Here is a 111,556-nt window from a genome sequence, read left to right as displayed (position 1 = left end):
CCTGCCCTGCAAAGGTCGCGCACGCCCCCATAAAGGTCCCCGGCACAAATGAAAGCAGCAGATGCTTAGCCTGGATGCACATTAAAAAGGCAACGACACCCGTCATGACGTACCCCAGCATCTCCAGATGTGGCGCCAGCGCGCTGCCCTTCATGATCACCAGCGCCCAGATAACACCGCTCATCAGCGTGCAGCCAGAGATAAAGAGCCCTTTGACGCCCCCCTGCGGACAGGCGAAATAGGCGGTGCAGCCGAGGAACCCGGCCCAGCTGAGCAATCCGAGAGACACGGCTACCCATCCCCAGAGCCCGGAGAGAATACCTGTCGTTAGTGCGATACAAAGTAATATATTCATGGCGCGCATCTTAGCAGATGCGCACTATAGAAATGAGATCAGAAGCACATTACGTGCAAGTTGAAATGTTGAGTTGCAGAATTTATGTGATCTAAATCACTCCTCGTTCTCTTCTTCCAGCTCATCCCACATTGCCGCAATAGCGTCGCGGGTCAGCGGGGCCAGCGTTCTCCAGAACGGCGAGGTGGCATGCGCTTCGACTTTACCCAGGAATGTCCCGACCCACGGCAGCAGGTACGTTTCGAACAAGGTTTCGATGGCTTCATTCTCATCATCACCGGCGTTGTCTTCGATCCAGGACGCCGCCAGCAGCAGCGTACCGATATGATCGGCTGGCGTATCGCTCAGCGGCATACCGCGCGTGGAGAGGAACGCGCGGACTTCCGCTTCCGTTGCCCCGTCCTGCCAGGCTGAACGGTATGGCGAAACGCGGCACTCATCGCCGACGAACAGCGCATTGTAGTCCGTCGCGATCTGCTGCATGTCGCAGCTTTTTTGCAGACGTTCCAGTAAATCATCCTGTTCCAGCGGCCAGTTCTGCGCCAGTTTGCCTTCACGAATTAACGTAAAGAGCGGAACCAACAGCGGGTCTTGCGGCTGGCGATAATAGAGCGTACCCAGCACGCGGCAGAGGATGGAAAACTCGTTCATTTTTATGATTCCATTACACAATTAAAGATCGGCAAATTCGGCTATCGGTTCCATTCCGCGCGACTCGAGGAAATCGAGCATGCGGCGTGGGGTCACGTTCAGGATTTGCGCTTCCGGGAAGTTAACATCATTCAGCACTTTCAGGCACTCGCTGAAATCGCCCAGCGTAAACGCGGTATGAGAGTCTGAGCCCAGCGCCACCATGCCACCTGCGTCACGCACGGCGGCAGCCACTTCGCGACAGTTGGCTTCACTGCCCTTACGCGAGTGCACAAAAGAGGAGTTGTTAATCTCCAGCGCCACGCGGTGCTTCGCTGCCGCCTGCGCGACAGCCTGAATATCAATCGGATACCTCGGGTTACCGGGGTGGCTGATAATGTGCACATTGCCGCTGGCAATGGTGGCAATCATCGCCGCGGTGTTGGTGTCTTTATCCTGAGGCGGGAAAACCGGCTCATGAAAACCGGCGAGGATAAGGTCAAGAGATGTCAGCATCGGGCCGGTGCAGTCGATCTCACCGTCGGTATTTTTGATGTTCGCCTCAATGCCGCGCAGTATCCCAATGCCGTCCACCAGGCGTGGCCAGATCCGCATATTCACAAAATGCCAGTAGTGCGGCGCATCCGCCATGTCCGGGCCATGATCGGTGATCGCGAACAGCTTGATGCCTTTAAGCTTCGCCTGGGCGATATAATCATGGAGGTTGCTATACGCGTGGGTGCTGGCGACGGTGTGCATATGCAGGTCAACGGGATACATCTCTCTCTCCTCTGCGGTTTTTCCAAAGGATAGCAGTTATCAGCGGCGAATATTAGCAAAAACCCGGCGAACGCCGGGTTTCTCTCAGTAGCCGCGCTGTCTGTCGACCTGTCCGGTGACCGCGTTACCCTTTTCCATTTCGCTGATGGTATGGGATATATACGCCACCGCTTCTGCCGGACGCGTCACGGCAGCCACGTGCGGGGTCATCGCCACGCGCGGGTGCGCCCACAGCGGGCTTTCCGCGGGCAGCGGCTCACGGCTATAGACATCCAGCATGGCGCCTTTTAGCTTTCCGCTGTCCAGCGCCTTCAGCAGATCGCCTTCCACGACATGGACCCCGCGCGCCAGGTTCATCAGGTAGCTCTGATCGACGAGCTGATTGAGCAGGGCTTCATTGATGATCCCTACCGTTTCCGCCGTGTTTGGCAGCAGGTTAATAAGCACGCGTGTCCCTTTCAGGAATGCAGGAAGCTCATCCGTTCCGGCAAAACTCTCAACGCCCGGATAATCCTTGCGGCTGCGGCTCCAGCAGCGCAACGGGAATCCCCACGGGGCAAGCGCTTCGGCCACTTTTGAGCCCAGCACGCCCGCACCGAGTATGCCGATCGTAAAGTCTTCGCGATGGTACTCCGGCAGCGGCTCCCAGTGGGCTCGCTGTTTAAAGGCCTGATAATCATCAAAGCGGCGGAACCAGTGCAGCACCTGGCTCACGGCATATTCCTGCATTTGCTGGCCCATTCCGGTATCTTCCAGGCGGAAAAGGGGGACATCTTCCGGCAGCATTTCAGGATGTGCCTTCAGTTTGCTCAGAATGGAATCCACGCCGGCTCCCAGGGCAAAAACGGCCTTCAGCTTGCGGCCCTGGAGCATTTCTACCGGAGGATGCCAGACCAGCGCATAGTCAGCATGTTCATTATCGCCACGCTTCCACTCGCGAACGCGTGCGCCGGGTAACGCCGCCGAAAGCGCCTTGATCCAGTATGCCGTATCAAACGTTGGGTGATAGAAAAGTATATCCATAGTCATTCCTGCCTTTTATTGCGCTGATTTATTTTGCTTTTTCACTGGACGGTCAGCATAACAAATTTATAGCGCGACTGTGTTGCTGATAAAAAAGACGCTTTCAGCACATTTAAGAATCATGTTGCCTGAAGTTTGTCTAAACGCGCTAAATTACTGAAAAAGTGAGTTGACGGCAGTTCGGCTTTTCCTTACATTAGCGCCCGTCCCGGCAACAACGGGATGACAATATGGTGAGGTGTCCGAGTGGCTGAAGGAGCACGCCTGGAAAGTGTGTATACGGCAACGTATCGGGGGTTCGAATCCCCCCCTCACCGCCATATTTAAGATAAGAGCTCGTACGAAAGTACGGGCTTTTTTCTTTTATATTCTCCGAAAAGGGGGGGAAGAGAACCCCCGACCGGGGTTCGACAACTGGCGACAGCCAGTTGGACAGACTGAGAGCGCAGCGAACAGGCTGCCCGCAGGGCGAGCGAAGCGAGTCAATCCCCCCCTCACCGCCATATTTAAGATGAGAGCTCGTACGAAAGTACGGGCTTTTTTCTTTTATATTCTCCGTAAAGGGGGGGATGAGAACCCCCGTTGCTATATGCAGCTCGGTGCGGCCTGAGCCCCTCACCCTGCCCCTCTCCCCAGGGGAGAGGGAAGTGTTATTCTTCCACCATCCGCGCATACTCTTCGGTCAGAAAATCCACCAGCGTCCTGACGGACGGCAGCAGGCCGCGCCGCGAAGGATAAACAGCATGAATCACTTCCCGTCTGGGTTCCCATGCGTCGAGCACCCGTACCAGTTCCCCCGTCGCCAGCTGGTCCTTAACCATCAAAATCGGCAGCTGCACCACGCCGATGCCTGCCATGGCAGCTCCACGTAGCGCCAGCATGTCGGTGGTGATCAATCGAGGATGGTAATGGATCTCCGCTTTGGCACCTCCGGGACCGGACAGCTCCCATTTATGAATATGTTTCCCCTCGTTCATGCTTAACCCGGGCCAGGCACTGAGTTCAGACGGCACGACGGGTTCTCCCATGCGTTGAATCAACGCCGGACCCGCGACCAGACAATGTCCCCTGTCAGCCAGCACCCTTAATACCAGATCGCTGTCATCAAACGGACGCGGGCGTACGCGGATCGCGATATCAACCCCCTCTCCCACCAGGTCTACCCGCCGGTTGGTCGCCTCAAGCTGAAGATTGATCCCGGGGTAGCGCGCCATAAATCTGGCCAGCATCGGACCCACGTGGACATGCAACAGAGTTATCGGGCACGTAATTCTGACAACACCGCGCGGTTCAGCCTGCAGTGCCGCAACGGCTTCCTCCGCGGCCTCGGCCTCCACCATCATCGCTTTACAGTGCTGGTAGAAGGTCTGCCCGACCTCGGTCACCGTAAACTGTCGGGTTGTTCGGTGGATAAGCCGCACGCCAAGGCGTTCTTCCAGCTGCGCTATCCGGCGGCTTAGCCTGGACTTTGGCAGATCAAGCGCCCTTCCCGCCGCCGCAAAGCCGCCGTAGTCCACCACCTTCACAAACCAGACGAAGTCATTGAGATCCTGCATAAATCCTCATCGTTCCATTTTCAGAACAGTGAATGCCATTTTCACTATCTACCGGAGTATTAACTCTGAATATAAGCTAATTACATCAACAGAACATCAGGAGTTAATCATGAAAAACGTAACAGGCGTTTATACCGCTCCCCGCCAGCACTGGGTTGGCGATGGTTTCCCGGTACGTTCGATGTTTTCTTACCAAACCCACGGCGAGCCGCTGAGCCCGTTCCTGCTGCTGGACTACGCGGGCCCGTACACCTTTCCGGCAGATGGGGCGAAACGCGGCGTAGGCCAACACCCTCACCGGGGTTTTGAAACGGTCACCATCGTCTATTCCGGTGAAGTAGAGCATCGCGACTCCACGGGCAAAGGCGGCGTCATTGGCCCCGGCGACGTGCAGTGGATGACGGCAGGTGCAGGCATTTTGCACGAGGAGTTCCACTCCAGCGCGTTCTCGCAGAAAGGCGGAGAACTGAAAATGATGCAGCTTTGGGTCAACCTGCCGGCCAAAGACAAGATGGCGGCACCGGGCTACCAGAGCATGACGAAGGATGCGATCCCGATCGTGACGCTACCGGATAACAGCGGTTCGCTGCGGGTTATTGCCGGTCGCTACGAGGCTGTAACCGGCCCGGCGCACACCTTCTCACCTCTCAACGTCTGGGACATCGCGCTGAACCTGGGAAGCCATCTGACGCTCAATCAGCCCGAAGGCTGGAGCACCGCGCTGGTCGTGCTTGAAGGCAACATTACGGTGAACGGTACAACGCAGGCGGGTGAAGCCCAGCTGGTCGTTTTGAGTCAGGAAGGCGACAAACTGCACCTGGAGGCGAACAGCGATGCCAAAGTGCTGCTGATGGCCGGCGAGCCGCTGAATGAACCCATCGTGGGCTATGGCCCGTTTGTGATGAACAGTAAAAGCGAAATCAACGAAGCCATTCGTGATTTTAATTCCGGCCGCTTCGGCCAGATCTGAAATTAATAAAGGAGAAGATAATGTCTACACCTGCGAATTTTAATGGCGCACGTCCGGTTATTGATGTGAACGATGCGGTGATGTTGCTTATCGATCACCAGAGCGGTCTGTTCCAGACCGTTGGGGATATGCCAATGCCGGAACTGCGCGCCCGTGCGGCTGCGCTGGCAAAAATCGCGACTCTGGCGAAGATCCCGGTGATCACCACCGCGTCCGTCCCGCAGGGACCGAACGGACCGCTTATCCCGGAGATCCACGCCAACGCGCCGCATGCGCAGTATGTTGCCCGTAAAGGCGAGATCAACGCCTGGGATAACCCGGAGTTTGTTGCGGCGGTCAAAGCGACCGGGCGCAAGACGCTGATTATTGCGGGTACAATCACCAGCGTCTGCATGGCCTTCCCATCAATCAGCGCGGTGGCGGACGGCTATAAGGTGTTTGCGGTGATTGATGCCTCCGGCACCTACAGCAAAATGGCGCAGGAGGTCACCCTGGCGCGCGTGATGCAGGCCGGTGTGGTTCCGATGGATACGGCGGCGGTGGCCTCTGAGATCCAGAGAACCTGGAACCGTGAGGACGCAGCCGAGTGGGCTGAGGTGTATACCCACATCTTCCCGGCTTACCAGCTGCTGATCGAAAGCTACGGCAAAGCACAGGAAGTAGTTAAAAACAGCGAAGTGCTCGATTCACAGCGTTAATAACCCGTGCTGCGACAAGAGCTGATTAAGGCTTAACCGAACGAGCACGAATACAGAAAATCTGCTTGACCGTGTTAGCGCAACTCCCTATAGTAGCGCCCCGTTGCCCCCCAAGCGGTCAGGCAGCAAAACAATATGGTGAGGTGTCCGAGTGGCTGAAGGAGCACGCCTGGAAAGTGTGTATACGGCAACGTATCGGGGGTTCGAATCCCCCCCTCACCGCCATATTTAAAGAAGAGCTCGCATGAAAATGCGGGCTTTTTTTTCGTATGTTGCACACCTCTGGGGGGATGAGAATCCCCCGACCGGGGTTCGACAACTGGCGACAGCCAGTTGGACAGACTGAGAGCGTAGCGAACAGTCTGCCCGCAGGGCGAGCGAAGCGAGTCAATCCCCCCCTCACCGCCATATTTAAAGAAGAGCTCGCATGAAAATGCGGGCTTTTTTTTCGCATGTTGCACGCCTGCGGGGGGGATGAGAATCCCCGACCGGGGTTCGACAACTGGCGACAGCCAGTTGGACAGACTGAGAGCGTTGCGAACAGTCTGCCCGCAGGGTGAGCGAAGCGAGTCAATCCCCCCCTCACCGCCATCTTTAAAGAAGAGCACGCATGAAAATGCGGGCTTTTTTTTCGCATGTTGCACACCTCTGGGGGGATGAGAATCCCCCGCTGCTATATGCAGCCCGGTGCGGCCTGAGCCCCTCCCCCTGCCCCTCTGGGATAAAAAGCACAAAAAACAAAGCCCGGTTTCCCGGGCCTTGAACACAACAGCAAACTCAATAATACGCTTGCAGCGTGCGCTGACAGAGCGCTGAACGCACGCAGTCCTCTTTAGTGAAGCGTACCACCCCAATCATCTCATCTTCCTCAAAACGTGACATGGCGTCGCTCAGCCCGGATTTCACGCCGGATGGCAGGTCACACTGGGTAATATCGCCGTTAACGATAACCGTCACGTTCTCCCCGAGGCGCGTTAAAAACATCTTCATTTGCGCAGCGGTCACGTTCTGAGCCTCGTCAAGAATGACGACCGCATTTTCAAATGTACGTCCGCGCATATAGGCGAACGGCGCGATTTCCACCTTGCCAATCTCTGGTCGCAGGCAGTACTGCATAAAGGATGCACCCAGTCGCTTCACCAGCACGTCATAGACGGGCCTGAAGTACGGAGCAAACTTCTCCGAAATATCTCCGGGCAGGAAGCCGAGATCTTCATCAGCCTGCAGTACAGGACGGGTAACAATAATGCGCTCCACATCCTTATGAATCAGCGCTTCCGCCGCTTTGGCTGCACTGATCCAGGTTTTCCCGCATCCGGCTTCACCGGTTGCAAAGATGAGCTGTTTACTCTCGATAGCATTCAGGTAGTGCGCCTGAGCCTCATTGCGCGCCACAATTGGAGAATTATCACGGCTGTCTCGGGCCATGCCAATTGCTTCTACGCCACTCATCTGCACAAGCGAGGTGACCGATTCTTCTTCACGCTGTTTATGGCTACGTGAATCCCGTCTCAGCACACGTTTTGCTTCGCGACGAGCTTTGATCACTGCTTTTTGTCTTCCCATGGATAGCACCTTGAGTTGTTGGTATTCATCACACGCGCCAGCTTCGGCACGATTATGCGCACGAACATCAGAGGGTTGGCTTCCTTGTAAGCCATTGCTTGCTTTATCGGATAACGATACGGAACAGCTACGCGCACCGTTCTGCACGTCGGTCGAATCAGATTCTTGAGGAAGGGGGGAGAATTTAGTGGTGAGGAAATCGCTGCCGGAGTCTGAGCCTCCGCGCCGGGTGCTGCGGTTGTTATGTTTACCTTGTCCAGTACAGGACGCAACCATTCGCGATCTCCATAGTGATTCAGCATCACTGCCGGGAACTACCGCTGTCTTATCTTAAGTACATCAGGAGTTATCATAAATGCAACATTTATTTTACCTGAATGCAACTTTTAAGACTGTCCCTACAGGTGAAATCAGTCTCATATAGAAATATTACAGAAATATAACAGGAGGATAGTCATATGAAAAAATAATGTCCCCGCGAACGGTTGCGGGGACAATTATCAGGCTTCAATAAGACCTTGAGCGAGGTACGCGTTCCGATCGCGCACGCCCGGCAGGGCAAAGAAATAGCCGCCGCCGATGGGCTTAATGTACTCTTCCAGCGCTTCGCCGTTGAGCCGCTTCTGCACGGTCAGGAAGCCTTTTTCCAGATCGTGCTGATAGCAGACGAACAGCAGGCCCATATCAAGCTGACCGGCGTTGGTCACGCCGAGCGAATAGCTGTAGCCACGACGCATCATCAGGCTGGACTGCGTCTCTTTGGTGCGCGGATTAGCCAGACGAATGTGGCTGTCCAGCGCGATGGTATCGCCATTGGGATCGCTGGCGTAGTCGGGCACGTCATGCTCGTTCTTCATGCCGAGCGGCGCGCCGCTTTGCTTATCGCGACCAAAGATCGTCTGCTGTTCTTTGAGCGGCGTGCGGTCCCAGAACTCCACGTGGAACTGGATAATCCGCACCGCCTGATAGCTGCCGCCCACCGCCCACGCCGGTTCGCCCTGATCCGCCGTCACCCATACCACGTCTTTCATCAACGCCGCATCGCTGCTGTCCGGGTTGGCCGTACCGTCCTTAAAGCCCAGCAGGTTCACCGGCGTCTCTTTCCCTTTACTGCGGGCGGCGTGGTCCGAGATAAAACCTTCCCGCTTCCAGCGCACGCTCAGCAGATCCGGCGTGTGCTTGATGATATCGCGCAGGGCGTGGATCACCGTGTCCTGAGTATTGGCGCAAATCTGCAGGAGCAGGTCGCCATGACACAGCGCCGCGTCCAGGGAGTCATTCGGGAAACGCGTCATTTTCTGCAGCGCTTTCGGCTTCTGTTTTGCCAGCCCATAGCGCGCGTCAAACAGCGATTCACCCAGCGAAACGGTAATGGTCAGGTTATCCGGGGCGATAAACGGCCCCAGAATACCGGAGTCCATTGGCGGAAGACGCGGGTTCGGCGTATCGGGCGCCGGTCCACCGGCGGTGAGAAACGCGATGCGCGTCGTCAGCAGGCGGAACAGGCGCTCCAGATCGGCTTTATCGCTGGCCAGCGAATCAAAGGCCACCAGCATCATGGACGCCTGCTGCGGCGTCAGGATGCCCGACTGATGCTCGCCATAAAACGGCTGCGTCTCCATGCGGGCATTGGGTGACAGCGTGCCGGGCGCGCTCTGCGGTTTCGCCGCATGCGCTACCGGACAGCCACCGGCCAGAGCAAGAGCGCCCCCCAGCGCCCCTACTCCTTTTAACAATCGACGACGTGAAGGCTCAACCACATCGTTCTCGTTATGCTTATTCATCGTGCTTAGTCCAGACCCAGTACGCCGCGCAGCAGAGAGAGATCTTCCGCCAGGGCGGTAATCGGGCCTTTCAGCGCGTTACGGTCGGCATCGGTCAGCTTGTCGTAGGTTTCAAACCCGTCTTTGGTACGATACTTCGCCAGAATGGTGTCGACTTTTTTGAAGTTGGCATCCACTTTGGCCAGCAGTTCGCCGTTCTCTTTCTGCAGCTGAGGACGCAGCAGGTTAACAATTTTCTGCGCGCCGTCGACGTTGGCCTGGAAGTCCCACAGATCGGTATGGCTGTAGCGATCTTCTTCGCCGCTGATTTTGCTCGCGGCCACTTCTTCAATCAGACCAGCCGCGCCGCCCACCACTTTTGACGGCGGGAAGGCCAGCTCGCTGATGCGCTTTTGCAGCTCCAGCACGTCGCCGTTCAGCTGCTCGGCGTATTTCTCCATCCCTTTGGTGGAGTTGTCGCCAAACAGCGCTTTTTCCAGACGGTGGAAACCGGTGAATTTCGGATCGGCGGCTTTCTGCTCGTAATCGTCTTCGCGGGCATCAAGGCTGCCATCAAGGTCAGAGAACAGTTCGGCAATCGGCTCGATGCGCTCGTAGTGCTGACGGGTTGGTGCATACAGGGATTTCGCTTTTTCGATGTCACCGGCCTTCACCGCATCGGTAAAGGCTTTGGTTGCCGCCGCCAGGTCCGCCGTCTCTTTCGTGACATAGGCTTTATATGCCGTAATCGCGTCGCCCAGGCTCAGCACCGCAGCGCCTTTCGCCGCATCGGCCGTCGCTTCACCTTTGACGATCAGCTTCCCTTTAGGGTTGGTCAGCAGGCCGCAGGTCATCTCATACTCGCCCGGCTGCAGGTTGGCGGTCATCTTCTGTGTGAAGCCAGGGGCGATGTTTTCACGCTCCTCCACCACCAGAACCCCTTTCAGGATTTCCCATTCCAGCGCCTTCTGGCTGTGGTTCTGAATAATGAACTGGGTTTTGCCGCTGTTCACCGTGAGGGTCATCGGCTCACACTGCTTATCATTGACGGTGACTTTGACCTGAGGAACATCCGCGCCCCAGGCAGAGAATGCAGAAGCGAACAGCGCGGCAATGCCTGCGCATAACGCACTACGACGGAACTGAATTGCCATGACTCTTCCCTTTAAAAGTATGTTGTAACTAAAACAAAAATTATGGCGTAACGCGCGACGCCTGCGTGCCGGTACGCGGCGGCATTGCGAACAGCACCAGCGCCGGAACCAGATAGATAAAGTACATCGCCACTTCGCTGACGCTCGGCGTTTCCTGATAGCCGAAGATACCTTCGAGCAGGGTGCCGGTCAGAGAGTGCGTGGAGAGCACGTTGCTGAGGTCGAACGCGACGTCCTGGAAATGGTTCCACAGGCCCGCCTCGTGGAAGGCGCGAATCGCCCCTGCCGCCAGCCCTGCCGCCACCAGCAGAATAAACAGGCTGGTCCACTTGAAGAAGGCGCCCAGGTTCAGGCGAATACCGCCCCAGTAGAGCAGAAAGCCGAGCACAACGGCGGTTGCCAGCCCGAGCATCGCGCCAACCGGCGGCCAGATCCCCACGTCCTGCTGAAATGCCGCCAGCAGGAAGAAAACGGACTCCAGGCCTTCACGCGCGACGGCAAAAAAGACCATCATGATCAGCGCCCAGCCGTGGTTATTGCCCTTTTGCAGGGCGTTATCCACCGCCTGCTCCAGCTGCACCTTCACGTTACGGGAGACTTTACGCATCCAGAACACCATCCAGGTCAGGATCACCACCGCAATTACGGCGACGATCCCCTCAAACAGCTCCTGCTCTTTCTGCGGGAACTCCCCGGTGGTTTCGTTGATGAGGATACCGAGGCCCAGACAAAGTGCCGCGGCAAGGAATACCCCGACCCACATGACGCCAATCCAGCGTGCGCGCTGGGTTCGCTTCAGATAGCTGGCGATGAGACTCACGATAAGGGCAGCTTCAAGCCCTTCACGTAACATAATGAGAAATGGAACAAACATGCCGACACCTTAAATGTTTATCGCGGTCAACTGATGCAAAGAAAGGTAAATTCTTGTGATAGTGATTATCATTACGGCGAAAAGAAACACAAGCGAAATGTGTGGTGTTTTGATGACGAGTTGTAAACGCCGAGTCTGGTAATAGTTACATACGTTACGTTCAGGTTTATAAGTTATAACGAAAATGCCCATTTACGCTGGTACGGGGCTGTGGCTAAATATCCGCCTCAAACACCTGGTGAAAATTAATTATGTTTAAAATTGTCCATTTCCTGCTGGCGCTGGTCATTATTCTCGCGCTTGCCTGGCTGGTAAGTTTCGACCGCCGAAAAATTCGCATTCGTTATGTTTTACAGCTGATTGTTATTGAAATTGCGCTGGCGTTCTTTTTCCTGCACGCCGAAAGCGGGTTATTCCTGATTAAATATGTTTCCGGCTTCTTTGAGTCGCTGCTGAAATTTGCTTCGGAAGGGACCAATTTCGTCTTTGGCGGAATGGGGGAAAAAGGGCTGGCGTTCATTTTCCTCGGCGTGCTCTGCCCGATTATTTTTATTTCCGCGCTGATTGGTATTCTTCAGCACTGGCGGATCCTGCCGATTTTTATTCGGGTCATCGGCACGCTGCTGTCAAAACTGAACGGTATGGGCAAGCTGGAATCCTTTAACGCGGTGAGCTCGCTGATCCTCGGCCAGTCGGAAAACTTCATTGCCTACAAAGGCGTGCTGGGCGATCTCTCCTCTCGTCGTCTCTTCACCATGGCGGCCACGGCCATGTCGACGGTCTCCCTGTCGATTGTCGGCGCCTATATGACCATGCTCGACGCCAAATTTGTCGTCGCGGCGCTGATTCTGAACATGTTCAGCACCTTTATTATTCTCTCCGTCATCAACCCGGCGCGCCCGGAAGCGGAGCCGGATATCAAGCTGGAAAAACTGCATGAATCGCAGAGCTTCTTCGAAATGCTCGGCGAGTATATTCTGGCCGGTTTTAAGGTGGCGATGATTATTCTGGCTATGCTGATCGGCTTTATCGCACTTATTAGCGCCGTTAACGCCCTCTTCTCCAGCGTATTTGGCATGAGCTTCCAGCAGATCCTGGGCTATGTATTTTATCCCCTGGCATGGCTTATTGGTATTCCGCTGAGCGATGCCTTAAACGCGGGCAGTATTATGGCAACCAAGCTGGTGGCGAATGAATTTGTGGCGATGATTGAGCTGCAAAAAATCGCTCATCAGATGTCCCCGCGCGGGCTGGGCATTTTATCCGTCTTCCTGGTGTCCTTCGCGAACTTCGCGTCCATCGGCATTGTGGCCGGGGCGATTAAGGGCCTGAACGAGCAGCAGGGGAACGTGGTGTCGCGGTTTGGTCTGCGTCTGGTGTACGGCGCGACGCTGGTGAGCCTGCTGTCGGCGAGCTTTGCGGGGTTAGTGCTCTGATGCAATGCCGGGTGGCGCTTCGCTTACCCGGCCTACAAAACAACAACGGCGGGATTTCCCGCCGTTTTTATTAGAACTGCACGCACACCGGCTGGTCGACGCGCATCACCGACTCCTGCGCGAAGCGGGATTTATAAATCCCGCGTAACGCTTCGATGTTCTTCTCGCTCTGCGCATCCTTACCGTGGATCAGCATCAGCGCTTTGCTGGGTTCACGCGCCACTTTCCCGTCGTTCCCCAGCCACTGCCCGCGCGCGTCAAACACCGTTAAGCCATCGCGGAAAAGCGGCGTCACGTCCTGGTCAACAAACTGCTGCCACTCGTTGCTGGTGATTTGCGCCCCGGCAGGACGATTTAAGCCGAAATAGAGCGTGGTTTGCTGCATCTGGTTATCCGCCTTGCAGGTCTCCACCGCCGCATGTTGCGATGGCGCCGTGCAGCCAGCGAGCATCAATAGTGCCGCTGCCATTACCCCTGTTTTGATTGTCATGCTTCGCTATCCTCATTGTTATAAGCACAGGGATATCACAGGAAATTACGGATTTTGGCAAGAAAAAAGCCGGGTGCGCTTGCGCTCACCCGGCCTGCATTGTGCTGCGAGAAAAATTATTCTGCCTGGAGCTTAGACGGCGGCGCAGTGTGGTAATGCGCGTCGGCTTCAGCAAAGCGTTTCTGCATGGAGGCAGACGGGGCTTTACCCAGCAGGCTGAACACCACGATGCCGATGCTGCCGAAGATGAAGCCCGGAATGATTTCGTACAGGCCCAGCCACGCGAACTGTTTCCAGACGATAACGGTCAGCGCACCGATGATCATCCCCGCCAGCGCGCCGTTACGGGTCATACGTGACCACATGACGGAAAACAGCACGACCGGACCAAACGCCGCACCGAAGCCCGCCCACGCGTAGCTCACGAGGCCCAGCACGCGGTTTTCCGGGTTGGCCGCCAGCGCGATGGCAATCAGCGCCACCAGCAGCACCATAAAGCGCCCTACCCACACCAGCTCTTTCTGGCTCGCGTTTTTACGCAGGAAGGCTTTGTAGAGGTCTTCGGTGATCGCACTGGAGCAGACCAGCAGCTGGCAGCTCAGGGTAGACATCACCGCCGCCAGGATTGCGGAGAGCAGAATACCGGCAATCCACGGGTTAAACAGAATTTGTGCCAGCTCGATGAACACGCGCTCGGCGTTCTGGTTCACCGCGCCCGCCTGCGCCGGGTTGTTGTTGAAGTACGCGATGCCGAAGAAGCCGACCGCACACGCCCCTGCCAGACACAGGATCATCCACATCATGCTGATGCGACGGGCATGAACGATGGTGTGGTGAGAATCCGCCGCCATAAAGCGCGCCAGGATATGCGGCTGACCGAAGTAGCCCAGGCCCCAGCCCATCAGGGAGACGATGGCCACGAAGTTCAGCCCTTTCAGCATGTCGACGTTTTCGATGCTCTTCTGCTTGATCACTTCCAGCGATTCGCCAAAGCCGCCAACGGTGAAAATCACAATCACCGGAGTCAGGATCAGGGCGAAGATCATCAGGCTCGCCTGCACGGTATCGGTCCAGCTTACCGCCAGGAACCCGCCCACGAAGGTATAGAGGATGGTCGCCGCCGCACCGGCCCACAGGGCGGTTTCGTAGCTCATGCCGAAGGTGCTTTCGAACAGACGCGCGCCGGCCACGATGCCGGAGGCACAGTAAATGGTGAAGAACAGCAGGATAACTACCGCAGAGATAATGCGCAGGATGCGGCTGTTATCTTCAAAACGTCCGGTGAAGTAATCCGGCAGCGTCAGGGCGTTGTTGTTGGCCTCGGTATGCACGCGCAGACGGCCTGCCACCAGCTTCCAGTTGATCCACGCGCCGACGGTCAGGCCGATGGCGATCCAGCTTTCAGAGATACCGGAGATGAAAATCGCGCCGGGCAGCCCCATCAGCAGCCAGCCGCTCATGTCGGAGGCGCCCGCAGAGAGTGCGGTCACCATTGGGCCTAAACTGCGTCCGCCCAGAATGTAGTCGTCAAAGTTCTTTGTAGAACGCCACGCCAAAAACCCTATCAGGATCATGCCAAAAATATAAACGAGAAATGTCACCAGCATCGGTGTGCTAATAGCCATTCAAATTCTCCAAAATGTCGAGCGACAACCATCCGGGCTGCCTTGTTATATGATCACCGGAACGAGGTGAATGTATCTTGTGTTTCGGTTGGGCGCGCTATCCTGCCGTATGCGCCTTCCGCTGACAAACGATTTAACACTGCATTTACATCAATTTCATCCCCGGTTTGATACGAGTTTCCTATAGGTTGCACTCGCTCACGTTTTTACGGGTTGCACCTTTGAAAAGTGTTAACTACCGCATAAAACCAGGCTTCCCGCACAAAAGCCAGCGCGTTTTACCAGCTAACCATTCGTTAACAATCCATTCATTTTCCGGGTTGCAAACCAGGTCACATTTAACACGGTTGCACAAAGTTGCAACATGGTGGATATTTCACGCTATCAACAGAACGCTATTACAGAACAACAGGAGCTTTGGCATGGGTATGACCACCATGGGGGTTAAGCTGGATGACGCAACCCGCGAACGGATTAAGACCGCAGCAACCCGCATTGACCGCACGCCGCACTGGTTAATTAAGCAGGCGATTTTTAACTATCTCGAAAGACTTGAGAGCGATGAGGGTCTGCCGGAGCTGCCTGCCCTACTGGCCGGCGCGGCGAACGAAAGCGAGGAGGCTCCAGCCGCTGGCGACGAGAACCATCAGCCGTTCCTCGAATTCGCCGAGCAGATCCTGCCGCAGTCCGTCAGCCGTGCCGCCATTACCGGCGCCTACCGCCGTGCCGAAACCGACGCCGTGCCGATGCTGCTGGAGCAGGCCCGCCTGCCGGAAGCCATTGCCGCGCAGGCGCACAGCCTGGCGTATCAGTTAGCCGACAAGCTGCGCAACCAGAAAACCGCCACCGGCCGCGCCGGGATGGTTCAGGGCCTGCTGCAGGAGTTTTCCCTCTCCTCTCAGGAAGGCGTGGCGCTGATGTGCCTCGCGGAAGCGCTGCTGCGTATTCCGGATAAAGCCACCCGCGACGCGCTGATCCGCGACAAGATCAGCAACGGCAACTGGCATTCCCACATTGGCCGCAGCCCGTCGCTGTTCGTCAACGCGGCAACCTGGGGCCTGCTGTTTACCGGCAAACTGGTCTCCACTCATAACGAAGCCAACCTCTCCCGCTCCCTGAACCGCATCATCGGCAAGAGCGGCGAGCCGCTGATCCGCAAAGGCGTGGATATGGCGATGCGCCTGATGGGCGAGCAGTTTGTCACCGGGGAAACCATTGCCGAAGCGCTGGCGAACGCCCGCAAGCTGGAAGATAAAGGTTTCCGCTACTCGTACGACATGCTGGGCGAAGCGGCCCTGACCGCCGCCGACGCGCAGGCCTACATGGTTTCTTACCAGCAGGCGATCCACGCCATCGGTAAAGCGTCCAACGGTCGCGGTATTTATGAAGGCCCGGGCATCTCTATCAAGCTCTCTGCTCTGCACCCGCGCTACAGCCGCGCGCAGTACGACCGGGTGATGGAAGAACTCTACCCGCGCCTGAAGTCCCTGACCCTGCTGGCGCGCCAGTATGACATCGGCATTAACATCGACGCCGAAGAGGCCGACCGTCTGGAGATCTCCCTCGATCTGCTGGAAAAACTGTGCTTCGAGCCGGAGCTGGCAGGCTGGAACGGCATTGGCTTCGTTATCCAGGCCTACCAGAAGCGCTGCCCGTTCGTCATTGATTACCTGATTGACCTGGCAAGCCGCAGCCGCCGTCGCCTGATGATCCGTCTGGTAAAAGGCGCCTACTGGGACAGCGAAATCAAACGCGCCCAGATGGAAGGGCTGGAAGGCTATCCGGTCTATACCCGCAAGGTTTACACCGACGTCTCTTACCTCGCCTGTGCGAAAAAGCTGCTCGGCGTGCCGAACCTGATCTATCCACAGTTCGCTACCCACAACGCCCACACCCTGGCGGCGATCTACAGCCTGGCCGGGCAAAACTACTATCCGGGCCAGTACGAGTTCCAGTGCCTGCACGGCATGGGTGAACCGCTGTACGAGCAGGTCACCGGTAAAGTGGCGGACGGCAAGCTGAACCGCCCGTGCCGAATCTATGCTCCGGTGGGAACGCACGAAACCCTGCTGGCGTACCTGGTGCGTCGTCTGCTGGAAAACGGCGCGAACACCTCCTTCGTTAACCGCATCGCCGATACCACCCTGCCGCTGGACGAGCTGGTGGCCGATCCGGTGCAGGCCGTTGAGAAGATGGCGGCACAGGAAGGCCAGGTTGGCCTGCCGCATCCGAAGATTGCCCTGCCGCGCGAGCTGTACGGCAAAGGCCGCGTCAACTCGGCGGGTCTGGATCTCGCCAACGAACACCGTCTGGCGTCCCTCTCCTCTGCCCTGCTCAACAGCGCGCTGCAGAAGTGGCAGGCCAAACCGATGCTGGAGCAGCCCGCTGCTGACGGCGAAATGCAGCCGGTGATCAACCCGGCCGAGCCGAAGGATATCGTCGGCTACGCGCGTGAAGCGACCGAAGCGGAAGTGGATCAGGCGCTGGACAGCGCGGTGAACAACGCCCCTATCTGGTTTGCCACGCCGCCGCAGGAGCGCGCCGCGATTCTGGAGCGCGCGGCGGTGCTGATGGAAGATCAGATGCAGTCGCTCATCGGCATTCTGGTGCGCGAGGCGGGTAAAACCTTCAGCAACGCGATTGCCGAAGTGCGCGAGGCCGTCGACTTCCTGCACTACTACGCCGGTCAGGTGCGCGATGATTTCGATAACGAAACCCACCGTCCGCTGGGTCCAGTCGTCTGTATCAGCCCGTGGAACTTCCCGCTGGCGATCTTCACCGGCCAGATTGCCGCCGCGCTGGCCGCAGGCAACAGCGTGCTGGCAAAACCGGCAGAGCAGACCCCGCTGATTGCCGCGCAGGGCATCAACATTCTTCTCGAAGCCGGCGTGCCGGCGGGCGTGGTTCAGCTGCTGCCGGGCCGCGGTGAAACGGTCGGTGCCAAACTGACCTCCGATAACCGCGTGCGCGGCGTGATGTTCACCGGTTCGACCGAAGTGGCGTCTCTGCTGCAGCGCAATATTGCCACCCGTCTGGATGCGCAGGGCCGCCCTACTCCGCTCATCGCGGAAACCGGCGGGATGAACGCCATGATCGTTGACTCCTCTGCCCTTACCGAGCAGGTGGTGGTCGACGTGCTGGCCTCCGCGTTCGACAGCGCCGGTCAGCGCTGCTCCGCCCTGCGCGTGCTGTGCCTGCAGGACGACGTGGCGGACCACACGCTGAAGATGCTGCGCGGCGCGATGGCCGAATGCCGCATGGGCAACCCGGGCCGTCTCACCACCGATATCGGGCCGGTGATCGACGCGGAAGCCAAAGCCAACATCGAAAACCACATTCAGACCATGCGCGCGAAAGGCCGCCCGGTGTTCCAGGCGGTGCGCGAGAACAGCGAAGATGCGCGCGAATGGCGGACCGGCACCTTTGTGCCGCCAACGCTGATTGAGCTGGCAAGCTTCGACGAGCTGAAAAAAGAGGTCTTCGGCCCGGTGCTGCACGTGGTGCGCTACAACCGTAACAACCTGAACGAGCTGGTTGAGCAGATCAACGCCTCCGGCTATGGCCTGACGCTCGGCGTGCATACCCGTATCGACGAGACTATCGCGCAGGTCACCGGCAGCGCCAAAGTGGGCAACCTGTACGTTAACCGCAACATGGTTGGCGCGGTCGTGGGCGTGCAGCCGTTTGGCGGCGAAGGCCTCTCCGGCACCGGTCCGAAAGCGGGCGGTCCGCTCTACCTGTACCGCCTGCTGGCGAACCGTCCGGAGAACGCCCTGGGCGTCACCCTGGCACGCCAGGATGCGGACTATCCGGTGGATGCGCAGCTGAAAACCGTGCTGACCCAGCCGCTGGAGGCGCTCATTACATGGGCAGAAAAACGTCCTGAGCTGCGTGCCGTCGCGAAGCAGTACGGCGAGCTGGCGCAGGCGGGCACGCAGCGTCTGCTGCCGGGGCCAACCGGCGAGCGCAACACCTGGACGCTGATGCCGCGCGAGCGCGTGCTGTGCGTGGCCGATAACGAGCAGGACGCGCTGGTGCAGCTGGCCGCCGCGATGGCAACCGGCTGTGAAGTGCTGTGGCCGGAAGATGCCCTGCATCGCGATCTCGCCAAACAGCTGCCGAAAGCGGTCTCGGCCCGCATTCGCTTCGCGAAAGCCGATAGCCTGCTGACGCAGCCGTTTGATGCGGTGATCTACCACGGTGATTCCGATCAGCTGCGCGAACTGTGCGAGCAGGTTGCGGCCCGCAGCGGCGCCATCGTTTCCGTGCAGGGCTTTGCGCGCGGGGAAACCAACCTGCTGCTGGAGCGTCTGTACGTGGAGCGCTCGCTCAGCGTCAACACCGCGGCGGCAGGCGGTAACGCCAGCCTGATGACAATAGGCTAACGCTGTGTTAATAAGGCTCCGGAGACGGAGCCTTATTTTTTTGGGGAGTATATGAAACGATTTCTTATCGCCAGTGCGGCACTGCTAATGAGCGCCAGCGCGCTGGCCGACGAGTGCGACAACGCGACCACCCAGCTTGAACTGAATACCTGTAGCGCGCAGCAGTACCAGGCTGCCGATAAAAAACTCAACCAGACGTATCAGGCCGCCATCAAACGCGCGGCAGCTCCTCAGCGCGACCTGCTGAAAAAAGCGCAGCAGGCGTGGATTACCCTGCGCGATGCGGACTGCGCGTTTATCGGTTCGGGGACGGAAGGCGGGAGCGTCCAGCCAATGATTGTTAACCAGTGCCTGGCGGAAAAAACCGTGGAGCGCGAAGCGTTTCTGGCCTCGCTGATGCAGTGTGAAGAGGGCGACTTAAGCTGCCCTCTCCCGCCGGGCTGAGGGATCCCCACAAAATAATACCTGCGCGGACGGCCCCCTCTCCCTTGAGGGAGAGGGCTGGGGTGAGGAGAAACTAGCGCAGGCGGATCCCTTCGATAATCATCCGCTGCACGTTTTCCAGGGTGCTGTGGAAAAACGCCTCGTCCTGGAGCGTTTTACCGGTCACCGCCTCAACCTGGGCCGCAAAGTCAGCGTAATGCTGGGTGGAGGCCCAGATCATAAAGATCAGATGATGCGGGTCGACCGGGGCCAGTTTTCCGCTGGCGACCCATCCGGCAATAATGGCCGACTTATCGTCCACCAGCTGCTTTAAATCTCCGGTTAATTCCGCCTGCAGCAGCGGCGCGCCCTGCAGCATCTCAAGACAAAACAGTCGCGACGCCTGCGGGTAATCGCGCGACACCTCCAGCTTCAGGCGAATGTACTCTTTGATCGCCACCAGCGGGGCCAGCTCCGCGCGAAACGCTTTCAGCGGCGCCAGCCAGATATCGAGGATCTGCTGCATCACCGCCACATAGAGCGCCTCTTTCGACGGGTAATAGTAAAGCAGATTGGTTTTGGATACGCCGGACTGCTCCGCTACCTGCTCCAGGCGCGTGCCGTGAATACCAAACTGCGAAAAAGTCTCCAGCGCCGCGCTGAGGATCGCCTGCTTCTTGGCGCTCACCGCCTGCGAACGTTTACCTGGTGTTTTCACTGCGCCTTGTGTCATTCCCGCTCTCCTTATTCTGCGTTGCCCTCAGCATAGCAAAACCCCCGACTCGCCACGACATCCTGCACTCCGATCGCGCATGAATGCCTGTTTTCTGTGCAATGTTTTTGACCAGTTAGTCCACATTTAGCCGCATCAATCCACCAACTTCTGATTAACACATTAATAACACAGCCATTTTCAAAACTGGCACCGCCTTTGCAAAAACACCGATACACCTGCGACGTAATGAAGAGAGGTTCGTGATGAAAATTGGCGTATTTGTACCCATCGGCAACAACGGCTGGCTTATCTCGACCACTGCACCGCAATACAAGCCGACCTTTGAGCTCAATAAAGCCATCGTGCAGAAAGCAGAGCATTACCATTTCGACTTTGCGCTTTCGATGATCAAGCTGCGCGGCTTTGGCGGCAAAACCGAATTCTGGGACCACAACCTGGAGTCCTTTACCCTGATGGCCGGGCTGGCCGCGGTCACCTCGCGGATCCAAATCTACGCCACCGCCGCCACGCTCACCCTGCCCCCGGCGATCGTCGCGCGCATGGCCTCCACCATCGACTCCATCTCCGGCGGGCGTTTTGGCGTCAACCTGGTCACCGGCTGGCAAAAACCGGAGTACGAGCAGATGGGGCTCTGGCCGGGTGACGAGTACTTCTCGCGTCGCTACGACTACCTGACCGAATACGTGCAGGTGCTGCGCGACCTGTGGGGGACCGGCAAAAGCGATTTCAAGGGCGATTTCTTCACCATGAACGACTGCCGCGTCAGCCCGCAGCCGTCGGTGCCGATGAAGGTGATTTGCGCCGGACAAAGCGACGCGGGGATGGAGTTTTCCGCGAAATACGCCGACTTCAACTTCTGCTTCGGTAAAGGCGTGAACACGCCTGCCGCCTTCGCCCCGACCGCCGCGCGCATGAAAGAGGCCGCCGACAAAACCGGGCGCGACGTGGGCTCCTACGTGCTGTTTATGGTGATCGCCGACGAGACCGACGACGCCGCGCGCGCCAAATGGGAGCGCTATAAGGACGGCGCCGACGAGGAGGCCCTGAGCTGGCTCACCGAACAGAGCCAGAAGGATACCCGCTCCGGGGCGGATACCAACGTTCGCCAGATGGCCGACCCGACCTCCGCCGTCAATATCAACATGGGCACGCTGGTCGGCTCGTACGCCAGCGTCGCCAGAATGCTGGACGAAGTGGCGGCCGTGCCCGGGGCGGAAGGCGTTCTGCTGACCTTCGACGATTTCCTCACCGGCGTGGAGACCTTCGGCGAGCGCATCCAGCCGCTGATGCAGTGCCGCGCCCACATCCCTGCCGTCACGAAGGAGGTGGCGTAATGACGACCCTTAACGCACGCCCGGAAGCCATCACCTTCGCGCCGCAGCAGAGCGCGCTGATCGTGGTGGACATGCAAAACGCCTACGCCAGCCAGGGCGGCTATCTGGATCTGGCGGGGTTCGACGTCTCCGCCACCCGGCCGGTGATCGAGAACATTAAAACCGCCGTCGCCGCCGCGCGCGCCGCGGGCATGCTCATCATCTGGTTCCAGAACGGCTGGGATGACCAGTACGTCGAGGCAGGCGGCCCCGGCTCGCCCAACTTCCACAAGTCGAACGCCCTGAAAACCATGCGTAAACGGCCCGAACTGCAGGGCAAGCTGCTGGCGAAAGGCGGCTGGGACTATCAGCTGGTGGATGAGCTGGTACCGCAGGCGGGCGATATTGTCCTGCCCAAACCGCGCTACAGCGGCTTTTTCAACACCCCGCTCGACAGCCTGCTGCGCAGCCGGGGCATTCGCCATCTGGTGTTCACCGGCATCGCCACCAACGTCTGCGTGGAGTCGACCCTGCGCGACGGCTTTTTCCTCGAGTATTTTGGCGTGGTGCTGGAAGACGCGACCCACCAGGCCGGGCCGGAATTCGCCCAGAAAGCGGCCCTGTTCAACATCGAAACCTTTTTTGGCTGGGTCAGTAACGTCAATGATTTCTGCGACGCCCTGACTCCCCCGCTTGCCCGTATCGCCTGAGGAGACGCCTGATGCCAAAATCCGTGATTATTCCGCCGGGCACCAGCACGCCGATTGCCCCGTTTGTGCCCGGCACCCTCGCCGACGGCGTGGTGTATGTCTCCGGCACGCTGCCGTTTGATAAAGACAACAACGTGGTGTTTATCAACGACCCAAAGGCGCAAACCCGCCACGTGCTGGAGACGATCAAAACCGTGATCGAAACGGCGGGTGGCACGATGGAGGATGTGACCTTCAACAGCATCTTTATCACCGACTGGAAAAACTACGCCGCGATTAACGAGATTTACGCCGAGTTCTTCCCCGGCGATAAACCGGCGCGGTTCTGCATTCAGTGCGGGCTGGTGAAGCCAGAGGCGCTGGTTGAGATCGCCACCGTTGCGCACATCGCGAAGTGAGGCAGGTATGAAACTTTCCGTCTCGCCGCCCCCGTACGAGGGCGCGCCCGTGGTGGTCTTTATTTCCGGTCTCGGCGGCAGCGGCAGCTACTGGCTGCCCCAGCTGGCCGCGCTGGAGCCGGAGTATCAGGTGGTGTGCTATGACCAGCGGGGAACGGGCAATAACCCCGCCACCCTGCCGGAAGGGTACAGCCTTGCGCAGATGGCGGACGAGCTGGCCCAGGCGCTGGCTGAAGCCGGGATTGTCCGCTACAGCGTCGTGGGTCACGCGCTGGGGGCGCTGGTCGGCCTGCAGCTGGCCCTCGACAGGCCCGACGCCCTCACCGCGCTGGTGTGCGTCAACGGCTGGTTGACCCTCAACGCCCACACCCGCCGCTGCTTTCAGATCCGCGAGCGCCTGCTGCATTACGGCGGCGCACAGGCGTGGGTCGAGGCGCAGCCGCTGTTTCTCTACCCGGCGGACTGGATGGCCGCCCGCGCGCCCCGTCTGGAGGCCGAAGAAGCGCTGGCGCTGGCCCATTTCCAGGGTAAAACCAACCTGCTGCACAGGCTCAGCGCCCTGAAAAAGGCCGACTTCAGCCGCCATGCGGCGCGCATTCGCTGCCCGGTACAGATCGTCTGTTCTGCCGACGACATGCTGGTGCCCTCAGTCTGCTCATCCGAGCTGCAGGCGGCGATCCCGCACAGCCACAGCGCGGTGATGCGCCAGGGCGGGCACGCCTGCAACGTCACCGAGCCGGATACCTTTAACACCCTGCTGCTGAACGGGCTTGCCAGCCTGCTGCACAGCCCGGAACCCGCTTTATAAGGAGCTTTAATGAGCGAAGCCATTACCCCCGCCGCGCTGGAAACGCTGTTCACCGGCGCGCGCACCCATAACGGCTGGCAGGATATGCCCGTCAGCGACGAAACGCTGCGCGAAATCTACAACCTCATGAAATGGGGGCCCACGTCCGCCAACTGCTCCCCGGCGCGGATTGTGTTTGTGCGAAGCGCGGAGGGAAAAGAGAAGCTGCGCCCGGCGCTCTCCAGCGGCAACCTCGAGAAAACGCTCACCGCCCCGGTCACGGCGATTATTGCCTGGGACGGTGAATTCTACGAGCGCCTGCCCGAGCTGTTCCCGCACGGCGATGCAAAGAGCTGGTTCACCACCAGCCCCGCGCATGCGGAAGAGACCGCCTTTCGCAACAGCTCAATGCAGGCCGCCTACCTGATTTTCGCCTGTCGCGCCCTGGGGCTGGACACAGGCCCGATGTCGGGATTTGACCGCCAAAAGGTCGACGAAGCCTTTTTCACCGGCACGACGCTTAAAAGCAATCTGCTGATCAACATAGGCTATGGCGATACCCGCAAACTTTACGGGCGCCTGCCGCGCCTGGACTTCGACGACGCCTGCGGGCTGGCGTAAGGAGCGATGATGACATCACCGGATAAACAAACCTTTCGCGACGCCATGGCCTGCGTTGGCGCGGCGGTCAACATCATCACCACCGACGGCCCGGCGGGGATGGCAGGCTTCACCGCCAGCGCGGTGTGCAGCGTCACGGATTCACCGCCCACCCTGCTGGTGTGCCTGAACCGCGGCGCGTCCGTCTGGTCAACCTTTAGCGAAAACCGCACCCTTTGCGTGAATACCCTGAGCGCCGGACAGGAGCCTTTATCTAACCTGTTTGGCGGGAAAACGCCGATGGCGGAACGCTTTGCCGCCGCCCGCTGGCAGACGGGCGACACGGGCTGTCCGCGCCTGGAAGATGCGCTGGCCTCGTTTGACTGCCGCATCAGCCAGGTGGTAAGCGTCGGCACCCACGACATTCTGTTTTGCGACATTATTTCGATTATTCGCCACCCCGCACCGCAAGGGCTGGTGTGGTTTGACCGCGGCTACCACGCGCTTATGCGCCCCGCCTGTTAACCCGCCTTAAGGAGACAGACCATGTTCGGATTTCCCCACTGGCAGTTGAAATCGACCTCCACAGAAGCAGGCGTGGTCGCGCCGGATGAACGTCTCCCGCTCGGGCAGACGATGGTGATGGGCGTTCAGCACGCGGTCGCCATGTTTGGCGCCACGGTATTGATGCCGATGCTGATGGGACTCGATCCCAACCTCTCTATTCTGATGTCGGGTATCGGCACGCTGCTGTTCTTTTTCGTCACCGGCGGGCGCGTGCCCAGCTATCTCGGCTCCAGCGCCGCCTTTGTCGGCGTCGTCATCGCCACCACCGGGTTTAACGGCCAGGGGATCAACCCCAACCTGAGCGTGGCCCTCGGCGGCATCATCGCCTGCGGCCTGGTGTACACCCTGATTGGTCTGGTGGTAATGAAAATCGGCACGCGCTGGATCGAGCGAATGATGCCTCCGGTAGTGACGGGCGCCGTGGTGATGGCGATAGGCCTCAACCTCGCGCCGATTGCGGTCAGGAGCGTCTCCGCCTCGCCGTTTGAAAGCTGGATGGCGGTGATCACGGTGCTGTGCATCGGCCTGGTGGCGGTGTTCACGCGCGGCATGATCCAGCGCCTGCTGATTCTGGTCGGACTCATCGTGGCTTGTCTGGTCTACGCCCTGCTGGCCAACGTTTTCGGTCTGGGCAAGCCGGTTGACTTTACGCTGCTCCATCAGGCCGCCTGGTTCGGCCTGCCGAAAATGACCTCGCCCACCTTTAACACCCAGGCGATGATGCTTATCGCACCGGTGGCGGTGATCCTGGTGGCGGAGAACTTAGGCCACCTGAAGGCGGTTGCGGGAATGACCGGGCGCAGCATGGATCCGTACATGGGCCGCGCGTTCGTCGGTGACGGTCTGGCGACCATGCTCTCCGGTTCCGTAGGCGGCAGCGGCGTCACCACCTATGCTGAAAACATCGGCGTGATGGCGGTGACCAAGGTCTACTCGACGCTGGTCTTCGTGGCGGCGGCGGTGATGGCGATGCTGCTCGGCTTCTCACCGAAGTTCGGCGCGCTGATCCACACCATTCCGTCACCGGTTATCGGCGGTGCATCGATTGTGGTGTTTGGGCTGATCGCCGTGGCCGGCGCGCGCATCTGGGTGCAGCATCGCGTCGATCTCAGCCAGAACGGCAACCTGATTATGGTGGCGGTCACGCTGGTGCTGGGCGCGGGTGATTTTGCCCTGACGCTGGGCGGCTTTACGATTGGCGGGATTGGCACGGCGACCTTCGGTGCGATCCTGCTTAACGCCCTGCTGAGCCGCCGGATGGCCGCCGCGCCGCAGGGCGCCGTGGTGCATCAGGATTCGTGAAATCACCATGTCGGGTGACGGCCAGGCATCACCCGACGTGTACATTCCTTCAGAACAACAGGTAGTAAAGCAATCACTCTTGCTCAAACAGCCGTTCGATAGATTTTGTAGGGAAGAACAAAGAATGGCTGTTTTCAGCTGTCAGCGGGATAAAGCCCTGCTTCAGATAAAATCGTTTTGCCCGCTCGTCAAGGGCATCAACAAATATTCCGTGTACCCCCACAGCCTGTGAAGCCAGGTAGACAACGCGCATAGCATGCGCAACGAGCGTTGTTCCCCACTCGTTTCCCTGTAGGGTTTTATCTACAGCCAGACGTCCCAGCGTCACGCTGGGTACGTTGATATAAGGGATCCGGCGCTGCTGAGTCTTAGAAGGAAGCATCGCTCTTTCAAAACAGCTTCCCGATAACGTGTAATAACCCAGGACACGCGGACGATCGCGCTCTTTAAGCAGGTAGGCTCGTAAAATACGCCCATTGTGCTGACGCACCAGATGTTCAGCAAGGAAGGCATTTAGCGAGGGTTCGCCACAATCAAAATACTCGAAGTCATAATCGGTTCCCTCTGATAACATTTCGATCGTGAGATTCTCCACGGCGCTTCACTCCATGTTTCGAAGCCGTTTTGCTGCTCGTTTCAGGCGTTCATTTGGCTCAGGCGGATTGTCGATGGCATCCATCACCGCAGTCCATGATGCTTCGTTTAATACGAGACGACGGTGCTGCTCGATGACCTCTGCAGCACGCTCTGACGCACTGTTCACCATAAACTGGGTGATCGTTTGGTTCGTCATCGCCGCCGCTTCTTCAATCATTGTTTTGTCTTCGTCCGTTAAGCGAAGATCGATACGCTGTTTTTTAAGTGCTGGCATGGTTTACATCACCGTGTACGGTATTTATCCGTACACATCGTAAATAAGCCTGTCCATTTTTTCAATCTAAACCTTCTTTTGCCGTCAAATCCCTGACCTCAGTCCGACGCTTTCTGAGCTTTAACTCGCTCACCAGCACCCCGGCGACAATAAATGCCGCTCCCACCAGCGCCAGAAGCGGCAAACGCTCACCTGCAATGCGTCCGAAAATCCCCGCCCAGACCGGTTCACCGGTATAAATCACCGTCGCGCGGGTTGGCGATACGCTGCGCTGCGCCCAGTTCATGGTGACCTGAATAATGGCGCTGAAAATACCCAGCCCCAGTGCGACCACCACCAGGCCGGTGGACATCGGCGGCACGGACTCCTCTGCCGGCACCATCGTCGCAAACGCCACCAGCGACGCTGTGGCGAGCTGCACCACCGTTACCCGCTTGACGTCGACCTTGCCCGCCCAGGCGCTAATCAGAATAATTTCCGCCGCAATGGCAATCGCCCCTATCAGGGTGATGATTTCGCCCGGCCCCAGCGCAAGCAGGTTGTTTTCCGGCCCGGCCAGTAAGATCAGGCCGATAAACGCCAGCACGATGCCAATACAGGACATCAGCCCCGGCAGCCGCCCCAGGCACAGCCACTGCAGTAGCGGCACCAGCGGCACATACATGGCGGTGATAAACGCGGATTTACTGCTGGAGATGGTCTGCAATCCCCACGTTTGCAGGCTGTAGCCCATCGCTATCGCCACCCCAATCGCCACGCCGGCCTTAAGTTCTTTCAGCGTCAGCCCCCGCAGCGTTTTAAGCGAAATTAGCCCCACGGCAAGCGCCGCCGTCGCAAAGCGCAGGCCAACAAAAAAGAACGGATCGCTGAGGGTCACCGCGTACTGAACGGCCAGAAACGTCCCGCCCCAGAACATGGTGATGAGAATGAGGATGGCTTCCTGCGGTTTAACGGAGAATTTGAAGCGTGAGACAGACATGCGGCACTCGCGGTTAAGATCAATTCTCTAGTGTGCGTTGCCTTTGGTTACAGTTCAATGTTGCAGAAATAAAAAAACCGCCGGGAGATCCCGGCGGCAGGGGTTCAACCCGGCGTGTTACTTACTGCTGCCGTGGCTGTTTTTCCCCCCTTTCTTGCCAGCTTCAGATGCGCGTTGCGGGTCATTCTTGAAATTGCCCCCGCTATGCTGGCCACCTTTACGGCCTGCTTCTGATGCTCTTTCACGGTCTTCTGCGAAATTACCTGAACCACCACGATGGTTTGCCATCTCTAACCTCCAGAATGTGAAACATTAGACATCATATTGCATTCAGTAAAAGAGGATTCTTTCACCTCGCAACACAAGGACAGTGCCTTTATCTATGCCGCGTGAAACTAAGCTTAGTGGAATGCCGCTATCCGGCAAGCCGCAGGTAATATTCTGCAACATGAACTCAGCCTTTCGGGTGAGATGACGCGGCGGCGATTCATAAACCTTTCTTATCATTTCAAAAATATGCTGCCAAAAAGTTGTTTCATTTTGCTACAAAGCCTTTTTGTAACCATATTGTTATAAATCAAAGAAATGCCGTTCATTTTTGCAGTCTGGCTGTGATGGCATATCTTTAAAAGAACGCAGCGATCCGCTGTCAGAAAAACCAACGAGGAGTGATGCAAAATGGCAAAAGTTCTGGTGCTCTATTATTCCATGTATGGACACATTGAAACCATGGCTCACGCGGTAGCAGAAGGTGCGAACAGGGTTGATGGCGTTGAGGTTGTGGTGAAACGCGTACCGGAAACCATGCAAGCGGAAGCCTTCCTGAAAGCCGGGGGGAAAACGCAAAACGCCCCGGTCGCCACCCCGCAGGAGCTGGCGGACTATGATGCCATCATCTTCGGCACCCCGACCCGCTTCGGCAATATGTCGGGCCAGATGCGCACCTTCCTCGATCAAACCGGCGGACTTTGGGCATCCGGGGCGCTTTACGGCAAACTCGCCAGCGTATTCAGCTCTACCGGCACCGGCGGCGGTCAGGAGCAGACGATTACCTCAACCTGGACTACCCTTGCTCATCACGGGATGGTGATTGTGCCGATTGGCTACGGCGCCCAGGAGCTGTTTGACATTTCCCAGGTGCGTGGCGGTACGCCTTACGGCGCAACCACCATTGCCGGTGGGGATGGCTCACGTCAGCCAAGCAATGAAGAACTGTCTATCGCCCGCTATCAGGGTGAATACGTCGCGGGTCTGGCCAAAAAACTGAACGGCTAACACCCAACAGGAGGACAAGCATGCCAACTCAAGAATCCAAAGCTCACCACGTGGGCGAATGGGCAAGTTTACGCAACACCTCTCCGGAGATTGCCGAAGCTATCTTTGAAGTCGCGAAGTACGATGAAAAGCTGGCCGAGCAGATTTGGGAGGAAGGTAACGATGAGGTGCTGGTGCGCGCCTTCGAAAAAACGGATAAAGACTCGCTCTTCTGGGGCGAGCAAACCATCGAACGTAAAAACGTCTAAGCGTTTCCCCCCGCCGCAGCGGGGGGTTCTCTTTTACTTCGCCGCGTTATTCATCACCGCATTGAATTTATCGACAGGACAGAAGCCGTTCGCATCCACCGGGCAGCCTTTCAGCTCCAGCGTCACGCGCTGCGCGGGCGACTGCAGCGACAGGACGCTGGCGTTACGCAGCTGCTCTGAGCTCTGGTAGACATACTCAATTTTCATCAGCTCCTGGTTGGCGTTTTTGTCATGCCAGCGCTGGAAGACAATCTTGCCGCCAATCGGGGTGCGCTCCTGCTGGTCGTGCAGCTGATACGGTTTGAAATCCAGGGCCGTCAGCAGGGAAGCAATGTTCGAGTCATGCCCCACCAGCAGGGTGATTTTCGGCGCTTTTGCCTGCTCGGTAACCAGCGTTTTATCAATGTACTTCACCAGCGGCTTCGCCACGTTTTGCGCCACTTCGGTGGAGGTAAACAGCGAGTCCTGATAGCCGTTCTTCAGCTTCGACAGCACGCGCCACTGCTGGTCGGTTTTGATTTCGCCCCAGGCCACCTGGTCGGCCGGGAAGCCTTCGTAATACTGCAGCGTGAACGCGTCCACCAGCGAGTTACCCACCTTCAGCGGCCCGGATACGCCAGGCTCTTTTTCATAGTCGGCGCTGAAGGTATCTTTCGCGTCAGCCAACGAGCAGACCTTTTTCTCTTTGCAGGACGGGGAATCCGCGTAGTTCGTCAGCTTCTCCAGCAGCTTATAGCTTTCGCCCAGCTGCATTTTCTGCCGCTCGGTCTCCATCGCCTTGAGCGCTTTTTCGCGAAATTCCGGCGAGTTATCGGTAATCACCGGATTAAAGGTCGGATCCATGGTGCCCATTTTTTCCTGATGGTGCACGGGAACGTCGCAGCCCGGGAACGCGCCGGTGATGAAGAACTGCGCGGTGGCAACGGTACGCTGCAGGCTGTTGGCGTAAGCATAAACGCTATCCGCCGCAGGACATTCTCCCGTCTTCACCATCCCCTGCTGCGCCAGCCACTCGCGCATGTAATGGCCCATATAGACTTCCAGCACGCCGCCCTTGGTGGTGAGCTGACCGCCCGGCACCTCCCACTCCGGCCACTGCTTCGGCGTGGACTGCTCCAGCACGCTGCCGTTATTGGCGAGCGGCGCGCGCAGGTTGTGACGGCTCATGATTAAAACTTGCTCCAGCTGATACCCTTCCGGCGTCTCTTGCGCCTGCACGCCAAACGTTGCTGAAATGGAACCGGCGACTGCCAGCGCGAGTAGTGCTTTTTTCATCCCTAATTCCTCACTCGTTTTAAAATGTCGCGTTCAGTGTGACAGATTGGTGACAATTTTCCGGGAAGCATTTCTCAAACTGATGATTAACGTGCTTACGGTGTGTGCCAATAAGTTTTATAATAAAACCACACCCCACCGGAGAATTGACCGTGAAACGTACCCGCCTCGAAGAGAGCACCTGCCCCGTCGCCCGTTCGCTGGATATCATCGGCGACTGGTGGTCGCTGCTGATTGTGCGCGACGCGCTGCGCGGGATTAAACGCTTCGGCGAGTTCCAGAAAAGCCTCGGCATCGCGAAAAACATGCTGACCACGCGGCTGAAACTGCTGGTCGACGAAGGCATCCTCCGGCTTCAGCCCGCGTCCGACGGCAGCGCCTGGCAGGAATACGTCCTGACCGACAAGGGGCGTGCCCTGCAAACGGTGCTGGTTGCCCTCTCCCAGTGGGGCAATGAATTTTTGTTTGCGGATAACGAATGCGGCACCGTGCTGGTCGATACCGAACAGCGCAAACCCCTGCGCAAACTGGCGCTTATCGCCGACGATGGCCGCGAACTGACGCCTGAAGAGATCGTGGCGAAACTCCCCTCCTGAACGTTCCCGACGGCAACAGCACAAAATGCTCGCAAATATGGTTGCATTATAAAACCAAATAGCGGAGAGTTTATTCAGTTTCATCTTGAAACCAAATAACCCACTTTGCCCTGAGGTAACACACGATGACTACGCAAATCACCACCGCCCTGATTACGGGCGCCTCTTCCGGGATTGGTGCCGTTTATGCCGACCGTCTTGCCGCGCGCGGCGCTAACCTGGTGCTGGTCGCACGTCGCGAAGATCGCCTGAACACCCTTGCCGCCGACCTTCGCGCACGCTACGGCGTGGCCGTCGATATTCTGGTGGCCGATCTTACCGATGAAGCCGGGATCCGCGCCGTGGAAGAGGCGCTGCGCAGCAATACCGCCATTGATACGCTCATTAACAACGCGGGCACCGCGCAGATGGCGCCGTTCCTCGCGGGCGATGTGGCGCAGCATCAGGCCATTAACACCCTGAACACCACGGCGCTGATGCGTCTGACCTACGCCATCCTGCCCCGCCTGGCGCAGAACAATCGCGGCACGCTGATCAATATCGCGTCCGTGCTGGCCCTGCACGTCCGGGCGGGCAGCGCGCTCTACAGCGCCACCAAGGCGTGGGTGTTGAGCTTTACCCGTGGGTTACAGGAAGAATTTGCCGACAGCAGCGTGCGCATTCAGGCCGTGCTGCCCGCCGCCACGGCGACAGAAATCTGGAGCCATTCGGGCGTCACGGTGAACGATCTGCCGGAAGGATCGGTGATGACCACCGACGATATGGTGGATGCATCGCTGGCGGGTCTGGATCAGGGTGAACCGATCACTATCCCGCCGATGCATGACGCCGGCCTGTGGGATCGCTACGAAGCGGCGCGTCTTGAGCTGTTCAACAGCGCGCGCACCGGCATTCCGGCACCGCGCTACGCAAAACAGTAGCCTAACGCTCAAGCTGGTCGCCGTACTCACTCATCCAGGCGGCCAGCGGGGAGAGTGCGTCCTGCAGGGTTAACCCCAGCGCGGTGATCTGATACTCCACGCGCGGCGGGATCTCCGGGTAGACCGTCCGCGTCACCAGCCCGCGCTGCTCAAACAGGCGCAGCTGCTTGGTCAATTCTTTCTGAGTGATGGGTGTGGCCGCCCGCAGCAGATCGCCAAAGCGTACGGGCGTGTTGAACACAATCAGACGGTACAAAATGGGGATCGCCCACTTACCGGATATCAGGTTCACAAACTGCGTCATCGGGCAGGTATACGCCTCAGATTTTTTTTCGCAGCACACCTCCAGCATTTCTGCCATAGCACACCTCTTGCCTCTTTAGTATCCATTTGGTACCTGGTTTCCTTTCGATACTAACGTTTCTATAGTGCTTTCTCCAGAGACATTTCAGGAGAAGAACATGGGTCGTTTAACAGATAAATATACGCTGATTACCGGCGGCACCAGCGGCATCGGTCTTGCCACCGCGCAGGCGTTTATCGCCGAAGGCGCGCGCGTCGCCGTGACCGGACGCAACCCGGACACCCTCGCCGAAGCAGAACGTATTCTTGGCGATAAGGCCTGGGTGATCCCGACCGATGCGGGAGATATCGCCTCGCAAAAAGCGCTGGCGGAAACCCTCGCCGCCCGCTGGCCACGCCTGGACGCGGTGTTTCTCAACGCCGGTGACGTGACGCACGCGCCGCTGGAAGCCTGGCAGGAGGAGGCGTGGGACCGCCTGATGGGCATCAACCTGAAGGGGCCGTTCTTTTTAATTCAGGCGCTGCTGCCGCTGCTGAATAACCCGTCGTCGGTGATCCTCTGCGGCTCGGTGAGCGCGCGTATCGGCCTGCCGACCAGCAGCGTGTATGCCGCGAGCAAGGCCGCCCTGCTGTCGCTGGCGCGCACGCTGTCGGCGGAGCTGCTGCAGCGCGGGATCCGCGTCAACGGCCTGAGCCCCGGTCCGGTGGAGACCCCGGCGTTTACCAAAACGGGCTTAAGCGACGAGGCGCTTAACGCGATGATGGCGGAGATCATCAAGCTGGTGCCGCTCGGCAGAATGGGCTCGACGACGGAGCTGGCAAAAGCCGCGCTCTATCTGGCCTCCGACGAGTCGAGCTACACGGTGGGAACGGAGCTGCTGGTCGACGGCGGAATGGGGAGTTTGTAACTCAAAAGGCGCTGATGCCGGTGACGATGCCGACATACAGCGCCGCCCATGCGCAGGCGGAAAGCAGGCTGACGGCGTAGACCTTGACTGCATTCAGCCTGAGCATTCCCGCCGCCAGCGGCACGATGTAGCGCAGCACCGCCAGAAAACGCGCGGTGAACAGGACCAGCACCCCGTTTTTCTGCAGCTGATGCTGCACCCGCAGCATTTTACCGGCCTGCTTTGCCGAGAAGCGGGTCATCCATCGCGTGTGCCCCATCAGCTGGCCGATATGGTAGTTCAGCACCGAACCCGCTGTTGCCCCCAACACCACGGCCAGCCACGCCTGCGCAGGATGCATGCTCGCCTGGCTGACGGTAATGCCCGCCAGCAGCATCACCGAGGCGGGCGGCAGCACGGAGGAGACTAGCACCGTCGATTTACTCAGCGCCATCACAAATAACAGCGCGAAAAGATGTGCCGGATACAGCGCAAAATGATTCAGCAGATTATCAAACCACGCCATTATCCTCCCCTCCGTTGATTATTTAATCCACCATTAGAAATGAATTAACTTAAATAAACCCTCAACATTTTATTAATAAAAATCGTCTAAACCGTTCTTAAACATTATTTAATTTTCTGAGCGGTAAATTTAAATAAGCGTATTATTCCTCACGTTTTACAACGATCTCGTTATGGCGAGGCTCCTGTACAAATACACGTTATCGCTCTGGTAGGTTCGAGAGAACCGACACAGGGTAAAACAGGCACTGTCGAATCAAGGCTTTGTCAGTATAACTTCCCTCGTGGGATACGGTGTACAGTGCTGAACCCAGGACGTGGGGATCTCCTCTTCGACATGCCCTGTCTTGCTCGCCCCTGAGAGATGTTATTATTCAAAGGGAATTCACTATGTCTTACGCTATTCACAACCAGAACCTGGCATTCAATGACAGCGCGATCGCGCAATATATGAATACCGATTTTATTGTCCTCGATATTTCATTATGCGTGGCGCTGGCGCGCGAGCAATTCTTCGAAAAATTAAAAGACGACGATATTCCGTCTCATATTTTTATTGAAGACAATGGCCGCCTGGCGGGCATGATTGCCGTGCGTAAATTGCTGCAGACCGCCGACACGGTACAGCCGGTGAAATCGCTGATGATTTCGCAGTTTTTGCAGGTCAAACCGGAGGATGAACGTGCCGACGTTGCCGGACTGCTGGCGCACGGCGGCGCGGATGTGGTGCCCGTGGTCACCCACGGCAAGCTCGTCGGCTGCCTGACCGAGCGCGAAATCGCCCATCTGCTGGAAGATGACGTCACCGAAGACGCCCAGCTTCAGGGGGCGACGCTGCCGCTGGAGAAGCCCTATCTGGACACCAGCCCGTATAGCCTGTGGAAGAAACGTTCCGTCTGGCTGCTGCTGCTGTTTGTCGCGGAGGCCTACACCAGCTCGGTGATCCAGCATTTTGAAGAGGCGCTGGAGTCCGCCATCGCGCTGGCGTTCTTTATTCCGCTGCTGATCGGCACGGGCGGCAACAGCGGGACGCAGATCACCTCCACGCTTGTGCGCGCCATGGCGCTGGGGGAAGTCCGCCTGCGCGACGTTGGCCGCGTGCTGCGTAAAGAGATGACCACCTCGCTGATGATTGCCGCCACGCTCGGTATCGCCGGGTGCATTCGCGCCTGGATGATGGGGATTGGGCTGGAAATTACGCTTATCGTCAGCCTGACGCTGGTGTGCATTACGCTCTGGAGTGCGATTGTGTCGTCCGTGATCCCGATGGTGCTCAAGCGCTGCGGCATTGACCCGGCGGTCGTCTCCGCGCCGTTTATCGCGACGCTTATCGACGGCACCGGGCTGATTATCTACTTTAAGATTGCGCAATATACGCTGGGGCTGGAGTAACGCGGTCCGCCAGCTGGATCACCGCTCGCGAAAACGCCTCAATCGCCAGGGCGACATCTTCAGCCATCACCGATTCCGCCGGATGGTGGCTGACGCCCCCTTTGCAGCGCACAAACAGCATGCCGACCGGCCAGCGTTCCGCGATGGCAATCGCATCGTGGCCCGCACCGCTGGGCAGCGATAGCGAGCGACCCTGTACCGAAGTGACGGCCTCCCCCAGCACGTTTTGCAGGTGGATATCGCACGGCGTGGCGGCAATGCGGTAAAACTCCTCGGCGCTGAAGTCCAGACCGCGGCGCGATGCGATCGCCTGCGCATGTTCCAGCAGGTCGTTAAGCAACCGATCCAGCGGCGCATCCTGCGGCCCGCGAATATCCAGCGAGAGCTGTACCTCGCCGGGGATCACGTTCACCGCCCCCGGCAGGCAGCGCAGTTCGCCAACCGTCGCCACCAGGTTGCCGCCCTGTTGTCGGGTAGCGTTTTCAATGATAACCATCCACTCGGCGGCGGCGGCCAGCGCGTCCCTGCGGTGGAGCATCGGCACGGTTCCCGCGTGCCCGGCCTCGCCGATGAAGCGGCAGTTCAGACGGCGCGCGCCGTTAATGGCTTCCACCACGCCAAGGGCGAGCGCCTCCTGCTCAAGGCACGGCCCCTGCTCAATATGCAGCTCCAGATAGGCGCTGAAATCCTCCTGACGGCGCGCGGCATGGAGCACGCGGGCAGGATCGAGCCCCATCAGGATCATCGCCTGCGCCACGCTGATCCCGCTGGCGTCGGCTTTTTCCAGCCAGCCCTGCGGCCAGGTGCCCGTCAGCCCCCGGCTGCCTAACAGCGTAATGCCGAAGCGGGTTCCCTCTTCGTCGCAAAAGCCGACAATCTCAATGGCCTGGGCCAGATGCACCCCCTGCTGGTGCAGGCTGTCCACCACCTCAATGGCGGCAAGCACGCCGAGCATGCCGTCGTAGCGCCCGGCATTGCGCACGGTATCGAGATGCGAGCCGAGCAGCACCGCCTGCGCCCCTTCCTGCGCGCCCTCATAGCGTCCACAGATGTTGCCCACGCTGTCCTGCCAGACGGTCATTCCCGCCTGGCTCATCCACTGCTCCACCAGCTGGTTGGCCTGCAGATGCTGGGTGGAGAGATAAACCCTCGTCAGCGCATCCGGGGTTTCGCTGATGGCGGCCAGCGCGTCGGCGCGAGCCATCACCCGTTCTGCCGCCGGGCTCATTGCGGCGTCTCGCGACGATAGTGGTCCCACGCGGCCTGCATGGCGGCCCCCTGCGTGGTGGTGAATTTCAGGTAGTTCAGCACCGACTCCAGCGCGCTCAGGGTGGTCATCACGCAATCCTTGCGCGCGTTGTAGCCCATGGTGCCAATGCGCCACACTTTGCCGTGCAGCGGGCCAAACGAGGTGCCGATTTCAATCCCGAAATCCTCCAGCATCAGCTTGCGCACCTGGTCGCCGTTGACGCCCTGCGGGATAACCACGCCCAGCACGTTGTTCATCTTGTGCTTCAGGTCGCCGAAGGTCTCCAACCCCATCGCCTGAATGCCCTTCAGCAGCGCATCGCCGTGCAGCTTATGGCGCGCGATGCCGTTATCCAGCCCTTCCTGCAGGATCAGACGCGCGCACTCGCGGGCGCCAAACAGCGCGGTGGTGGCTTCGGTATGGTGGTTAAGGCGCTCCGGCCCCCAGTAGTCCATCACCATGCCGAGATCGAAATAGTTGGAGTAGATCATCTCCTCGTCGCCATCGCGGTGGGCGTCGGTGCGGATGCCCTCCTCAACGCATTTACGGCGGCGGATCGCCTCCTCCATGCGCGCGCTCAGGGTGATCGGCGAGGTGCCCGACGGGCCGCCGAGGCACTTCTGCATCCCGGCCGATACCGCATCCAGTCCCCAGGCGTCGGTTTCCAGCGCGTTGCCGCCGAGCGACGCGGTGGCGTCGGTATAAAACAGCACGTCGTAGCGGCGGCAGATCGCGCCAAGCTCGGCGAGCGGCTGGAGCATGGTGGTGGAGGTATCGCCCTGCACGGTCAGCAGCAGGCGCGGACGAACACGCTTAATCGCATCCTCCACCTGGTCGGGGGTGAACACCTCGCCCCACGGCACCTCGATGGTATGCACCTCCGCGCGGCAGCGGCGGGCAATTTCGCACAGCAGATGACCAAAGCGGCCAAAGACCGGCACCAGCACCTTATCTCCCGGGCGGATGGCGGAGACCAGAATGGCTTCAATCCCCCCGCGGGAAGTGCCGTCCACCAGCATCGTCCAGCGGTTCTCGGTGCGGAACACCCCGCGATAGAGCGCCATCACCTCGTTCATGTAGTGGGTCATGGCCGGATCGTACTGGCCGATCAGCTGGCTCGACATGGCGCGCAGCACGCGCGGGTCGGCGTTGATCGGGCCCGGCCCCATCAGCAGGCGCTGGGGCGGGTTGATTTGCGGAAAGCGTGCGATATCCATTGTTAAGTCCTTATCAGTTGAGGCCGCGCACGGAGGAGATGAACTGCTTCAGTTCCGTGGTCTGCGGGTTGGCGAACAGCGTTTTGCTGTCGCCCTGCTCCCAGACTTTCCCCTGGTGCATAAACACCACGCGGTCGCCCACTTCGCGGGCAAAATTCATTTCATGGGTAACAAGTATGAGCGTCATCCCCTCGGCCGCCAGCTGCTCCAGCACCTTGAGCACTTCGCCCACCAGCTCCGGGTCGAGCGCGGAGGTGATCTCGTCGCAGAGTAAAACTTTCGGCGACATCGCCAGCGCGCGGGCAATCGCCACGCGCTGCTGCTGGCCGCCGGAGAGACTCGACGGGTAGTAATCCAGACGATCGCCTAAGCCCACTTTCTCCAGCATCTGCTGCGCCAGCTCGCGGCATTCGGCGGCGCTTTTCTTCAGCACCCGACGCGGGGCGAGCATCACGTTTTCCAGCGCCGTCATGTGCGGAAACAGGTTGAAGCTCTGGAACACCATCCCGACCGAGCGGCTGATTTCGCGCGCCTGAGAATCCCGGTCGGTAATGGTCATGCCGCCCAGCTTGATGCTGCCGTCCTGATAGCCTTCCAGTCCGTTGATGCAGCGCAGCAGCGTGCTTTTGCCCGATCCGCTGCGCCCGATAATGGAGATCACCTGGCCCATGTCGATATCCAGATCGACGCCCTTGAGCACGTGGTTATCGCCGTAGTACTTCTGCACCTGATTAATGGTGATGAGAGGCATTGAATTTCGTCTCCAGATAGCGGCTGTAGCGCGACAGCGGATAACACAGAATAAAGTAGCCGGGCGCCACCAGCGCAAAGACCTTAAACGGCTGATACGTCACGTTGGTCAGCATGGTCCCGGCCTTGGTCAGCTCGATAAAACCGATAATCGACGCCAGCGCGGTGCCCTTGATCACCTGCACGGCAAAGCCGACCGTCGGGGCGATACCGATGCGCAGCGCCTGCGGGGCGACCACGCGAAACAGGGTCTGGCCAAAGGTCAGCCCCAGACAGCGCGAGGCTTCCCACTGCCCCTTGGGCAGAGCGCGAATGCTGCCGAACCAGATATCGAGCAGAAACGCGCTGGTGTAGAAGGTGAGCGCCAGCGAGGCGGCGGTCCACGGCGAGACGTCGATGCCGAACAGCGCCACGCCGAAGAAGGCCAGGAACAGCTGCATCAGCAGCGGCGTGCCCTGAAACAGCTCAATATAGCCGCGGATGATGCGCCTGACCGTGCGCCCGCCCGTCAGGCGCAGCAGCAGGAGCGGCAGCGTCACCGCCGCCCCGCCGACAAACGCCACCAGCGACAGCAGCACCGTCCAGCGTCCGGCCAGCAGCAGGTTGCGAATAATGTCCCAGTCGGTAAAGGTGGTCATCATGCCTGCACCCCCAGCCATTTTCGTCCCGCCGCCATCATCAGCTGGCGCAGGGTAATCGACAGCGCTAAGTAAATCCCGGTTGTCACCAGATAAACCTCAAAGCTCAGAAACGTTCTGGACTGGATCAGGTTGGCGGCGAAGGTCAGCTCTTCATACGAGACCTGCGACACCACCGACGAGCCGAGCATCACGATGATGCACTGGCTCACCAGCGCCGGGTAAATGCGCTGCAGCGCGGGCGGCAGCACCACGCGGATAAAGGTCTGCAGGCGGGTCAGCCCCAGCACGCGTCCGGCCTCCCACTGCCCTTTCGGCGTGACCTGAATGCCCGCGCGGATAATCTCGGTGCTGTAGGCGCCCAGGTTCACCACCATGGCCAGCAGCGCCGCTTCCCCCGCCGTCATCTTCAGCCCAAGATTCGGCAGGCCGAAGACGATGAAAAACAGCTGCACCACAAACGGCGTGTTGCGGATGATCTCCACGTACGCGCCCCAGATCCGGCTGTACCAGGTGGTGCGTCCGCTGCGGATCGCCGCCCCGAAAATCCCTATCGCCAGGCCGCCGACGGTCGCCATCACCGTCAGCTGAATAGTGACCCACAGCCCCGCCAGCAGCTCCGGCCAGTGCGGCCAGAGCGCGGAGAAATGAAGTTGCTCAGTCATCGGCTCAGGCGCCAAGGTTGGCCGGCAGCGGGGCCTTCAGCCACTGCTCGGACAGGCCGTTCAGCGTGCCGTCCTTGATACCCTGCTCAATCAGCGCGTCCACTTTTGCCTTCAGGGCCGGTTCGTTTTTCTTCAGGCCAATAAAGCACGGCGAATCTTTCAGCATAAAGCTCGGCACCGGAGCTTTATCCGCGTTCTGGCGCGAAATGGCCGCCACCACCAGGTTGCCGGTCGCCACGTACTGCACCTGTCCGGAGAGGTAGGCGGAGAGCGTGGTGTTGTTATCTTCGTAGCGCTTCACGTCCGCGTCTTTCGGCGCCAGGCCGGTCAGCACCATGTCCTCCACCGCCCCGCGCGTCACGCCGATGGTTTTTCCGCTCAGCGCGGCGGCGTCTTTCAGCTCGGCCCCTTTCGGACCAAACACGCCGAGGAAGAACGGAGCGTAGGCGCGGCTAAAGTCGATCACCTTCTCGCGCTCCGGATTTTTACCGAGGCTGGAAATGACCAGATCCACCTTATCGGTTTGCAGGTACGGCACGCGGTTGGCGCTGGTCACCGGCACCAGCTGCAGCTTGAGCTTCATCTGTTTGGCCAGATAGCGCGCCATGTCGATGTCATAGCCCTGCGGCTGCAGATCGGTCCCCACCGAGCCAAACGGCGGGAAGTCCTGCGGAACGGCAATGCGAATGGTGCCGCGCTTCTCGATATCCTGAAGCTGGTCAGCCTTTGCCGGCAGCTGTGTGAAGAGACATGCGGCCCCGGCCAGTGCAATCAACAATTTTTTCATGGTGCTTCCCCGTAACGTTAACATGAAACAAAAGATTCTTTGAGAGTGATTTTGCAACTAATGTGCCAGATAGGGCGAAGCGGAAAATATTCTTGCGAAGCCTGATAAAACGCGGACGGGTCGAAAAAACGTCTATTTTCCCGACCCGTCAGATGCACCATTTTAATGCAAAGCACCAGCCTGATGCCCCATTATCGCTGTTCGAGTTCGTCCAGCTGCTGGTAAAGGGAGGCAATCTCGTGAATGCGCGGACGGCCTTTATCGAGAATTTCATGCAGGAAGGCGTTTGCCAGCAGGTTGATCAGGCTGTTGACCGAGGAGTAGCTGTCATAGGCCGAGACGCTGTCCAGCGGGGCGCAGAGCTGCCAGCTCGCCAGCGGAAACAGGCTGTGCGCCTGCGGCTCGCACATCAGCAGCACCGGAGTACCGCGGCTCTGAAGCTGCTGCATCAGCGGGCGGATGATGCGCGGGCGGCGGCGAAAGGCCATCATGACCACCAGATCGTCCGGCGTTAAATCCACCAGCTCCTCGCTCAGGCTCTGCCCCGGCTGCGGCAGGACCAGCACCTGACCGCGCGCCTGCAGCAGCTGCTGGCGCAGGTGCAGCGCCGCCGGATAGGCGTTACGCATGCCGATAATGACGATGCGCCGCGCCTTCACCATGCAGGCCATCGCGTCGGCAAACTGCTGCGCGTCGAGGGCATTGACCCACTGGGTCAGGTTCGCCATCTCCTGCTTATAGTGGCGCGCCAGCAGCGTGTTGCCCTGCACCGCGTCGCGGTTATCGGTGAGCGGCATCCCGCTCTGGCGCAGGGTGCGCAGCTCGTCGCGCATGTCCTTATATTTCTCATAGCCCAGACGCTTAAACAGGCGGCTAACCGTGGCTTTCGACACCCCGCTCAGCTGCGCCAGCTCGGCGCTGTTGTAGCTAATGAGATCGTCAAAATGATCGAAAATAAAGTCCGCCACCCGCTGCTCCTGCGGCGACAGCGACGGGTACTGTGCTTTCAGACGTTCATCCAGTTGTTCCATAGCGCCTCTGTAACTTTTGTTTCATCACATTATGCCTTTCATTCTACCTTTCATTATACGTGCCAGTTTACTGAAACTTTTCTTTCAGAACTGGAACAGCTTTTGCAGCGCCTTGTGACTTTCAGGGTTACGAGGACTCTATATGCAAAGTAATGTCTCCACGCACGGCATGGCCGTTGCGCCCCACCATCTTGCCAGCCAGAGCGCCCTGGCGGTGCTGCGCGAAGGCGGCAGCGCGATAGAGGCGATGGTCGCCGCGGCGGCCACCGTTGCCGTCGTTTACCCGCACATGAACGGGCTGGGTGGCGATGGCTTCTGGCTTATCGTGCCGCCGGACGGCGAACCTGTCGCCATTGACGCCAGCGGCGCGGCGGGATCGCGCGCAACGCTCGCCGCCTACGACGGGCTGGCGCACATCCCTCATCGCGGCCCCCGCGCGGCGCTGACCGTCGCCGGCACGGTGAGCGGCTGGGACGAGGCGCTGAAGGTCTCGCGCGAGATGACCGGCAAGGCGCTGCCGCTGGCTCGCCTGCTGGCCGACGCCATTGACTATGCGCAGAACGGCACGCCGGTCACGGCCTCTCAGGCCCACGCCACGGCCAGCAAATTCGACGAGCTGAAGGACGTCCCCGGCTTCGCGGAAACCTGGCTGGTGGACGGCAAGCCGCCAGAGGTCGGGAGCCGCTTTTACCAGCCCGCCATGGCCACGACGTTGACGCGCCTGGTGGAAGACGGTCTGGACAGCTTTTACCGCGGCCCGCTGGCGGACGTGCTGGCGCACGGCATGGAGACGCTGGGCCTGCCCGTGACGCTGGCCGATCTTAATGCGCACGCTGCCCGGCGCACCGCGCCGCTGAAGCTGCAGCATCAGCAGGGGGAGATCTTTAACCAGGCCCCGCCGACGCAGGGGCTGGTCTCGCTGGCGATACTCGGCATCACCGACCGCCTGAATATGGCGGAGGCCGACGACGCCGATACCATTCACCGCATCGTTGAAGCCACCAAGCTGGCCTTTGGCCTGCGCGATGCCCACATTACCGACCCGCGCGAGCTGAAAACCGATATTCAGGGTCTGCTGGATCCCGCCGCCCTGCAGGCGCTTGCCGACAGGGTTGACGACGGCCGCGCCGCGCCGTGGGGCACCGGAAAAGGCCCCGGCGATACGGTGTGGATGGGAGTGATGGATAACAGCGGGCTTGCCGTGTCGTTTATCCAGAGTATCTATCACGAGTTCGGCAGCGGCGTGGTGCTGCCCGACACCGGCATCGTCTGGCAGAACCGGGGGGCATCGTTCAGCCTCGATCCCAATCATCTTCTGGCCCTCGCGCCGGGCAAGCAGCCTTTCCATACCCTGAACCCGGCGGCGGCGCGTCTTAAGGACGGGCGGGTGATGGTCTACGGATCGATGGGCGGTGACGGACAGCCGCAAACCCAGGCCGCGCTCTTTACCCGCTACGCGATTCAGGGCGTGCCTTTACAGGAGAGCATTTCCCGCCCGCGCTGGCTGCTGGGGCGCACCTGGGGACAAACCTCGGACACGTTAAAGCTGGAAGGACGCTTTACCGCTGAGACGGTCTCACGGCTTCAGGCACTCGGACATGAAGTGGAGATATTCCCTGACTTCAGCGAAGCGATGGGCCACGCGGGCGCGATTGTCCGCCACCCCAACGGGCTGTTCGAAGGGGCATTTGACCCGCGCAGCAACGGCGCGGCCGCCGGATTCTGAGGAGAAAACAATGACGACACAACAACCCGACTGGCAGGCGTATCTGGCGCAAATGGAGTCCGTGCTCGGCGTAACGCTGGACGATGCCCGCCGCGCCGAGCTGCAGGTGCAGTTCAGCCGCATAGCAAACATGGCCGCCCCGCTGATGGCGCTGCCGCTCGACGACCGTCTGGAGATCGCAGGAGTATACAAAGCATGAGGCTACACGAGATGAGTATCAGCGCGATCCAGCATGCGCTGGGCGCGGGCGAGCTGAGCGCTCGCGAGATTGCCCGCCAGACGCTTGAGGCGATTGCGCGCGTTAACCCACAGATCGGCGCCTGGACCGCCGTGACGGAAGCTCGCATGCTCGCCGAGGCCGAGAGCATCGATACCCTGCGCCGCGAAAAGCGCCCCCTGCCCCCGCTGGCGGGCGTGCCCTACGCGGTAAAAAACCTGTTCGACGTTGCCGGCCACACCACCCTTGCCGGGGCAGAGCTGTTCAGCCAGCGCCCCGCCGCGGCCGCTGACAGCTTCGCGGTGCGCCAGCTGCGCAGCGCGGGCGGGCTGCTGACCGGGATGGTGAATATGGACGCCTACGCCTACGGCTTTACTACCGAAAACAGCCACTACGGAACGACGCGTAACCCGCACGATCTGGCGCGCATTGCGGGCGGGTCGTCCGGCGGCTCGGCCGCCGCCGTGGCCGCCGGGCTGGTGCACTTTTCGCTCGGCACCGACACCAACGGATCGATTCGCGTTCCGGCCTCCCTGTGCGGCATCTACGGTCTGAAGCCCACCTTTGGCCGCCTGTCGCGATCCGGCAGCCATCCGTTTGTCGCGAGCCTCGATCATATCGGCCCCTTTGCCCGCCGCGTGTGCGACCTGGCGTCCGTATACGATGCGCTGCAGGGGCGGGACAGCAGCGACGCTTTTCAGGCAGAGAGCTCGCGCGAGCAGACGCGCCCGCTGCTCGATCGCGGGCTTGACGGCCTGCGCTGCGCGGTGCTCGGCGGCTACTTCACCACCTGGTGCGACGCGGATGCCAGAGACGCCGTGGCGCGGGTGGCGAAGGCGCTCGCCGTGCGGGATGAGCTGCAGTTCCCGGACGCCGAGCTGGCGCGCTCCGCGGCGTTTATCATCAGCGCCTCCGAAGGGGGAAACCAGTACCTGCCCGCGCTTCGCCGCGAGCCCGAGCGTTTTGAGCCGCACTCCCGGGAGCGCCTGCTGGCAGGCGCGATGATCCCCTCCGCCTGGTACATTCAGGCCCAGCGGTTTCGCGCGCACGCCCGGCAGGCGTTTAAAACCCTGTTCGCGCAGGCCGACGTGCTGATCGCGCCGGCAACGCCGCGCAGCGCCACGCTCGCGGGTGAGCAGACCATGGAGATTAACGGTCAGCCGCTCCCCATTCGCGCCAGCATGGGGATGCTGACCCAGCCGATTTCATTTCTGGGCCTGCCCGTGACCACCGTTCCGCTGCGTACCGCGCAGGGTGCGCCGATTGGCCTGCAGCTGATTGCCGCGCCGTTTAACGAGCAGGCCTGCCTGCGCGCCGCGCGCGTGCTGGAAGAGAGCGGCATCGCCGACGCCCGTCCGGCGGAGGTGGCCGCATGATGAATCACGATGACATTAACCTGCCGTGGGTGGTTGCCGAGGTGACCGCCGCGTTTTACCGCTATGAAGACGCGCTGGTGAGCAACAACGTTGCGGTGCTGGACGAGCTGTTCTGGCACGACAAAAACACGGTGCGTCTGGGGGCGGGTGAAAACCTGTACGGGATTGATGAAATCCGCGCCTTCCGGGCGGCGCGCCCCGCCGCCGGGCTGCAGCGGACGCTGCGCCACACCGTGATTACCACCTTCGGGGAGGATTATGCCGTGTGCAGCACCGAGTTTACCCGGGAGGGCACGGAGCGCGTTGGCCGCCAGCAGCAGACGTGGGTGCGGTTTGCCTACGGGTGGCGCATCGTGGCGGCGCAGGTGAGTTTGATGGTATAACGCTGAAAAACCTGCCCGGTGGCGCTGCGCTTACCGGGCCTACGATGTCCCGTATGCCCTGTGGGTCCAGTAGGCCGGGTAAGGCGCAGCCGCCACCCGGCTAAACACGGCTCAGTTATTTCTGAAACGGATGCACATCCCGCCAGTGGTCGGCAATCTGCTGGCGGGTACAGACCCACACCCTCTCGTGCTGCTGCACGTAATCCAGGAACCGCTGCAGCGCGCGAAAACGCCCCGGCCGCCCCAGCAGGCGGCAGTGCATGCCGATGGACATCATCTTCGGCGCGCGTTCTCCCTCTTCGTACAGCACGTCAAAACTGTCCTTCAGATACGTATAAAACTGCTCGGCGGTGTTAAACCCCTGCACGGTGGCGAAGCGCATGTCGTTCGCATCCAGCGTATACGGCACGATCAGGTGCGGTTTACGGGTGCCGTCGCCGCAGGCCACTTCCGTCCAGAAGGGCAGATCGTCGCCGTAGTAGTCGCTGTCATAGTCGAAGCCGCCGTGCTCCACCACCAGCTGGCGGGTGTTGGGGCTGTCGCGCCCGGTGTACCAGCCCGTCGGCGGCTTGCCGAACAAGTCGGTCAACACGTGCACCGCCTTGTGCAGGTGTTCGCGCTCCTGGCTGATATCCATGCTCTGGTAGTGGATCCAGCGCCAGCCGTGACTGACCACGTCATAATCCGCACTCTTGATAGCCTCAACGATCTCCGGGTGACGCGCCAGCGCCATCGCCACGCCAAAGACCGTCAGCGGCAGGCCGCGCTTTTGAAATTCATTGTGGATCCGCCAGAATCCGGCGCGGCTGCCGTATTCGTAGAGGGAGTCCATCGACATGTGTTTATCCGGGTAGCTGGCCGCGCCGATAATGTCCGACAGGAACTGCTCGGATCCGGCATCGCCGTGCAGAACGTGGTTTTCCGCCCCTTCCTCATAATTGAGCACAAACTGCACGGCGATACGCGCCTGATTCGGCCACCGCGCGTGCGGCGGGTTTCCCGCGTAGCCGCGCAGATCCCGCGGGTAATCCTGTTCAAAAAGCCCCATTGCCACCCCCAAAAATTAAAATGGATTCAGTGCCTGAAACTGCCCGCTTAACGCTTTTTTCTCCGGGAAGGCCAGATCCCCGTGCTTGCTGGTCGACAGCCCCAGCGCCACCAGCGACTCCACCATCTTCACCGCCGCGCTGACGCCGTCGATGACCGGCACGCGCAGCTCGCGCGTCAGCTCCTGCGCCAGCGTCGCCATTCCACCGCAGCCCAGCACGATGGCGCCGCAGCCGTCCTCTTTCAGCGCCTGTATACAGCGCGCGCGCACCTTCTCCTGCGCCAGACCGCTGCCGTCTTCCAGCGCCAGCACCGGGAGATCGATAGCGTGCAGCGCCGCGCAGCGATCGTGAAAGCCATACTGGTGCAGCAGATGGCGGGCAATAATCAGCGTGCGCGGCAGCGTGGTGACCACCGAAAAGCGCGTCGCCACCAGCGTCGCCATATGCATGGCGGCTTCCGCAATGCCCACCACCGGCCCCTGCGCCAGCTCGCGCGCCGCCAGCAGGCCCGGATCGCCAAAGCAGGCGATGACGTGACCGTCCACGCCCTGCTCTCTGCCGAGCTTAACCTGTTCGAGAACCCCCACGGCGGCGACGGCCTCATCAAAGTGGCCTTCTATAGACGGCACGCCCGCGCTCGGGCAAACCGCGAGGATCTCCGTACCCGGCGCCGCCACCGCGCGGGCCGCCGCGCCGATGGTTTCCGTCATCGCGAGGCTGGTGTTGGGGTTGATCACTTGTATACGGACAGATGACATTACGACTCCTTGTGGCCGGCAAACAGCCGGGCAAAATCAGGCAGGCACTCGCCCGCCCGCTCGAAGCAGAGGCTGGCGACGATATGTTCAAAATGGTGCATGAGGGCATCGCTGAGCGGCTGTAGCGCCTTCTGACGCAGCAGATCCACAAGCTGTTCGTGATCGTTGCAGCGACAGCCCTGACGCCACGGCGCGCCCCAGGTGGCAATCACCAGCGACGAGCGCTGGCTCAGGCCGGTCACCATCTCCGTCAGCACCTGGTTGCCGGAGATGGCCTGCAGCTGAATGTGGAAATTGGCGGAGTGGCGAATTGCCGCCGGGCCGTCGTACGCCTCGTGCGCCTGCTGCTCCTGGCGAATAATGGCCTCCAGCGCGGCAAGGTGCGGCGGCTGACAGCGGGCCAGCACGTCCGGCAGGTTGGCGACCTCCAGCAGCGCGCGGGTGCGGAAGATATGCTGCGCCTCTTCCACCGTCGGGCTGGCAACGTGTGCACCACGCTTGGGCGTTAAGGTGACCATTTGCACAGCGGCGAGTCGTTGAAGCACCTTGCGGATGCCCGTGCGGCTTACGCCAAAGACCTCGGCCAGCGCCTCTTCCGGCAGTTTGCTCCCCGGCAGCAGCTGATGTTCGACAATCGCGGTCATCAGCGCCTGAAAGATCGATTCGTCTTTGTCATGCAGGTCTGGCGCGGTCTGCAGGGCGTTTATGTTGTTCATTCACCACTCCGTCTTTTACTCTTCGTTATCGAATCGTATACATAAAAATAAAATATTGCATACAAGATTTATTATTTTGGCCTGGATCCTGCAACACCGTCTGCACTCCCGCTTAACGGGTTTTCATTCACAGGAGCAGGTTTCATGCCAAACAGTCAAAACGCGCAGCAGGGTACGGCCGCTGATTCCGGTGCGGTTTACAGCCCACGTCTTTGCAATGAGGATCTGGCACCGACGCGTGACCAGAACTGGAGCTGGTACAACATCTTTTCGTTCTGGATGTCGGACGTTCACAGCATGGGGGGTTATGTTGTCGCCGCGAGCTTCTTTACGCTCGGTCTGGCAAGCTGGCAGGTGCTGCTGTGCCTGCTGGTGGGGATTTGCATCGTGCAGCTGTGCGCCAACCTGGTAGCCAAACCGAGCCAGATGGCGGGCGTGCCCTACGCGGTAATCAGCCGTCAGGCGTTTGGCGTGTTCGGGGCCAATATTCCGGCGGTGATCCGCGGGCTGATCGCCTTCGCGTGGTACGGCATTCAGACCTACCTGGCCGCCAACGCCCTGATGCTGGTGGCGCTCAAGTTCTGGCCGTCGCTCTCTTCGCTCACTACCGGCGCATTCCTGGGCCTGTCGCATCTCGGCTGGATCTGCTTTGCCATCATGTGGGTGCTGCAGGCGATGGTCTTCTGGCACGGCATGAGCGCTATCAAGCGCTTTATTGATATCGCCGGTCCGGCGGTCTACGTGGTGATGCTGGCCCTCGCAGGCTGGATTGTATACAAGACCGGTTTTGACGGCATTTCCTTCACTCTCGCCAGCAAATCCCTGAGCGCGGGAGAGCAGACCTGGCAGATGATCACCGCGACCGCGCTGGTGGTGTCTTACTTCTCCGGCCCGCTGCTCAACTTTGGCGACTTCTCCCGCTACGGCAAAAGCATGGGCGAGATCCGCCGCGGCAACCGTTGGGGCCTGCCGTTTAACTTCCTGCTGTTCTCCATCGTCACCGTGGTGATTGTCTCCGGCACCCAGTCGCTGTTTGGCCGCATGATCACCGACCCGATCGAGACCGTCAGCCGCGTGGGCAACGATCTGGCCGTGGCGATTGGCCTGCTGACGATGATAACCGCCACCATCGGGATCAACATCGTCGCGAACTTCGTCTCCCCGGCGTTTGATTTCTCTAACTGCTCGCCGCAGAAAATCAGCTTCCGCACCGGGGGAATGATTGCCGCCGTCGGCTCGATCCTGCTTACCCCGTGGAACCTGTTCAACTCGCCGGAGCTTATCCACTACACCCTGGACGTGCTCGGGGCGTTTATCGGCCCGCTGTTCGGCATTCTGATTGCCGACTTCTACCTGATTAAGCGCGGCAAGGTGTCGGTTGACGATCTGTTCGACGACACGCCGAAGGGCAAATACTGGTACCGCAACGGCTTTAACCCGAAAGCCATTGGCGCGCTGATCCCGTCCGTTGCCGTGGGCCTGGTGATCAGCTTTATTCCGGCCCTGCATGAGGTGGCGAACTTCAGCTGGTTTATCGGCGTCTTCCTCGGCGGCGTGACCTACCGCTGGCTGGCGCGGGAAGATCGCGAGACGGCGGGGGCGACGTCGTTCGGCTCCCGCGTGGCCACGCAAAAAGAGTAACCCCCTCCTCCGGCCGCAGCTTAGCTGCGGCCCGTTCATTCTGGCACCGTTCTTGCTGCGCCTTCTCACCCCGCTACGCAAACACTAAGGCAGGAATCATGATGGATTACCAGACAGCGATCCGCGGTGAATTTTTTGATATTGCCCAGGTCTGCGACAGCGCAGACGCGATTGCCCGGCACGCGCGCTACCTTGAGGACGGGGTGCTGTTTATACAGAACGGAAAAATTCTGGCGCACATGCCGTGGCAGGAGGGCGAGCAGTATCTTGACCCCCACAAGAGCTACACCGACCTGCGCGGTAAGCTACTGCTGCCCGGTTTTGTCGATACCCACGTCCATTATCCGCAAACGGAGATGATCGGCGCCTTTGGCGAGCAGCTGCTGGAGTGGCTGACCACCTACACCTTCCCGGTGGAGAGCCAGTTTGCCGATGAAGCCTACGCGAAAGAGATCGCCGAATTTTTCATTCACCAGCTGGTAAGCAACGGCACCACCACCGCACTGGTGTTTTGCACGCTGCATCCGGAATCGGTCGAGGCGTTGTTTACCGAAGCCCTGCGCCTCAACATGCGCCTAATCGCCGGAAAGGTGATGATGGACAGACACACCCCGGACTACCTGAGCGAAGACGCGAAGCAGAGCTACCGGCAGACGCGGGCGCTGATCCAGCGCTGGCACCACCGGGGACGGCTGGGCTACGCCATTACCCCGCGCTTTGCTCCGACCTCATCTCCCGAGCTGCTCGCCGCGGTCAGCCTGCTCAGAGAGGAGTTCCCGGATACCTGGATGCAGACCCACCTGAGCGAAAACCCCAACGAAGTGGCCTGGGTGAGCGACCTCTGGCCGGAGCACGAGCGCTATCTGGACGTGTATCACCACTACGGCCTGACCGGCGAGCGCAGCGTGTTTGCCCACGCGATTCACCTTCACCACAGCGAGTGGCAGTGCCTGCATGACACCGGTTCGGCGGTGGCGTTTTGCCCCACCTCTAACCTGTTTCTCGGCAGCGGGCTGTTTCGCCTGCCCGCCTGCTGGCAGCACAAGGTGCGGATGGGCATCGGCACCGACGTCGGCGCGGGCACCACCTTCAGCATGCTGCGCACCCTAGGGGAGGCCTACAAGGTCGGCCAGCTTCAGAGCTACCGCCTGCGCGCCAGCGAGGCGTTTTATCACGCCACGCTGGGCGGCGCGCACGCCCTCAGGCTCGCCGATAAGATTGGCAACTTCGCACCCGGCAAAGAGGCGGATTTCGTGGTGATCGACCCTGACGTGACGCCGCTGCAGCGCCTGCGCAATCGCCGCTGTCAGGATATCTACGAGCAGCTTTTTGTGCTGATGACCCTCGGCGACGAGCGCAACATCAGCGAGACCTGGGTCAACGGCGAGCGGGTGTGGTCAACTTCCCCGGTAGGTTGACCATCCGCCGGGCGCAATCACAAACGGCAGATGGAAATGCTCGTCTGCCGCTTCTCCCGTCACAAAATCAATTTGCGCGCAGGGGTATAGCGTGTCGCGGCCGGTTTCGCTAAACCACGCGCCGATCTCCGCCACCAGCCGATAGCGGCCTGCGGGCAGAGAGGGAACGAACGCGGCGATGCGTCCCTGGACGTTGGTCACGCCCGAGGCCAGCGTGTTCCCGTCCTGTTGTAGATGAACCGTCACGCCCTCTGCGGGTTTGCCCGTCGAGATATCCAGAATATGGGTGCTGAGTGTGCTCATTCGCTAATGACTCCTTCCAGCCGTAGCAGCGTAATTTCCCGCAGCTGTTCCAGCGCGGCACGGACTTCCTGCGCGTCGCTGTTCTCCAGCCGCGCGTGCAGCGCCTGTAAAATCTCCTCGCCGCTGCGGCCCTTCGCGCGGATCAGAAACACGCGTCCGAAGCGGGCCTCGTAGCGGGCATTGCCCTCACGCAGCGCCCGGGCAAGGGCAGCATCGCCTTCATTCACCGCGCCCTGCTCCTGGCGCGACAGCGCCGCCTCCGCCTGTGAACCTGCGGGCTTTTCCCCGATGCGCGGATGGGCGCTCAGGGCCTGCGCCAGCGCCGCTTCGTCCCAGTTTTGCGTCAGCGCATTTGCCGTATCGAACAATTCGTCCCGGATGGCGTAGGGTCTCCCCAGAGCCAGCGCATCGGCCCATTCGGGGAGCGCCACGCAGGGATGAATCAGCGCTAACGCCTTTTCGTGGGGAAGATGATTGAAGTCGTGCAGTGCGATCATAGCGTCTCCTTTATTGTCTTCCTCCGGGTTATTGCACAAACCACGCCACTCTGAGCGCGGGCGTGAAACAGTCGATTCCGTATAGCTCAACTGGAAATTTTTGATTCAAAAAAAGGCACGCTCACCGCGTTTGCGCACCTTAGCAGTGCAAACTCACCTCTCACAACGCCGTTTTCACCACTCTGCAGCCTGGTACGCAAATTGCTGAATGTCTTTACACCCTGCAAAAGGAGAGAAGCATGAGAGCAATCGTCATTGGTGCGGGTATTGGCGGCCTGAGCGCCGCCGTCGCGCTGAAGAAAGCGGGCATCGACTGTACCGTGTTTGAAGCCGTCAAAGAGATCAGGCCCGTCGGGGCGGCCATCTCCATCTGGCCTAACGGCGTGAAATGCATGCAGCACCTCGGCATGGGCGACATCATCGAGACCTACGGCGGGCCGATGCGTTTTATGGCCTATAAGGATTACCGGCGCGGCGAGACCCTGACCCGCTTCAGCCTTGCCCCGCTGGTTGAGCGTACCGGCGGGCGCCCCTGCCCCGTCTCGCGCGCTGAACTTCAGCGCGAAATGCTGGATTTCTGGGGGCGCGACAGGGTGCAGTTCGGCAAGCGCGTCGAACGCGTCCATGAAGACGACGCGGGCGTGAACGTCACCTTCACAGACGGCACCACGGCAGCCGGCGATTTTCTGATTGCCGCCGACGGCAGCCACTCGGCGGTTCGCCCGTACGTGCTGGGGTATACCCCGGAGCGCCGCTACGCCGGGTACGTGAACTGGAACGGGTTGGTGAAGATTGACGAAGAAATCGCCCCGGCGCACCAGTGGACCACCTTCGTTGGCGAAGGCAAACGCGTGTCGCTGATGCCCGTTTCCGGCGGACGCTTCTACTTCTTTTTTGACGTGCCGCTGCCTGCGGGTCTGGCGGAGGATCGCACCACCCTGCGCGCCGACCTCACGGGCTACTTCCGCGGCTGGGCGCCGCCGGTGCAGAAGCTTATCGCGGCGCTGGATCCTGAAACGACCAACCGCATTGAAATCCACGACATTGAGCCGTTCGACAGCCTGGTGCGCGGCAACGTCGCGCTGCTCGGCGATGCCGCGCACAGCACCACGCCGGACATCGGCCAGGGCGGCTGTGCGGCGATGGAAGACGCCGTGGTGCTGGGGGAGTGCCTGCGCGAAAACCACAGCATCACGCTGGCGCTGCGGCAGTACGAAGCGCTGCGCTGCGACCGGGTGCGCGACCTGGTGCTGAAGGCGCGTAAACGCTGCGACGTCACCCACGGGAAAGACATGGCGTTGACGCAGGCCTGGTATCAGGAGCTCAAAGAAGAGACCGGAGAGCGCATCATCAACGGTCTGTGCGAGACCATTCAGGCCGGCCCGTTAGGCTGAACGCAAGAGGGACAACGATGAAAAGAGAACCGACTCCACCCGCCCACTGCACGTTTGAGCCAGAGGACTGGCTGCGCCTGGCGAAATGCTGGCATCCGGTCGCGCGCGCCTGCGACGTCGGCCCGGCACCGGTCAAGGCGACCCTGCTGGACGAACAGCTGGTGATTTACCGGATTAACGACCAGGTCGTGGTCGCCCGTGACGTCTGCCCGCACCGCGGCGTGCCGCTGACGCTCGGCTTTCATGACGGGCACGGGATTATCTGCCCCTACCACGGCCTCCGCTTTGGGGAGGACGGGCGCTGCAACCGTATTCCGTCCAGCCCCGACCAGCCCGTTCCGGCGAAGCTGAACCTGATTAACTACGCCGTTGAGGAACGTTTCGGCCTGATCTGGACCTGCCTGGCGTTTGACCCGGACAATCCTGTACCGCTGCCCACCATGCCGCACTGGGATGACGACGGATTTCAGCAGATCAACTGCCCGGCTTTTGAGGTGAACGGCTTCGCCGGGCGACAGGTGGAGGGGTTTCTGGACGTGGCGCACTTTGCCTGGATCCACACCGATACCTTTGCCGATCCCAGTAACCAGCTGGTCCCCACCTATCAGCCGCAGGAGACGCCGTTCGGTTTTGTTGCCGATTACTGGAGCTCCGTGAGCAACTATCCCGCCAGTTCACCCGTGCAGGCGCCGGAAGGGTTCCAGTGGCTGCGCCATTTTGAAATGCATCTGCCGTTTACCGCCACCCTGACGATTCATTTTCCGGGAGAATCGCGACTGGTCATCATGAACGCCGCGTCGCCCGTGTCATCGCGCGTCACCCGCATGTTCGCCCCTATCGCGCGTAACTTTGACCTGCATATTCCGGTGGAGGATGTGCATGCCTTCAATCTGCGCATTTTTGAAGAGGATCGCCTGATGGTGGAAACCCAGCGCCCGGAAAGTCTGCCGCTGGATCTGACGCTGGAAGCCCATATTCCCGCCGATAAAAGCTCAATTGCCTACCGTCGGGGACTGAAGAAGATGGGCTTTGGCGAATTTTTCCTCGTATGACGGAGGCCGATATGCTGAGCGTAATTGTTGACGGGCTGTGGCGAGAGGGCGACAAAAGCCTCGCCGTCAGGCTGGTGGCTGAAGACGGTAACGCGCTGCCGGCGTGGCAGCCCGGCGCGCACATTGATGTGCACTTGCCCTGCGGCGCGGTGCGCCAGTATTCCCTGACCGGTGCGTGTGGAGACGAGAGCTATCTTATCTGCGTGGGGCGGGAAACCGCCTCGCGCGGCGGATCGCGCTACGTTCACGAGACGCTGCGACCCGGGCAGAAATTAGCAATCTCTGCCCCGCGCAATCTGTTTCCGCTGCATCAGGCTGAGCGGGTGTTGCTGCTGGCGGCAGGCATTGGCATTACGCCGCTGTATGCGATGGCCCTGCAGCTGAAGGCGGCCGGAACGCCGTTTACGCTGCACTATTACGTCAAACGCCGCGAAAGCGCGGCGTTTGCGCGCGAACTCTCCCGGTTCGGTGAGTGCCAGATTCATACCGCCAGCCCGCGCACGGCGCTGGCAGAGCATATCCCCGCGCCTGAGGCGGGGCTTCACGCCTGGATCTGCGGCCCGGCAGGGTTTATGGAAAAAGTGCGAGACGTGGCGACGGCCAGGGAATGGGATGATGGCCATCTTCACAGCGAGGCGTTTCAGCCCGCGGCCCCTGCCGCACGCGGTGACGCGGGCGAGATCTTTACGGTCAAACTCGCCTCGACCGGGGAGCGCTGGCCGGTGCCCGCGGATAAGACCATCGCTCAGGTACTACAGGAAAACGGCGTGGACGTACCGCTGTCATGCGAAATGGGGATCTGCGGGGCGTGCCTGACGCCGGTGATTGACGGCGTGGTGGATCACCGGGATAGCGTGCAGTCGGAGGCGGAAAAAAGCGCGACGGACCAGCAGGTAGCGCTGTGCTGTTCGCGGAGCCATTCCGGGGAGCTGGTGATTGCCCTGTAAAACGAAAAAACCCTGCGATATTGCTATCGCAGGGTTTTCAAATTTGGCGGAAGCGTAGAGATTCGAACTCTAGAACCCTTTCGGGTCGCCGGTTTTCAAGACCGGTGCCTTCAACCGCTCGGCCACGCTTCCAAAGTGAGGCGCACTATAAACATCTATTAGCCCCTTGTAAAGCAGGAATTTTTCTATTTTCACCCGCCGGCGTTTGACTGCGCAAAAATCACCCAGGCGCTTGCCGCGCACCGGTCACAGCCACCTTGTACATACCGTTACACAGCAACGCTCATCCTTTTAAATCGCTCTGGTATAGAATGCCACAAAAATAAACGGTCATTTGTTGTGTAATTGTTATAAATCTGAGTACCCGCAGATTTAGAAATTACTGCCATGCAGTGTTACTGGTTGATGATGAAAATCAAAAATACGCTTTGCTTACATATCCTGATGGCGACCCTGGCCATATTGTTCCTCTGTGTTCACCCGCTGGTGACGAGCTTCAATCCGCCCCTCACCTTCCAGCCGCTGATTAAATCAATGGCGGGCACGCCGAAAGAACAAGCGGAAAAAATTGCGACTATTTCCCATGCCTTAGAAGGGAATGCTATTTTCTTCATTGGCGCGTCTGAGGTGGCCACCTCAGAAGATGAACATTACGCTGTATATAATTACTTTAATAAGCAATTGCACAAACCCGTCGTGGCGTATGGCGATGCGTTCGTCGATGATGAAACGCAATTTTTACTGTTCTCTCGTTTTAAAAATAGCCTTAACGCAAACAGTAAAGTTGTTTTGCTTCTGGCTCCTGACAGCTTTTATTCAAAAGGGCTGCCACCGGCTATCTATGCCGATAATTTCCCCGGCTCTATTTTTAATCCGCTGATGAAGGATCCGCAGGCGCGCCCGCTGCTGGTTAATTATTTAAAGCATATTGATAGTAAAGAAATAAGCCATTTAACCTTCGGCCAAATGCGGGTCTTTGGCTGGCACCCCGATCTGATGTGGGACGAGCTGAGCTTCCAGTTTGCCAACGTCTGCACCCTGATAAAAAACGACTGGCTGGCGCTGCTCAACATCACGCCCCAGACGGTACAGCCCTGGCCGCAGCAGCCAGCCGCCCACATTGCCCCCGACTGGGATAAAGAGCTGGCGAATGCGCGCGAGTTAAATAAAAAACGCCAGCAGAGCGCGGCCACCCTGTGGATGGACAAAACGATTTACGAGGAGGACAGTACGCGGCAGCAGTGGGATGACACGCCGGTCGTGCCTGCGCAAATCGCCGCCTTCAGTAAAACCGTCCAGCTGCTTAAAGAACACCACGTGCAGGTGATTGCTATCGTCGACCCGGTTAACCCCTGGGCGCTTTACAATACCGATACCTTCCGCCCGGTTGATAAACAAATAAAAACCATTCTGGAAAAGAACCAGATCCCTTATTTAGATATGTACGCCATGCCTTATCAGAATGGCTGGAACTGGGATCGTTTGCACCCTTCCGAACTGGCCTGGGTTCCTATGATTCGCTTTATTGCACAGAGTTTTAAATGATGAAAATCGCGATCCGTCTTTTTTTACTTTATCTCCTGCTGGCGATCACCATCGTCGCGTGGACCTCTGTCGATGACAGCATGAGTATGCAGCTGCATTTTGAATATCAAAAGTTCTGAGGCCGAATGATGTACAGCTCAGGAATGTTTTTTGTTTATTTGTTTTCATCCGCGCTGGCGTTTGCGCTGGTTAATCGCGTATTACGCCATCGTCTGACCTGGTTATCTGCGCTGTCGGTGCTGACGGCGCTGGGATGGGGATATATATTTCAGGGGGATTATATTGTCCCCGTCGCCGTTTTTTTCAGCTTTTATGTTTTTGCCACGCTTAAAGAGAAGGGATGGTTAAAAACGTGGCAGGCGGTCGTTCTGACATTATTGCCGCTGCTGCTGGTGAAATTACATTTAAATAACCACTGGGGCATGATCGGCCTCTCTTTTATGACGTTCCGCGCGCTGGACGTGCTGCTCTATCGCAGTAAAAAAGAAGGTCAGAATTTCCTGCACTATTTCTGTTATCTGTTTATGCCTTTTATTATCCTGGCCGGCCCAATGTACCGCTGGCGGACATGGATGAGTGACGTCAGCAAGCCCGTATTTGCCCTTAACCGCGAACAGTTTTTAGTCGCGTTAGAGCAAATCATTACCGGCATTGTCCAGAAGTTCCTGTTTGCCATGCTGATTGATTCGCTTGTCGTGCAGCCCTGGAGCCATAAGCCGTTTACGCTGACCGTGGGCGTGGTGATGTCGATTGCCTACAGCACCTACCTGTACTTTGATTTTGCGGGCTACAGCAATATGGCCATCGGCGCGGGCCGCCTGTTTGGGCTCAGCATTCCGGCAAACTTCAACATGCCGCTTCTGGCAAAGAACCCGCAGGATTTCTGGCGCCGCTTCCACATCAGCCTGTCTGAATGGCTGCGCGATGTGGTCTTTATGCCCGTTTATATGAACCTGATGAAATTCAACTTTTTCCGTCAGAACAAAACGCTGGCGCAAAATATCGGTATTTTTTGCACCTTATTCTGTATGGGGGCATGGAATGGCCTGGAACGCCATTACGTCATCAGCGGCGCGCTGTTTGGCGCGATTTCCGTCGCTCACAATATGCTGCTGTGGTCAGCCAAACGCAGCCCGGCATTGCACCGCGGCCTGCAGTATCCGGCCGTTGCGTTTTTAGGGCGAATTCTGACGCTGGGAAGCGCCGCAGGATCCCTTTACATCTTTAGTGGAATGTCACCTCTATGAAAAATCACTCCGATCTTCAGGAACTGCAGGATTTCTTACGTGCGGCATTATGCGATCCCGCCTCCCCGCAGCAGCTGGCCATCAGCGGCAGCGACGAAGCCTTAAGCTGGCTACAGCTTTCCGCTGCCGTGACGGACTGGGCGCAGCGCTATCAGCGCTGCCAGCCTGTTGCCGGTACGCCGGTCGTATTGTACGGACACCAGCAGGCCGAGTTCGCCGTGGCGATTTATAGCTGCCTGCTGCACAACATTCCGTACATCCCGGTGGACTGCATCTATCCGCAGGAGCGCCTCCGGGAGATCTGCCATCTGGCCAGCGCCCCTTACTATTACGACGTCGCGACCCGGCAGTTCATCGCCACCGGGGAACCGGGCAAGGTACTGGAGGAGCAGGATCTGGCCTACATCATGTTTACTTCAGGCAGCACCGGTAAACCTAAAGGCGTACAGATTGGGCGTGAAAGCGTATGGCACTTCATGAAATGGGTCAGCCAGGACTTTTCACTGCCGGAAAAACCGGTCCTGATGAACCACGCGGTATTCAGCTTTGATCTCTCCCTGATCCCTTTGCTGGCGAATCTGGCGATGGGCGGACACATCGTGCTGAACGCCAAAGAGGACATTCAGAAAGAGAACTGGCTGGAGCGACTGAAAAGCAACGCGGTCTCCGCCTGGGTTTCCACCCCTTCTTTTGCATACCAGCAGCTGCTTTCCCCGCAGTTCAACAGCGAGTATTTGCCCGCGCTCAACGTCTTTATCTTCATTGGCGAAGTGCTCAATAAAGCGCTGGTTAAACAGCTTCGCCGCCGCTTCCCGCAGGCCAAAATCATTAACTCGTATGGCCCAACGGAAGCGACCATCGCGACGACCGTGGTTGAAATCACGGATGCGATCCTGAACAGCGACAGCGCCGTGCTGCCGGTGGGGGTCATGATGCCTGAGAGCAAAATGGAAATTTCCGCCGACGGCGAGCTGATTATCTGGGGTAAAAACGTCATGCGCGGCTACCTTGGTCTGCCGCAGGAGAACGCGGCGAAATTACTCCGTCGGGAAGATGAAGCGTTTCGCGGCTACCGTACCGGCGATCTGGGCTATGAAGCGGGGCTGATCTACTGTCAGGGCCGCAACGACAGCCAGGTCAAACTGAACGGCTACCGTATTGAAATCAACGAGATCGAGAACCGCCTGCTGGCCATGTCCGGCATCAACGAAGCGGTGGTCCTGCCGCTGATGAAATCCTGCGGCAGCGTACTGCGCATTGCCGCGTTCTGCGTGACGGATATGGCACCGGACACCATCAAAACATCGCTGTCGAAGGTCGTTCCGCACTATATGGTGCCTTCACAAATTATCGTAAAAGACGCTTTGCCGCTGAATCCTAACGGCAAAATTGACCGCAAGCTGCTGGACGCTTACGCCCGCACAAATTAATGACTCCAGGAAAAATTATGGAACAAGAAATTCTCGCCCTGTTCGAAAAAGTGTTATCCCGCAAGGTGGGCTTTCACGATGAACTGATTGAATCCGACATTCTCGACTCCATCCTGGCGGTCGATATGGTGCTGGAAGTGCAGGACGTTTACGGCTGCATGATCCCGCCAACTGACGTGGCGACGGTGCTAAAAACCCCGGCGGATCTGGCCCGCTATATTGAAGAAAACCGCTAAACGCCCCTGCTGTTAATGCTGCCCTGAAGGCTCAGGAGGCTCTCTCCAGAGCCTTCATTCGTTCCCCCTCCCCCTGAACGCTGTTCTGCACCCTTTCACAGGAATGAAACCGACTGCTTTTACTATTTCTCCTACACTTTAGGAGTACTGTCGGTACGGGAAAGAGAAAAAAGCCAACTTAATTAAGGCATTAATGATTCGCTGTGCGCTCAGCCGGGGAACGTTTTGCCTTTAACAGAGGAGTCTGCGGTATGGCATTCGTAACAACGAAAGACGGCGTCAATATTTACTACAAAGACTGGGGCCCAAAAGAGGCTCAACCCATTGTTTTCCACCACGGCTGGCCGCTAAGTGCCGATGACTGGGATAACCAGATGCTCTTCTTCCTCGCAGAAGGCTATCGCGTTATCGCTATCGATCGTCGTGGTCACGGGCGTTCGGACCAGGTGAGTGAAGGCCACGATATGGATCACTATGCGGCCGACGCGTCGGCCGTGGTTGAAAGCCTGGACCTGCGCAATGCCGTGCACGTCGGTCACTCCACCGGCGGCGGACAGGTCGCCCGCTATGTTGCGCAGTACGGGCAACCGCAGGGGCGCGTCGCCAAAGCGGTGCTCGTCAGCGCCGTCCCGCCGCTGATGGTCAAAACGGACAGTAACCCCGGCGGAACGCCCATCGAGGTTTTCGACGGCTTCCGCAAAGCGCTGGCGGCTAATCGCGCCCAGTTTTACCTCGACGTCGCCAGCGGCCCTTTCTACGGCTTTAATCGGGATGGCGCGGACGTTTCACAGGGCACGATTCAAAACTGGTGGCGTCAGGGAATGATCGGCAGCGCCAAGGCCCACTACGAGGGGATTAAGGCATTTTCAGAGACCGACCAGACGGAGGATCTAAAAACCATCACAGTTCCCGTTCTGGTGTTGCAGGGCGATGACGATCAGGTCGTGCCGTATAAGAATGCAGCCCTGCTGCAGGACAAGCTGCTAGCGAACAGCGTACTGAAAATTTATCCGGGCTTCCCGCACGGGATGCATACCACGCACGCGGATACCATCAACGCGGACATTCTGGCCTTTATCCGCTCTTAAACGTCGCCTTTATTGCCGGGTGGCGCTGCGCTTACCCGGCCAACATTCCTGCATCCGCAACGATATCTCTGAATTGCTCAGTTCAATGCATGAACGCCACCCGCGGGTGGCGTTGTTTATTCCGCTTAGCGATTATCCAGCTGGGCGCGAACGTTGTTCAGCCCGGTAGTGTTGATGCGGTAAGGCTGCCCGTTCACGGAACGGATCAGCTTTTTGGTGCGGAGTTTTTTAAAGACGCTAAGCGTGCAGTCGCTCAGCACCAGCCCTTCACGGGTGTAGCACTCTACGGAAGTGACGCGGCCAGAGCTGTCGCGGACGTGCACAATACGTCCACCTTTGGCGAGAACGTGTAAGGTGCGTTGTTCCTGACGGGATAAATTCATACTGGAAAACCTGTGTAATCATCATGCGTAAAAACGAGCCCACACCCGCAGGTGCGCGCGTAAGGTTTAAGCGCAGCGATAACCAGTCCGTCCTGAAAAGGGCGGGAAACTGATTATCTGATGAAAACATTCTCCAGCATCAAAGCCTCGGTAAGAGATAGCAATATATTTACGGGATGAATGATAACGCCTGTTTTTTACAGGGAAATAGCAGAGTCTTAAAAGTGTGAGGCGGATCGATCCTAAAAATCGTGTTTAGTCAGTTTTACTGCCAGACTGGGATCCCCTGATGGACACTGACTGGAGCTTTTTTATGCCTGATAACTATACCGTTGTTGAGACCGTCCCCACTGCAGAAGCGTTTTGTCGGCTGCGCGAAATCTCGGGCCTCAGCCCTCGTCCTCTGGAGGCAGCCCGGAAAGCACTGCCTGGCAGCTGTTACGGCATGCATATTCTTTATGAGGGTAAACCAGTGGGTATGGGGCGAATCGTGGGGGACGGTGCGTTGAATTTCGATATTGTCGATGTCGCCGTTGATCCCCTTTATCAGGGGAAAGGGCTTGGCAGAGTCATTATGGAAACGCTTGTAGCCTGGCTGGATACCCATGCCTGTAAAGGGGCCTACGTTTGTTTAATGGCGGATGTGCCTGAGCTTTATGCAAAATTTGGTTTTACGCTCGTTCGCCCGGAAAGCGAAGGAATGGCCAGAATCTGGTGACAGACAAACGCGCGTTAAGACAAAAGAAAAACCCCAGGTTAACGAGTAACCTGGGGTTTATATCTGGCGGAAGCGCAGAGATTCGAACTCTGGAACCCTTTCGGGTCGCCGGTTTTCAAGACCGGTGCCTTCAACCGCTCGGCCACACTTCCTAAGTGAGGCGAACTATAAACACCTCACCGCGAGCTGTAAAGAGTGGCTGCACTCGTTCGCTGTAAAAATAGTCAAAACGTGTTTAATCGGTTGAACTGACGACACATCGACGATTTTATCAGCACAGGCCTAGTGTTTTTTGATGTACATGTCTTTCGTGAAATAGTACCCCAGCTTATCCGGCGTAAATCCGCCTACCCACGGTTTCACCAGGTGGGTGCGGACGTAGTGATAAACTGGAATAGCCGGAACATCACGCCCCAGCAGATCTTCCGCCTGCTGGTAGAACTTACCCCGCTCTTCCGCTGATTTGGCTTTTGCGGCACTGAGCAGCGCCCGATCGTAGTCCGGATTGCTGTACTGGCTGGTGTTTTCACTGTCGCCCGTGCGGAAGTTATTCAGGAAGGTCGCCGCATCGTCGTAATCGGCAATCCACGCATACCGCACCGCGTCAAAGTTGTGGGTGTGCATGGTATCCAGCATGGTTTTCCACTCCTGGTTTTGCAGCTTTGCCTCCACGCCAAGGTTTTTCTTCCACATGGAGCTGGCCGCAATCGCGATGCGCTGGTGCGATTCAGAGGTGTTGTAGAGCAGGTTGAAGCTCAGAGGATGACTGGCGTTATATCCGGCCTCGTTCAGCAGCTTTTTCGCCTCAGCGATGCGCTTGTCCAGCGGCCAGCTGGCGTAATCCGGGTTCTGTAACTTCACGCCGCCAATATCCGGCTGGCTGATGAGCCACGCCGGGCGCTGCCCCTGCCCTAATACTTTTCCGGCAATGATGTCTTTATCCAGCGCCATGTTGAGCGCCTTACGCACGCGCGCGTCGTTAAACGGCGGCCGGGTGGTATTGAATTCGTAATAATAGGTCGCAAGCTGAGGTGAAACGTCCAGCTCGCTGCCGAGGGTTTTCTTGAGCTGGGCAAACTGGTTAATCGGCACCGTGTACACGATGTCAATTTCGCCCGCCTTATAGCGGTTCACATCCGAGGCCTCGGACGTGATGGGCAGGTAGGTGACTTTGTTAATCACGGTATGCGCGTTATCCCAGTAGCGCGGGTTGCGCTCTGCCACGATGCGTTCGTTGACCACCCACTGCGACAGCTTATACGCCCCGCTGCTCACGAAATGCTCCGGCTTGGTCCACTTATCCCCGAAGCGGCCAATCAGCACTTTATCCACCGGCACCAGTGACGGGTGCGCCAGCATCGCGAGGAAGGCCGCGTTTGGCTGCGTGAGCGTCACTTCCAGCGTGGTGTCGTTAATCGCTTTTACGCCCAGCGTATCGGGCGCTTTTTTTCCCTGAGCAATATCGGCCGCGTTGACGATATACATGTTGCCCGGATAGCTGGCATACGGCGAAGCCGTTTTCGGATCGATCAGGCGCTGCCAGCTCCAGACCACATCCTCAGCGGTAATCGCCGTGCCGTCACTCCAGGTGATGCCCGGACGCAAATGGAACGTCCAGACGGTGTTGTCCTTGTTCTCCCATTTTTCCGCCAGTCGGGGTTGAACTTCTCCTGCCGGGGAAACGCCCACCAGCCCTTCGAATAAATCACTGATAATATTGAATTCGACATCGCTTTCGACTTTATGCGGGTCGAGCGAAGCCGGTTCACTGCCGTTGTTTCTGACCAGTTCCTGTTTGTCGGCCAGCGCGGTTCCTGCCGGCACGTTAGCCGCCCAGGCTGCCGTGCTGGCGCACAGGATCCCTGCGGTTAACAAAGAGAGCGTAAAGTGAGTGCGTGTTTGTGGTTTCATTTCCTTCGCCTTATAGTCTGTTTTATGACGATCCGGAAATAACTCTTAGCGTTCGAATGGTAATAACGCAATATTTTTCAGTAACCTATAAGAGCTTGATCTGGTAAATTGTCGCAAACCGTTGTTCATACTGGCGAAACGGATTTCTGCAGAAGAAATAACCGCCTACAGCGCTAACGTGCTGAGTAAAGATGGGTAAAACCACTTTGAGACTGGCGTGCCGTTTCCTATTCTTTCCACTAATTACATCTGTCATAAGAGAGTGACTCATGGATCGTATAATTACTTCTTCACGCGACCGCACATCGCTACTCAGCACCCACAAGGTGCTGCGCAATACCTATTTCATGCTCAGCCTGACGCTGGCTTTCTCAGCGATCACCGCCACCGCCAGCACCGTGCTGATGCTGCCGTCTCCGGGGCTGATCCTGACGCTGGTGGGTATGTATGGTCTGATGTTCCTGACCTACAAAACCGCTGACAAGCCCGTCGGCATCCTGTCCGCGTTTGCTTTCACCGGCTTCCTGGGCTACATCCTGGGGCCGATGCTGAATGCGTATCTGTCTGCCGGTATGGGTGACCTTATCGGCATGGCGCTGGGCGGCACCGCGCTGGTGTTCTTCTGCTGCTCGGCCTACGTGCTGACCACGCGTAAGGACATGTCCTTCCTCGGCGGTATGCTGATGGCGGGTGTTGTGGTAGTGCTGGTGGGCATGGTGGCAAACATCTTCCTGCAGCTGCCTGCCCTGCATCTGGCAATCAGCGCCGTGTTTATTCTGATTTCTTCAGGCGCGATCCTGTTCGAAACCAGCAACATCATTCGCGGCGGCGAAACGAACTATATCCGCGCCACCGTGAGCCTGTATGTGTCGCTGTACAACATCTTCGTCAGCCTGCTGAGCATCCTGGGCTTCGCCAGCCGGGATTAAGCACAACAGATACGAAAAAGGAGAATGCCTGTGGCATTCTCCTTTTTTTATGCCCTACTCACCCCGGCAAATATAGGTGGGATAGCGCCGGTCCTGAATCAGCCACACGGAAGGCGAGAGTTCAGAGATCGTCAGGTAGTAGCGTGCGGTCGGATTGGCGAAGCTACCCCACTGAGCATCAGGCGTATTGTCATTGTGCCGACGCCAGGTTTTGGTGTAGCTCAATACGATGACGTTATCATCGTCCCGCTGCTGCCAGGTAAAATCCACATCCCTGTCAACGATCAAACATTGCCCGCCAGCCCTTGCCGCGCCTTTATAGGTGGTCAACCCGGTACCGTCCCGATGAAAATAGAACTGGGCAACGGTATTGACCTTCACTTCACTGGCTTTTCCCTCATTGCGCGTGAAATTAAATTCAGTGCTGCAGGCCAGCACATCCTTTTTACCCACGCTGCCGGAATAGTAAAAAAATGCCAGCGAACAACCAACCAGTACACCGCCCACGCCAAAAAGAAGTTTTATTTTCATTTTTGTGCCCCGCTTTTATAACGTATGGTTTTACACAGGCTAGTTTTGCTGACCGGACAGGCACCAATAAACACCTCATCTGCAGCGGAAATAGTAAAACGGGCGCTGAAATAATAAATGTCGTACGCCTCCCGTCCGCACGCTATGTTATTAGCCTCCAGCCGCTCCGCTAATTTCGATAGCACCAGCGGTCGTCCGTGATCGTTGATAATCCAGATGCTGCAACTGGCGATTTTTTCCTTAACCGGCTTGAGTTTCGCCGGAATGAAAATCCCCTGCTGTCGGCTAAAGTAGAGACTCGTCCCCAGCGCAGCGACGATCAATACGGCCACAATCGCCCATTTTTTCATGGAGGCGCGTTGAGGCTTTACTTCCTGCGTTGCGACCGAGGGCTGCGGATCGACGGATGGAATATTCTCTCCAGGCTGAAAAATCACCTCAGCATCGAAGCGAAATCCGTAACGGGGTACGGTCACAATAAATTCGTGCCCCTCTCCCAGAGACTGGAAGCTTTTACGTAATTCGCTTACCGCTTTATTGAGATTATTTCCCGATGGCGTAAAGCCAAATTCCTCCCACACGCGAGTGATCAATTCCTCCCGGCTCAGGTCGTGCCCTTTGTGTTTTATAAATTCCTGCAAAAGCCGCACGGCTGGCGCCGAAAGCGTTAATACAGATTCTGGTTGTCCAACAAGACTTATTGCATGTGCTTCAGGATCGAATAACAACGAATTATTGCATATAAAAAACATCTTTTATTCTCGGCTGTTACCGCATGCTTTTTTAATCCCTGGTACATCGACATGAAAACCGCCTCCTGACCTGCTTATTTTTTCATCAGAAGGAATTTTCTTCCTATCCCTGGTCGCGGTATTTTCGCTTAACTATACAACCTTAAAGACAGAAAAGCAGGATAAAAACCTGTATTTAACGAGTTAATTAATACAAATTTTCACAAACCGCTGTTCTGGTTAAAGTTTCCCTGCCCTGAAGCAATACGAAAGCAGACGGTGTCCTGGTGTTAACGCGCCGCCGATGAACTCAGAGCAGGCAGACTGAATGTGAAACAGAAAAATAGAGTGAACATGACAACCGCCTTTTATGTCGCCGCGCTGTCATTGCCATTTTTCTCAGAAATGGCAATGGCCAATATGAGCGTGTACCCCATGGAACTGAATGTGGACAGGTCCGGTGCGGCACAAATTAAGGTAGCGTCGAAAACGGATGATATTCAGTTCATTCGGGTGAGGCAAAAGAAAATTCTTAATCCCGGCACGGCCCAGGAAAAAGAGATTGATGTGGCCTCGTGGAAAGAAGGTGGCGTTGTTGTCACGCCCGAAAAATTTGCTCTTGCGGCAGGCGCAATGCGCGTCGTTCGTCTGGTATCGCTTACGCCACCGGAAAAAGAGACCACCTGGCGCGTCTATTTTGAAGGGGTAAAGCAGCCTGACAGCATTATTCCCGGCAAGGCAGAAAGCCCGGCTGCGACGGCGACATTGGGCGTCAATGTGATCTGGGGCGCCCTGATCCACCTCGCCCCGGAAAAAAGTGTGGTTTCACTCTCGATAGACCCTCGCAGGGGCACGTTAAAAAACAACGGTACGCTGCGCGTGCCGCTGAGAGAGATCGGTATTTGTGACGCAGATTCGTCGTGTAAATGGGTTAAAGAAGACGCGACGATTTATCCGGATACCGAACGGAAATTAAAAACGCTCACAAATACACAAGGCCAGAAATATAAATTCCGCTACTTCAACTGGGTGAATAAAACCGCTGAAGAAGCTGATTTACCCGTCGTGCAATAACACGACGTTACCGTAAAGACCCCAAAGGGTTTGTTTAAAGAGCCAGGGTGCTCATTTGTAAATATGGAGATATCAATGCGTAAGTACTTTAAACCTCTGATGATTGTTGCCGCGATGACCACGTCCGTTAGCGCGCTGGCGATCCAAAAAGATATTACCGTCAACGCCAGCGTTGATTCACAGCTGGACATGACCCAGGCCGATAACACGCCGCTGCCGGCAAGCATCGATATGCAGTATCTGCCTGGCCGCGGTCTGGAAAGCTATCGCCTGAATACCAAGGTGTGGTCTAACTCCGCCACCAGCAACGTGAAAGTCCGTCTGGTAAGCGCCGCGAAGCTGGCAAATGCCGACGGTGCTGAGACCATCCCAATGACGGTGAAGCTGGGCGACAAAACCCTCTCTACCGCCGATGTGGAATATACCGGTACCGAACTGTTCCCGGGAAGCATTGAAAACGGTTCAGCGGTACTGCCGCTGACCATTTCTCAGACCACCAAAGGCATTCTGAAAACCGGTCAGTACAGCGGCGTTGTCAGCCTGATGCTGACGCAGGCGACTACCACGGAAGGCGGTGCGTAACACCACAGCACCTAAGGAATAACGTCAGAGGGTGCCCACCCTCTGACGTCAGGATGATGTCGAGGCTCGTTCATGGCGTTTCACAGAAATACTCTCCTCTTTGTTGCTTTGTTACCCGCATCCATCCAACTCGCCTGCGCCGGGATGGCCGTCCCGGCAGGTTTTGAAGATCTGGCTAAAACGCAGCGCCTGTGGACAGAGGTCAACCTCTACGGCGAGTCGCTTGGACTTTTTGAAACGGATATCACGCTTGAAACGGTCAGTTTTGTCGCACCTGAAACCGTGGTTGCGGCCATCAAACGTCGGTTTAACGACGACCCTGCTCTCGTTGGCACCGTGTCTGCCGCGCTGGCCGTTCCGCTTGCCCGTAACGGCAACCTGGCCTGCAGCAGCAACGGCTCCGCAGCGGGCTGCGATTACATTGATACCGACCGCGCGGCCATTATCTATGATGAGAATAACGCCCGTATTAGCCTGTTTTTGGACAAGAAATTTCTGCCTAAAGCCACCGCGGAAAATCAGTGGTATCAGCCCACGCAGGACACCGAAAATGCGCTGATCCATCAGCAGAATATTAACTTCGTTGCCGACAGGGATTATCAGTCGGCTACCGTGCAGGGCAACGGCGCGCTGGCGCTCACGCAGGACGGCTATGTTAACCTCGACTGGACCTGGCTGGGACAGCGTTCACGGCGTCAGCAGCAGCAGGAAATCACCGTCAACAACGCCTGGTTCCGCCAGGATATCCTGCGTCAGTACTATGTCCAGCTGGGCGAGATGGATACCCGCGATCTGTTCAGTAATGCCGGCGGGAATATCAACCTCAGCCAGCTGCCGCTGGGCAAAATTCGCGGTCTGCGCACGGGTTCAACACGGGCGTGGATTAATCCGGTTCAGCAGTCAAAGGGAACGCCTGTCACCGTACTGCTTTCCCATGACGCGCGTATCGACGCCCGCCGTGGCAATCAGCTGCTGGCCAGCTTTTATCTGAATGCCGGGGCGCAAACCCTCGACACGCGATCGTTTCCGGACGGGAGCTACACCGTCACGCTGTCGGTCTATGAAAATAACCGGCTGACGCGTACCGAGCAGGTGCCGTTTACCCGAACCGGCATTACGCCATTTGACCGCGTCGAGTGGTTCCTGCAGGCGGGTGAAACCGACAATAGCGATCGGAACAAAGAACGCAGCGCGGTTGCGCAGGCGGGTGTGCGCCTGCCCGTCACCCCGACCCTGGCGCTGACCAGCGGAGCAACGATAAAGAAAAACCAGCGTTTCCTGGAAAATGCGCTCGACTGGAGCCGGGGCTTCAACGCGGGCCCGATCGACGGCGTGCTGAGTACCCGGTTTAGCTACCTTTACGGCAGCGAAGGCCAGCGCGGCAATATTCAGCAAATCAGCTACAACGACGGTTTTTCGCTGAGCCTCTATCGCAACGCGCTATCAGCGGAAAACTGCAACACCCGAAGCGCGGGGTTTGACGCCGTGAACGGCTGCTATCGCACCCTCTCGGTGATGTTTTCCGTCCCTGTCGGCGCCTGGTATGCGAGCCTCGGATATTCGGATAACCGCAACGAAGGACGGTACGTTTCACGTCGGGAGCTCCCGGACAGCGACGATCGCCACGATGCGGGTTTGCCGTGGGAATCGGTCTATATGACCCGCTCGCGCTCGCGCGCCTGGCAGGGAGGGCTGAGCAATGCCTTTAGCACCCGAGGCCTCAACATTAACAGCAGCATTAACCTGTTCATGCGTCACGATGACGCCCGCGACGGCAGGGACAAAGGCGGCTACCTGAGCGTGAGCCTGTCCATGGCGCATAACCGTCAGGGTGATGCGTCGAGCTATACCTCTTTGGGCGCGACCTGGCAGCACCAGCAGCGTGAAAAAAATCAGCTGAGCTACAACGTGGCGCATAACTGGTACGCCGATGCACGCGGCGAAAATGAGTACGGTCTGAGCGCGTCGGGCATTAACAGCGACTCGCTGAATACCTCAGCCTATACGCGCCAGGGCGGGCGATACGGCAACGGCAGCCTGACCGTCAGCGACGCCTGGGATCGTCAGGACAGGCGCCATACGCTGAGCAGCAGCGGCAACTACAGCTCGACCCTTGCGCTGTCGCGTTCTGGCCTGTGGCTGGGACGCTGGAGCGACGGTCGTCCTGCTTCCGCCGTCGCGGTTAACGTTGCCACACCGGAGGATACCCAGGTTCCTAGCGTTGCCGTGTCGCTGGATAACAGCGGGAGCGCAGACATTCCGGGCAATAGCCGCGCCCTCTTCGCAGTGCCGGGCTACCAGCAGACAACGTTGACGATTAACGAATCGCTGGACGTGTCCCGGGGAGCCAGCAGTGAGATCACGCAAGGTTCAGGCAGCAGAACGCTGTTTATGGTGCCTGGCAAACTGCTGCGTCGGGATGTGCAAACCACCGCAAGCTACACCTGGCTCGGCCAGTTAACCGACGAGCGTCATTCGCCGTTTATCGGTGGCGTGCCGCTGAACGTTAACGGCTGGAGCGATCTTGGCAACGGCGGATTCAGCGCCCAGAGCGATGCCCTGCTGCATAACCTCTACCTGGTGCGCCAGCAGCAGTTTTATCAGTGCGAACTCAACGTGAAAAGTATGCGCGACGTGGTGCGCTATGTCGGCTCAATTCCTTGCCGGGAGTTAACCTTCTCCGCCCTGCCGGATGCCGTCCAGCAGCAGGCGCAGCTGATGCTCGCCGGACGATCGGTACCTGCCGGTCCAACTGCCATGAACGCCGACAACCTCACTAAAGGGAAATGATGTGATTAAGTGCTTCTTTATATTACTGTTCTTAAGCCTGTGGACAGGCCAGGCGCTGGCGGGCGCCCCTGCGGGACGAAACACCAGCGTTGGGATCAGCTTCGATCGTACGGCACCGCCTGCGCGTTTCGATATCTGGTTTCATGAATCGGGCGGCTATGACCTCGCCGACCCGCAAAAGTGGGGACGTAATACCCTGACCTGTGAGTCCCGGACTGATACCACGAACGGGGCCTGCATGAACTCACCGGTCTGGTTCTCAGCTAACCCGGCCGCGCCCTATGCCATCAATTTACGTTTCACGCATGCCCTCACCAGCAAGACGGTGGATATCAAGGTGTATGGCGATCACTATATGTTTATCAACAATAAAGTCTTTACCTTTGCCAGCTTTGTCACGGGGGGAACGGGCGATCTCAGCGCCTGGAACAGAGAGCCCTATTTCGATTTCTATATTGTGAAAAGCGAACTGGATAAGCTCGCCCTGCCGGGGATCTGGACCGCAACGCTGAAGCAGAACCTGCGTCAATGGGGGAGCGCCGACTGTGGCGGGAACTTCAATGACGTAAACGTCGGATGCCCTGGCTACCTCACCATCGCCAGGTGGCAGGCAAACATTCGCATTGAGGTGGTCGATCCGGGTAATCAGCAGATTTATCTGCCGGCATTTCCGCACTCAACGCCCATCGTTAACCTCAACCTGACCAACTTCCCGGGGCGGCCGGGAGGTAGTGAGATCCAGGGTGAAAACTCGCTGGATATGTGCCTGTACGACGGCAAAAACAGTACCAGCACCCGCGCCTATCTTCGCTTTGAGGATGACGGACTCCCCTCAGCGGATCGTGCCGAAGGCGCGTTTTCAATCAGGCGACGCGGCGGTAGCCAGACCGATGCGCGGGATCGTCTCGATTATCGGGTCTCCGTCACCAATCCAATAACAGGCGCAACCGAAGCCGTCGCGAACGGTAAAACCCTGGTCTGGCAAGGCACGAACAATCCGCAGCATCTGCGTCAGGTCGTGCTGCCCGGCGGACGCGAGAGCGTATTGTGCATTCCTGCCCCTATTATCCTGAAAACCCCAGCGTTTGCCGCCAGCAGCAAAAACGCGGGCGACTATACCGGCACGCTGCGCGTTATCTATACGCCCAGCACGTTATAACGAGGTCACCGTGAGTTACGCTATTCTCGACAATAATCGATTTTACGCCGAAGGGTTGCGCTACGCGCTGCTGCGTCGGGGCGTTCAGCCAGAGGTCCAAAGCGACACCGTGCAATGGCAGCCAGCGCTGCTTACCCGCCGCGTGGTTGTCGTACGCTGCCGTTTTTCCGTGGCGGGTACGCATCAGGCATTGATAAACATTTTGCTCAGACTGGAAGCCGCCCGCTGGCAAGGCAGCCTGTATCTGGTCTGCAATGAAAAGGGGTGGGCGCTGGCGACGCATTTACGCAAGCGTTTCAGTACGTTGACCCTTTATATCATCGATGACCGGATCGCCGTCGCTGATGCGGCATATTTGCTGGCAAAAGAGCCTCGCCGCGTCCGAAGTCTTGACTGCTGTCTTACCGGCCTTGAATTCAACGTGCTCGATCTGATGCTTACCGGCTTGCCGGTACGCCACATTGCCATCGTGACGCGTATGTCTGAGAAACAGGTTTCAACCCATAAATGCAACGCGCTGAAAAAGCTTAATGCCAACAATCTGCTGCAACTGCTCCTGTAGGGCACGACTTATCCTGCGGCGGCTTTTTTGCTACACTGTCGCCGTTTTTTTCACAGATGACAGAAGATTATGTTCATTTTTGCAGGCCAGGAAATTGAGACCGATAGCGAAGGCTATCTAAAAGATACGACGCTCTGGAGCGAGCCGCTGGCGGAGAAAATTGCGGAAAACGAAGGGATTACCCTCTCCCCCGAACACTGGGAAGTGGTGCGTTTTGTTCGCGAGTTCTATCTTGAATTCAACACCTCTCCGGCGATCCGCATGCTGGTCAAAGCCATGGCCAATAAGTTCGGCGAAGAGAAAGGCAACAGCCGCTATCTGTATCGTCTGTTCCCGAAAGGCCCGGCAAAACAGGCCACCAAAATTGCCGGCCTGCCTAAGCCGGTGAAGTGTATTTAATACCGAATCCCGAAGTTTACGTATTCGCGCCCGGGTTGATGCGGTTCCGTTAACACCTTATCAACCCGTGCGCTGCGCGGCCCGCCCGCTTTCAGCCACGCCACCAGCTTGTCGACCTGCTCCGCTTCGCCGCAGGCGACCACCTCAACGCTGCCGTCGTCCCTATTTCGCGCGTATCCCGTTAGCCCAAGCTCAACCGCTTCGCGCTGGGTGCTGTAGCGGAACCCCACGCCCTGAACAACGCCGTGAACCCAGGCAATGGTGCAGACTTTTGACATTTTTCTTCTCCTTAACGTAGCGTTTTCGGCAAACAGCCATAGTGCTGCCGGAAACGGGCGGTGAAACGAGAGCTGGAAAGATACCCACATTGTAATGCGATTTCGCCAATTGGTAATCGGGTTGACTGGAGCTGTGACAAAGCAACGGCCATCCTCACCTCCTCCACGATCTGGCGAAAACTCTGCGACTCTTCACGTAAGCGTCTGCGCAGCGTCGGCACGCTTAAGGCCAGACGGCTGGCAACGTCCTGCGCGGTCCAGTCTCTGGCGGGCGACAGCATAATGAACTGCCGCACCTGCTCGGTCAGGTTACTGTTGCGCTCAACAAGCAGCGGACCCGCCACGCCATCGTGCAGCAGGGCCAGCAAAAGGCCGAAAGCCTGATGCTTTTGTAGCGCCTCCGGTAAATCCTGACGCACGGCGTGCAGCAGATTGTCCCACATAAACGCCAATCCCTCGCTCAGCGGGGCGCAGAGCGAATGCAGCGTCGTGCGCGGCCAGGATTTCAGGTAATGCGCCTTAAACTCGGCGACGATCTCCGGGGATAACATCAGCAAATCCGAGTGAAACAGACCGTTTACAGGCTGATTGATAATCTCCATCGCCGTATTGGCCGGGATAATAATGAGCTCATCCCGTGTCGCCTCCAGGCGGTTATCATCCTGAACTATCACCTTAGTGCCGTGAGTGATATGACAAATAGCCGGAAAAAACAGTTTAACCTGGTGCAGGCGATGCATTTTGCTGGCAGTCACTTCACCCGCGGTAAGATGGTTATGTCGAAAATGAAACTCCTGCACCCTGCCATCCTTATCTGCTGTAGGTTGCTGTTAACTGAGCCTTTGCCAGAACGTGACTATTGAGCATAAAACCGACCAGCGCGCCGCTGGCATTGTTGTCGACGGGCAGTTTATCCACGTCCAGGGCCCAGACGGTAATCTGATAGCGGTGAGGCTTGTCCCCTTCGGGTGGACATGCGCCGCCGAATCCAGAATAGCCGAAATCATTACGCCCCTGCACAACGCCGGCAGGTAATTTCTCGCCGTTCGGGTTACCGGCATCAGCGGGCAGCATCATTGTCTTCGCCGGAATATTGGCTACGGTCCAGTGCCACCAGCCGCTGCCGGTGGGCGCATCCGGGTCATATACCGTGACGGCAAAACTTTTCGTACCGGCAGGCGGATTTTTCCATGCCAGCTGCGGTGAGATATTCCCACCGTGGCAGCCAAACCCCTCAAATACCTGCTGTTGCGCCAGTCGCCTTTCGCCGGAAATATCCCGGCTGGTGACGTCGAAAGGCGTTGTTGCTAAAACCTGAAAACTCATCGCCGCCAGAGCGGCTATTGCTATCACACTGCGCTTTTTCATGGGTGCTCCCTCTGCTGTACCGGAAGCCCTACTGTAAAGCCTGCTGCTATACCGGAATGTGCCTAAGCGATTTGATTTTGTGCCGAAACGCTCAACGGTATCCGCAGATGATTGCGCCTTGCTGAATGTGGTAATCTACGCGCCATTTCCTGAAATCGACAGAACAGCAAATTATGAGTGTACGTTTAGTGTTAGCCAAAGGGCGCGAGAAATCATTACTGCGCCGTCATCCCTGGGTCTTTTCCGGCGCGGTTGCCCGTATGGAAGGCAAAGCCAGCCTCGGTGAAACCATTGATATCGTTGACCATCAGGGGAAATGGTTAGCGCGAGGCGCCTACTCGCCAGCGTCCCAGATCCGCGCTCGCGTCTGGACGTTTGATAAAGATGAAACCATCGACATCGACTTCTTCGTTCGCCGTCTGCAGCAGGCGCAGCAGTGGCGCGACTGGCTGGCAAAACGCGACGGGCTGGACAGCTACCGCCTGATTGCCGGTGAGTCCGACGGCCTGCCGGGCGTGACCATAGATCGCTTCGGTAACTTCCTGGTGCTGCAACTCCTGAGCGCCGGAGCGGAATACCAGCGTGCCGCGCTGATCAGCGCGCTGCAAACGCTGTTCCCGGAATGCGCCATTTACGACCGCAGCGATGTGGCGGTGCGCAAAAAAGAAGGCATGGAGCTGACTCAGGGGCCCGTAACGGGCGAACTGCCACCGGCCCTGCTGCCGATTGAAGAGCACGGCATGAAGCTGCTGGTGGATATTCAGGGCGGGCACAAAACGGGTTACTACCTCGACCAGCGCGACAGCCGTCTGGCTACGCGTCAGTACGTTGCCGACAAACGCGTGCTGAACTGCTTCTCCTATACCGGCGGTTTTGCCGTTTCGGCGCTGATGGGCGGCTGTGCCCAGGTGGTAAGCGTGGACACGTCGCAGGAAGCGCTGGACGTGGCAAAACAGAACGTCGAGCTAAACAAGCTGGACTTGAGCAAAGCGGAGTTTGTCCGCGATGACGTGTTCAAGCTGCTGCGTAAATATCGCGATCAGGGCGAGAAGTTCGACGTCATCGTGATGGATCCGCCGAAGTTTGTGGAAAACAAAAGCCAGCTGATGGGCGCGTGCCGCGGGTATAAAGATATCAACATGCTGGCTATCCAGCTGCTGAACCCGGGCGGGGTTCTGCTCACCTTCTCCTGCTCCGGCCTGATGACCACAGATTTATTTCAGAAAATCATCGCCGATGCCGCAATAGATGCTGGTCGTGATGTACAATTTATAGAGCAGTTCCGTCAGGCAGCCGATCACCCCGTGATTGCTACCTACCCGGAAGGACTGTATCTGAAAGGGTTTGCCTGTCGCGTCATGTAACTTGAAAAGAGAAATATTGCCCGCACATAACGTGTAAGTCGTATTTCCCGGGAGGTGACTATGATTGCCAGCAAATTCGGTATCGGCCAGCAGGTCCGCCACACTTTGCTAGGGTATTTGGGTGTGGTCGTGGATATCGACCCGGAGTATTCCCTTGATGAACCGTCAGCAGACGAGCTGGCGGTGAACGCAGAGCTTCGCGCCGCGCCCTGGTACCACGTGGTAATGGAAGGTGATGATGGACAACCCGTTCACACCTATCTGGCCGAAGCGCAGCTGAGTAGCGAGCTGCAGGAAGAGCATCCGGAGCAACCCACAATGGATGAACTTGCTCAGACTATCCGCAAACAGTTACAGGCTCCGCGCCTGCGGAACTAAGCGTGTAAAAAAAGCCCGATAACGGGCTTTTTTTTATTACTTCGCCAGCCCCAGACGGGGGATGTCGATCGCCGGACAGCGATCCATGACGACCTTCAACCCCGCATCCCGCGCCAGCACGGCGGCCTGCTCGTTAATCACGCCCAGCTGCATCCACAGCGTTTTCGCCCCTACGGCGATAGCGTCCTGCGCCACTTCCCACGCTGCCTCGGAATTACGGAAGACATCGACCATATCAATTTTTTCCGGCACGTCCGCGAGTGTGGCGTAACCCTGCTGACCCAGCAATGTTTTCCCCGCCACTTTTGGCGAGACCGGGATAACGTGATAGCCCTGATCGAGAAGGTATTTCATCACCCGATAGCTGGGACGATCGGGTTTATCGCTCGCGCCCACCAGCGCAATGGTACGCGTGGATGTCAGAATCTCGGCAATATCGTTCTCTTTCATGGTTTTTCTCCTGGCTTTTTTAAAAGTGTACGCCAAACCGCACATCTCAACCATCCATCCCATACAGATGCATGAGGGCAAAACGGCGAAATATGTCTATATGTTAGTAAACGTGATTATCGAAAAATTTAGATACATTAATGCGGCGACAGGATTTCTGACGGGAGCCTTCTATGAAAACCGGTATTGCCACTGCCCTGATTGCGTTAGTGATGCCGGTCTGCGTTTTTGCTACCACGCTCCGGCTCTCTACCGACATTGATCTTCTTGTACTGGACGGAAAAAAGGTCTCCAGCTCGTTATTGCGCGGTGCAGACAGCATCGAGTTAGATAACGGGCCGCATCAGCTGGTCTTTCGGGTAGAAAAGTCGATCGGTCTGGCTAATCACGAGCAACGGATGTACATCTCCCCGCCGCTGATCGTCAGCTTTAATACCCGGCAAATCAGTCAGGTGAACATCACCCTGCCTCGCCTTGAAACGGAGAAGGAATCTGCGGCCTTCGACGCTTCACCCCGCGTTGAACTGCTGGACGGGAATGCGATGCCGATTCCGGTGAAGCTGGATATTCTGGCGTTAACGACCTCGCCGAAAGGCCCGGATTACGAGGCCGCGACCCAGACCTATAACAAAGCGGGAAAACGCGCATCGCTTCCGCAGTTTGCCACCATGATGGCGGACGACAGTACGCTTCTATCCGGCGTCTCTGAACTGGACGTTATTCCTCCCCAGTCCCAGACCCTGACGGAACAGCGCCTTAAATTCTGGTTCCAGCAGGCCGATCCCGACACGCGGGCCCGTTTTTTACAGTGGGCAAAACAACAACCTTCATCATAAGCCACATTTTTTACGCCTTTCTCTTGCAGCGTCAGACGGTTCCCGTCATCGTGTAGTCAGTTAACCTGATGGATATGATTATGGAACTGACAACACGCACGCTGCCTGAGCGCAAACACATTGCTCTTGTGGCGCACGATCACTGTAAACAAATGCTGCTTAACTGGGTTCGCCGCCATCAGCCTTCGCTGGAAAAGCACGCCCTGTCGGCGACCGGCACAACCGGTAACCTGATCCAGCGCGAAACGGGTCTGCAGGTGAATGCCATGCTGAGCGGTCCGATGGGCGGCGATCAGCAGGTCGGCGCGCAGATTTCCGAAGGGAAAATTGATGTGCTGATCTTCTTCTGGGACCCGCTGAACGCGGTTCCGCACGATCCGGATGTTAAAGCGCTGCTGCGCCTGGCGACGGTGTGGAATATTCCGGTGGCGACAAACCTGTCGACGGCGGATTTCATCATCGAATCGCCGCAGTTTAACTCGCCGGTTGATATCCTTATTCCGGACTATCAGCGTTATCTTTCCGACAGACTGAAGTAGCTTTTTTGCCGGGTGGCGGCTACGCCTTACCCGGCCTGGAAAATCTTTCCTGACATCGTTATGGCTTACGCGCCACCGGCACATCAATACTCTTCAGGATATCGACAAACACGGATGGCTCCTCTTTATTGAACAGCAGCCACACGCGATGCCGCGCGCGGGTGATGGCCACATACAGCAAACGCCGCTCTTCGGCATCCGGGAAATCTTCCGGCACCGGCAGCAGGGCCTCTTCCATCACCGACTCGCGGGCCGGGGCCGGGAAACCGTCGCTGCCCTCTTTCAGCCCCAGCACAATCACATAGTAAGCCTGCTGCCCTTTGCTGGCGTGAATTGTCATAAATTCAAGCTGCAGTTTCGGCCAGCGGGTGGCGGCTTTTTCCAGCGCCGCGGGCTTAAGGTGATGGTAGCGGGCCAGCACCAGAATACGTTCATCGGGCTTCGCGTAGCCGCTGAGTTTGTCCAGCAGCGGCTCCAGCTGGTCATCTGCCAGCAGGGTGACCGCTTTTTTATCCCCTGGGCGCAGGCTATTGAGCGGCTTGGCCAGCTGATGCGGGTTTTGCTGGATAAAGCGGTTGGCGATCTCACCAATGCGTGAATTGAAGCGGTAGGTGGTGTCCAGATCGCTGCGATCCCCTTCGCCAAAATAGTGGTGGAACGCGGTTGTCAGGGAGAGCTGCGCCCCGCTGAAGCGATAGATGGCCTGCCAGTCGTCCCCCACCGCAAACAGCGACGTATGTTTATTTTGCGCCCGTAGCGCCGAGAGCAGTGCAGCACGCTGCGGAGAGATATCCTGGAACTCATCCACCAGAATGTGTTTCCACGGGCTGACAAAACGTCCCTTTTCAAGAATGATGATGGCCTGATGGATCAAACCGGAGAAATCGACGGCATTTTCCTCTTTCAGCGCGGTTTTCCAGGCTTTCAGCAGCGGAGCCATCAGCTTGACCCGCTTCGAAAACAGATCGCGGATCGCCTCCGGCGCGCTTTCAATCATCTCTGCCTGCGTTCCACCGTGCATTCGCATCAGGCTGACCCAGCGGTCAAGTCGCGAACCCAGCCGACGCGCCAGTTTGTCATCCTGCCAGAAGCTGCCCTCTGGCACCTCCCAGCTGAGCTCCTCTTCCAGCCACTGCCGCCACCCTTTCGCCTGCGCCTTTTTCTCACTGCACTGCTGGCGCCACGTTGTGATGAACAGCGCCTGACGCGCCTGCGCGTCGTTTTCCAGCTTACTGATGGAAGGCACTTTTTTACTGCCCTGCTGAATAATATGCAGCGCAAGGGCATGGAAGGTTCTGGCCGTGATATCCCGCGTGTGCAGACGTTCCTGGATACGTTCGTCCATCTCCTGAGCAGCCTTGCGGCCAAAGGCCAGAAGTAGTATTTGATCGGCTACCGCTTCTCCGGTCGTCAGCAGCCAGCCGGCACGCGCCACCAGCACCGACGTTTTACCGCTACCGGCCCCCGCCAGCACCAGCAGCGACTGCTCGCCGTTGACCACCGCGCGCGCCTGGGCCGGATTGAGCGGTGAAGATTCCACCGTACTGAAAAAGTCGGCGTATTGGGTGAGCATGGCGTCCGTCCAGGCCTGGTTATGGGCGAGACGGCTTTTATCCTTATCATTCAGCCAGGCCTGACACTGGCGCCAGGCGTCGCGACAGTTGTCAAACTCGTCGAGACGCGTCACGGAGAGCGGCAGCGCCGAGAGTGCCTGTCGGATCTTTTGCTGCAGCCCGGCGGTCTGCTGACGGGTCAGCCACGCGTGCTGTGCGTTGCTCTGCGCGATATCGTCCAGCACCTGCTGCAGCACCTGGGCGGCAATTACGCTCATATCCTGGCTCCACTGCTGCCACAGTGCGTTCAGGTGATGATGAAAACGCTGGGTTTCCGCCCACTCGGTGCCGTGAAGACGCACGACTTTATCGTCAGGCAGAACGAACTCCAGCTCGCCCCACACCAGCCCGCGCTTACAGTGGATAGCCAGAAGCTGATTAAACGGAATAAGGTATTCGTGGCGTTCCCCGGAGACTTTCACCCCGGCATTAAGGAGAACCACCCTGTCGTAAGGGTGTTGCGCCAGGCGTTTGCCTAACGACGTTGCTTTCAGTTCCATGTTCCGCCAAATCCACGAAGAGATAATTTACCTGACAGTTTAACTGCCAGTTTTAAGGTGCTCCAGCCTAAAAAAACGTTACAATCATTGGGCGTTAATTTTATCGAAAGGAAGTGAGGGTTTATGCGTACCGTTCTGAATGTGTTGAATTTTGTGCTGGGCGGTTTTGCCACCACCCTTTCCTGGCTTTTTGCCACGCTGGTGAGCATCGTCCTGATTTTCACGCTTCCCCTGACTCGTTCCTGCTGGGAGATCACAAAACTCTCCTTAATCCCCTACGGGAATGAAGCTATCCACGTTGACGAACTCAATCCGGAGAGCAAAAACGCCCTGATGAATACGGGCGGAACCCTGCTGAACATACTGTGGCTGATTTTCTTCGGCTGGTGGCTGTGCATCATGCATATTTTTGCCGGTATTGCACAGTGCATCACGATTATTGGTATTCCTGTGGGGATCGCAAACTTTAAGATCGCCGCTATCGCCCTTTGGCCCGTCGGTCGCAGGGTTGTTCCGGTAGAAGTGGCCCAGGCGGCGCGTGAAGCAAACGCGCGTCGTCGTTTTCAGTAAATAAGGACCGGCCGCGTTTATGCTAAGCCCATTGCTTCGCCGTTATACCTGGAACAGCACCTGGCTATACAACGTCAGGATATTTATCGCGCTTTGCGGCACGGTTGCCCTGCCCTGGTGGCTGAATGATGTCAAGCTCACCATTCCGCTTACGCTGGGGGTGGTGGCCGGGGCGCTGGCGGACCTGGACGATCGTCTGGCCGGACGTTTACGTAACCTGGTCATTACGCTCGTCTGCTTTTTCATTGCGTCAGCGTCCGTTGAGCTGCTTTTCCCGTGGCCCTGGCTGTTTGCCCTGGGCCTTACGCTCTCAACCAGCGGGTTTATTTTGCTGGGCGGCCTCGGGCAGCGCTATGCCACCATCGCGTTTGGTGCATTGCTGATCGCCATCTACACCATGCTGGGCGTTTCCCTGTACGACCAGTGGTACCAGCAGCCGGTTCTCCTGCTGCTGGGCGCCATCTGGTATAACCTGCTGACGCTAACCGGTCATCTGATCTTCCCGGTTCGCCCGCTGCAGGATAACCTTGCCCGCAGCTTTGAGCAGTTAGCCCACTATCTGGAACTGAAATCCCGGCTGTTCGACCCGGATATCGAGGAAGAAAGCCAGGCTCCGCTCTACGATCTGGCGCTGGCAAATGGCCAGCTGGTCGCCACCCTTAACCAGACAAAAGCCTCTCTGCTTACCCGTCTGCGCGGCGATCGCGGTCAGCGCGGAACGCGAAGGACCTTACACTACTATTTTGCCGCCCAGGACATTCACGAACGTGCCAGCTCCTCGCACGTTCAATACGCGGCCCTGCGCGAGAAGTTCCGCTACAGCGACGTGATGTTCCGCTTCCAGCGCCTGCTATCCATGCAGTCTCAGGCGTGTCAGCAGCTCTCGCGGTCTATTCTGCTGCGCACGCCCTATCAGCATGACCCCCGCTTTGAACGCGTATTCAGCCATCTTGATGCGGCGCTCGACCGCGTTCAGGCCAGCGGAACGTCACCGGAGCACATCAAAGCGCTGGGCTTTCTGCTGAACAACCTGCGGGCGATTGATGCTCAGCTGGCGACCATTGAGTCCGAACAGGCGATGGCGCTGCCGGGCAGTGAGGTGGAAAATCAGCTTGCTGATGACAGCGTGCACAGCGTTAGCGATATGTGGCTGCGTCTGAGCCGTAACTTTACGCCGGAGTCGGCACTCTTTCGCCACGCGGTGAGAATGTCGCTGGTGCTGTGCGTGGGGTATGCCTTTATCCAGATAACCGGGCTGCACCACGGCTACTGGATCCTGCTGACCAGCCTGTTCGTCTGCCAGCCGAACTATAACGCCACCCGACACCGTCTTGCGCTGCGTATTATCGGCACGCTGGTCGGCGTCGCGATCGGCCTTCCGGTGCTCTATTTCGTGCCCTCCGTTGAAGGTCAACTGATTCTGATTGTGATCACCGGCGTGCTGTTCTTCGCGTTTCGCAACGTGCAGTACGCCCACGCCACCATGTTCATCACGCTGCTGGTGCTGCTCTGCTTTAACCTGCTGGGTGAAGGGTTTGAAGTTGCCCTGCCCCGCGTGATCGATACCCTGATTGGCTGTGCGATTGCCTGGGCTGCGGTCAGCTTTATCTGGCCGGACTGGCGTTTCCGCAATTTGCCGCGCGTGGTAGACAGGGCAATGAACGCCAACTGTCGATACCTTGACGCAATCCTGGAGCAGTACCACCAGGGGCGCGATAACCGCCTGGCTTACCGGATAGCCCGTCGCGACGCGCACAACAGTGATGCAGAACTGGCCTCCGTTGTCTCTAATATGTCAACGGAGCCTCGCGCCACGGTGGAGATTCGTGAGACTGCGTTCCGCCTGCTCTGTCTGAACCATACGTTCACCAGCTATATTTCGACGCTGGGTGCCCACCGTGAGAAACTCACCAACCCGGGCATTCTCAACCTGCTCGATGACGCCGTCTGCTACGTTGATGACGCACTTCATCACCGACCGGCCGATGAGCCGCGCGTTCAACAGGCCCTGGATGAACTGGCTCAACGCATTGCGCATCTTGACCCAGGAAACGACAGCAAAGCGCCGCTGGTTCTTCAGCAAATAGGCCTGCTTATCGCTCTGCTGCCTGAAATTTGCCGGCTGCAACAGCAAATCGCTACCTGGAGAAGTGATTCTCCTGTGGCTCAGGCAGCGCATTAAACCACTCCGTCAGCTCCCGGCGAATGCCTGCCGGGAGTGCCGCCTCATGCAGCCCCTCGATAGCCCCTTCCAGTGCGAAGAGAACCTTAATACCGAGCGCTTTGTTTTTTGCCCGCATCTTCAGCCAGCTCGCTCTGGCACCCAGCGCCCGCAGCGTTTCCTCATTGGTAATGCCAGCTTCAAAGAGCAAGACTTCAAGCTGAAACGTCAGGTTTGGCAGATCCTTAAGTCGGTTTCGTTGATGGCGCTGATAGCGCTCTTTTCTTGCCGCACTGAGCGCAAACGAGGAGAGCTGAAGCAGCCGCTCTCTGTCCTGCCATAATCCGTCATCCACACGATAATAGTTGAGCAGCACCGGGCGGCCTCGCTTCATCAACGTCAAAAAAGAGGAGGCATTTTTTACACAGTATTTCGCACTCTCCTCACAGGCGCGGAGATAAAGCTCTCCGTCTGACACCATGGCAAAAACCGCATCATCCACCGCCAGGGTATAGCCTCCAAACAGCGCGCGATGATGAATCTCGCCCAACGGGGAGAGGTATTCCTGGGATTTATAAATCCGTTCATAAGATATCTTTTTCATGATATTTCCCTTCAAAATCATAAAGTAACAACGAAATTTCTTACTAGCGGATCCGTTAGCAGGAAAATAGGCAACTTATTGCCGATGAGCAAGATGATTTTTCGAGGGACATCAACATTGAATGAATTTTGCGAGTCGCTTTCCGAAAATGAGGTTGATCTTTATGCATACAGGGGTTACTGTATATCCATACAGTAACTACAGGGCTGGAATGAATATGCACACTTCAGGCTATGCAAATCGCTCAACCTCTCTCTCTTCTACCGCAGGCAATGTCGCGCAGAATTCCGTCGAGCGTGTTTCCACGGGGCTTATCAGTGAAGTGGTTTATCGTGAAGACCAGCCCCTGTTGACGCAACTTCTTTTGTTGCCGTTATTACAACAGCTTGGTCAGCAATCGCGCTGGCAGCTTTGGCTCACGCCTCAGCAAAAACTGAGCCGTGAGTGGGTTCAGTCCGCAGGCCTTCCGCTTACTAAGGTCATGCAAATTAATCAGCTCCCGCCGTGCGATACCGTTGAGTCGATGATCCGCGCGTTACGCACCGGAAATTACAGCGTGGTGATTGGATGGTTACCGGAAGAATTGACGGAAGAGGAACATTTCCGTCTGACTGAAGCAGCCGAAGAAGGGAATGCGATCGGGTTCATTATGCGTCCGGTTCGATCGGATTCTTACCGCAGAGGACAACTTTCTGGGCTAAAAATTCACTCCAATTTGTATCATTGAGTGAAATTAAGATTTTTCCTGGAATTTTTTTTGACCACAAGATGGCATTAAAGTTCCCGGACTGAAAATTGCGGCAAGGCTTGTCTGGTGCGGTTCTCCTTAATTTTATTGCACAAAATTCGTTCGAAAAATGTTAAATAATCGGTATACGGAACTTTTTTTTTCATATGCCTGACGGACTTCACACTTGTAAGTTTTCAGCTACGTTGTAGACTTTACATCGCCAGGGGTGCTCGGCCTAAGCCGAAGATATCGGTAGATTTATATTTGACCACGCCCCCCGGTGAAGGATTTAACCGTGATTCTCTCCTGAGACTTTCATGGCGAATTTTGGATGATAACGAGGCGCAAAAAATGAAAAAGACAGCTATCGCGATTGCAGTGGCACTGGCTGGCTTCGCTACCGTAGCGCAGGCCGCTCCGAAAGATAATACCTGGTATGCAGGTGGTAAACTGGGCTGGTCTCAGTTCCACGACACCGGCTGGTACAACAGCAGCCTGAACAATGATGGCCCAACTCACGAGAGCCAGCTTGGTGCAGGTGCGTTCGGTGGCTATCAGGTTAACCCGTATGTTGGTTTTGAAATGGGTTACGACTGGTTAGGTCGTATGCCATACAAAGGCGACACCATCAACGGCGCTTTCAAAGCACAGGGCGTTCAGCTGACCGCTAAACTGGGCTACCCAATCACTGACGATCTGGACGTGTACACCCGTCTGGGCGGCATGGTATGGCGCGCAGATTCCAGCAACAACATCTCTGGTGACAACCATGACACCGGTGTTTCCCCAGTATTCGCTGGTGGCGTTGAGTGGGCTATGACCCGTGACATCGCTACCCGTCTGGAATACCAGTGGGTTAACAACATCGGCGACGGCAACACCGTTGGTGTTCGTCCAGACAACGGCATGCTGAGCGTAGGTGTTTCCTACCGTTTCGGCCAGCAGGAAGAAGCAGCTCCAGTTGTTGCTCCAGCGCCGGCTCCAGCTCCAGAAGTACAGACCAAGCACTTCACTCTGAAGTCTGACGTTCTGTTCAACTTCAACAAAGCGACTCTGAAACCAGAAGGCCAGCAGGCACTGGATCAGCTGTACTCTCAGCTGAGCAACCTGGATCCTAAAGACGGTTCCGTAGTGGTTCTGGGCTTCACCGACCGTATCGGTTCTGACGCTTACAACCAGAAACTGTCTGAGAAACGTGCTCAGTCTGTTGTTGATTACCTGATCTCTAAAGGTATCCCAGCTAACAAGATCTCCCCACGTGGTATGGGCGAATCTAACCCAGTTACTGGCAACACCTGTGACAACGTGAAAGCTCGCGCTGCACTGATCGACTGCCTGGCTCCAGATCGTCGCGTAGAGATCGAAGTTAAAGGCATCAAAGACGTTGTAACTCAGCCAGCGGCATAAGTTATCGTCTTATAAAAAAACCCCGCCATGCGGGGTTTTTTATTGTCTGAAGAAAAGAAAAATCTATTTTTTACCCAACAGAGCCTGAAGGTCGTTCTTCAGCGTCGACATCTGGTTGGCGTACTTCTCTTTATGCTCGGCATCCTCAATCAGCTGCACGATGGTTTCCGAAAGCGTTTTGCCCCGTCGTTGTGCCAGCCCAGCCAGGCGTTGCCAGACCACGAACTCCAGGTCGATTGATTTTTTGCGAGTGTGCTGATGCTCAGCATTAAAATGCCGTTTGCGTCGCGCGCGGATAGTTTGCTTCATCCGGTTTAACAGCGCTGGATTGATGTGTTTCTCAATCCAGCCGTTAACCTGTACCGGTTCATTTTCGAGGGTCAGCAAAATATCCACGGCTTCTTGCGCAGCGCTGGCTTCGACGTAGCAGGTGATCAGCTCCCCTTCACGGTGCTTTTTGACCAGGTACTTCCATTTCCAGCCGCTTTCGAGATTTTCCAGTTGTTGATATTTCATTGCGATCTCAGTGTTACCACGTAACTCTGTTCAGAATATCAGTTTTTTAGCAATCTGCTGAAAAGAAATCATATCCTGTGAGTGAATGCAGCCAATCGCCCTGTCGAAATCCCCAATCCTGCTTGGGTAGAGCCCCCCGCTTACGGTATACTCCACGCTTTTACATCTGACTAAAAAACATCAACTTTGACCATTACGAAACTTGCATGGCGTGACCTTGTTCCGGATACCGAAAGTTACCAGGAACTGTTTGCACAGCCCGAACTCGCAAAAGAACACGAATTCATCCTTAGCGATACGCAGCCTCGTTTGCATTATGCGCTGGAGCAGGTGTTAAGCCCATGGGCAACAGCGCCCTTCATGCTGCTCAAGGCCCCGGAAGAAGCAGAATACCTGACGCTGCTCGGTGATGCCGTGCGCCAGCTGAAGCCGGAAGCGAACGCAGTTTTTGGCGGCCAGTATCGTATTGCGGGACATGATGTCACTTTCGAACCAACGGCGCAGGCCGATGGCCGTTTTGCCGTTAAAGGCGAAGTGATTACCGCTAACTGGGTCGAGGCGGAACAACTCTTTGGTTGTCTGCGCCATTTTAACGGCGAACTTTCGCTGCAGCCGGGGCTGGTTCATCGCGCAAATGGCGGTGTTCTCATCATCTCACTGCGTACCCTGCTCTCGCAGCCGCTGCTGTGGATGCGTCTGAAAACTATCGTCAACCAGAAGCGTTTCGACTGGGTCGGCTACGATGAGTCTCGTCCTCTGCCTGTCTCTGTTCCGTCTATGCCGCTGTCGCTGACCGTCGTGCTGACGGGCGACCGCGAATCGCTGGCGGACTTCCAGGAAATGGAGCCGGAACTGGCTGAGCAGGCGGTGTATAGCGAATACGAAGACAACATCCAGATTGCTGATGCCGACGATATGGCGCAGTGGTGCCAGTGGGTGATGGCCGTTGCTGAGCGTTTTGCGCTGCCAACCCCTGCGGCTGACGCGTGGCCGGGCTTAATCCGCGAAGCGGTACGCTACACCGGCGACCAGGAAACGCTGCCGCTTTGCCCACTCTGGATCGGCAAACAGCTGCGTGAAGTGGGTGTGATCAGCGGTAACGGGGCGTTTACCGGAGAACAGCTCACTCAGATGCTGGCTCAGCGTGAGTGGCGAGAAGGCTATCTTGCCGACCGTATGCAGGATGAAATTCTGCTGGAACAAATTCTGGTGGAAACCGAAGGCGAACGCGTCGGGCAGATCAACGCCCTGTCGGTGATTGAATTTCCTGGCCATCCGCGCGCATTCGGGGAGCCGTCCCGTATCAGCTGCGTTGTGCACATTGGCGATGGCGAGTTCACCGATATTGAACGAAAAGCCGAGCTGGGCGGCAACATTCACGCGAAAGGCATGATGATCATGCAGGCGTTTTTGATGTCAGAGCTGCAGCTTGAGCAACAGATCCCCTTCTCCGCCTCGCTGACGTTTGAGCAGTCCTACAGCGAAGTGGATGGCGATAGCGCCTCTATGGCCGAGCTTTGCGCCTTAATCAGCGCCCTGGCGGAAGTGCCCATCAATCAGAACATCGCGATCACCGGTTCGGTGGACCAGTTCGGTCGTGCACAGCCAGTGGGAGGCCTCAACGAAAAAATTGAAGGCTTCTTCTCTATCTGTCAGCAGCGCGGTTTAAACGGCAAACAGGGTGTGATTATTCCTGCTCCCAACGCACGCCATTTGAGCCTCAGCCAGGATATTCTGGATGCGGTTGAGCAAGAGCAATTCACCATCTGGGCCATCGAAGGGATTGAGGATGCGCTACCCTTACTGACAAATCTGGTTTGGGATGGCGAAGGGCAAACTACCCTGATGCAGACTATCCAGGAGCGCATAGCTCAGGCGACACAGCAGGATGCTCGTCATCGTTATCCATGGCCGTTACGCTGGCTGGGCTGGTTTAGTTCGAACTGATCGGACTTGTTCAGCGTACACGTGTTAGCTATCCTGCGTCCTTCACTAAAATAAGGCTTACTGAGAACATGGTAGATAAACGCGAATCCTATACAAAAGAAGATCTTCTTGCCTCTGGTCGCGGTGAACTGTTTGGCGCTAAAGGCCCACAGTTACCGGCCCCGAACATGCTGATGATGGACCGTGTCGTGAAAATGACCGAAACCGGCGGCAACTTCGATAAGGGTTACGTAGAAGCAGAACTCGATATCAACCCGGACTTGTGGTTCTTCGGTTGCCACTTTATTGGCGATCCGGTAATGCCTGGCTGTCTGGGCCTGGATGCCATGTGGCAGCTGGTTGGCTTCTATCTGGGCTGGCTGGGCGGCGAAGGTAAAGGTCGCGCGCTGGGCGTGGGCGAAGTAAAATTCACTGGCCAGGTTCTGCCTACAGCGAAGAAAGTGACCTATCGTATTCACTTCAAGCGCATCGTTAACCGCCGCCTGATTATGGGCCTGGCAGATGGCGAAGTGCTGGTCGACGGTCGTCTGATCTATAGCGCAAGCGACCTGAAAGTTGGCCTGTTCCAGGATACTTCAGCTTTCTGATTGTGCTTTTGGCCCCCCCAGAAAGGCGAAACCTCCGCATTGCGGAGGTTTCTTTTTTGAAAGAGACGTTATCAGGCTATGAGTGCCCTGTCGCCGATGGCTTCTCGCCAGCCTCCAAGCCATTGTGACCTTTGATTTATCGTCTGATAAGGACACATTTCTTTAGAACGTCCAGCGATGCCGGCCTGATAACCACGTTGATGAGCCCGTTCCAGGCGATCTCGTTTCTGTCTCTTCATGCCTCGTTTCCCTCATTCTTTTGTCTGGTGGAAAGAAAACAGTGTCTGCACTCAATGCACAGGCACAGATAACGAATACCCCGAATTAGTCGCATCGTCAATGTTCAAAATTCATACGGGTGTCATATTTGTGAGCTAGCCGGAAGTTCATTTGTACAAAAATTGTGACGTGGCACAAGTAACAAACTGAACTGAAAACGAAAAAAAACCGCAATCAGCAACAGGCCAACTGCGGTTTTTAATGATGAATTTTACTTATGGCAGCCGGGAAATTTCCCTTGCGATGCTGGCCGACTCCTGTGCCCAACCCTGAGCCAGGACTTTCACCATTTCATCATAGCCATCTTTCTGCTGCTTCAGCTCCAGATGGAAAGGACGCTTAATCAGCTGCCCCTGATGGTTCAGCAACCACTCCCCGCTGATCACCACCGCACCGTCATAACGGCCGTGGAAGCCTGTTACCGTGACGTTAAGCGTATCCTGGTCGTTACCCAGCGGCTGCGACGCGACAACCCAGCCCGGAAGCTGGCTGCCCAGATTGGCCACCAGCGTGTTGCGCAGCTGCTGATCCAGCGGGCTGGCCCACAGGTTGTTCGTCGCAATCACGTATTTAACGTCGCTGGTCTGATAGACCACGCCGTTTCCTGCCAGATAATCCGGCACGGCAACCTGCTCAACCCACAGCTGGCGGTTTCCCTGGCTGGCCGTGCTTTGCCCACCACTGTGGGTAGCCACAGGCAGCTGATAGTAGCTTTTATTATCTACCCCTGAACTGCACGCCGTTAACAGCAGAGCGCCAACCATCAATAGCCACTTTTTCATTCTTTTGCCCTCTTCGGCTCAGGATCCTTTTTATCTTTCGCTTCGAACACCAGCGCATTGCTCTTCTCGTTGAGCGTTTTCAGCACCGGCTGCAGTTCACGCAAGACCTGATCAAGACGCTGCATATCTGCCACCATCTTATTGTACGCCGCTGAACCCGGCTGGAAGCCCTGCATGCTGCGGTTCAGCTCACGCAGCGTTTTCTGCATATCCTGCGGCAGCTGCTGCATGCTCTGGCTCGCAGTGATCTTGTTGATGTTATCCAGCGTGGTTTGCAGACGACGCATCGTTGCCTGGCTTTCGCTCAGCGAGTTCGTCGCCGCTTCAATCATCGGATTCAGTGGCAGATTGTTGATCTTATCCAGCGTCTCCATCAGACGCTGCTGGATCTGAGCCAGACCGCTGCTCACCGTTGGGATGATCTTGTAGCCACCAAATTCACGAATACCGGTAATCGGCGGTGCTTTCGGGTAGAAGTCCATATCCACATACAGCGCGCCGGTCACCAGGTTACCCGTTTTCAGCGACCCGCGCAGACCACGGTTCATCAGTTCGTTAATATGCGCCGCGATATCCTGGTTCTCGCCAATCTGGTTAAGCAGACGCTCCGGCTCAATGCGGATCAGCACCGGAATACGATAATCATCGTCCAGCATCTGGCTCAGGCCCGGTACAAAGAACGGAACTTGCCCAACCGTACCAAGACGAATACCACGGAACTCAACGGGTGCGCCCGGCTGCAGACCGCGGACGGAATCCTTGAAGAACATCAGGAAGTCGATGTGGTCGGTATAGAGCGCGTCCTGAATGCTTCGCTGATCGTCAAAGAGTCTGAACGCCGTTTTCTCGGCAACCGGCTGCCCCAGATCCTGCCCTTCCGGCACATCAAAGCTCACCCCGCCGCCAAACAGCGTGGTTAAGGAACCCATTTCTACGCGCATCCCCGCCGACGTAAGATCGACCGCGATCCCGCTGTCCTTCCAGAAGCGAACGTTGCTGGTCACCAGACGATCGTTTGGCGCATTGATGAAAAGCTGATAGCTGATGGTACGCTTTTGCGCATCGAAGGTGCTGGTTTCAACGGAACCGACGCGGTAGCCGCGGAACAGTACCGGGTCACCCGCCGTAAGCTGGCCCGCTTTTTTGCTGTCGAGGATCACGCGGATACCCTTGGCATCAGGCGGCGCAAGCGGCGGTGAGTCGAGAAGCTGATATTGCCCAGGCTGGCTGCCCTTCGTGCCGGGCTGCAGTTCAATGTAGGCTCCAGAGAGCAGCGTCCCTAAGCCGCTGATCCCTTCGCGCCCCACCTGCGGTTTAACCACCCAGAAAACGGAATCGCCATGCAGCAGTTTTTCCATGCCGGCATTAAGGCGCGCCTTAATCTCCACATGGGTTAAATCGTCGGTCAGGGTTGCGCTTTCGACCACGCCCACATCCACGCTACGGCTTTTGATGGTCGTTTTACCGCCCTCAATCCCCTCGGCATTGGTGGTTATCAGCGTGACTTCCGGTCCCTGATGGCTGTAATGATAAAACAGGATCCATGCACCGATCAGCGCGGTCACGATGGGGAAAATCCACACCGGCGACCAGTTTTTGACCTTCTGCACTTTCGCCTCTCCACTCTTATTTTCCATGCTCTTACTCTTCCTCATGGCTTGATTCAGGCTCACGATCCCACGATAAACGAGGGTCGAAGGTCATGGCCGCAAACATGGTCATAATCACGACCAGTGCAAACATTAAAGCCCCCATCGCGGGATAAATACTCATCAAACCGCCCATCCGCACCAGTGCAGAGAGAACGGCGATGACAAACACGTCAATCATTGACCAGCGTCCGACAAACTCGACCACTTCATAAATCAGGTGCATGCGCTCGCTGTCGCGTTTTCCATGCCCCTTCGCATCCCAACAGAGCCAGGCGATGGCGATCATTTTTAAGGTTGGCACCATAATACTGGCGATAAAGATCACGCCGGCGACAGGATAGGAACCTTCGCCCCACAGCAGGATCACCCCGGCGAGGATCGTCGAGGGCATTTTATCGCCGAGCAAATCGGTGATCATGATCGGTAGAATATTGGCTGGCAGATACAGCATGATGGAGGTGACCAGCAGGGCCATCGTCCACTGAAGGCTATTTTTACGGCGTACGTGACCCTTCGTTTCGCAGCGCGGACAAACGTCGAGATCGGCGGGCAGCACGGCGGTACAGCACGGGCAGGAACGCAGCCCCTGACGAATGCCGGGCACGCCGACTTTTACCGTTTGCGCAAGCGTCGGTGCCGGGGCGATATCATCCCACGCCCAGCGTCTGTCCACGCACTGGAAGGCACGCAGCTGCAGGACACAGTACAGGCACCACGGAACAAAGCTGCTGCCGATCCCCACGTCGCCGTACGCCATGAGCTTCACGAAACTGACCAGAATGCCCGCCAGAAAGATCTCGGCCATGCCCCAGCTTTTGAGCTGAAAAAGGATACGCGCAAGCCGGATTTTCAGTGATGAGGGCATCCTGACGCGGTTGACCAGCAAAAGGATAACGACCAGGCAAAAAGCCGGGACTATCTGAACAAACAGGAGAAAAAAGGTGCCGAGGCTGGCGTAATCTTCCGAGAACATCACGCCCGGGATTTCAAGCAGATCCACCTGGCTGGTTATCCCTCCCACCTTCATATAGATGAAAGGGAAGAGATTGGAGAGCAGCAGCATGAACAATGCTGCCAGAGCGTAAGCAGTGGGACGCTGCCGCGGCGCGTCCCACTCGGTTGTCAACGTTGCGCCGCAACGTGGACACAGGGCTTTATGTCCGTGACCAAGCTCTGGCAACGCCACGAGCATATCGCATTGCGAGCATAAAATATGCCTGTCGGCATGGTGCTGGTCACACATATGTTATCCCTGTCTATGCGCCGTTTTTCAGAGACTCAAGGTACTCCCAGCGCTCAAATGCTTCTTCCAGGGCTTTTTCAGCCGCGGACAGTTCAGCCAGTACTTTCTGAGTATAGTCATGCGATTGGGTAAAGAATGACGCATCAGCAACCTGTTTTTGCAGATCCTCAAGCGCGGCCTCCAGCTCTTCAAGACGCTGCGGTAGCCCCTCCAGTTCACGCTGCAGGTTATAGCTTAGTTTAGCCGAGGTTTTCTTGACAGTTTCTGCTTTTGTTACAGCAGGTTCTGAACTTATTTTGGACTTTGACTGTTTCTGCGCCAGAGACTGCGATTGCTGCCCTTTTGCATCGTGATAACCACCTACGTATTGTCCAATTCGCCCTTCACCTTCGAAGATCCAGCACTCGGTTACGGTGTTATCCACGAACTGACGATCGTGGCTGACCAGCATTACGGTCCCCTGATAACCGTCAATCAATTCTTCGAGCAATTCCAGCGTTTCGACATCCAGGTCGTTCGTTGGTTCATCGAGAATCAACAGGTTACTTGGTTTCAGGAACAGACGCGCCAGCAGCAGACGATTACGCTCTCCGCCAGATAACGCACGCACTGGGGTCATCGCACGTTTCGGATGGAACAGGAAGTCCTGCAGATAGCCCAGCACGTGGCGCGGCTTGCCGTTTACCATTACCTCTTGCTTGCCTTCGGCGAGGTTATCCATCACCGTGCGGTCCGGATCCAGCTCTGCGCGGTGCTGGTCGAAGTACGCCACTTCCAACTTAGTCCCACAGTGAATGCGGCCGCTGTCGGCCTGCAGCTGGCCCAGCATCAGCTTCAGCAGCGTGGTTTTACCGCAGCCGTTCGGGCCGATAAGCGCAATTTTGTCGCCGCGCTGCACCTGGGCGGAGAAATCTTTCACCAGCACTTTGCCATCAACCTGATAGTTGACGTTTTCCATTTCGAAGACAATCTTGCCGGAACGGGACGCTTCTTCCACCTGCATTTTGGCGCTGCCCATCACTTCACGGCGTTCGCTGCGCTCACGGCGCATTGCCTTCAGAGCGCGCACGCGGCCTTCGTTACGGGTACGGCGGGCCTTGATGCCCTGGCGGATCCACACCTCTTCCTGCGCCAGCTTGCGGTCGAACTCCGCATTCTGCAGCTCTTCCACGCGCAGGTTTTCTTCTTTCTCAAGCAGATAGGTGTCGTAATCGCCAGGATAGGTGACCAGCTTGCCGCGGTCGAGATCGACAATACGCGTCGCCATGTTGCGAATAAACGAACGGTCGTGCGAGATAAAGATGATGGTGCCGCTGAAGGTTTTCAGGAAGCCTTCCAGCCAGTCAATCGCTTCGATATCCAGGTGGTTCGTCGGTTCGTCCAGCAGCAGCACCTTCGGCCCGCTGACCAGCGCGCGGCCCAGCGCCGCTTTACGCAACCAGCCGCCGGAGAGCGCCGACAGCTCCATGTCCGGTTCCAGACCAAGCTGGGCCAGAACCTCGTTAATGCGGTTTTCGAGCTGCCACAGACCGTGGTGATCGAGCATCTCCTGCACTTTCGCCAGTTCGTTGAGGTTCTTGTCGCTCGGGTCGGTCATCACCAGATGCGAAATCTCGTGATAGCGCTTCAGGTATTCGGCCTGCTCAGAAATGCCTTCCGCTACGAAATCGTAAACGCTGCCTGTCACGTGACGCGGCGGGTCCTGCTGGAGGCGGGAGACGATCAGATCCTGCTCGTACACGATGCGGCCGTCATCCAGCCCCTGTTCACGGTTGAGGATTTTCATCAGCGTGGATTTACCCGCGCCGTTACGGCCCACCAGACAGACGCGCTCGTTATCTTCGATATGCAGCTCTGCATTATCGAGAAGCGGCGAGTCGCTGAAAGAGAGCCACGCGCCGTGCATACTAATTAAAGACATTTATTTTTCCTTTCAGGCCGCGGTAATCAACCAGCAGTTATGAATTTGACGGTTACGGGCAAAGTCCTGAGACAGCGTTTTTTGGCTGATTTCTTGTGCTTTCAGTCCCAGGGCTGCTAAGCCGTCATGATCCATACGGAAGCCGCGTTTGTTGTTCGAGAACATAATGGTGCCGCCCTTGCGCAGCAGGCGCTTCAGGTCGGTCATCAGGCGCAGGTGATCGCGTTGAACGTCAAAGCTATCCTCCATACGCTTGGAGTTGGAGAAGGTCGGTGGATCGATAAAGATCAGATCGAACTGCTCGTCAGTATCACGCAGCCAGCCCAGCACGTCGGCCTGCATCAGTCGGTGCTGACGTCCGGTCAGCCCGTTAAGACGCAGGTTGCGCTCCGCCCACTCCAGATAGGTGCGGGACATATCCACCGTGGTGGTGCTTAGCGCACCGCCCAGACCCGCATGCACGCTCGCGCTGCCGGTATAGGAGAACAGGTTGAGGAAATCTTTGCCCTTGCTCATCTGACCCAGCATGCGACGGGCGATACGGTGGTCGAGGAACAGGCCGGTATCCAGATAGTCGGTCAGGTTCACCCACAGGCGAGCGTTGTATTCGCCCACTTCGATAAAGTCACCCTTCTCGCCCATCTTCTGGTACTGATTTTTCCCTTTCTGACGCTCGCGGGTTTTCAGCACCAGCTTGTTTGGCGCAATGCCGAGCACGGCGATGGTGGCCGCGATAACGTCCAGCATGCGCTGACGCGCTTTTTGCGCATCAATGGTTTTCGGTGGCGCATATTCCTGAATCACCACCCAGTCCGCGTAGCGGTCAACCGCCACGTTGTACTCCGGCAGGTCGGCGTCGTACAGGCGGTAGCATTCAATCCCTTCCTGCTTCGCCCACTTTTCATATTTTTTCAGGTTCTTGCGCAGGCGGTTGGCGTAATCTTCCGCCACGCCGGATGGCTTGCTGTCCGCCGCTTTCTCCGCCAGATGGTAGTTTTTCTGCACGCAGTCCAGCGGGCCGTTTTTCGCCTTAAACTGGCGATCGGCACGCAGCTGCAGGCAGCTCAGCAGCTCCGGCGAGGCGCTAAATAGCGACAGATTCCAGCCGCCGAAGTAGTCCTTCATATTGCGGCCCAGCAGGCTGTGCAGGGCAATCAGCGCCGGCTCGCTGTCCAGACGCTCGCCGTATGGCGGGTTGCTGATCACGGTACCGTACGGGCCTTTTGGCAGCGGGTTGGTCAGATTCGCCACGTCTTTCACCTCGAAGGTGACCAGCTCGCCGATACCGGCGCGACGGGCGTTGCTGCGCGCGCGTTCGATTACGCGCGGGTCGCTGTCCGAACCGTAGAAGTGGGAGGTGTACTCCGCCAGACCTTTACGCGCGCGGGTCTGCGCGTCGTCTTTGACCTCTTTCCAGAGCGCTTCGTCGTGCTGGGCCCAGCCTTTAAAGCCCCAGTGACCGCGATGCAGGCCCGGCGCGCGATCGGTTGCCAGCATGGCCGCTTCAATCAGCAACGTACCGGAACCACACATCGGATCGAGCAGCGGCGTGCCCGGCTGCCAGCCGGAGCGCATCACAATAGCGGCAGCCAGGGTTTCTTTAATTGGCGCCATACCGGTACGATCGCGGTAGCCGCGCAGGTGCAGGCCCGCGCCGCTCAGATCGAGAGAAATACTCGCCGTGTCACCGTTGAGCCAGACGTTAATACGCAGATCCGGATTTTCGCGATCGACGTTCGGACGTTCCTTATTTTTACGCGTGAAGCAGTCCACAATGGCGTCTTTGACGCGCAGGGCACCGTACTGGCTGTTGCGGATCTCGTCGTTCACGCCGTTGAAATGCACCGCAAAGGTGGCATTAGGCGTGAAGATCTCTGTCCAGTCGATCATCTGTACGCCGGTATAGAGGTCCAGGTCGCTATAGACCTTGCACTCCTTCATCGGCAGCATGATGCGCGACGCCAGACGGCTCCACATCAGGCTCTGGTAAATAAGCCGCGTGTCGCCCTCAAAATGGACACCACCCTGAACCACCTGGCACTCTTGCGCGCCCAGGCTTTCCAGTTCAGTTTTTAACAGCTCTTCCAGCCCACGGGCCGTACTGGCAAACAGAGAATTCATATCGTCACTTTTACTCTTAGAAAATTGTCGCGCATTATAGCTAATATGGCGTGTATGTCATAAAGTTGAAGGCTTATTTTCATTTGTGGGAGTGTGCAGTGGCGACGTTATCCAGGCTTTTTATTCATCCGGTGAAATCCATGCGCGGCATCGGCGTCTCTCACGCGCTGGCCGACATGAGCGGATTCGCCTTCGATCGTATTTTTATGGTCACCGAGCCTGACGGCACGTTCATCACCGCACGCCAGTTCCCGCAGATGGTTCGCTTTACCCCTTCCCCGCTTCATGACGGTTTGCACCTTACCGCGCCGGACGGTTCCAGCGCGGTCATTCGCTTTGCTGATTTTGCGCCTGTCGATGCGCCAACGGAAGTGTGGGGCAATCATTTTACCGCGCGCATCGCCCCGGATGAGATTAACCGCTGGCTGAGCGGTTTCTTCTCCCGCGACGTGCAGCTGCGCTGGGTAGGTCCTGAACCGACGCGTCGCGTGAAGCGCCACGACGCCGTTCCCCTCTCCTTCGCCGATGGTTTCCCATTCCTGCTGACTAACGAAGCCTCGCTGCGTGATTTACAAGGCCGCTGCAAGGCCAGCGTTCAGATGGAACAGTTCCGTCCGAACCTGGTGGTTACGGGTGCCGACGCCTGGGAAGAAGACACCTGGAAAGTGATCCGCATCGGCAGCGTCATCTTTGATGTCGTAAAACCCTGCAGCCGCTGCATTTTCACCACGGTGAGCCCTGAGAAAGGCCAGAAGCACCCTTCCGGCGAACCGCTGAAGACGCTGCAGTCGTTCCGAACCGCACAGGATAACGGCGATGTGGATTTCGGCCAGAACCTGATCCCGCGCTCCAGCGGCGCAATCCGCGTCGGTGATGAGGTAGAAATTCTTGCCCGAGGGCCTGCAAAAGCGTACGGCTCAGGTCAGGAAGAAGAAATGGTCGACGTTGTGACAAATGTCGCCTCTGCGGTAGATATTCACTGGCAGGGCAACGTCATCCGTGGCAACAACCAGCAGGTATTGCTTGAGCAACTGGAGCAGGCAGGCATTCGCGTACCCTATTCCTGTCGCGCAGGCATTTGCGGATGCTGCCGCATCAGGCTGGTGGATGGAGAGGTCAGTGCGCTGAAAAAATCGGCAATTGGAAATGACGGCACAATTCTGTGCTGTAGCTGCATACCGAAAACGTCCGTACAGCTGGAAGCTTAAACCGCCTGTTCAAGGCTGAAGGAATCTACGCGCAGCTGCGGCTTCAGCCTGTCGTTCATCACTTTAATGGCATCGCCAAGCTGCATCGTCCGCCCGGCAATCGTTACGCCGGGCTGCGCCAGCAGGCAGAGCGCAGCATTTTCGCCTGGCTCAACCACCAGCAGGCTCACCTCTTCTGCGGTATCGCTCAGATTGACGCTGGCCGCGTCACCCGTTGCCGGGGTCCAGCTCATACCATGCGCAAGAAAATGCCAGCTTTTTGGCATTTGCGGTTTCAGGAAGCGGATAGCCACCAGCGCATTTAATACCAGCTCTGCACGCTGCTCTTTAGAGAGCACCAGATCGCGGCATTTTTCTTCAAAGGAGAAATAAAGCGCCGCATCGTCAACGCAAAAGCCCGACGGGGAAAATGCATCCGGGGTTAACATTCGGCGGGCAAAACGAGAACGAAACAACATGCCATTGGCTAAATCGAGCATCATTCGGTCATGCTCGTCGCAAAAATACCAGCGCCAGTTATCGTCAGGTTTAATTCGCATGTGTCTCTCCCGTCCCCAAACGTCCTGTACTAAAAATGTCCTGTTTGCCGCCTCGTTTATAACACCATTAATAAAAGACTATAATGACTAAATAAGCAACAGTGACGGAATATAAAACAACCAGGGCTGGAAATAAAGCCCTGGTTGTCTGATTAAGAGAAAAGATTAGATATGAGTAACGATTTCTTTAATCAGCGGCGGTCCTTTAAAAATAAAGCCGGAATAGATTTGCACCAGTGACGCACCTGCCGCCATCTTCTCGCGCGCAGCAATCACTGAGTCAATGCCGCCGACGCCAATAATCGGCAGACGTCCTTTTAATTCTGCAGACAGGGCGCGAATAATTTCGGTGCTTTTTAATTGCACCGGACGTCCACTTAACCCACCCGCTTCGTCACAGTTTTTCATTCCCTGCACGAGGGAACGATCGAGGGTGGTATTGGTCGCAATAACACCATCAATATTATGGCGAACCAAACTGTCGGCAACCTGGATCAATTCTTCAGGAGAAAGATCCGGGGCGATCTTAACCGCGACCGGAACATATTTATGGTGGATCGTCTGGAGTTCATTTTGTTTATTTTTAATGGCACTCAGAAGATCGTCCAGCGCTTCGCCATATTGTAAGGAACGCAGACCCGGAGTATTGGGTGAAGAAATATTCACCGCGATATAACCGGCATAGGCGTAGACTTTTTCCATACAAATCAGATAGTCATCTTTACCCTGCTCTACCGGCGTGTCTTTATTTTTACCGATATTGATGCCTAATATTCCGTCAAAATGGGCTTTTTTTACGTTCTCAACCAGGTGATCAACACCGAGGTTATTAAAGCCCATGCGGTTGATCAGCCCTTCGGCTTCAACCAGGCGGAACAGGCGCGGCTTGTCATTTCCCGGCTGCGGGCGCGGCGTGACGGTACCGATTTCAATGGAGCCAAAGCCCATCGCGCCCAGGGCATCAATGCACTCGCCATTTTTGTCCAGACCGGCCGCCAGACCCAGCGGATTCTTAAAGGTCAGACCCATGCACTGCACAGGTTTTTCCGGCACATTCTGACGCACCAGAGCGGCCAGCGGCGTTCCGGTAATACGACGTAATTGCTGGAATGTAAATTCATGAGCGCGCTCAGGGTCGAGCTGGAAAAGGGCTTTACGAACGAAGGGGTAGTACATGAACTCTCCTGGATTCCCGGTGTGCAAACCGGGAGGGGATTATGGGCGATCCACGCGCGAAAGGGAATTGACCTGCGGCAAAAAATCAGCGTAAAACGCAATCGTTTACCTCCCAGTCTATTTCTTATGCACTTTTTCGCATTTTAATTGCAGATAAATCATTTAGTGGAATAACCGCACGGTGTCACACTCCTGAAAATTGTTATGAATGTTAGATAAAAGCAAACAATTGGTTATAAGGAGGAAGTATGCGCGTCATTACCCTGGCCGGAAGTCCACGATTCCCTTCGCGCTCCAGCGCCCTGCTGGAATATGCCCGCGAAAAACTCAATGCCCTGGATGTGGAAGTGTGCCACTGGAACCTGCATAACTTCGAACCTGAAGATCTGCTCTACGCCCGCTTCGACAGCCCAGCGCTAAAAACGCTCATCGAGCAGCTTAACGGCGCTGACGGCTTAATTGTGGCAACACCTATTTATAAAGCCTCTTTTTCCGGGGCGCTGAAAACCCTGCTCGATCTGCTTCCGGAGCGCGCCCTGGACGGCAAAGTCGTGCTGCCGCTGGCAACGGGCGGTACGGTTGCCCATTTACTGGCCGTGGATTATGCCCTGAAGCCGGTGCTGAACGCGCTGAAAGCGCAGGAGATCCTCCACGGCGTTTTCGCAGATGACTCCCAGGTTATCGATTATCAACATAAACCTCATTTTACGCCGAACCTGCAAACCCGCCTCGATACTGCCCTGGAAACCTTCTGGCATGCTCTGCACCGCCGGGATATCCAGGCGCCGGCGTTTGGTCAGCCTCAAGGAGTCGCACATGTTTAAAACGTTAACCCGCATCGGCCTGGCAGGTCTGATGGCGCTTACCTCGCTGGCCCATGCAGCAGAAACGGCTCCGGAAAGTTTACGCATTGGCTATCAGAAAGGTAGCGTCAGCATGGTGCTGGCGAAAAGCCATCAGCTTCTGGAAAAACGCTTCCCGGACACCAAATTCTCCTGGGTGGAGTTCCCGGCTGGCCCGCAGATGCTGGAGGCCCTGAACGTCGGCAGTATCGATCTCGGCAGCACGGGTGATATTCCGCCGATATTCGCCCAGGCGGCGGGAGCGGACCTCGTCTATGTTGGCGTTGAGCCGCCCAAACCGAAGGCCGAAGTGATCCTGGTGCCTGAAAACAGCGACATTAAAAGCGTCGCCGACCTCAAAGGGCATAAAGTGGCTTTCCAGAAAGGTTCCAGCTCGCACAACCTGCTGCTGCGTGCCCTGCAGGAAGCCGGGCTGAAGTTCACTGACATTCAGCCCGTTTACCTGACGCCTGCCGACGCGCGCGCCGCGTTCCAGCAGAAGAACGTTGATGCCTGGGCCATCTGGGATCCGTACTACTCCGCCGCATTGCTGCAGGGCGGCGTTCGCGTGCTGAAAGACGGTACCACGCTGAAGCAGACCGGCTCGTTCTATCTGGCCGCGCGTCCTTATGCGGAAAAGAACGGCGCATTTATCCAGGGCGTACTGGATACCTTTACTCAGGCCGACGCGCTGACCCAGACCCAGCGTCAGCAGAGCATTGCCCTGCTGGCGAAAACCATGGGCTTACCTGAGCCGGTGATCGCGAGCTATCTCAACCACCGTCCGCCGACCACCATTACGCCCGTGGACGCGCACGTCGCCGCGCTTCAGCAACAAACGGCTGACCTTTTCTATCAAAACCACCTGGTGCCAAAACAGGTCACTATTCGCGAACGCATCTGGCAGCCCGCAGGCAAAGAAGGAGCTAAATCATGAGTCTGAATCTTTTCTGGTTTTTACCCACCCACGGTGATGGACACTATCTTGGTACAGAAGAGGGCTCGCGCCCGGTTGACCACGGCTACCTGCAGCAGATTGCGCAGGCGGCGGACCGAATCGGTTTCACCGGGGTGCTGATCCCGACCGGACGTTCATGTGAAGATGCCTGGCTGGTCGCCGCGTCGATGATCCCGGTCACCCAGCGTCTGAAGTTCCTGGTTGCCTTACGCCCGAGCGTGGTCTCCCCCACCGTGGCGGCGCGTCAGGCGGCAACGCTGGACAGGCTGTCCAACGGTCGCGCCCTGTTTAACCTGGTGACGGGCAGCGATCCGCAGGAGCTGGCGGGCGATGGGGTGTTCCTCGACCATACCGAGCGCTACGAAGCCTCCGCCGAGTTCACCCGCGTCTGGCGACGTCTGCTGGAAGGTGAAACCGTCACCTTTGAAGGCAAGCATATTCACGTTCGTGACGCGAAGCTCTACTTCCCGCCGGTGCAGCAGCCGCGACCGCCGCTCTATTTTGGCGGATCGTCGGATGTAGCCCAGGATCTGGCGGCAGAGCAGGTCGATCTCTATCTGACCTGGGGCGAACCGCCTGAGCTGGTGAAAGAAAAAATTGCCCAGGTACGCGCTAAGGCGGCCGCCCATGGCCGCAAGGTGCGCTTCGGTATTCGCCTGCACGTGATCGTGCGTGAAACCAATGAAGAAGCCTGGCAGGCCGCTGACCGCCTGATCTCCCACCTGGACGATGAGACCATCGCCAGGGCGCAGGCCGCGTTTGCGAAAACCGACTCCGTCGGACAGCACCGAATGGCGTCCCTGCACAACGGCAAGCGCGAGAACCTGGAGATCAGCCCGAACCTGTGGGCGGGCGTTGGCCTGGTGCGCGGCGGTGCGGGCACGGCGCTGGTCGGCGACGGACCGACCGTAGCCGCCCGGATTAATGAATACGCAGACCTGGGTATCGACAGCTTTATTCTCTCCGGTTATCCGCATCTGGAAGAGGCGTACAAGGTGGGCGAGCTGTTATTCCCGCATCTGGATGTCGCCATCCCGGAGATCCCGCAGCCGCAGCAGCTTCAGCTTCAGGGCGAAGCCGTGGCGAACGAGTTTATTCCACGCAAAGCCGCACAGAGCTAAGGAGTGACTATGTCTGCCACCTCCCAAAAATGGCTGCTGCGCGCCGCGCCGTGGTTTTTACCCGTCGGCATTGTGGCTCTCTGGCAGCTCGCGTCGTCCACCGGCTGGCTGTCGAGCCGCATTCTGCCCTCTCCGGAGGGCGTCGTAGAAGCGTTCTGGTCGCTGAGCGTGAGCGGCGAGCTGTGGCAGCATCTGGCGATCAGCTCCTGGCGCGCCGTGATTGGGTTTTCCATCGGCGCCAGCATCGGTCTGGTTCTGGGCTTGATCAGCGGCCTTTCCCGCTGGGGCGAGCGGCTGCTGGATACCTCCATTCAGATGCTGCGCAACGTGCCGCATCTGGCGCTGATCCCGCTGGTTATCCTGTGGTTTGGGATTGATGAGAGCGCCAAGATCTTCCTCGTAGCGCTGGGCACACTGTTCCCGATCTACATCAACACCTGGCACGGCATCCGCAATATCGATCGCGGTCTGGTGGAGATGGCGCGCAGCTACGGCTTATCGGGTTTTTCCCTCTTTATTCACGTGATTCTGCCGGGCGCCCTGCCCTCCATTATGGTCGGGGTGCGTTTTGCGCTCGGCCTGATGTGGCTGACGCTGATTGTGGCGGAGACCATCTCGGCCAACTCAGGCATAGGCTACCTGGCAATGAACGCCCGCGAATTCCTGCAAACGGACGTGGTGGTGGTTGCCATCATTCTGTATGCCCTGCTCGGCAAGCTCGCCGACGTCAGCGCCCAGTGGCTGGAGCGCAGCTGGCTGCGCTGGAACCCGGCCTATACCCTTCAGGAGGCGAAAGCATGAACACTGCACGACTGAACCAGGGAACGCCGTTACTGCTGAACGGCGTGACCAAACGCTACGGCGAAAACACCATTCTTAACGGGCTGGATCTGCATATTCCCGCCGGACAATTTGTGGCCGTTGTCGGGCGCAGCGGCGGCGGCAAGAGTACCCTGCTACGGCTTCTGGCCGGACTGGAATCCCCCAACGGCGGTGACATTCTGGCAGGAACGACGCCACTTTCGAATATTCAGGACGATACCCGCATGATGTTTCAGGATGCACGCCTGCTGCCGTGGAAAACGGTTATCGACAATGTGGGGCTCGGTCTGAAGGGCAGCTGGCGGGATGAAGCCCGCCAGGCGCTGGCCGCCGTTGGGCTGGAAAATCGTGCGGGTGAATGGCCTGCCGCCCTCTCGGGTGGGCAGAAGCAGCGCGTGGCGCTGGCGCGGGCGTTGATTCACCGTCCGGGCCTGCTGTTGCTTGATGAACCGCTCGGCGCGCTCGACGCCCTGACGCGGATCGAAATGCAGGATTTGATTGGCTCACTGTGGCAGGCGCACGGCTTTACGGTACTGCTGGTGACGCATGACGTGAGCGAGGCCGTCGCGATGGCTGACCGGGTGCTGCTAATTGAGGACGGGAAAATAGGTCTGGATCTGACGGTGGATCTTCCGCGCCCTCGCCGCGTGGGCTCGGCAAGGCTGGCGGAGCTGGAAGCTGAGGTATTGGATCGGGTGATGAAGCGCGGGGGGACGGAGTTACAGCGAGCCAAGGCTAATGCCTGATGCCCTCACCCCGGCCCTCTCCCACGGGGAGAAAACACTAAAAACGGCAACCGAGGTTGCCGTTTTGCTTTTACCTGCCCACCGGGCAATTTTTTATTACGCTAAGGCTTTAGCAATCTTCTCGTACAGATCGCCAGACAGGTTCTCCAGCCCTTTCAGCTGCTCAAGCGCGGCACGCATCTTCGCCTGACGCTTCGCATCGTAGCGTTTCAAACGGATCAGCGGCTCAATCAGGCGCGACGCCACCTGCGGGTTACGGCTGTTCAGCTCGGTCAGCATTTCCACCATGAACTGATACCCGCTGCCGTCTTCGGCGTGGAACGCGGCCGGGTTGCTGCTGGCAAACGCGCCAATCAGAGAACGCACGCGGTTTGGGTTGCTCAGGGTAAAGGAGCGATGCTTCAGCAGGCTGCGCACGTTGCTGAGCGCATCGGCCGCCGGGCTGGTCGCCTGCAGGATGAACCATTTGTCCATCACCAGGCCATCCTGATGCCACTTGTCGTCGTACTCCTGCATTAACGCATCACGGCACGGCAGTTCGGCGGCAACGCTTGCGCCCAGCGCGGCCAGGGCGTCGGTCATGTTATCCGCTTCGTGGTACTGCTTGCTCACCAGAGTGTTCGCCAGCTCGGTTTCACCAAACGCCAGATAGCGCAGGCAGGTATTGCGCAGAGAACGTTTGCCAATGTCCGCGTGCTCAACGCGATAAGCATCAAGCTTATTGGCGTTATATATAGCCAGGAACTCATCGGCTAGCTCTGCAGCCAGCGTACGGCTCAACGCTTCACGCACCGCCACGATGGCAATCGGGTCGATGATGTCAAACAGCTCGGCGATTTCAGTCGCTGACGGCAGGGTCAGAATTTCAGCGGCCAGGGCCGGGTCAATCTTCTCATCCAGCAGGATCGCGCGGAACGCGTCAGCCACATGGACAGGCAGCGACAGCGGCTGGCCCTGCTGATGGCGGTTTACGTTGAGCTTGATGTAGGTCGCCAGCAGGCTTTGCGCCGCGTCCCAGCGGGAGAAGTCGTTACGCGCGTGACGCATCAGGAACGTCAGCTGCTGATCGCTCCACTTGTATTCCAGCTTCACCGGCGCGGAGAATTCACACAGCAGCGCAGGCACCGGCTGGAAGTAGACGTTATCGAAGATAAAGGTCTGCTCGGCCTGAGTCACGTTCAGCACGTGGTGTACCGGGTGGCCGCCCTTCTGGAGCGGGATGACTTTGCCTTCGTTATCGTACAGCTCAATGCTGAACGGAATATGCAGCGGATATTTCTCTTCCTGCTCCGCCGTCGGCGGCGTGCGCTGGCTGATGGTCAGGGTGTACTGCTCGGTTTCCGGATTGTAATCGTCTTTGACGGTGACAACCGGCGTCCCGGCCTGGCTGTACCAGCGGCGGAAGTGAGAGAGATCGACATTAGAGGCATCCTCCATCGCCTGCACAAAATCGTCGCAGGTGGCCGCGCTGCCGTCATGACGCTCGAAGTATAGCTGCATCCCTTTCTGGAAGTTCTCCTCGCCCAGCAGGGTGTGGATCATGCGGATAATTTCAGCGCCCTTCTCGTACACCGTCAGGGTGTAGAAGTTGTTCATCTCGATGACTTTATCCGGGCGGATCGGGTGCGCCATTGGGCTGGCATCTTCCGCAAACTGCAGGCCACGCATGGTACGCACGTTGTTGATGCGGTTCACCGCGCGTGAACCCAGATCGGAGCTGAACTCCTGATCGCGGAAGACGGTCAGGCCCTCTTTCAGGCTCAGCTGGAACCAGTCGCGGCAGGTGACGCGGTTACCGGTCCAGTTGTGGAAATATTCGTGGCCGATAACGCGTTCGATATCAAGGTAGTCTTTGTCCGTTGCGGTATCGGTACGCGCCAGCACGTATTTGGAGTTAAAGACGTTAAGGCCTTTGTTCTCCATTGCGCCCATGTTGAAGAAATCGACGGCGACGATCATATAGATGTCGAGGTCATATTCGAGGCCGAAGCGCTCTTCGTCCCACTTCATGGAGTTGATGAGGGAGGTCATCGCCCACGGCGCGCGGTCAAGGTTGCCGCGGTCAACAAACAGCTCCAGCGCCACCTCGCGGCCTGAGCGCGTTTTGAAGGTGTCGCGCAGCACGTCGAAGTCCCCCGCCACCAGCGCAAACAGGTAGCACGGTTTCGGGAAGGGATCCTGCCACTGCACCCAGTGACGGCCATTCTCCAGCTCGCCTTCGCCTACGCGGTTACCGTTGGAGAGCAGGAAAGGATACAGGGTTTTATCGGCGATGATTTTGGTGGTGAAGCGCGCCAGGACGTCCGGACGGTCGAGATACCAGGTTATGTGGCGGAACCCTTCCGCTTCACACTGGGTACACAGCGCCACGCCCGACTGGTAAAGCCCTTCCAGCGCGGTGTTGGCGGCCGGGCTGATTTCATTCACGATGCGCAGCGTAAACTGTTCCGGCAGGTTGTCGATGACCAGCTGGTTGTTTTCTTCTTTATAGTCTGACCAGGCTTCATCATTAATATGCAGGGAGACCAGCGTCAGGTCTTCACCATCCAGACGCAGCGGCACCGCAGTTGCGCTATGGCGCGTCACCTGGCTTACCGCCGTGACAACGGTTTTAGTGGCATCCAGGTCAAAAGTCAGATCGATTTCGCTAATCAGGTAATCCGGCGCACGGTAGTCGTGGCGGTATTTGGCTTGTGGCTGTTGTGTCATAGAAAACCTTATGCATCGTTTGTCGAGTAACGTTTCAATATATTCCTGTTGCGCAAATCGCGCTATGCAGAATGTTCATCTTTTCAGGGTCAAAACCTTTTTTTGCTACATTTGTATAACACGGGGCACAAAATGCCCTCGACCATAAAACGCGCTTATGTTGTGATCGGGGTTCAATAAATCACTAAACAAGGTATACTCCGGAGTTGTTTATTGTACTAAACGCTCCTGTGAGAGGATGCTACTGCGCACCTATGACTCAATTCGCTTCTCCAGTTCTGCATACGTTGCTGGATACCGACGCGTATAAACTGCATATGCAGCAAGCCGTTTTCCACCATTACTATGACGTTCACGTCGCGGCGGAATTCCGCTGTCGTGGCGACGACTTGCTCGGTATCTACGCAGACGCCATTCGTGAACAGGTCGATGCTATGCAGCATCTAACGCTGCAGGACGAGGAATATCAGTGGCTTTCTGGCCTGCCTTTCTTCAAAGCCGACTACCTGAACTGGCTGCGCGATTTCCGCTATAAGCCGGAGCAGGTCAGCGTGGTTAACGATAACGGCAAGCTGGATATTCGCCTTGAAGGTCCGTGGCGGGAAGTGATCATGTGGGAAGTGCCGCTTCTGGCGGTGATCAGTGAACTGGCTCACCGCTACCGTTCGCCGGAAAAAGGCGTCGAGCAGGCGGTTGCCGCGCTGGAAAATAAACTCGCAGCCTTCTCCACGCTGACCGAAGGGCTGGACATGTCCCGCTTCCGCCTGATGGACTTTGGCACGCGTCGCCGTTTCTCGCGTGACGTTCAGGAGGCCATCGTTAAACGTCTGCAGCAGGAGCCGTGGTTCGTGGGCACCAGCAACTACGATCTGGCACGACGCCTCAGCCTGACGCCAATGGGCACCCAGGCGCACGAGTGGTTCCAGGCGCATCAGCAGATCAGCCCCGATCTGGCTAACAGCCAGCGCGCGGCACTGGCCGCATGGCTTGAGGAGTACCCGAATCAGCTCGGGATCGCCCTCACCGACTGTATTACGATGGATGCTTTCCTGCGCGACTTTGGTCCCGAGTTCGCTGAACGTTACCAGGGATTACGGCACGACTCCGGGGATCCGGTTGAATGGGGCGAGAAAGCCATTGCCCATTACGAAAAACTCGGCATTGACCCGATGAGCAAAGTGCTGGTCTTCTCGGATAATCTCGACCTGGCGAAAGCGGTCGACCTCTATCGCCATTTCAATACCCGTGTGAACCTGAGCTTCGGGATTGGTACCCGTCTGACCTGCGATATTCCTCAGGTAAAACCTCTGAATATCGTCATCAAACTGGTGGAATGTAACGGCAAGCCGGTGGCGAAACTCTCCGACAGCCCGGGTAAAACCATCTGCCATGACAAAGCGTTTGTCCGCGCATTGCGTAAAGCGTTCGACCTCCCCTTGATCAAAAAAGCCAGTTAAGCGCTTACGGGAGCCTTTATGGCTCCCTTCTTCTTATTTATTTCTCAATTCTTCTCTTTTGACTGCGAAATTTACTTGTCTGATAGCGGATGGCAGGTAACATAGATATCCCCCCATAAGGGTGGACAAGTGTTTATTTTTTCCGACTATTAACAGAGAGAATATTATGAGCGTTGTGCCTGTAGCCGACGTACTCCAGGGCCGTGTCGCCGTTGACCAGGAAGTCACCGTGCGCGGATGGGTGCGTACCCGCCGAGATTCTAAAGCTGGCATCTCCTTCCTCGCCGTCTATGACGGTTCCTGCTTTGATCCTGTACAGGCCGTCATTAATAATTCTCTGCCCAATTACAATGATGACGTTCTGCGACTGACAACGGGTTGCTCCGTCATTGTTACCGGCGTGGTTGTGGCTTCACCAGGTCAGGGCCAGAGCTTCGAAATTCAGGCCTCTGCCATTGAAGTCACCGGCTGGGTTGAAGATCCGGACACCTATCCGATGGCGGCAAAACGCCACAGCATCGAATATCTGCGTGAAGTCGCCCACCTGCGTCCGCGTACCAACCTGATTGGTGCAGTGGCGCGCGTGCGTCATACGCTGGCGCAGGCGCTGCATCGTTTCTTCGATGAGCAGGGTTACTTCTGGGTGTCTACCCCGCTGATCACCGCGTCCGATACGGAAGGTGCCGGTGAGATGTTCCGCGTTTCGACGCTGGACATGGAAAACCTGCCGCGCACGCCTGAAGGTAAAGTGGACTATGACAAAGACTTCTTTGGTAAAGAAGCCTTCCTGACGGTATCTGGTCAGCTCAACGGCGAAACGTACGCCTGCGCGCTGTCTAAGATCTACACCTTTGGCCCAACCTTCCGCGCCGAAAACTCCAACACCAGCCGTCACCTGGCGGAATTCTGGATGCTGGAGCCTGAAGTGGCGTTCGCCAACCTCGACGATGTCGCTGGCCTGGCAGAAGCCATGCTGAAGTATGTGTTCAAAGCGGTGCTGGAAGAGCGCCCTGACGACATGAAATTCTTCGCAGAACGCGTAGACAGCGATGCTGTAGCGCGTCTGGAGCGTTTCGTCTCTGCCGACTTTGCGCAGGTGGACTATACCGACGCGGTGGCGATCCTCGAGAAATGCGGTGAGACGTTCGAGAACCCGGTTTACTGGGGCGTTGACCTGGCGTCTGAGCACGAACGCTATCTGGCCGAGAAGCATTTCAAAGCGCCGGTTGTCGTTAAAAACTACCCGAAAGACATTAAGGCCTTCTATATGCGCCTTAACGAAGACGGTAAAACCGTGGCAGCGATGGACGTACTGGCGCCGGGCATTGGTGAAATCATCGGTGGCTCTCAGCGTGAAGAACGTCTTGACGTGCTGGACGCGCGTATGGAAGAGATGGGGCTCAACCCCGCTGACTACAGCTGGTACCGCGATCTGCGCCGTTACGGTACCGTACCGCACGCCGGTTTTGGTCTGGGCTTCGAGCGTCTGATTGCCTACGTTACCGGTGTTCAGAACGTACGCGACGTGATCCCGTTCCCACGTACTCCACGTAACGCCAGTTTCTAATCGGTATAAGACTGAAATGGCCAGCAGATGCTGGCCATTATTTTATTCTGTATTGTCAGTTTTCGTCAGCGCAAAGTCAGCGTCTTTAAACCTTCCCCCCGTCACAACCACTACCTGTTACGTTTTGTTTCCGCGAAATATCCAGCCACAAAAAATAAACCCCATTCTTATTGCGATTATTACACCCTCAAGCGATAGCACAAATTTCGACCAATCTTACAGCCATCCGGAAGGCCTTTTGCAGTCATAAGAAAAAACGAGCCGTTTAAGGTCTGTTTATACGAATCGCCTTTATCTCAATTAATCATAAGGAATTCATATATATAGGATAGCCATTGCTGTTTAATTCGCCAGGGAGTTCTGAAGTTTGAGATGGTTCACAAAGTTCCCAAAAATACATATTTAGTTACACATATTTTCTTTCGGTTACTTAATCTTGAGAATTGTAGCACTTTCAGGCTAGCGAAACGCTTCGCCGAATGGAAAGATGCCTGTCAGATACATAAAGACACCAAACTCTCATCAATAGTTCCGGAAATATTTATTGACAGAATTTATTGACGGCAGTGGCGAGTGTCATAAAAAAACCAATGAGGGTAATAAATAATGATGAAGCGCAATATTCTGGCAGTGGTAATCCCTGCCCTGCTGGTAGCCGGTGCAGCTAACGCTGCAGAAATCTATAACAAGAACGGCAACAAACTGGACTTCTACGGTAAAGTTGTGGGCGAACACGGCTTCACCACTTCTGGCGTACACAAAAACGCTGACTCCTCTTACGGCCAGATCGGCTTCAAAGGCGAAACTCAGATCAATGACCAGCTGACCGGTTACGGTCAGTGGGAATACCGTGCACGCGCCGGTGCAGCTGAAGGCGATCAGACTAACGTAACTCGTCTGGCTTTCGCTGGCCTGAAAATCGCTGACGCGGGTTCTCTGGACTACGGTCGTAACTACGGTATCGTGTATGACGTAGAATCCTACACCGATATGGCTCCGTCCTTCTCTGGCGAAACCTGGGGTGGCGGCTATGTTGATAACTACATGACCAGCCGTTCTACTGGCCTGCTGACCTACCGTAACAATAACTTCTTCGGTCTGGTTGATGGTCTGAACTTTGGCGTTCAATACCAGGGTAAAAACGATCGTAAAAACCTGAATGAAGCAAACGGCGACGGTGTTGGCCTGTCCCTGGGTTACGAGTTCGGTGAAGGCTTCGGTCTGATCGGTGCCTACAGCACCGCTAACCGTACGCTTGAGCAGAAAAAAGATGGTAAAGGCGATAAAGCTGAATCCTGGGCTGTTGGCGCGAAATACGACGCGAACAACATCTACCTGGCGACCGTTTATGCAGAGACTCGCAACATGAGCCGCCTGGGTAACAGCGGCGAAAACTATGTTCCGAATGATGATGGTAATGTTTATAACATTGCTAACAAGACCCAGAACTTTGAAGTTATCGCTCAGTACCAGTTCGACTTCGGCCTGCGTCCTTCCGTTTCTTACGTTCAGTCCAAAGGTAAAGACCTGAACGGCATCGGCGACCGTGACCTGGCGAAATACATCACCACTGGTGCGACTTACTACTTCAACAAGAACTTCAACGTGTACGGTGACTACCGCTTCAACCTGCTGGACGACAAAGATGCGTCCACCAGCTGGGTTGGCTCTGACAACCAGGCTACCGTTGGCGTAACCTACCAGTTCTAATCAGTACACCACTTTGTTATATGCTTAATGAACAGGGCTTCGGCCCTGTTTTTTTATGCGTGACAGAAAATAATGGCGACTTTTGAAAAGCCGCACGCTTTTCGTCGCAAACGGTTGGCATTTTGTAAATCTACCGTTAACCTGATAGCGGATTTCACTTCTGTAATCACAATGGAACTTCGTCATGTTTGAGAACATTACCGCCGCTCCTGCCGACCCTATTCTGGGCCTGGCCGATCTGTTTCGTGCCGACGACCGCCCTGGCAAAATCAACCTGGGTATTGGTGTATATAAAGATGAAACCGGCAAAACTC

111 protein-coding genes, 4 tRNA genes, 2 other RNA genes, 1 pseudogene and 1 riboswitch (2 of these 119 cut by a window edge) are annotated in these 111,556 nt (G+C 57.4%); of the genes and pseudogenes, 65 read left to right on the top strand and 53 right to left on the bottom strand.

Annotated elements, in window-relative coordinates; translation table 11 throughout:
- The 4 genes from NWV12_RS07825 to ghrA all read right to left on the bottom strand — a co-directional run.
- Positions 1-355, bottom strand: the 5' portion of a protein-coding gene (locus NWV12_RS07825) for a DUF1097 domain-containing protein (protein WP_074399111.1). The gene continues 128 nt to the left of window position 1, outside the view; 355 of the gene's 483 nt are visible here — the first part of the coding sequence; it begins with the start codon at positions 353-355; its stop codon lies off the left edge, out of view.
- Between the two features lie 96 nt (positions 356-451).
- Entirely contained in the window at positions 452-1,006 is a 555-nt protein-coding gene (locus tag NWV12_RS07820) for a molecular chaperone (RefSeq protein WP_033145180.1), read from the bottom strand.
- A 21-nt stretch (positions 1,007-1,027) separates the two neighbouring features.
- Positions 1,028-1,765, bottom strand: coding sequence for a phosphatase (locus NWV12_RS07815; protein WP_033145179.1), 738 nt, complete (start codon positions 1,763-1,765; stop codon positions 1,028-1,030).
- Positions 1,766-1,849: 84 nt separating this feature from the next.
- A complete protein-coding gene (ghrA, locus tag NWV12_RS07810; protein WP_048979206.1) occupies positions 1,850-2,788 on the bottom strand; it encodes a glyoxylate/hydroxypyruvate reductase GhrA in 939 nt (312 codons plus the stop codon).
- A gap of 232 nt (positions 2,789-3,020) precedes the next feature.
- Here ghrA and NWV12_RS07805 point away from each other — a divergent pair.
- A tRNA-Ser gene (locus NWV12_RS07805) sits at positions 3,021-3,108 on the top strand.
- Between the two features lie 45 nt (positions 3,109-3,153).
- Positions 3,154-3,291: non-coding RNA, RtT sRNA (locus NWV12_RS07800), on the top strand.
- Between the two features lie 147 nt (positions 3,292-3,438).
- Here the strand turns inward: NWV12_RS07800 and NWV12_RS07795 are convergent.
- On the bottom strand, positions 3,439-4,344 hold the full coding sequence (locus NWV12_RS07795) for a LysR family transcriptional regulator (protein ID WP_048979240.1): 906 nt from the start codon (positions 4,342-4,344) through the stop codon (positions 3,439-3,441).
- Positions 4,345-4,453: 109 nt separating this feature from the next.
- Between NWV12_RS07795 and NWV12_RS07790 the strand changes: the two genes are divergently transcribed.
- The 4 genes from NWV12_RS07790 to NWV12_RS07775 all read left to right on the top strand — a co-directional run bounded on the left by NWV12_RS07790 (position 4,454) and on the right by NWV12_RS07775 (position 6,603).
- A complete protein-coding gene (locus NWV12_RS07790) occupies positions 4,454-5,314 on the top strand; it encodes a pirin family protein (RefSeq protein ID WP_048979239.1) in 861 nt (286 codons plus the stop codon).
- 20 nt (positions 5,315-5,334) lie between these two features.
- A complete protein-coding gene (locus NWV12_RS07785) occupies positions 5,335-6,012 on the top strand; it encodes an isochorismatase family protein (RefSeq protein ID WP_048979238.1) in 678 nt (225 codons plus the stop codon).
- A 137-nt stretch (positions 6,013-6,149) separates the two neighbouring features.
- Positions 6,150-6,237 (top strand) — tRNA-Ser (locus NWV12_RS07780).
- A gap of 228 nt (positions 6,238-6,465) precedes the next feature.
- Positions 6,466-6,603: non-coding RNA, RtT sRNA (locus tag NWV12_RS07775), on the top strand.
- Positions 6,604-6,789: 186 nt separating this feature from the next.
- On the opposite strand, the gene phoH is transcribed toward NWV12_RS07775, so the two are convergent.
- The 4 genes from phoH to efeU form a co-directional block, all read right to left on the bottom strand.
- Complete coding sequence (phoH, locus tag NWV12_RS07770; protein ID WP_024908976.1) at positions 6,790-7,578, bottom strand: phosphate starvation-inducible protein PhoH; 789 nt, start codon at positions 7,576-7,578, stop codon at positions 6,790-6,792.
- 500 nt (positions 7,579-8,078) lie between these two features.
- Positions 8,079-9,362, bottom strand: a complete 1,284-nt coding sequence (gene efeB / locus NWV12_RS07765) for an iron uptake transporter deferrochelatase/peroxidase subunit (RefSeq protein ID WP_033145174.1) — start codon at positions 9,360-9,362, stop codon at positions 8,079-8,081.
- 5 nt (positions 9,363-9,367) lie between these two features.
- Positions 9,368-10,495 carry an iron uptake system protein EfeO gene (gene efeO / locus NWV12_RS07760; RefSeq protein WP_048979082.1) on the bottom strand — a complete coding sequence of 376 codons (1,128 nt, stop codon included), beginning with the start codon at positions 10,493-10,495 and terminating at the stop codon, positions 9,368-9,370.
- A 40-nt stretch (positions 10,496-10,535) separates the two neighbouring features.
- Positions 10,536-11,369: an iron uptake transporter permease EfeU gene (gene efeU, locus NWV12_RS07755; protein WP_048979081.1), complete on the bottom strand. Its 834-nt coding sequence runs from the start codon at positions 11,367-11,369 to the stop codon at positions 10,536-10,538.
- Between the two features lie 251 nt (positions 11,370-11,620).
- On the opposite strand from efeU, the gene NWV12_RS07750 reads away from it, so the two are divergent.
- A complete protein-coding gene (locus NWV12_RS07750) occupies positions 11,621-12,805 on the top strand; it encodes a NupC/NupG family nucleoside CNT transporter (protein WP_032658070.1) in 1,185 nt (394 codons plus the stop codon).
- A gap of 70 nt (positions 12,806-12,875) precedes the next feature.
- Here NWV12_RS07750 and NWV12_RS07745 read toward each other — a convergent pair whose 3' ends face one another.
- Positions 12,876-13,295 (bottom strand): DUF3574 domain-containing protein, encoded by a 420-nt coding sequence (locus tag NWV12_RS07745; protein ID WP_048979080.1) that lies wholly within the window; start codon positions 13,293-13,295, stop codon positions 12,876-12,878.
- A gap of 116 nt (positions 13,296-13,411) precedes the next feature.
- Positions 13,412-14,920, bottom strand: coding sequence for a sodium/proline symporter PutP (putP, locus tag NWV12_RS07740; protein ID WP_048979079.1), 1,509 nt, complete (start codon positions 14,918-14,920; stop codon positions 13,412-13,414).
- A 422-nt stretch (positions 14,921-15,342) separates the two neighbouring features.
- On the opposite strand from putP, the gene putA reads away from it, so the two are divergent.
- Together putA and NWV12_RS07730 are read left to right on the top strand one after the other, a co-directional pair.
- Positions 15,343-19,305, top strand: coding sequence for a trifunctional transcriptional regulator/proline dehydrogenase/L-glutamate gamma-semialdehyde dehydrogenase (gene putA, locus NWV12_RS07735; protein WP_048979078.1), 3,963 nt, complete (start codon positions 15,343-15,345; stop codon positions 19,303-19,305).
- Positions 19,306-19,356: 51 nt separating this feature from the next.
- Positions 19,357-19,749 carry a lysozyme inhibitor LprI family protein gene (locus NWV12_RS07730; protein WP_039261695.1) on the top strand — a complete coding sequence of 131 codons (393 nt, stop codon included), beginning with the start codon at positions 19,357-19,359 and terminating at the stop codon, positions 19,747-19,749.
- A 73-nt stretch (positions 19,750-19,822) separates the two neighbouring features.
- Here the strand turns inward: NWV12_RS07730 and rutR are convergent, their stop codons facing one another.
- Positions 19,823-20,461: an HTH-type transcriptional regulator RutR gene (gene rutR, locus NWV12_RS07725; RefSeq protein WP_023311087.1), complete on the bottom strand. Its 639-nt coding sequence runs from the start codon at positions 20,459-20,461 to the stop codon at positions 19,823-19,825.
- 245 nt (positions 20,462-20,706) lie between these two features.
- Between rutR and rutA the strand changes: the two genes are divergently transcribed.
- From rutA to rutG, 7 genes are read left to right on the top strand one after another with little or no spacing between them, the layout of a single operon-like run.
- Positions 20,707-21,798, top strand: coding sequence for a pyrimidine utilization protein A (gene rutA, locus NWV12_RS07720; protein WP_048979077.1), 1,092 nt, complete (start codon positions 20,707-20,709; stop codon positions 21,796-21,798).
- Complete coding sequence (gene rutB, locus NWV12_RS07715) at positions 21,798-22,487, top strand: pyrimidine utilization protein B (RefSeq protein ID WP_033145167.1); 690 nt, start codon at positions 21,798-21,800, stop codon at positions 22,485-22,487. The genes rutA and rutB overlap by 1 nt, the downstream gene beginning before the upstream one ends.
- 11 nt (positions 22,488-22,498) lie before the next feature.
- Positions 22,499-22,885 carry a pyrimidine utilization protein C gene (gene rutC, locus NWV12_RS07710; protein ID WP_010429508.1) on the top strand — a complete coding sequence of 129 codons (387 nt, stop codon included), beginning with the start codon at positions 22,499-22,501 and terminating at the stop codon, positions 22,883-22,885.
- 7 nt (positions 22,886-22,892) lie between these two features.
- Positions 22,893-23,693, top strand: a complete 801-nt coding sequence (gene rutD / locus NWV12_RS07705) for a pyrimidine utilization protein D (RefSeq protein ID WP_048979076.1) — start codon at positions 22,893-22,895, stop codon at positions 23,691-23,693.
- Positions 23,694-23,702: 9 nt separating this feature from the next.
- The gene (locus NWV12_RS07700) at positions 23,703-24,293 is read left to right on the top strand and encodes a malonic semialdehyde reductase (protein WP_033145164.1); all 591 of its coding nucleotides are present in this window, start codon (positions 23,703-23,705) and stop codon (positions 24,291-24,293) included.
- Positions 24,294-24,302: 9 nt separating this feature from the next.
- On the top strand, positions 24,303-24,797 hold the full coding sequence (gene rutF, locus NWV12_RS07695; RefSeq protein ID WP_048979075.1) for an NADH-dependent FMN reductase RutF: 495 nt from the start codon (positions 24,303-24,305) through the stop codon (positions 24,795-24,797).
- Between the two features lie 21 nt (positions 24,798-24,818).
- On the top strand, positions 24,819-26,141 hold the full coding sequence (rutG, locus tag NWV12_RS07690) for a pyrimidine utilization transport protein G (RefSeq protein ID WP_048979074.1): 1,323 nt from the start codon (positions 24,819-24,821) through the stop codon (positions 26,139-26,141).
- A gap of 73 nt (positions 26,142-26,214) precedes the next feature.
- Here the strand turns inward: rutG and NWV12_RS07685 are convergent, their stop codons facing one another.
- From NWV12_RS07685 to NWV12_RS07670, 4 genes are all read right to left on the bottom strand, one after another.
- On the bottom strand, positions 26,215-26,715 hold the full coding sequence (locus NWV12_RS07685) for a GNAT family N-acetyltransferase (RefSeq protein WP_172620298.1): 501 nt from the start codon (positions 26,713-26,715) through the stop codon (positions 26,215-26,217).
- Positions 26,716-26,742: 27 nt separating this feature from the next.
- Positions 26,743-27,012: a DUF1778 domain-containing protein gene (locus tag NWV12_RS07680; RefSeq protein WP_023311079.1), complete on the bottom strand. Its 270-nt coding sequence runs from the start codon at positions 27,010-27,012 to the stop codon at positions 26,743-26,745.
- 61 nt (positions 27,013-27,073) lie between these two features.
- Entirely contained in the window at positions 27,074-27,991 is a 918-nt protein-coding gene (locus NWV12_RS07675; protein ID WP_048979072.1) for a DMT family transporter, read from the bottom strand.
- 117 nt (positions 27,992-28,108) lie between these two features.
- Positions 28,109-28,279 carry a general stress protein gene (locus NWV12_RS07670; protein ID WP_023311077.1) on the bottom strand — a complete coding sequence of 57 codons (171 nt, stop codon included), beginning with the start codon at positions 28,277-28,279 and terminating at the stop codon, positions 28,109-28,111.
- Between the two features lie 390 nt (positions 28,280-28,669).
- On the opposite strand from NWV12_RS07670, the gene wrbA reads away from it, so the two are divergent.
- On the top strand, positions 28,670-29,266 hold the full coding sequence (gene wrbA, locus NWV12_RS07665; RefSeq protein ID WP_023311076.1) for an NAD(P)H:quinone oxidoreductase: 597 nt from the start codon (positions 28,670-28,672) through the stop codon (positions 29,264-29,266).
- A gap of 20 nt (positions 29,267-29,286) precedes the next feature.
- The gene (locus tag NWV12_RS07660) at positions 29,287-29,514 is read left to right on the top strand and encodes a YccJ family protein (RefSeq protein ID WP_008499832.1); all 228 of its coding nucleotides are present in this window, start codon (positions 29,287-29,289) and stop codon (positions 29,512-29,514) included.
- Between the two features lie 33 nt (positions 29,515-29,547).
- Here the strand turns inward: NWV12_RS07660 and agp are convergent, their stop codons facing one another.
- Positions 29,548-30,789 carry a bifunctional glucose-1-phosphatase/inositol phosphatase gene (agp, locus tag NWV12_RS07655; RefSeq protein WP_048979071.1) on the bottom strand — a complete coding sequence of 414 codons (1,242 nt, stop codon included), beginning with the start codon at positions 30,787-30,789 and terminating at the stop codon, positions 29,548-29,550.
- A gap of 152 nt (positions 30,790-30,941) precedes the next feature.
- Between agp and NWV12_RS07650 the strand changes: the two genes are divergently transcribed.
- Positions 30,942-31,385 carry a helix-turn-helix domain-containing protein gene (locus NWV12_RS07650; RefSeq protein WP_032658095.1) on the top strand — a complete coding sequence of 148 codons (444 nt, stop codon included), beginning with the start codon at positions 30,942-30,944 and terminating at the stop codon, positions 31,383-31,385.
- A gap of 125 nt (positions 31,386-31,510) precedes the next feature.
- The gene (locus NWV12_RS07645; RefSeq protein ID WP_033145158.1) at positions 31,511-32,305 is read left to right on the top strand and encodes an SDR family oxidoreductase; all 795 of its coding nucleotides are present in this window, start codon (positions 31,511-31,513) and stop codon (positions 32,303-32,305) included.
- A 1-nt stretch (position 32,306) separates the two neighbouring features.
- On the opposite strand, the gene NWV12_RS07640 is transcribed toward NWV12_RS07645, so the two are convergent.
- Complete coding sequence (locus NWV12_RS07640) at positions 32,307-32,666, bottom strand: helix-turn-helix domain-containing protein (RefSeq protein ID WP_047061537.1); 360 nt, start codon at positions 32,664-32,666, stop codon at positions 32,307-32,309.
- A 100-nt stretch (positions 32,667-32,766) separates the two neighbouring features.
- Between NWV12_RS07640 and NWV12_RS07635 the strand changes: the two genes are divergently transcribed.
- Positions 32,767-33,516, top strand: a complete 750-nt coding sequence (locus NWV12_RS07635) for an SDR family oxidoreductase (protein WP_048979070.1) — start codon at positions 32,767-32,769, stop codon at positions 33,514-33,516.
- A gap of 1 nt (position 33,517) precedes the next feature.
- Here the strand turns inward: NWV12_RS07635 and NWV12_RS07630 are convergent, their stop codons facing one another.
- Entirely contained in the window at positions 33,518-34,021 is a 504-nt protein-coding gene (locus NWV12_RS07630) for a DedA family protein (RefSeq protein WP_048979069.1), read from the bottom strand.
- A 159-nt stretch (positions 34,022-34,180) separates the two neighbouring features.
- Positions 34,181-34,350, top strand: a riboswitch (M-box (ykoK) riboswitch).
- A gap of 60 nt (positions 34,351-34,410) precedes the next feature.
- Between NWV12_RS07630 and NWV12_RS07625 the strand changes: the two genes are divergently transcribed.
- Positions 34,411-35,412, top strand: a complete 1,002-nt coding sequence (locus NWV12_RS07625; protein ID WP_029741838.1) for a magnesium transporter — start codon at positions 34,411-34,413, stop codon at positions 35,410-35,412.
- On the opposite strand, the gene hpxK is transcribed toward NWV12_RS07625, so the two are convergent.
- The 7 genes from hpxK to hpxU form a co-directional block, all read right to left on the bottom strand.
- Complete coding sequence (hpxK, locus tag NWV12_RS07620; RefSeq protein WP_048979068.1) at positions 35,378-36,640, bottom strand: allantoate amidohydrolase; 1,263 nt, start codon at positions 36,638-36,640, stop codon at positions 35,378-35,380. The genes NWV12_RS07625 and hpxK overlap by 35 nt on opposite strands.
- Positions 36,637-37,878, bottom strand: a complete 1,242-nt coding sequence (locus NWV12_RS07615; protein ID WP_048983636.1) for an alanine--glyoxylate aminotransferase family protein — start codon at positions 37,876-37,878, stop codon at positions 36,637-36,639. The genes hpxK and NWV12_RS07615 overlap by 4 nt, the downstream gene beginning before the upstream one ends.
- A 13-nt stretch (positions 37,879-37,891) precedes the next feature.
- Positions 37,892-38,629, bottom strand: coding sequence for an amino acid ABC transporter ATP-binding protein (locus tag NWV12_RS07610; protein WP_032638731.1), 738 nt, complete (start codon positions 38,627-38,629; stop codon positions 37,892-37,894).
- On the bottom strand, positions 38,610-39,266 hold the full coding sequence (locus NWV12_RS07605) for an amino acid ABC transporter permease (RefSeq protein WP_199767215.1): 657 nt from the start codon (positions 39,264-39,266) through the stop codon (positions 38,610-38,612). Before NWV12_RS07605 ends, NWV12_RS07610 begins: the two co-directional genes overlap by 20 nt.
- On the bottom strand, positions 39,266-39,931 hold the full coding sequence (locus tag NWV12_RS07600) for an amino acid ABC transporter permease (protein WP_048979579.1): 666 nt from the start codon (positions 39,929-39,931) through the stop codon (positions 39,266-39,268). Before NWV12_RS07600 ends, NWV12_RS07605 begins: the two co-directional genes overlap by 1 nt.
- Positions 39,932-39,935: 4 nt before the next feature.
- The gene (locus NWV12_RS07595) at positions 39,936-40,718 is read right to left on the bottom strand and encodes a transporter substrate-binding domain-containing protein (RefSeq protein ID WP_023311064.1); all 783 of its coding nucleotides are present in this window, start codon (positions 40,716-40,718) and stop codon (positions 39,936-39,938) included.
- Between the two features lie 191 nt (positions 40,719-40,909).
- Positions 40,910-41,749 carry a MurR/RpiR family transcriptional regulator HpxU gene (hpxU, locus tag NWV12_RS07590; protein WP_048979578.1) on the bottom strand — a complete coding sequence of 280 codons (840 nt, stop codon included), beginning with the start codon at positions 41,747-41,749 and terminating at the stop codon, positions 40,910-40,912.
- Between the two features lie 142 nt (positions 41,750-41,891).
- Here hpxU and hpxW point away from each other — a divergent pair, with 142 nt between their 5' ends.
- The 4 genes from hpxW to hpxZ are packed head-to-tail and all read left to right on the top strand — an operon-like array spanning position 41,892 to position 45,451.
- Positions 41,892-43,475 (top strand): oxamate amidohydrolase, encoded by a 1,584-nt coding sequence (gene hpxW / locus NWV12_RS07585; protein ID WP_048979577.1) that lies wholly within the window; start codon positions 41,892-41,894, stop codon positions 43,473-43,475.
- A gap of 10 nt (positions 43,476-43,485) precedes the next feature.
- Positions 43,486-43,674 (top strand): oxalurate catabolism protein HpxX, encoded by a 189-nt coding sequence (gene hpxX, locus NWV12_RS07580; RefSeq protein ID WP_033145148.1) that lies wholly within the window; start codon positions 43,486-43,488, stop codon positions 43,672-43,674.
- Complete coding sequence (locus NWV12_RS07575; RefSeq protein ID WP_048979576.1) at positions 43,671-45,068, top strand: AtzE family amidohydrolase; 1,398 nt, start codon at positions 43,671-43,673, stop codon at positions 45,066-45,068. The genes hpxX and NWV12_RS07575 overlap by 4 nt, the downstream gene beginning before the upstream one ends.
- Positions 45,065-45,451 (top strand): oxalurate catabolism protein HpxZ, encoded by a 387-nt coding sequence (gene hpxZ, locus NWV12_RS07570; protein WP_048979575.1) that lies wholly within the window; start codon positions 45,065-45,067, stop codon positions 45,449-45,451. Before NWV12_RS07575 ends, hpxZ begins: the two co-directional genes overlap by 4 nt.
- Positions 45,452-45,566: 115 nt before the next feature.
- Here hpxZ and puuE read toward each other — a convergent pair whose 3' ends face one another.
- The 3 genes and pseudogenes from puuE to NWV12_RS07555 all read right to left on the bottom strand — a co-directional run bounded on the left by puuE (position 45,567) and on the right by NWV12_RS07555 (position 47,974).
- Positions 45,567-46,466 carry an allantoinase PuuE gene (gene puuE, locus NWV12_RS07565; protein ID WP_232056995.1) on the bottom strand — a complete coding sequence of 300 codons (900 nt, stop codon included), beginning with the start codon at positions 46,464-46,466 and terminating at the stop codon, positions 45,567-45,569.
- Positions 46,384-47,258, bottom strand: a pseudogene (gene hpxA, locus NWV12_RS07560) (allantoin racemase). The gene puuE and the pseudogene hpxA overlap by 83 nt, the downstream one beginning before the upstream one ends.
- Positions 47,258-47,974: a GntR family transcriptional regulator gene (locus tag NWV12_RS07555; protein WP_010429412.1), complete on the bottom strand. Its 717-nt coding sequence runs from the start codon at positions 47,972-47,974 to the stop codon at positions 47,258-47,260. The pseudogene hpxA and the gene NWV12_RS07555 overlap by 1 nt, the downstream one beginning before the upstream one ends.
- A 144-nt stretch (positions 47,975-48,118) precedes the next feature.
- Between NWV12_RS07555 and NWV12_RS07550 the strand changes: the two genes are divergently transcribed.
- Positions 48,119-49,615 carry an NCS1 family nucleobase:cation symporter-1 gene (locus NWV12_RS07550; protein ID WP_023335187.1) on the top strand — a complete coding sequence of 499 codons (1,497 nt, stop codon included), beginning with the start codon at positions 48,119-48,121 and terminating at the stop codon, positions 49,613-49,615.
- 98 nt (positions 49,616-49,713) lie between these two features.
- On the top strand, positions 49,714-51,033 hold the full coding sequence (gene guaD, locus NWV12_RS07545) for a guanine deaminase (RefSeq protein ID WP_048979571.1): 1,320 nt from the start codon (positions 49,714-49,716) through the stop codon (positions 51,031-51,033).
- On the opposite strand, the gene uraH is transcribed toward guaD, so the two are convergent.
- Together uraH and uraD are read right to left on the bottom strand one after the other, a co-directional pair.
- Positions 51,013-51,336, bottom strand: a complete 324-nt coding sequence (uraH, locus tag NWV12_RS07540) for a hydroxyisourate hydrolase (RefSeq protein WP_048976712.1) — start codon at positions 51,334-51,336, stop codon at positions 51,013-51,015. The two genes, guaD and uraH, sit on opposite strands and share 21 nt — an antisense overlap.
- Positions 51,333-51,833: a 2-oxo-4-hydroxy-4-carboxy-5-ureidoimidazoline decarboxylase gene (gene uraD, locus NWV12_RS07535; RefSeq protein ID WP_048976713.1), complete on the bottom strand. Its 501-nt coding sequence runs from the start codon at positions 51,831-51,833 to the stop codon at positions 51,333-51,335. The genes uraH and uraD overlap by 4 nt, the downstream gene beginning before the upstream one ends.
- Before the next feature lie 239 nt (positions 51,834-52,072).
- Between uraD and hpxO the strand changes: the two genes are divergently transcribed.
- From hpxO to NWV12_RS07520, 3 genes are read left to right on the top strand one after another with little or no spacing between them, the layout of a single operon-like run.
- A complete protein-coding gene (hpxO, locus tag NWV12_RS07530; protein ID WP_048979570.1) occupies positions 52,073-53,227 on the top strand; it encodes an FAD-dependent urate hydroxylase HpxO in 1,155 nt (384 codons plus the stop codon).
- A 17-nt stretch (positions 53,228-53,244) separates the two neighbouring features.
- The gene (gene hpxD / locus NWV12_RS07525) at positions 53,245-54,279 is read left to right on the top strand and encodes a molybdenum cofactor-independent xanthine hydroxylase subunit HpxD (RefSeq protein ID WP_048979569.1); all 1,035 of its coding nucleotides are present in this window, start codon (positions 53,245-53,247) and stop codon (positions 54,277-54,279) included.
- Positions 54,280-54,290: 11 nt separating this feature from the next.
- A complete protein-coding gene (locus tag NWV12_RS07520; RefSeq protein ID WP_048979583.1) occupies positions 54,291-55,226 on the top strand; it encodes a PDR/VanB family oxidoreductase in 936 nt (311 codons plus the stop codon).
- 44 nt (positions 55,227-55,270) lie between these two features.
- On the opposite strand, the gene NWV12_RS07515 is transcribed toward NWV12_RS07520, so the two are convergent.
- Positions 55,271-55,358: transfer RNA gene (locus NWV12_RS07515), tRNA-Ser, on the bottom strand.
- 276 nt (positions 55,359-55,634) lie between these two features.
- Between NWV12_RS07515 and NWV12_RS07510 the strand changes: the two genes are divergently transcribed.
- The 6 genes from NWV12_RS07510 to NWV12_RS07485 all read left to right on the top strand — a co-directional run bounded on the left by NWV12_RS07510 (position 55,635) and on the right by NWV12_RS07485 (position 60,772).
- Positions 55,635-56,771: a D-alanyl-lipoteichoic acid biosynthesis protein DltD gene (locus NWV12_RS07510; protein ID WP_033146519.1), complete on the top strand. Its 1,137-nt coding sequence runs from the start codon at positions 55,635-55,637 to the stop codon at positions 56,769-56,771.
- Positions 56,768-56,890, top strand: a complete 123-nt coding sequence (locus NWV12_RS07505) for a hypothetical protein (protein WP_255640238.1) — start codon at positions 56,768-56,770, stop codon at positions 56,888-56,890. The genes NWV12_RS07510 and NWV12_RS07505 overlap by 4 nt, the downstream gene beginning before the upstream one ends.
- Positions 56,891-56,899: 9 nt before the next feature.
- Positions 56,900-58,018 carry an MBOAT family O-acyltransferase gene (locus tag NWV12_RS07500; RefSeq protein WP_048980325.1) on the top strand — a complete coding sequence of 373 codons (1,119 nt, stop codon included), beginning with the start codon at positions 56,900-56,902 and terminating at the stop codon, positions 58,016-58,018.
- Positions 58,015-59,448 (top strand): AMP-binding protein, encoded by a 1,434-nt coding sequence (locus NWV12_RS07495; protein WP_047061520.1) that lies wholly within the window; start codon positions 58,015-58,017, stop codon positions 59,446-59,448. Before NWV12_RS07500 ends, NWV12_RS07495 begins: the two co-directional genes overlap by 4 nt.
- 17 nt (positions 59,449-59,465) lie before the next feature.
- A complete protein-coding gene (locus tag NWV12_RS07490; RefSeq protein WP_008499867.1) occupies positions 59,466-59,684 on the top strand; it encodes an acyl carrier protein in 219 nt (72 codons plus the stop codon).
- A gap of 251 nt (positions 59,685-59,935) precedes the next feature.
- A complete protein-coding gene (locus tag NWV12_RS07485; RefSeq protein WP_032658141.1) occupies positions 59,936-60,772 on the top strand; it encodes an alpha/beta fold hydrolase in 837 nt (278 codons plus the stop codon).
- Positions 60,773-60,897: 125 nt separating this feature from the next.
- On the opposite strand, the gene NWV12_RS07480 is transcribed toward NWV12_RS07485, so the two are convergent.
- On the bottom strand, positions 60,898-61,155 hold the full coding sequence (locus tag NWV12_RS07480) for a YjhX family toxin (RefSeq protein ID WP_021240841.1): 258 nt from the start codon (positions 61,153-61,155) through the stop codon (positions 60,898-60,900).
- A 313-nt stretch (positions 61,156-61,468) separates the two neighbouring features.
- Between NWV12_RS07480 and NWV12_RS07475 the strand changes: the two genes are divergently transcribed.
- Positions 61,469-61,873 carry a GNAT family N-acetyltransferase gene (locus NWV12_RS07475; protein WP_033146518.1) on the top strand — a complete coding sequence of 135 codons (405 nt, stop codon included), beginning with the start codon at positions 61,469-61,471 and terminating at the stop codon, positions 61,871-61,873.
- A gap of 64 nt (positions 61,874-61,937) precedes the next feature.
- On the opposite strand, the gene NWV12_RS07470 is transcribed toward NWV12_RS07475, so the two are convergent.
- Positions 61,938-62,025: transfer RNA gene (locus tag NWV12_RS07470), tRNA-Ser, on the bottom strand.
- Positions 62,026-62,155: 130 nt separating this feature from the next.
- Entirely contained in the window at positions 62,156-63,784 is a 1,629-nt protein-coding gene (locus NWV12_RS07465) for an ABC transporter substrate-binding protein (protein ID WP_048979334.1), read from the bottom strand.
- Positions 63,785-64,053: 269 nt separating this feature from the next.
- Here NWV12_RS07465 and yccA point away from each other — a divergent pair, with 269 nt between their 5' ends.
- Complete coding sequence (gene yccA, locus NWV12_RS07460) at positions 64,054-64,713, top strand: FtsH protease modulator YccA (protein WP_023335168.1); 660 nt, start codon at positions 64,054-64,056, stop codon at positions 64,711-64,713.
- A 54-nt stretch (positions 64,714-64,767) separates the two neighbouring features.
- Here yccA and NWV12_RS07455 read toward each other — a convergent pair whose 3' ends face one another.
- Both NWV12_RS07455 and NWV12_RS07450 read right to left on the bottom strand, forming a co-directional pair.
- The gene (locus NWV12_RS07455) at positions 64,768-65,244 is read right to left on the bottom strand and encodes a hypothetical protein (protein ID WP_033145135.1); all 477 of its coding nucleotides are present in this window, start codon (positions 65,242-65,244) and stop codon (positions 64,768-64,770) included.
- Positions 65,241-65,996, bottom strand: coding sequence for a winged helix-turn-helix domain-containing protein (locus NWV12_RS07450; RefSeq protein WP_048979335.1), 756 nt, complete (start codon positions 65,994-65,996; stop codon positions 65,241-65,243). The genes NWV12_RS07455 and NWV12_RS07450 overlap by 4 nt, the downstream gene beginning before the upstream one ends.
- Before the next feature lie 309 nt (positions 65,997-66,305).
- On the opposite strand from NWV12_RS07450, the gene NWV12_RS07445 reads away from it, so the two are divergent.
- The 6 genes from NWV12_RS07445 to tusE all read left to right on the top strand — a co-directional run bounded on the left by NWV12_RS07445 (position 66,306) and on the right by tusE (position 72,541).
- Entirely contained in the window at positions 66,306-67,049 is a 744-nt protein-coding gene (locus NWV12_RS07445) for a fimbrial protein (protein WP_045142968.1), read from the top strand.
- A gap of 75 nt (positions 67,050-67,124) precedes the next feature.
- Positions 67,125-67,631 carry a CS1 type fimbrial major subunit gene (locus NWV12_RS07440; protein ID WP_021240847.1) on the top strand — a complete coding sequence of 169 codons (507 nt, stop codon included), beginning with the start codon at positions 67,125-67,127 and terminating at the stop codon, positions 67,629-67,631.
- Between the two features lie 72 nt (positions 67,632-67,703).
- Positions 67,704-70,421 carry a TcfC E-set like domain-containing protein gene (locus NWV12_RS07435; protein WP_048979342.1) on the top strand — a complete coding sequence of 906 codons (2,718 nt, stop codon included), beginning with the start codon at positions 67,704-67,706 and terminating at the stop codon, positions 70,419-70,421.
- A gap of 1 nt (position 70,422) precedes the next feature.
- Positions 70,423-71,580, top strand: a complete 1,158-nt coding sequence (locus tag NWV12_RS07430) for a CfaE/CblD family pilus tip adhesin (RefSeq protein WP_101744469.1) — start codon at positions 70,423-70,425, stop codon at positions 71,578-71,580.
- Positions 71,581-71,590: 10 nt separating this feature from the next.
- Complete coding sequence (locus tag NWV12_RS07425; RefSeq protein ID WP_047061513.1) at positions 71,591-72,142, top strand: LuxR C-terminal-related transcriptional regulator; 552 nt, start codon at positions 71,591-71,593, stop codon at positions 72,140-72,142.
- Positions 72,143-72,211: 69 nt separating this feature from the next.
- On the top strand, positions 72,212-72,541 hold the full coding sequence (gene tusE / locus NWV12_RS07420; RefSeq protein ID WP_008499913.1) for a sulfurtransferase TusE: 330 nt from the start codon (positions 72,212-72,214) through the stop codon (positions 72,539-72,541).
- On the opposite strand, the gene yccX is transcribed toward tusE, so the two are convergent.
- The 3 genes from yccX to NWV12_RS07405 are packed head-to-tail and all read right to left on the bottom strand — an operon-like array spanning position 72,538 to position 74,187.
- Positions 72,538-72,819 carry an acylphosphatase gene (gene yccX, locus NWV12_RS07415; protein ID WP_033145129.1) on the bottom strand — a complete coding sequence of 94 codons (282 nt, stop codon included), beginning with the start codon at positions 72,817-72,819 and terminating at the stop codon, positions 72,538-72,540. The two genes, tusE and yccX, sit on opposite strands and share 4 nt — an antisense overlap.
- 11 nt (positions 72,820-72,830) lie before the next feature.
- Positions 72,831-73,619, bottom strand: coding sequence for an AraC family transcriptional regulator (locus NWV12_RS07410; RefSeq protein WP_039261622.1), 789 nt, complete (start codon positions 73,617-73,619; stop codon positions 72,831-72,833).
- A gap of 10 nt (positions 73,620-73,629) precedes the next feature.
- The gene (locus NWV12_RS07405; RefSeq protein WP_101744468.1) at positions 73,630-74,187 is read right to left on the bottom strand and encodes a kinase inhibitor; all 558 of its coding nucleotides are present in this window, start codon (positions 74,185-74,187) and stop codon (positions 73,630-73,632) included.
- Positions 74,188-74,360: 173 nt separating this feature from the next.
- On the opposite strand from NWV12_RS07405, the gene rlmI reads away from it, so the two are divergent.
- Positions 74,361-75,551 carry a 23S rRNA (cytosine(1962)-C(5))-methyltransferase RlmI gene (gene rlmI, locus NWV12_RS07400; RefSeq protein WP_032658151.1) on the top strand — a complete coding sequence of 397 codons (1,191 nt, stop codon included), beginning with the start codon at positions 74,361-74,363 and terminating at the stop codon, positions 75,549-75,551.
- 60 nt (positions 75,552-75,611) lie between these two features.
- Positions 75,612-75,929, top strand: coding sequence for a heat shock protein HspQ (hspQ, locus tag NWV12_RS07395; protein WP_008499919.1), 318 nt, complete (start codon positions 75,612-75,614; stop codon positions 75,927-75,929).
- A 36-nt stretch (positions 75,930-75,965) separates the two neighbouring features.
- Here the strand turns inward: hspQ and NWV12_RS07390 are convergent, their stop codons facing one another.
- A complete protein-coding gene (locus NWV12_RS07390) occupies positions 75,966-76,379 on the bottom strand; it encodes a CoA-binding protein (protein WP_028012609.1) in 414 nt (137 codons plus the stop codon).
- Positions 76,380-76,552: 173 nt separating this feature from the next.
- Here NWV12_RS07390 and NWV12_RS07385 point away from each other — a divergent pair, with 173 nt between their 5' ends.
- Together NWV12_RS07385 and mgsA are read left to right on the top strand one after the other, a co-directional pair.
- On the top strand, positions 76,553-77,215 hold the full coding sequence (locus NWV12_RS07385) for a DUF2057 family protein (RefSeq protein ID WP_033145125.1): 663 nt from the start codon (positions 76,553-76,555) through the stop codon (positions 77,213-77,215).
- An 80-nt stretch (positions 77,216-77,295) separates the two neighbouring features.
- A complete protein-coding gene (mgsA, locus tag NWV12_RS07380; RefSeq protein WP_033145124.1) occupies positions 77,296-77,754 on the top strand; it encodes a methylglyoxal synthase in 459 nt (152 codons plus the stop codon).
- Between the two features lie 58 nt (positions 77,755-77,812).
- Here mgsA and helD read toward each other — a convergent pair whose 3' ends face one another.
- Positions 77,813-79,867 carry a DNA helicase IV gene (gene helD, locus NWV12_RS07375; RefSeq protein WP_101744467.1) on the bottom strand — a complete coding sequence of 685 codons (2,055 nt, stop codon included), beginning with the start codon at positions 79,865-79,867 and terminating at the stop codon, positions 77,813-77,815.
- 123 nt (positions 79,868-79,990) lie between these two features.
- Between helD and NWV12_RS07370 the strand changes: the two genes are divergently transcribed.
- Complete coding sequence (locus tag NWV12_RS07370) at positions 79,991-80,437, top strand: YccF domain-containing protein (protein ID WP_023311032.1); 447 nt, start codon at positions 79,991-79,993, stop codon at positions 80,435-80,437.
- 19 nt (positions 80,438-80,456) lie between these two features.
- Positions 80,457-82,619, top strand: coding sequence for a YccS family putative transporter (gene yccS, locus NWV12_RS07365; RefSeq protein ID WP_039261616.1), 2,163 nt, complete (start codon positions 80,457-80,459; stop codon positions 82,617-82,619).
- Here yccS and NWV12_RS07360 read toward each other — a convergent pair.
- Positions 82,576-83,202: a TfoX/Sxy family DNA transformation protein gene (locus NWV12_RS07360; protein WP_048979351.1), complete on the bottom strand. Its 627-nt coding sequence runs from the start codon at positions 83,200-83,202 to the stop codon at positions 82,576-82,578. The two genes, yccS and NWV12_RS07360, sit on opposite strands and share 44 nt — an antisense overlap.
- 217 nt (positions 83,203-83,419) lie before the next feature.
- On the opposite strand from NWV12_RS07360, the gene sulA reads away from it, so the two are divergent.
- On the top strand, positions 83,420-83,929 hold the full coding sequence (gene sulA / locus NWV12_RS07355; RefSeq protein ID WP_033145120.1) for an SOS-induced cell division inhibitor SulA: 510 nt from the start codon (positions 83,420-83,422) through the stop codon (positions 83,927-83,929).
- Positions 83,930-84,283: 354 nt separating this feature from the next.
- The gene (gene ompA / locus NWV12_RS07350; RefSeq protein ID WP_115504044.1) at positions 84,284-85,339 is read left to right on the top strand and encodes a porin OmpA; all 1,056 of its coding nucleotides are present in this window, start codon (positions 84,284-84,286) and stop codon (positions 85,337-85,339) included.
- A 63-nt stretch (positions 85,340-85,402) separates the two neighbouring features.
- On the opposite strand, the gene matP is transcribed toward ompA, so the two are convergent.
- Positions 85,403-85,855, bottom strand: coding sequence for a macrodomain Ter protein MatP (gene matP, locus NWV12_RS07345; RefSeq protein ID WP_032658161.1), 453 nt, complete (start codon positions 85,853-85,855; stop codon positions 85,403-85,405).
- Between the two features lie 186 nt (positions 85,856-86,041).
- Between matP and NWV12_RS07340 the strand changes: the two genes are divergently transcribed.
- Together NWV12_RS07340 and fabA are read left to right on the top strand one after the other, a co-directional pair.
- The gene (locus NWV12_RS07340; protein ID WP_048979352.1) at positions 86,042-87,802 is read left to right on the top strand and encodes a Lon protease family protein; all 1,761 of its coding nucleotides are present in this window, start codon (positions 86,042-86,044) and stop codon (positions 87,800-87,802) included.
- A 68-nt stretch (positions 87,803-87,870) separates the two neighbouring features.
- Positions 87,871-88,389: a 3-hydroxyacyl-[acyl-carrier-protein] dehydratase FabA gene (gene fabA / locus NWV12_RS07335; protein WP_008499931.1), complete on the top strand. Its 519-nt coding sequence runs from the start codon at positions 87,871-87,873 to the stop codon at positions 88,387-88,389.
- A 71-nt stretch (positions 88,390-88,460) separates the two neighbouring features.
- On the opposite strand, the gene rmf is transcribed toward fabA, so the two are convergent.
- The 6 genes from rmf to rlmKL form a co-directional block, all read right to left on the bottom strand.
- On the bottom strand, positions 88,461-88,628 hold the full coding sequence (gene rmf, locus NWV12_RS07330; protein ID WP_013097261.1) for a ribosome modulation factor: 168 nt from the start codon (positions 88,626-88,628) through the stop codon (positions 88,461-88,463).
- A 255-nt stretch (positions 88,629-88,883) separates the two neighbouring features.
- Positions 88,884-89,450 carry a membrane integrity-associated transporter subunit PqiC gene (pqiC, locus tag NWV12_RS07325; RefSeq protein ID WP_024907767.1) on the bottom strand — a complete coding sequence of 189 codons (567 nt, stop codon included), beginning with the start codon at positions 89,448-89,450 and terminating at the stop codon, positions 88,884-88,886.
- Entirely contained in the window at positions 89,447-91,087 is a 1,641-nt protein-coding gene (gene pqiB / locus NWV12_RS07320) for an intermembrane transport protein PqiB (protein WP_048979353.1), read from the bottom strand. The genes pqiC and pqiB overlap by 4 nt, the downstream gene beginning before the upstream one ends.
- Positions 91,088-91,091: 4 nt before the next feature.
- Positions 91,092-92,345 carry a membrane integrity-associated transporter subunit PqiA gene (gene pqiA / locus NWV12_RS07315; protein WP_048979354.1) on the bottom strand — a complete coding sequence of 418 codons (1,254 nt, stop codon included), beginning with the start codon at positions 92,343-92,345 and terminating at the stop codon, positions 91,092-91,094.
- A 13-nt stretch (positions 92,346-92,358) separates the two neighbouring features.
- Positions 92,359-94,266: an ABC transporter ATP-binding protein gene (locus tag NWV12_RS07310; RefSeq protein WP_039261607.1), complete on the bottom strand. Its 1,908-nt coding sequence runs from the start codon at positions 94,264-94,266 to the stop codon at positions 92,359-92,361.
- A gap of 12 nt (positions 94,267-94,278) precedes the next feature.
- Complete coding sequence (rlmKL, locus tag NWV12_RS07305) at positions 94,279-96,387, bottom strand: bifunctional 23S rRNA (guanine(2069)-N(7))-methyltransferase RlmK/23S rRNA (guanine(2445)-N(2))-methyltransferase RlmL (RefSeq protein WP_048983630.1); 2,109 nt, start codon at positions 96,385-96,387, stop codon at positions 94,279-94,281.
- A 98-nt stretch (positions 96,388-96,485) separates the two neighbouring features.
- Between rlmKL and NWV12_RS07300 the strand changes: the two genes are divergently transcribed.
- Positions 96,486-97,595: a YcbX family protein gene (locus NWV12_RS07300; RefSeq protein WP_048979745.1), complete on the top strand. Its 1,110-nt coding sequence runs from the start codon at positions 96,486-96,488 to the stop codon at positions 97,593-97,595.
- Here NWV12_RS07300 and zapC read toward each other — a convergent pair.
- On the bottom strand, positions 97,592-98,134 hold the full coding sequence (gene zapC, locus NWV12_RS07295) for a cell division protein ZapC (protein WP_023311020.1): 543 nt from the start codon (positions 98,132-98,134) through the stop codon (positions 97,592-97,594). The two genes, NWV12_RS07300 and zapC, sit on opposite strands and share 4 nt — an antisense overlap.
- 165 nt (positions 98,135-98,299) lie before the next feature.
- A complete protein-coding gene (gene pyrD / locus NWV12_RS07290; RefSeq protein WP_023311019.1) occupies positions 98,300-99,310 on the bottom strand; it encodes a quinone-dependent dihydroorotate dehydrogenase in 1,011 nt (336 codons plus the stop codon).
- Positions 99,311-99,558: 248 nt separating this feature from the next.
- On the opposite strand from pyrD, the gene ssuE reads away from it, so the two are divergent.
- The 5 genes from ssuE to ssuB are packed head-to-tail and all read left to right on the top strand — an operon-like array spanning position 99,559 to position 103,799.
- Positions 99,559-100,134, top strand: coding sequence for an NADPH-dependent FMN reductase (ssuE, locus tag NWV12_RS07285; RefSeq protein ID WP_023335146.1), 576 nt, complete (start codon positions 99,559-99,561; stop codon positions 100,132-100,134).
- On the top strand, positions 100,127-101,089 hold the full coding sequence (locus NWV12_RS07280; protein WP_048979744.1) for a sulfonate ABC transporter substrate-binding protein: 963 nt from the start codon (positions 100,127-100,129) through the stop codon (positions 101,087-101,089). The genes ssuE and NWV12_RS07280 overlap by 8 nt, the downstream gene beginning before the upstream one ends.
- Positions 101,086-102,231, top strand: coding sequence for an FMNH2-dependent alkanesulfonate monooxygenase (gene ssuD / locus NWV12_RS07275; RefSeq protein ID WP_048979743.1), 1,146 nt, complete (start codon positions 101,086-101,088; stop codon positions 102,229-102,231). The genes NWV12_RS07280 and ssuD overlap by 4 nt, the downstream gene beginning before the upstream one ends.
- Positions 102,232-102,240: 9 nt before the next feature.
- Positions 102,241-103,032 (top strand): aliphatic sulfonate ABC transporter permease SsuC, encoded by a 792-nt coding sequence (gene ssuC, locus NWV12_RS07270; RefSeq protein ID WP_048979742.1) that lies wholly within the window; start codon positions 102,241-102,243, stop codon positions 103,030-103,032.
- Positions 103,029-103,799 carry an aliphatic sulfonates ABC transporter ATP-binding protein gene (ssuB, locus tag NWV12_RS07265; RefSeq protein WP_048979740.1) on the top strand — a complete coding sequence of 257 codons (771 nt, stop codon included), beginning with the start codon at positions 103,029-103,031 and terminating at the stop codon, positions 103,797-103,799. Before ssuC ends, ssuB begins: the two co-directional genes overlap by 4 nt.
- A gap of 96 nt (positions 103,800-103,895) precedes the next feature.
- Here the strand turns inward: ssuB and pepN are convergent, their stop codons facing one another.
- Entirely contained in the window at positions 103,896-106,508 is a 2,613-nt protein-coding gene (gene pepN, locus NWV12_RS07260; RefSeq protein WP_048979739.1) for an aminopeptidase N, read from the bottom strand.
- A 254-nt stretch (positions 106,509-106,762) separates the two neighbouring features.
- On the opposite strand from pepN, the gene pncB reads away from it, so the two are divergent.
- From pncB to aspC, 4 genes are all read left to right on the top strand, one after another.
- A complete protein-coding gene (gene pncB, locus NWV12_RS07255) occupies positions 106,763-107,965 on the top strand; it encodes a nicotinate phosphoribosyltransferase (RefSeq protein ID WP_048979737.1) in 1,203 nt (400 codons plus the stop codon).
- Positions 107,966-108,131: 166 nt separating this feature from the next.
- Positions 108,132-109,532, top strand: a complete 1,401-nt coding sequence (gene asnS / locus NWV12_RS07250; RefSeq protein ID WP_048976866.1) for an asparagine--tRNA ligase — start codon at positions 108,132-108,134, stop codon at positions 109,530-109,532.
- Positions 109,533-110,138: 606 nt separating this feature from the next.
- Positions 110,139-111,242: a porin gene (locus tag NWV12_RS07245; protein WP_047651295.1), complete on the top strand. Its 1,104-nt coding sequence runs from the start codon at positions 110,139-110,141 to the stop codon at positions 111,240-111,242.
- A gap of 184 nt (positions 111,243-111,426) precedes the next feature.
- Positions 111,427-111,556, top strand: the start of a protein-coding gene (gene aspC, locus NWV12_RS07240) for an aspartate transaminase (RefSeq protein WP_033145106.1). The gene runs 1,061 nt beyond the window's last position; 130 of the gene's 1,191 nt are visible here — the first part of the coding sequence; its start codon is at positions 111,427-111,429; the stop codon falls past the right edge of the window.

It is taken from the genome of Enterobacter sp. Crenshaw, assembly GCF_024734705.1.
In the GTDB taxonomy this organism is placed as follows: Bacteria; Pseudomonadota; Gammaproteobacteria; order Enterobacterales; family Enterobacteriaceae; genus Enterobacter; species Enterobacter asburiae_B.
Note: the sequence above shows the minus strand (reverse complement) of the source record. Positions and strands in the feature narration are given on the sequence as shown.

What these genes read in the sequence shown, in the direction of transcription:
- NWV12_RS07820 (WP_033145180.1), bottom strand. Translation starts at nt 1,006, where the DNA reads ATGAACGAGTTTTCCATCCTCTGCCGCGTGCTGGGTACGCTCTATTAT.
- NWV12_RS07815 (WP_033145179.1), bottom strand. Translation starts at nt 1,765, where the DNA reads ATGTATCCCGTTGACCTGCATATGCACACCGTCGCCAGCACCCACGCG.
- ghrA (WP_048979206.1), bottom strand. Translation starts at nt 2,788, where the DNA reads ATGGATATACTTTTCTATCACCCAACGTTTGATACGGCATACTGGATC.
- NWV12_RS07795 (WP_048979240.1), bottom strand. Translation starts at nt 4,344, where the DNA reads ATGCAGGATCTCAATGACTTCGTCTGGTTTGTGAAGGTGGTGGACTAC.
- NWV12_RS07790 (WP_048979239.1), top strand. Translation starts at nt 4,454, where the DNA reads ATGAAAAACGTAACAGGCGTTTATACCGCTCCCCGCCAGCACTGGGTT.
- NWV12_RS07785 (WP_048979238.1), top strand. Translation starts at nt 5,335, where the DNA reads ATGTCTACACCTGCGAATTTTAATGGCGCACGTCCGGTTATTGATGTG.
- phoH (WP_024908976.1), bottom strand. Translation starts at nt 7,578, where the DNA reads ATGGGAAGACAAAAAGCAGTGATCAAAGCTCGTCGCGAAGCAAAACGT.
- efeB (WP_033145174.1), bottom strand. Translation starts at nt 9,362, where the DNA reads ATGAATAAGCATAACGAGAACGATGTGGTTGAGCCTTCACGTCGTCGA.
- efeO (WP_048979082.1), bottom strand. Translation starts at nt 10,495, where the DNA reads ATGGCAATTCAGTTCCGTCGTAGTGCGTTATGCGCAGGCATTGCCGCG.
- efeU (WP_048979081.1), bottom strand. Translation starts at nt 11,369, where the DNA reads ATGTTTGTTCCATTTCTCATTATGTTACGTGAAGGGCTTGAAGCTGCC.
- NWV12_RS07750 (WP_032658070.1), top strand. Translation starts at nt 11,621, where the DNA reads ATGTTTAAAATTGTCCATTTCCTGCTGGCGCTGGTCATTATTCTCGCG.
- NWV12_RS07745 (WP_048979080.1), bottom strand. Translation starts at nt 13,295, where the DNA reads ATGACAATCAAAACAGGGGTAATGGCAGCGGCACTATTGATGCTCGCT.
- putP (WP_048979079.1), bottom strand. Translation starts at nt 14,920, where the DNA reads ATGGCTATTAGCACACCGATGCTGGTGACATTTCTCGTTTATATTTTT.
- putA (WP_048979078.1), top strand. Translation starts at nt 15,343, where the DNA reads ATGGGTATGACCACCATGGGGGTTAAGCTGGATGACGCAACCCGCGAA.
- NWV12_RS07730 (WP_039261695.1), top strand. Translation starts at nt 19,357, where the DNA reads ATGAAACGATTTCTTATCGCCAGTGCGGCACTGCTAATGAGCGCCAGC.
- rutR (WP_023311087.1), bottom strand. Translation starts at nt 20,461, where the DNA reads ATGACACAAGGCGCAGTGAAAACACCAGGTAAACGTTCGCAGGCGGTG.
- rutA (WP_048979077.1), top strand. Translation starts at nt 20,707, where the DNA reads ATGAAAATTGGCGTATTTGTACCCATCGGCAACAACGGCTGGCTTATC.
- rutB (WP_033145167.1), top strand. Translation starts at nt 21,798, where the DNA reads ATGACGACCCTTAACGCACGCCCGGAAGCCATCACCTTCGCGCCGCAG.
- rutC (WP_010429508.1), top strand. Translation starts at nt 22,499, where the DNA reads ATGCCAAAATCCGTGATTATTCCGCCGGGCACCAGCACGCCGATTGCC.
- rutD (WP_048979076.1), top strand. Translation starts at nt 22,893, where the DNA reads ATGAAACTTTCCGTCTCGCCGCCCCCGTACGAGGGCGCGCCCGTGGTG.
- NWV12_RS07700 (WP_033145164.1), top strand. Translation starts at nt 23,703, where the DNA reads ATGAGCGAAGCCATTACCCCCGCCGCGCTGGAAACGCTGTTCACCGGC.
- rutF (WP_048979075.1), top strand. Translation starts at nt 24,303, where the DNA reads ATGACATCACCGGATAAACAAACCTTTCGCGACGCCATGGCCTGCGTT.
- rutG (WP_048979074.1), top strand. Translation starts at nt 24,819, where the DNA reads ATGTTCGGATTTCCCCACTGGCAGTTGAAATCGACCTCCACAGAAGCA.
- NWV12_RS07685 (WP_172620298.1), bottom strand. Translation starts at nt 26,715, where the DNA reads ATGTTATCAGAGGGAACCGATTATGACTTCGAGTATTTTGATTGTGGC.
- NWV12_RS07680 (WP_023311079.1), bottom strand. Translation starts at nt 27,012, where the DNA reads ATGCCAGCACTTAAAAAACAGCGTATCGATCTTCGCTTAACGGACGAA.
- NWV12_RS07675 (WP_048979072.1), bottom strand. Translation starts at nt 27,991, where the DNA reads ATGTCTGTCTCACGCTTCAAATTCTCCGTTAAACCGCAGGAAGCCATC.
- NWV12_RS07670 (WP_023311077.1), bottom strand. Translation starts at nt 28,279, where the DNA reads ATGGCAAACCATCGTGGTGGTTCAGGTAATTTCGCAGAAGACCGTGAA.
- wrbA (WP_023311076.1), top strand. Translation starts at nt 28,670, where the DNA reads ATGGCAAAAGTTCTGGTGCTCTATTATTCCATGTATGGACACATTGAA.
- NWV12_RS07660 (WP_008499832.1), top strand. Translation starts at nt 29,287, where the DNA reads ATGCCAACTCAAGAATCCAAAGCTCACCACGTGGGCGAATGGGCAAGT.
- agp (WP_048979071.1), bottom strand. Translation starts at nt 30,789, where the DNA reads ATGAAAAAAGCACTACTCGCGCTGGCAGTCGCCGGTTCCATTTCAGCA.
- NWV12_RS07645 (WP_033145158.1), top strand. Translation starts at nt 31,511, where the DNA reads ATGACTACGCAAATCACCACCGCCCTGATTACGGGCGCCTCTTCCGGG.
- NWV12_RS07640 (WP_047061537.1), bottom strand. Translation starts at nt 32,666, where the DNA reads ATGGCAGAAATGCTGGAGGTGTGCTGCGAAAAAAAATCTGAGGCGTAT.
- NWV12_RS07635 (WP_048979070.1), top strand. Translation starts at nt 32,767, where the DNA reads ATGGGTCGTTTAACAGATAAATATACGCTGATTACCGGCGGCACCAGC.
- NWV12_RS07630 (WP_048979069.1), bottom strand. Translation starts at nt 34,021, where the DNA reads ATGGCGTGGTTTGATAATCTGCTGAATCATTTTGCGCTGTATCCGGCA.
- NWV12_RS07625 (WP_029741838.1), top strand. Translation starts at nt 34,411, where the DNA reads ATGTCTTACGCTATTCACAACCAGAACCTGGCATTCAATGACAGCGCG.
- hpxK (WP_048979068.1), bottom strand. Translation starts at nt 36,640, where the DNA reads ATGAGCCCGGCGGCAGAACGGGTGATGGCTCGCGCCGACGCGCTGGCC.
- NWV12_RS07615 (WP_048983636.1), bottom strand. Translation starts at nt 37,878, where the DNA reads ATGGATATCGCACGCTTTCCGCAAATCAACCCGCCCCAGCGCCTGCTG.
- NWV12_RS07610 (WP_032638731.1), bottom strand. Translation starts at nt 38,629, where the DNA reads ATGCCTCTCATCACCATTAATCAGGTGCAGAAGTACTACGGCGATAAC.
- NWV12_RS07605 (WP_199767215.1), bottom strand. Translation starts at nt 39,266, where the DNA reads ATGACCACCTTTACCGACTGGGACATTATTCGCAACCTGCTGCTGGCC.
- NWV12_RS07600 (WP_048979579.1), bottom strand. Translation starts at nt 39,931, where the DNA reads ATGACTGAGCAACTTCATTTCTCCGCGCTCTGGCCGCACTGGCCGGAG.
- NWV12_RS07595 (WP_023311064.1), bottom strand. Translation starts at nt 40,718, where the DNA reads ATGAAAAAATTGTTGATTGCACTGGCCGGGGCCGCATGTCTCTTCACA.
- hpxU (WP_048979578.1), bottom strand. Translation starts at nt 41,749, where the DNA reads ATGGAACAACTGGATGAACGTCTGAAAGCACAGTACCCGTCGCTGTCG.
- hpxW (WP_048979577.1), top strand. Translation starts at nt 41,892, where the DNA reads ATGCAAAGTAATGTCTCCACGCACGGCATGGCCGTTGCGCCCCACCAT.
- hpxX (WP_033145148.1), top strand. Translation starts at nt 43,486, where the DNA reads ATGACGACACAACAACCCGACTGGCAGGCGTATCTGGCGCAAATGGAG.
- NWV12_RS07575 (WP_048979576.1), top strand. Translation starts at nt 43,671, where the DNA reads ATGAGGCTACACGAGATGAGTATCAGCGCGATCCAGCATGCGCTGGGC.
- hpxZ (WP_048979575.1), top strand. Translation starts at nt 45,065, where the DNA reads ATGATGAATCACGATGACATTAACCTGCCGTGGGTGGTTGCCGAGGTG.
- NWV12_RS07555 (WP_010429412.1), bottom strand. Translation starts at nt 47,974, where the DNA reads ATGAACAACATAAACGCCCTGCAGACCGCGCCAGACCTGCATGACAAA.
- NWV12_RS07550 (WP_023335187.1), top strand. Translation starts at nt 48,119, where the DNA reads ATGCCAAACAGTCAAAACGCGCAGCAGGGTACGGCCGCTGATTCCGGT.
- guaD (WP_048979571.1), top strand. Translation starts at nt 49,714, where the DNA reads ATGATGGATTACCAGACAGCGATCCGCGGTGAATTTTTTGATATTGCC.
- uraH (WP_048976712.1), bottom strand. Translation starts at nt 51,336, where the DNA reads ATGAGCACACTCAGCACCCATATTCTGGATATCTCGACGGGCAAACCC.
- uraD (WP_048976713.1), bottom strand. Translation starts at nt 51,833, where the DNA reads ATGATCGCACTGCACGACTTCAATCATCTTCCCCACGAAAAGGCGTTA.
- hpxO (WP_048979570.1), top strand. Translation starts at nt 52,073, where the DNA reads ATGAGAGCAATCGTCATTGGTGCGGGTATTGGCGGCCTGAGCGCCGCC.
- hpxD (WP_048979569.1), top strand. Translation starts at nt 53,245, where the DNA reads ATGAAAAGAGAACCGACTCCACCCGCCCACTGCACGTTTGAGCCAGAG.
- NWV12_RS07520 (WP_048979583.1), top strand. Translation starts at nt 54,291, where the DNA reads ATGCTGAGCGTAATTGTTGACGGGCTGTGGCGAGAGGGCGACAAAAGC.
- NWV12_RS07510 (WP_033146519.1), top strand. Translation starts at nt 55,635, where the DNA reads ATGAAAATCAAAAATACGCTTTGCTTACATATCCTGATGGCGACCCTG.
- NWV12_RS07505 (WP_255640238.1), top strand. Translation starts at nt 56,768, where the DNA reads ATGATGAAAATCGCGATCCGTCTTTTTTTACTTTATCTCCTGCTGGCG.
- NWV12_RS07500 (WP_048980325.1), top strand. Translation starts at nt 56,900, where the DNA reads ATGTACAGCTCAGGAATGTTTTTTGTTTATTTGTTTTCATCCGCGCTG.
- NWV12_RS07495 (WP_047061520.1), top strand. Translation starts at nt 58,015, where the DNA reads ATGAAAAATCACTCCGATCTTCAGGAACTGCAGGATTTCTTACGTGCG.
- NWV12_RS07490 (WP_008499867.1), top strand. Translation starts at nt 59,466, where the DNA reads ATGGAACAAGAAATTCTCGCCCTGTTCGAAAAAGTGTTATCCCGCAAG.
- NWV12_RS07485 (WP_032658141.1), top strand. Translation starts at nt 59,936, where the DNA reads ATGGCATTCGTAACAACGAAAGACGGCGTCAATATTTACTACAAAGAC.
- NWV12_RS07480 (WP_021240841.1), bottom strand. Translation starts at nt 61,155, where the DNA reads ATGAATTTATCCCGTCAGGAACAACGCACCTTACACGTTCTCGCCAAA.
- NWV12_RS07475 (WP_033146518.1), top strand. Translation starts at nt 61,469, where the DNA reads ATGCCTGATAACTATACCGTTGTTGAGACCGTCCCCACTGCAGAAGCG.
- NWV12_RS07465 (WP_048979334.1), bottom strand. Translation starts at nt 63,784, where the DNA reads ATGAAACCACAAACACGCACTCACTTTACGCTCTCTTTGTTAACCGCA.
- yccA (WP_023335168.1), top strand. Translation starts at nt 64,054, where the DNA reads ATGGATCGTATAATTACTTCTTCACGCGACCGCACATCGCTACTCAGC.
- NWV12_RS07455 (WP_033145135.1), bottom strand. Translation starts at nt 65,244, where the DNA reads ATGAAAATAAAACTTCTTTTTGGCGTGGGCGGTGTACTGGTTGGTTGT.
- NWV12_RS07450 (WP_048979335.1), bottom strand. Translation starts at nt 65,996, where the DNA reads ATGTTTTTTATATGCAATAATTCGTTGTTATTCGATCCTGAAGCACAT.
- NWV12_RS07440 (WP_021240847.1), top strand. Translation starts at nt 67,125, where the DNA reads ATGCGTAAGTACTTTAAACCTCTGATGATTGTTGCCGCGATGACCACG.
- NWV12_RS07435 (WP_048979342.1), top strand. Translation starts at nt 67,704, where the DNA reads ATGGCGTTTCACAGAAATACTCTCCTCTTTGTTGCTTTGTTACCCGCA.
- tusE (WP_008499913.1), top strand. Translation starts at nt 72,212, where the DNA reads ATGTTCATTTTTGCAGGCCAGGAAATTGAGACCGATAGCGAAGGCTAT.
- yccX (WP_033145129.1), bottom strand. Translation starts at nt 72,819, where the DNA reads ATGTCAAAAGTCTGCACCATTGCCTGGGTTCACGGCGTTGTTCAGGGC.
- NWV12_RS07405 (WP_101744468.1), bottom strand. Translation starts at nt 74,187, where the DNA reads ATGAAAAAGCGCAGTGTGATAGCAATAGCCGCTCTGGCGGCGATGAGT.
- rlmI (WP_032658151.1), top strand. Translation starts at nt 74,361, where the DNA reads ATGAGTGTACGTTTAGTGTTAGCCAAAGGGCGCGAGAAATCATTACTG.
- hspQ (WP_008499919.1), top strand. Translation starts at nt 75,612, where the DNA reads ATGATTGCCAGCAAATTCGGTATCGGCCAGCAGGTCCGCCACACTTTG.
- NWV12_RS07390 (WP_028012609.1), bottom strand. Translation starts at nt 76,379, where the DNA reads ATGAAAGAGAACGATATTGCCGAGATTCTGACATCCACGCGTACCATT.
- NWV12_RS07385 (WP_033145125.1), top strand. Translation starts at nt 76,553, where the DNA reads ATGAAAACCGGTATTGCCACTGCCCTGATTGCGTTAGTGATGCCGGTC.
- mgsA (WP_033145124.1), top strand. Translation starts at nt 77,296, where the DNA reads ATGGAACTGACAACACGCACGCTGCCTGAGCGCAAACACATTGCTCTT.
- helD (WP_101744467.1), bottom strand. Translation starts at nt 79,867, where the DNA reads ATGGAACTGAAAGCAACGTCGTTAGGCAAACGCCTGGCGCAACACCCT.
- NWV12_RS07370 (WP_023311032.1), top strand. Translation starts at nt 79,991, where the DNA reads ATGCGTACCGTTCTGAATGTGTTGAATTTTGTGCTGGGCGGTTTTGCC.
- yccS (WP_039261616.1), top strand. Translation starts at nt 80,457, where the DNA reads ATGCTAAGCCCATTGCTTCGCCGTTATACCTGGAACAGCACCTGGCTA.
- NWV12_RS07360 (WP_048979351.1), bottom strand. Translation starts at nt 83,202, where the DNA reads ATGAAAAAGATATCTTATGAACGGATTTATAAATCCCAGGAATACCTC.
- sulA (WP_033145120.1), top strand. Translation starts at nt 83,420, where the DNA reads ATGCACACTTCAGGCTATGCAAATCGCTCAACCTCTCTCTCTTCTACC.
- ompA (WP_115504044.1), top strand. Translation starts at nt 84,284, where the DNA reads ATGAAAAAGACAGCTATCGCGATTGCAGTGGCACTGGCTGGCTTCGCT.
- matP (WP_032658161.1), bottom strand. Translation starts at nt 85,855, where the DNA reads ATGAAATATCAACAACTGGAAAATCTCGAAAGCGGCTGGAAATGGAAG.
- fabA (WP_008499931.1), top strand. Translation starts at nt 87,871, where the DNA reads ATGGTAGATAAACGCGAATCCTATACAAAAGAAGATCTTCTTGCCTCT.
- rmf (WP_013097261.1), bottom strand. Translation starts at nt 88,628, where the DNA reads ATGAAGAGACAGAAACGAGATCGCCTGGAACGGGCTCATCAACGTGGT.
- pqiC (WP_024907767.1), bottom strand. Translation starts at nt 89,450, where the DNA reads ATGAAAAAGTGGCTATTGATGGTTGGCGCTCTGCTGTTAACGGCGTGC.
- pqiB (WP_048979353.1), bottom strand. Translation starts at nt 91,087, where the DNA reads ATGGAAAATAAGAGTGGAGAGGCGAAAGTGCAGAAGGTCAAAAACTGG.
- pqiA (WP_048979354.1), bottom strand. Translation starts at nt 92,345, where the DNA reads ATGTGTGACCAGCACCATGCCGACAGGCATATTTTATGCTCGCAATGC.
- NWV12_RS07310 (WP_039261607.1), bottom strand. Translation starts at nt 94,266, where the DNA reads ATGTCTTTAATTAGTATGCACGGCGCGTGGCTCTCTTTCAGCGACTCG.
- rlmKL (WP_048983630.1), bottom strand. Translation starts at nt 96,387, where the DNA reads ATGAATTCTCTGTTTGCCAGTACGGCCCGTGGGCTGGAAGAGCTGTTA.
- zapC (WP_023311020.1), bottom strand. Translation starts at nt 98,134, where the DNA reads ATGCGAATTAAACCTGACGATAACTGGCGCTGGTATTTTTGCGACGAG.
- pyrD (WP_023311019.1), bottom strand. Translation starts at nt 99,310, where the DNA reads ATGTACTACCCCTTCGTTCGTAAAGCCCTTTTCCAGCTCGACCCTGAG.
- ssuE (WP_023335146.1), top strand. Translation starts at nt 99,559, where the DNA reads ATGCGCGTCATTACCCTGGCCGGAAGTCCACGATTCCCTTCGCGCTCC.
- NWV12_RS07280 (WP_048979744.1), top strand. Translation starts at nt 100,127, where the DNA reads ATGTTTAAAACGTTAACCCGCATCGGCCTGGCAGGTCTGATGGCGCTT.
- ssuD (WP_048979743.1), top strand. Translation starts at nt 101,086, where the DNA reads ATGAGTCTGAATCTTTTCTGGTTTTTACCCACCCACGGTGATGGACAC.
- ssuC (WP_048979742.1), top strand. Translation starts at nt 102,241, where the DNA reads ATGTCTGCCACCTCCCAAAAATGGCTGCTGCGCGCCGCGCCGTGGTTT.
- ssuB (WP_048979740.1), top strand. Translation starts at nt 103,029, where the DNA reads ATGAACACTGCACGACTGAACCAGGGAACGCCGTTACTGCTGAACGGC.
- pepN (WP_048979739.1), bottom strand. Translation starts at nt 106,508, where the DNA reads ATGACACAACAGCCACAAGCCAAATACCGCCACGACTACCGTGCGCCG.
- pncB (WP_048979737.1), top strand. Translation starts at nt 106,763, where the DNA reads ATGACTCAATTCGCTTCTCCAGTTCTGCATACGTTGCTGGATACCGAC.
- asnS (WP_048976866.1), top strand. Translation starts at nt 108,132, where the DNA reads ATGAGCGTTGTGCCTGTAGCCGACGTACTCCAGGGCCGTGTCGCCGTT.
- NWV12_RS07245 (WP_047651295.1), top strand. Translation starts at nt 110,139, where the DNA reads ATGATGAAGCGCAATATTCTGGCAGTGGTAATCCCTGCCCTGCTGGTA.